The 115343-nt window shown below is 71.8% G+C and carries 98 protein-coding genes and 1 pseudogene (2 of these 99 cut by a window edge); 39 read left to right on the forward strand and 60 right to left on the reverse strand.

The window, feature by feature from the left end; translation table 11 throughout:
- The 4 genes from H9I49_RS11705 to H9I49_RS11720 all read right to left on the reverse strand — a co-directional run.
- Positions 1 to 442, reverse strand: the 5' portion of a protein-coding gene (locus tag H9I49_RS11705; RefSeq protein WP_188030565.1) for an ABC transporter ATP-binding protein. 1580 nt of this gene lie to the left of the window's left edge; 442 of the gene's 2022 nt are visible here — the first part of the coding sequence; it begins with the start codon at positions 440 to 442; the stop codon falls past the left edge of the window.
- Positions 439 to 2334, reverse strand: coding sequence for an ABC transporter ATP-binding protein (locus tag H9I49_RS11710; RefSeq protein ID WP_188030566.1), 1896 nt, complete (start codon positions 2332 to 2334; stop codon positions 439 to 441). Before H9I49_RS11710 ends, H9I49_RS11705 begins: the two co-directional genes overlap by 4 nt.
- Before the next feature lie 70 nt (positions 2335 to 2404).
- Positions 2405 to 5413 carry a DUF1116 domain-containing protein gene (locus tag H9I49_RS11715; RefSeq protein WP_188030567.1) on the reverse strand — a complete coding sequence of 1003 codons (3009 nt, stop codon included), beginning with the start codon at positions 5411 to 5413 and terminating at the stop codon, positions 2405 to 2407.
- Entirely contained in the window at positions 5406 to 6317 is a 912-nt protein-coding gene (locus H9I49_RS11720) for a DUF2877 domain-containing protein (RefSeq protein ID WP_188030568.1), read from the reverse strand. Before H9I49_RS11720 ends, H9I49_RS11715 begins: the two co-directional genes overlap by 8 nt.
- Before the next feature lie 98 nt (positions 6318 to 6415).
- Here H9I49_RS11720 and H9I49_RS11725 point away from each other — a divergent pair, with 98 nt between their 5' ends.
- From H9I49_RS11725 to H9I49_RS11755, 7 genes are all read left to right on the forward strand, one after another.
- Positions 6416 to 8134, forward strand: coding sequence for a helix-turn-helix domain-containing protein (locus tag H9I49_RS11725; RefSeq protein WP_255523916.1), 1719 nt, complete (start codon positions 6416 to 6418; stop codon positions 8132 to 8134).
- Positions 8135 to 8404: 270 nt separating this feature from the next.
- The gene (locus tag H9I49_RS11730; RefSeq protein WP_188030569.1) at positions 8405 to 9895 is read left to right on the forward strand and encodes a uracil-xanthine permease family protein; all 1491 of its coding nucleotides are present in this window, start codon (positions 8405 to 8407) and stop codon (positions 9893 to 9895) included.
- A 184-nt stretch (positions 9896 to 10079) separates the two neighbouring features.
- A complete protein-coding gene (locus H9I49_RS11735) occupies positions 10080 to 10961 on the forward strand; it encodes an FAD binding domain-containing protein (RefSeq protein WP_188030570.1) in 882 nt (293 codons plus the stop codon).
- Positions 10958 to 11503, forward strand: a complete 546-nt coding sequence (locus H9I49_RS11740) for a (2Fe-2S)-binding protein (protein ID WP_188030571.1) — start codon at positions 10958 to 10960, stop codon at positions 11501 to 11503. The genes H9I49_RS11735 and H9I49_RS11740 overlap by 4 nt, the downstream gene beginning before the upstream one ends.
- On the forward strand, positions 11500 to 13932 hold the full coding sequence (gene cutA, locus H9I49_RS11745) for an aerobic carbon-monoxide dehydrogenase large subunit (protein WP_188030572.1): 2433 nt from the start codon (positions 11500 to 11502) through the stop codon (positions 13930 to 13932). The genes H9I49_RS11740 and cutA overlap by 4 nt, the downstream gene beginning before the upstream one ends.
- Complete coding sequence (locus H9I49_RS11750; RefSeq protein WP_188030573.1) at positions 13929 to 14600, forward strand: carbon monoxide dehydrogenase subunit G; 672 nt, start codon at positions 13929 to 13931, stop codon at positions 14598 to 14600. The genes cutA and H9I49_RS11750 overlap by 4 nt, the downstream gene beginning before the upstream one ends.
- A gap of 1 nt (position 14601) precedes the next feature.
- A complete protein-coding gene (locus H9I49_RS11755; RefSeq protein ID WP_188030574.1) occupies positions 14602 to 15525 on the forward strand; it encodes a carbon-nitrogen hydrolase family protein in 924 nt (307 codons plus the stop codon).
- Positions 15526 to 15531: 6 nt separating this feature from the next.
- Here H9I49_RS11755 and H9I49_RS11760 read toward each other — a convergent pair whose 3' ends face one another.
- Entirely contained in the window at positions 15532 to 16494 is a 963-nt protein-coding gene (locus tag H9I49_RS11760) for an SMP-30/gluconolactonase/LRE family protein (RefSeq protein WP_188030575.1), read from the reverse strand.
- Between the two features lie 301 nt (positions 16495 to 16795).
- On the opposite strand from H9I49_RS11760, the gene H9I49_RS11765 reads away from it, so the two are divergent.
- Genes H9I49_RS11765 through H9I49_RS11775 form a run of 3 tightly spaced genes read left to right on the forward strand, consistent with a single transcriptional unit; the run spans position 16796 to position 21812 of the window.
- A complete protein-coding gene (locus H9I49_RS11765) occupies positions 16796 to 18910 on the forward strand; it encodes a hydantoinase/oxoprolinase family protein (RefSeq protein ID WP_188030576.1) in 2115 nt (704 codons plus the stop codon).
- Position 18911: 1 nt separating this feature from the next.
- A complete protein-coding gene (locus H9I49_RS11770; RefSeq protein WP_223128644.1) occupies positions 18912 to 20963 on the forward strand; it encodes a hydantoinase B/oxoprolinase family protein in 2052 nt (683 codons plus the stop codon).
- 6 nt (positions 20964 to 20969) lie between these two features.
- Positions 20970 to 21812 (forward strand): SDR family oxidoreductase, encoded by an 843-nt coding sequence (locus H9I49_RS11775; protein WP_188030577.1) that lies wholly within the window; start codon positions 20970 to 20972, stop codon positions 21810 to 21812.
- Positions 21813 to 21841: 29 nt separating this feature from the next.
- Here H9I49_RS11775 and H9I49_RS11780 read toward each other — a convergent pair whose 3' ends face one another.
- Positions 21842 to 22093, reverse strand: coding sequence for a hypothetical protein (locus tag H9I49_RS11780; RefSeq protein ID WP_188030578.1), 252 nt, complete (start codon positions 22091 to 22093; stop codon positions 21842 to 21844).
- Between the two features lie 215 nt (positions 22094 to 22308).
- Between H9I49_RS11780 and H9I49_RS11785 the strand changes: the two genes are divergently transcribed.
- Together H9I49_RS11785 and H9I49_RS11790 are read left to right on the forward strand one after the other, a co-directional pair.
- Positions 22309 to 23256: a carbamate kinase gene (locus H9I49_RS11785; protein ID WP_188030579.1), complete on the forward strand. Its 948-nt coding sequence runs from the start codon at positions 22309 to 22311 to the stop codon at positions 23254 to 23256.
- 5 nt (positions 23257 to 23261) lie between these two features.
- Entirely contained in the window at positions 23262 to 24398 is a 1137-nt protein-coding gene (locus H9I49_RS11790) for a ring-opening amidohydrolase (protein WP_188030580.1), read from the forward strand.
- 99 nt (positions 24399 to 24497) lie between these two features.
- Here the strand turns inward: H9I49_RS11790 and purH are convergent, their stop codons facing one another.
- Both purH and purN read right to left on the reverse strand, forming a co-directional pair.
- Positions 24498 to 26114: a bifunctional phosphoribosylaminoimidazolecarboxamide formyltransferase/IMP cyclohydrolase gene (gene purH / locus H9I49_RS11795; RefSeq protein ID WP_188030581.1), complete on the reverse strand. Its 1617-nt coding sequence runs from the start codon at positions 26112 to 26114 to the stop codon at positions 24498 to 24500.
- A gap of 157 nt (positions 26115 to 26271) precedes the next feature.
- Positions 26272 to 26868, reverse strand: coding sequence for a phosphoribosylglycinamide formyltransferase (gene purN, locus H9I49_RS11800; RefSeq protein WP_370587588.1), 597 nt, complete (start codon positions 26866 to 26868; stop codon positions 26272 to 26274).
- Positions 26869 to 26990: 122 nt separating this feature from the next.
- Here purN and H9I49_RS11805 point away from each other — a divergent pair, with 122 nt between their 5' ends.
- Positions 26991 to 27383: a hypothetical protein gene (locus H9I49_RS11805; protein WP_188030583.1), complete on the forward strand. Its 393-nt coding sequence runs from the start codon at positions 26991 to 26993 to the stop codon at positions 27381 to 27383.
- 18 nt (positions 27384 to 27401) lie between these two features.
- Here H9I49_RS11805 and H9I49_RS11810 read toward each other — a convergent pair whose 3' ends face one another.
- Entirely contained in the window at positions 27402 to 28694 is a 1293-nt protein-coding gene (locus tag H9I49_RS11810; RefSeq protein ID WP_188030584.1) for a DUF6350 family protein, read from the reverse strand.
- A 214-nt stretch (positions 28695 to 28908) separates the two neighbouring features.
- Here H9I49_RS11810 and H9I49_RS11815 point away from each other — a divergent pair, with 214 nt between their 5' ends.
- A complete protein-coding gene (locus tag H9I49_RS11815; RefSeq protein ID WP_188030585.1) occupies positions 28909 to 29595 on the forward strand; it encodes a polysaccharide deacetylase family protein in 687 nt (228 codons plus the stop codon).
- A 126-nt stretch (positions 29596 to 29721) separates the two neighbouring features.
- On the opposite strand, the gene sucD is transcribed toward H9I49_RS11815, so the two are convergent.
- The 4 genes from sucD to H9I49_RS11835 all read right to left on the reverse strand — a co-directional run bounded on the left by sucD (position 29722) and on the right by H9I49_RS11835 (position 33814).
- The gene (sucD, locus tag H9I49_RS11820) at positions 29722 to 30615 is read right to left on the reverse strand and encodes a succinate--CoA ligase subunit alpha (RefSeq protein WP_188030586.1); all 894 of its coding nucleotides are present in this window, start codon (positions 30613 to 30615) and stop codon (positions 29722 to 29724) included.
- A 30-nt stretch (positions 30616 to 30645) separates the two neighbouring features.
- The gene (gene sucC, locus H9I49_RS11825; RefSeq protein ID WP_188030587.1) at positions 30646 to 31821 is read right to left on the reverse strand and encodes an ADP-forming succinate--CoA ligase subunit beta; all 1176 of its coding nucleotides are present in this window, start codon (positions 31819 to 31821) and stop codon (positions 30646 to 30648) included.
- Between the two features lie 387 nt (positions 31822 to 32208).
- Positions 32209 to 33153: a type IV toxin-antitoxin system AbiEi family antitoxin domain-containing protein gene (locus H9I49_RS11830; RefSeq protein WP_188030588.1), complete on the reverse strand. Its 945-nt coding sequence runs from the start codon at positions 33151 to 33153 to the stop codon at positions 32209 to 32211.
- A 205-nt stretch (positions 33154 to 33358) separates the two neighbouring features.
- Positions 33359 to 33814 (reverse strand): cobalamin B12-binding domain-containing protein, encoded by a 456-nt coding sequence (locus H9I49_RS11835; protein ID WP_188030589.1) that lies wholly within the window; start codon positions 33812 to 33814, stop codon positions 33359 to 33361.
- 79 nt (positions 33815 to 33893) lie between these two features.
- Here H9I49_RS11835 and H9I49_RS11840 point away from each other — a divergent pair, with 79 nt between their 5' ends.
- A complete protein-coding gene (locus H9I49_RS11840) occupies positions 33894 to 34886 on the forward strand; it encodes an esterase/lipase family protein (protein WP_370587542.1) in 993 nt (330 codons plus the stop codon).
- 373 nt (positions 34887 to 35259) lie between these two features.
- Positions 35260 to 35937 carry a M23 family metallopeptidase gene (locus H9I49_RS11845; protein ID WP_255523919.1) on the forward strand — a complete coding sequence of 226 codons (678 nt, stop codon included), beginning with the start codon at positions 35260 to 35262 and terminating at the stop codon, positions 35935 to 35937.
- A gap of 106 nt (positions 35938 to 36043) precedes the next feature.
- Here H9I49_RS11845 and pcrA read toward each other — a convergent pair whose 3' ends face one another.
- The gene (gene pcrA / locus H9I49_RS11850) at positions 36044 to 38554 is read right to left on the reverse strand and encodes a DNA helicase PcrA (RefSeq protein WP_188030591.1); all 2511 of its coding nucleotides are present in this window, start codon (positions 38552 to 38554) and stop codon (positions 36044 to 36046) included.
- A 110-nt stretch (positions 38555 to 38664) separates the two neighbouring features.
- On the opposite strand from pcrA, the gene H9I49_RS11855 reads away from it, so the two are divergent.
- From H9I49_RS11855 to H9I49_RS24455, 4 genes and pseudogenes are all read left to right on the forward strand, one after another.
- Complete coding sequence (locus tag H9I49_RS11855) at positions 38665 to 39153, forward strand: GNAT family N-acetyltransferase (protein ID WP_188030592.1); 489 nt, start codon at positions 38665 to 38667, stop codon at positions 39151 to 39153.
- A 34-nt stretch (positions 39154 to 39187) separates the two neighbouring features.
- Positions 39188 to 40180: a quinone oxidoreductase gene (locus H9I49_RS11860; protein ID WP_188030593.1), complete on the forward strand. Its 993-nt coding sequence runs from the start codon at positions 39188 to 39190 to the stop codon at positions 40178 to 40180.
- On the forward strand, positions 40177 to 41751 hold the full coding sequence (locus H9I49_RS11865; protein ID WP_188030594.1) for an amidohydrolase: 1575 nt from the start codon (positions 40177 to 40179) through the stop codon (positions 41749 to 41751). The genes H9I49_RS11860 and H9I49_RS11865 overlap by 4 nt, the downstream gene beginning before the upstream one ends.
- Positions 41752 to 41841: 90 nt before the next feature.
- Positions 41842 to 42213, forward strand: a pseudogene (locus tag H9I49_RS24455) (sigma factor-like helix-turn-helix DNA-binding protein); the annotation flags it as partial.
- A 1292-nt stretch (positions 42214 to 43505) separates the two neighbouring features.
- Here H9I49_RS24455 and H9I49_RS11875 read toward each other — a convergent pair.
- The 4 genes from H9I49_RS11875 to H9I49_RS11890 are packed head-to-tail and all read right to left on the reverse strand — an operon-like array spanning position 43506 to position 45938.
- Positions 43506 to 43718 (reverse strand): hypothetical protein, encoded by a 213-nt coding sequence (locus H9I49_RS11875; protein WP_188030596.1) that lies wholly within the window; start codon positions 43716 to 43718, stop codon positions 43506 to 43508.
- Positions 43719 to 43745: 27 nt separating this feature from the next.
- Positions 43746 to 44108 carry a hypothetical protein gene (locus tag H9I49_RS11880; protein ID WP_223128646.1) on the reverse strand — a complete coding sequence of 121 codons (363 nt, stop codon included), beginning with the start codon at positions 44106 to 44108 and terminating at the stop codon, positions 43746 to 43748.
- Between the two features lies 1 nt (position 44109).
- Positions 44110 to 44817 carry an NUDIX hydrolase gene (locus tag H9I49_RS11885; protein WP_188030597.1) on the reverse strand — a complete coding sequence of 236 codons (708 nt, stop codon included), beginning with the start codon at positions 44815 to 44817 and terminating at the stop codon, positions 44110 to 44112.
- Entirely contained in the window at positions 44814 to 45938 is a 1125-nt protein-coding gene (locus H9I49_RS11890) for a glycosyltransferase family 4 protein (protein WP_188030598.1), read from the reverse strand. Before H9I49_RS11890 ends, H9I49_RS11885 begins: the two co-directional genes overlap by 4 nt.
- A gap of 35 nt (positions 45939 to 45973) precedes the next feature.
- Between H9I49_RS11890 and H9I49_RS11895 the strand changes: the two genes are divergently transcribed.
- On the forward strand, positions 45974 to 46795 hold the full coding sequence (locus tag H9I49_RS11895) for a PIG-L family deacetylase (RefSeq protein ID WP_188030599.1): 822 nt from the start codon (positions 45974 to 45976) through the stop codon (positions 46793 to 46795).
- 82 nt (positions 46796 to 46877) lie between these two features.
- On the opposite strand, the gene asnB is transcribed toward H9I49_RS11895, so the two are convergent.
- The 4 genes from asnB to H9I49_RS11915 form a co-directional block, all read right to left on the reverse strand.
- The gene (asnB, locus tag H9I49_RS11900) at positions 46878 to 49514 is read right to left on the reverse strand and encodes an asparagine synthase (glutamine-hydrolyzing) (protein ID WP_188030600.1); all 2637 of its coding nucleotides are present in this window, start codon (positions 49512 to 49514) and stop codon (positions 46878 to 46880) included.
- A 78-nt stretch (positions 49515 to 49592) separates the two neighbouring features.
- Positions 49593 to 51194, reverse strand: a complete 1602-nt coding sequence (gene guaA, locus H9I49_RS11905) for a glutamine-hydrolyzing GMP synthase (protein WP_370587543.1) — start codon at positions 51192 to 51194, stop codon at positions 49593 to 49595.
- A 10-nt stretch (positions 51195 to 51204) separates the two neighbouring features.
- Positions 51205 to 51600 (reverse strand): DUF3817 domain-containing protein, encoded by a 396-nt coding sequence (locus H9I49_RS11910; RefSeq protein ID WP_188030601.1) that lies wholly within the window; start codon positions 51598 to 51600, stop codon positions 51205 to 51207.
- Positions 51597 to 52364 carry an SURF1 family protein gene (locus H9I49_RS11915; RefSeq protein WP_370587544.1) on the reverse strand — a complete coding sequence of 256 codons (768 nt, stop codon included), beginning with the start codon at positions 52362 to 52364 and terminating at the stop codon, positions 51597 to 51599. Before H9I49_RS11915 ends, H9I49_RS11910 begins: the two co-directional genes overlap by 4 nt.
- Positions 52365 to 52433: 69 nt before the next feature.
- Here H9I49_RS11915 and H9I49_RS11920 point away from each other — a divergent pair, with 69 nt between their 5' ends.
- From H9I49_RS11920 to H9I49_RS11960, 9 genes are all read left to right on the forward strand, one after another.
- Positions 52434 to 53114: a hypothetical protein gene (locus tag H9I49_RS11920; protein WP_188030602.1), complete on the forward strand. Its 681-nt coding sequence runs from the start codon at positions 52434 to 52436 to the stop codon at positions 53112 to 53114.
- 120 nt (positions 53115 to 53234) lie between these two features.
- Positions 53235 to 56141: a Na+/H+ antiporter subunit A gene (locus H9I49_RS11925; RefSeq protein WP_188030603.1), complete on the forward strand. Its 2907-nt coding sequence runs from the start codon at positions 53235 to 53237 to the stop codon at positions 56139 to 56141.
- On the forward strand, positions 56138 to 56641 hold the full coding sequence (locus H9I49_RS11930) for a Na(+)/H(+) antiporter subunit C (protein ID WP_188030604.1): 504 nt from the start codon (positions 56138 to 56140) through the stop codon (positions 56639 to 56641). The genes H9I49_RS11925 and H9I49_RS11930 overlap by 4 nt, the downstream gene beginning before the upstream one ends.
- Positions 56638 to 58278 (forward strand): Na+/H+ antiporter subunit D, encoded by a 1641-nt coding sequence (locus tag H9I49_RS11935; RefSeq protein ID WP_188030605.1) that lies wholly within the window; start codon positions 56638 to 56640, stop codon positions 58276 to 58278. The genes H9I49_RS11930 and H9I49_RS11935 overlap by 4 nt, the downstream gene beginning before the upstream one ends.
- Positions 58275 to 58916: a Na+/H+ antiporter subunit E gene (locus tag H9I49_RS11940; protein WP_188030606.1), complete on the forward strand. Its 642-nt coding sequence runs from the start codon at positions 58275 to 58277 to the stop codon at positions 58914 to 58916. The genes H9I49_RS11935 and H9I49_RS11940 overlap by 4 nt, the downstream gene beginning before the upstream one ends.
- On the forward strand, positions 58913 to 59212 hold the full coding sequence (locus tag H9I49_RS11945; protein ID WP_188030607.1) for a monovalent cation/H+ antiporter complex subunit F: 300 nt from the start codon (positions 58913 to 58915) through the stop codon (positions 59210 to 59212). Before H9I49_RS11940 ends, H9I49_RS11945 begins: the two co-directional genes overlap by 4 nt.
- Complete coding sequence (mnhG, locus tag H9I49_RS11950; RefSeq protein ID WP_188030608.1) at positions 59209 to 59574, forward strand: monovalent cation/H(+) antiporter subunit G; 366 nt, start codon at positions 59209 to 59211, stop codon at positions 59572 to 59574. The genes H9I49_RS11945 and mnhG overlap by 4 nt, the downstream gene beginning before the upstream one ends.
- A 164-nt stretch (positions 59575 to 59738) precedes the next feature.
- Positions 59739 to 61451, forward strand: a complete 1713-nt coding sequence (locus H9I49_RS11955; RefSeq protein ID WP_188030609.1) for an ABC transporter ATP-binding protein — start codon at positions 59739 to 59741, stop codon at positions 61449 to 61451.
- Complete coding sequence (locus H9I49_RS11960; protein ID WP_188030610.1) at positions 61451 to 63223, forward strand: ABC transporter ATP-binding protein; 1773 nt, start codon at positions 61451 to 61453, stop codon at positions 63221 to 63223. Before H9I49_RS11955 ends, H9I49_RS11960 begins: the two co-directional genes overlap by 1 nt.
- Positions 63224 to 63547: 324 nt before the next feature.
- Here H9I49_RS11960 and H9I49_RS11965 read toward each other — a convergent pair whose 3' ends face one another.
- From H9I49_RS11965 to H9I49_RS11975, 3 genes are all read right to left on the reverse strand, one after another.
- Entirely contained in the window at positions 63548 to 64162 is a 615-nt protein-coding gene (locus H9I49_RS11965) for a glyoxalase (protein ID WP_188030611.1), read from the reverse strand.
- 10 nt (positions 64163 to 64172) lie between these two features.
- Positions 64173 to 65873 carry a GMC oxidoreductase gene (locus H9I49_RS11970; RefSeq protein ID WP_188030612.1) on the reverse strand — a complete coding sequence of 567 codons (1701 nt, stop codon included), beginning with the start codon at positions 65871 to 65873 and terminating at the stop codon, positions 64173 to 64175.
- 65 nt (positions 65874 to 65938) lie between these two features.
- Positions 65939 to 68083 carry an acyltransferase family protein gene (locus H9I49_RS11975; RefSeq protein ID WP_188030613.1) on the reverse strand — a complete coding sequence of 715 codons (2145 nt, stop codon included), beginning with the start codon at positions 68081 to 68083 and terminating at the stop codon, positions 65939 to 65941.
- Between the two features lie 246 nt (positions 68084 to 68329).
- Between H9I49_RS11975 and H9I49_RS11980 the strand changes: the two genes are divergently transcribed.
- Complete coding sequence (locus H9I49_RS11980; protein WP_188030614.1) at positions 68330 to 69880, forward strand: glycosyltransferase family 2 protein; 1551 nt, start codon at positions 68330 to 68332, stop codon at positions 69878 to 69880.
- A gap of 60 nt (positions 69881 to 69940) precedes the next feature.
- Here the strand turns inward: H9I49_RS11980 and H9I49_RS11985 are convergent, their stop codons facing one another.
- From H9I49_RS11985 to H9I49_RS11995, 3 genes are all read right to left on the reverse strand, one after another.
- Positions 69941 to 72499 (reverse strand): CDP-glycerol glycerophosphotransferase family protein, encoded by a 2559-nt coding sequence (locus H9I49_RS11985; protein ID WP_188030615.1) that lies wholly within the window; start codon positions 72497 to 72499, stop codon positions 69941 to 69943.
- A 121-nt stretch (positions 72500 to 72620) separates the two neighbouring features.
- Positions 72621 to 75188, reverse strand: coding sequence for a glycosyltransferase (locus H9I49_RS11990; protein WP_188030616.1), 2568 nt, complete (start codon positions 75186 to 75188; stop codon positions 72621 to 72623).
- Between the two features lie 175 nt (positions 75189 to 75363).
- Positions 75364 to 76485 (reverse strand): GuaB3 family IMP dehydrogenase-related protein, encoded by a 1122-nt coding sequence (locus tag H9I49_RS11995; protein ID WP_188030617.1) that lies wholly within the window; start codon positions 76483 to 76485, stop codon positions 75364 to 75366.
- Between the two features lie 54 nt (positions 76486 to 76539).
- Between H9I49_RS11995 and H9I49_RS12000 the strand changes: the two genes are divergently transcribed.
- On the forward strand, positions 76540 to 78024 hold the full coding sequence (locus tag H9I49_RS12000) for a heme peroxidase family protein (RefSeq protein WP_188030618.1): 1485 nt from the start codon (positions 76540 to 76542) through the stop codon (positions 78022 to 78024).
- 68 nt (positions 78025 to 78092) lie between these two features.
- On the opposite strand, the gene guaB is transcribed toward H9I49_RS12000, so the two are convergent.
- The 3 genes from guaB to H9I49_RS12015 all read right to left on the reverse strand — a co-directional run bounded on the left by guaB (position 78093) and on the right by H9I49_RS12015 (position 81248).
- Positions 78093 to 79610, reverse strand: a complete 1518-nt coding sequence (gene guaB / locus H9I49_RS12005) for an IMP dehydrogenase (RefSeq protein ID WP_188030619.1) — start codon at positions 79608 to 79610, stop codon at positions 78093 to 78095.
- A gap of 70 nt (positions 79611 to 79680) precedes the next feature.
- Complete coding sequence (locus H9I49_RS12010; RefSeq protein ID WP_188030620.1) at positions 79681 to 80622, reverse strand: hypothetical protein; 942 nt, start codon at positions 80620 to 80622, stop codon at positions 79681 to 79683.
- The gene (locus H9I49_RS12015; protein ID WP_370587545.1) at positions 80619 to 81248 is read right to left on the reverse strand and encodes a sigma-70 family RNA polymerase sigma factor; all 630 of its coding nucleotides are present in this window, start codon (positions 81246 to 81248) and stop codon (positions 80619 to 80621) included. Before H9I49_RS12015 ends, H9I49_RS12010 begins: the two co-directional genes overlap by 4 nt.
- Before the next feature lie 307 nt (positions 81249 to 81555).
- Between H9I49_RS12015 and H9I49_RS12020 the strand changes: the two genes are divergently transcribed.
- On the forward strand, positions 81556 to 81843 hold the full coding sequence (locus tag H9I49_RS12020; protein ID WP_020144864.1) for a WhiB family transcriptional regulator: 288 nt from the start codon (positions 81556 to 81558) through the stop codon (positions 81841 to 81843).
- Between the two features lie 165 nt (positions 81844 to 82008).
- Here H9I49_RS12020 and groL read toward each other — a convergent pair whose 3' ends face one another.
- Positions 82009 to 83622 carry a chaperonin GroEL gene (gene groL / locus H9I49_RS12025; protein ID WP_188030622.1) on the reverse strand — a complete coding sequence of 538 codons (1614 nt, stop codon included), beginning with the start codon at positions 83620 to 83622 and terminating at the stop codon, positions 82009 to 82011.
- Positions 83623 to 83765: 143 nt separating this feature from the next.
- Entirely contained in the window at positions 83766 to 84062 is a 297-nt protein-coding gene (gene groES / locus H9I49_RS12030) for a co-chaperone GroES (protein ID WP_188030623.1), read from the reverse strand.
- Between the two features lie 223 nt (positions 84063 to 84285).
- On the opposite strand from groES, the gene H9I49_RS12035 reads away from it, so the two are divergent.
- Positions 84286 to 85527, forward strand: a complete 1242-nt coding sequence (locus tag H9I49_RS12035; RefSeq protein WP_188030624.1) for a class I SAM-dependent methyltransferase — start codon at positions 84286 to 84288, stop codon at positions 85525 to 85527.
- Positions 85528 to 85543: 16 nt separating this feature from the next.
- Here H9I49_RS12035 and H9I49_RS12040 read toward each other — a convergent pair whose 3' ends face one another.
- Genes H9I49_RS12040 through H9I49_RS12055 form a run of 4 tightly spaced genes read right to left on the reverse strand, consistent with a single transcriptional unit; the run spans position 85544 to position 88237 of the window.
- The gene (locus tag H9I49_RS12040; protein ID WP_188030625.1) at positions 85544 to 86041 is read right to left on the reverse strand and encodes an SRPBCC family protein; all 498 of its coding nucleotides are present in this window, start codon (positions 86039 to 86041) and stop codon (positions 85544 to 85546) included.
- A complete protein-coding gene (locus tag H9I49_RS12045; RefSeq protein WP_188030626.1) occupies positions 86038 to 86367 on the reverse strand; it encodes a helix-turn-helix transcriptional regulator in 330 nt (109 codons plus the stop codon). The genes H9I49_RS12040 and H9I49_RS12045 overlap by 4 nt, the downstream gene beginning before the upstream one ends.
- Positions 86368 to 86426: 59 nt before the next feature.
- Positions 86427 to 87248, reverse strand: a complete 822-nt coding sequence (locus tag H9I49_RS12050) for a PfkB family carbohydrate kinase (RefSeq protein WP_188030627.1) — start codon at positions 87246 to 87248, stop codon at positions 86427 to 86429.
- Positions 87248 to 88237 carry a nucleoside hydrolase gene (locus H9I49_RS12055; protein ID WP_188030628.1) on the reverse strand — a complete coding sequence of 330 codons (990 nt, stop codon included), beginning with the start codon at positions 88235 to 88237 and terminating at the stop codon, positions 87248 to 87250. The genes H9I49_RS12050 and H9I49_RS12055 overlap by 1 nt, the downstream gene beginning before the upstream one ends.
- 122 nt (positions 88238 to 88359) lie before the next feature.
- On the opposite strand from H9I49_RS12055, the gene H9I49_RS12060 reads away from it, so the two are divergent.
- On the forward strand, positions 88360 to 89685 hold the full coding sequence (locus H9I49_RS12060) for a glycoside hydrolase family 3 protein (RefSeq protein ID WP_188030629.1): 1326 nt from the start codon (positions 88360 to 88362) through the stop codon (positions 89683 to 89685).
- A gap of 127 nt (positions 89686 to 89812) precedes the next feature.
- Here H9I49_RS12060 and tsaD read toward each other — a convergent pair whose 3' ends face one another.
- The 9 genes from tsaD to glmS all read right to left on the reverse strand — a co-directional run bounded on the left by tsaD (position 89813) and on the right by glmS (position 99074).
- Positions 89813 to 90859, reverse strand: a complete 1047-nt coding sequence (gene tsaD, locus H9I49_RS12065; RefSeq protein ID WP_188030630.1) for a tRNA (adenosine(37)-N6)-threonylcarbamoyltransferase complex transferase subunit TsaD — start codon at positions 90857 to 90859, stop codon at positions 89813 to 89815.
- Positions 90856 to 91359, reverse strand: coding sequence for a ribosomal protein S18-alanine N-acetyltransferase (gene rimI / locus H9I49_RS12070; protein WP_188030631.1), 504 nt, complete (start codon positions 91357 to 91359; stop codon positions 90856 to 90858). Before rimI ends, tsaD begins: the two co-directional genes overlap by 4 nt.
- A complete protein-coding gene (gene tsaB, locus H9I49_RS12075; RefSeq protein WP_370587546.1) occupies positions 91356 to 92123 on the reverse strand; it encodes a tRNA (adenosine(37)-N6)-threonylcarbamoyltransferase complex dimerization subunit type 1 TsaB in 768 nt (255 codons plus the stop codon). The genes rimI and tsaB overlap by 4 nt, the downstream gene beginning before the upstream one ends.
- 77 nt (positions 92124 to 92200) lie before the next feature.
- A complete protein-coding gene (gene tsaE / locus H9I49_RS12080; RefSeq protein WP_188030632.1) occupies positions 92201 to 92665 on the reverse strand; it encodes a tRNA (adenosine(37)-N6)-threonylcarbamoyltransferase complex ATPase subunit type 1 TsaE in 465 nt (154 codons plus the stop codon).
- Positions 92666 to 92671: 6 nt separating this feature from the next.
- Entirely contained in the window at positions 92672 to 93922 is a 1251-nt protein-coding gene (locus H9I49_RS12085) for an alpha/beta fold hydrolase (RefSeq protein ID WP_188030633.1), read from the reverse strand.
- On the reverse strand, positions 93919 to 95178 hold the full coding sequence (alr, locus tag H9I49_RS12090; protein ID WP_188030634.1) for an alanine racemase: 1260 nt from the start codon (positions 95176 to 95178) through the stop codon (positions 93919 to 93921). The genes H9I49_RS12085 and alr overlap by 4 nt, the downstream gene beginning before the upstream one ends.
- A 68-nt stretch (positions 95179 to 95246) precedes the next feature.
- Entirely contained in the window at positions 95247 to 96863 is a 1617-nt protein-coding gene (locus H9I49_RS12095; RefSeq protein ID WP_188030635.1) for a bifunctional ADP-dependent NAD(P)H-hydrate dehydratase/NAD(P)H-hydrate epimerase, read from the reverse strand.
- Positions 96863 to 97213: a holo-ACP synthase gene (locus tag H9I49_RS12100; protein ID WP_188030636.1), complete on the reverse strand. Its 351-nt coding sequence runs from the start codon at positions 97211 to 97213 to the stop codon at positions 96863 to 96865. Before H9I49_RS12100 ends, H9I49_RS12095 begins: the two co-directional genes overlap by 1 nt.
- Position 97214: 1 nt before the next feature.
- Entirely contained in the window at positions 97215 to 99074 is a 1860-nt protein-coding gene (glmS, locus tag H9I49_RS12105; protein WP_188030637.1) for a glutamine--fructose-6-phosphate transaminase (isomerizing), read from the reverse strand.
- Between the two features lie 63 nt (positions 99075 to 99137).
- Between glmS and coaA the strand changes: the two genes are divergently transcribed.
- Positions 99138 to 100166: a type I pantothenate kinase gene (gene coaA, locus H9I49_RS12110; RefSeq protein WP_223128651.1), complete on the forward strand. Its 1029-nt coding sequence runs from the start codon at positions 99138 to 99140 to the stop codon at positions 100164 to 100166.
- Positions 100167 to 100208: 42 nt separating this feature from the next.
- Here coaA and H9I49_RS12115 read toward each other — a convergent pair whose 3' ends face one another.
- The 6 genes from H9I49_RS12115 to H9I49_RS12140 all read right to left on the reverse strand — a co-directional run bounded on the left by H9I49_RS12115 (position 100209) and on the right by H9I49_RS12140 (position 106237).
- Entirely contained in the window at positions 100209 to 100877 is a 669-nt protein-coding gene (locus H9I49_RS12115) for a hypothetical protein (RefSeq protein WP_370587547.1), read from the reverse strand.
- Positions 100878 to 101417: 540 nt separating this feature from the next.
- Entirely contained in the window at positions 101418 to 102653 is a 1236-nt protein-coding gene (locus tag H9I49_RS12120; protein ID WP_370587589.1) for a PhoH family protein, read from the reverse strand.
- 513 nt (positions 102654 to 103166) lie between these two features.
- Positions 103167 to 103496, reverse strand: a complete 330-nt coding sequence (locus H9I49_RS12125) for a hypothetical protein (protein ID WP_188030640.1) — start codon at positions 103494 to 103496, stop codon at positions 103167 to 103169.
- Positions 103493 to 104164, reverse strand: a complete 672-nt coding sequence (locus H9I49_RS12130; RefSeq protein ID WP_188030641.1) for a hypothetical protein — start codon at positions 104162 to 104164, stop codon at positions 103493 to 103495. Before H9I49_RS12130 ends, H9I49_RS12125 begins: the two co-directional genes overlap by 4 nt.
- Before the next feature lie 145 nt (positions 104165 to 104309).
- Positions 104310 to 105290 carry a hypothetical protein gene (locus tag H9I49_RS12135; RefSeq protein ID WP_188030642.1) on the reverse strand — a complete coding sequence of 327 codons (981 nt, stop codon included), beginning with the start codon at positions 105288 to 105290 and terminating at the stop codon, positions 104310 to 104312.
- Positions 105291 to 105475: 185 nt separating this feature from the next.
- Positions 105476 to 106237 (reverse strand): isoprenyl transferase, encoded by a 762-nt coding sequence (locus H9I49_RS12140; protein ID WP_188030643.1) that lies wholly within the window; start codon positions 106235 to 106237, stop codon positions 105476 to 105478.
- 213 nt (positions 106238 to 106450) lie between these two features.
- Between H9I49_RS12140 and H9I49_RS12145 the strand changes: the two genes are divergently transcribed.
- Complete coding sequence (locus tag H9I49_RS12145; RefSeq protein ID WP_188030644.1) at positions 106451 to 107161, forward strand: hemolysin III family protein; 711 nt, start codon at positions 106451 to 106453, stop codon at positions 107159 to 107161.
- 47 nt (positions 107162 to 107208) lie between these two features.
- On the opposite strand, the gene H9I49_RS12150 is transcribed toward H9I49_RS12145, so the two are convergent.
- Entirely contained in the window at positions 107209 to 107487 is a 279-nt protein-coding gene (locus H9I49_RS12150; protein ID WP_188030645.1) for a hypothetical protein, read from the reverse strand.
- Positions 107487 to 108518: a mycothiol conjugate amidase Mca gene (gene mca, locus H9I49_RS12155; RefSeq protein WP_188030646.1), complete on the reverse strand. Its 1032-nt coding sequence runs from the start codon at positions 108516 to 108518 to the stop codon at positions 107487 to 107489. Before mca ends, H9I49_RS12150 begins: the two co-directional genes overlap by 1 nt.
- A gap of 173 nt (positions 108519 to 108691) precedes the next feature.
- Here mca and H9I49_RS12160 point away from each other — a divergent pair, with 173 nt between their 5' ends.
- The gene (locus H9I49_RS12160; protein WP_188030647.1) at positions 108692 to 109063 is read left to right on the forward strand and encodes a DUF4307 domain-containing protein; all 372 of its coding nucleotides are present in this window, start codon (positions 108692 to 108694) and stop codon (positions 109061 to 109063) included.
- A gap of 199 nt (positions 109064 to 109262) precedes the next feature.
- Positions 109263 to 109748 (forward strand): transcription elongation factor GreA, encoded by a 486-nt coding sequence (gene greA, locus H9I49_RS12165; RefSeq protein ID WP_188030648.1) that lies wholly within the window; start codon positions 109263 to 109265, stop codon positions 109746 to 109748.
- A gap of 159 nt (positions 109749 to 109907) precedes the next feature.
- On the opposite strand, the gene H9I49_RS12170 is transcribed toward greA, so the two are convergent.
- From H9I49_RS12170 to H9I49_RS12195, 6 genes are all read right to left on the reverse strand, one after another.
- Positions 109908 to 111251 carry a glutamate mutase L gene (locus tag H9I49_RS12170; RefSeq protein ID WP_188030649.1) on the reverse strand — a complete coding sequence of 448 codons (1344 nt, stop codon included), beginning with the start codon at positions 111249 to 111251 and terminating at the stop codon, positions 109908 to 109910.
- A 21-nt stretch (positions 111252 to 111272) separates the two neighbouring features.
- Positions 111273 to 112451 (reverse strand): cystathionine gamma-synthase, encoded by a 1179-nt coding sequence (locus tag H9I49_RS12175; RefSeq protein WP_188030650.1) that lies wholly within the window; start codon positions 112449 to 112451, stop codon positions 111273 to 111275.
- A gap of 57 nt (positions 112452 to 112508) precedes the next feature.
- A complete protein-coding gene (locus tag H9I49_RS12180) occupies positions 112509 to 113321 on the reverse strand; it encodes an amino acid ABC transporter ATP-binding protein (RefSeq protein ID WP_188030651.1) in 813 nt (270 codons plus the stop codon).
- On the reverse strand, positions 113318 to 113986 hold the full coding sequence (locus H9I49_RS12185) for an amino acid ABC transporter permease (RefSeq protein ID WP_188030652.1): 669 nt from the start codon (positions 113984 to 113986) through the stop codon (positions 113318 to 113320). Before H9I49_RS12185 ends, H9I49_RS12180 begins: the two co-directional genes overlap by 4 nt.
- A 31-nt stretch (positions 113987 to 114017) precedes the next feature.
- On the reverse strand, positions 114018 to 114821 hold the full coding sequence (locus H9I49_RS12190) for an amino acid ABC transporter substrate-binding protein (RefSeq protein ID WP_188030653.1): 804 nt from the start codon (positions 114819 to 114821) through the stop codon (positions 114018 to 114020).
- A gap of 157 nt (positions 114822 to 114978) precedes the next feature.
- A protein-coding gene (locus tag H9I49_RS12195; protein ID WP_188030654.1) for a GNAT family N-acetyltransferase crosses the window boundary here: on the reverse strand, positions 114979 to 115343 show its 3' end. The gene runs 673 nt beyond the window's last position; the window shows 365 of its 1038 coding nt (coding positions 674–1038); its start codon lies off the right edge, out of view — the gene reads right to left on this strand; the stop codon is at positions 114979 to 114981.

A 115343-nucleotide genomic window follows, 5' to 3' on the forward strand; every position in this document is an offset into this window, starting at 1 on the left:
CGTCGCCGACGGTCGAGTCGACGAGCTCACCGAGGAGACGCGGGACGAGCAGCCCGGCCGTCGCGGCCAGGGCGTTGGCGAGCACCACGGCGACGACGAGGCGACGCTCACGGGTGAGCAGCCCGCCGATGAAACGCACCACTCGGCGGGTGTCGGCGATGGGCAGGCCGGTGCGGGCGTTCATCGTGTCGGCGACGAACTCCTGGGCCCGGCGCTCACGGAGCAGGTGCCGGCGGTGGAGCGCCGTGAGGCGCTCGCGCACCGACGCGGACGCCGGCGAGCGCAGCTCCTCCGGCACCGCGGGCACGTGCGTGGCCACGTCCCACGTGCGCGCGGACTCGGCGGCGAGCTCGGGCGTCAGCGGCGACGGGCGCGAGCGGCCCACGGCACCGTCGACGTCGACGTCACCCGGTGTGGTGACCGTGCTGTCGGCGCGGCTCATCGGGACTCCTCCGAGGCGTGGGCGAGGACGGACGTGTCGCCCTCGCCGCGCACGACGACCGCGCGGTAGGCCGGCGAGTCGGCGAGCAGGTCGGCGTGGCGCCCCCGCGCGGTGGCCGTGCCGTTCTCGACGAGGATGATCTCGTCGGCGTGGTGCAGCAGCAGGGGTGATGCGGTCATGACGACAGTCGTGCGGCCGGCGCGGTGCTCGCCGAGGCGGGTCGCGATGAGGGCCTCGGTGTGGGCGTCGACGGCGGACGTGGGCTCGACGAGCACGAGGACGTCGGGGTCGGCGGCGAGCGCGCGCATGAGGACGAGGCGTTGGCGTTGGCCCCCGGAGAGCCCGCGCCCGCGCTCCTCGAGCTCGCCCTGCCAGCCCCCCGGCAAGGCGTCGAAGACGTCGTCGGCGGCCGCCGTGTAGAGGGCGCGTTCGGCCTCCTCGAGCGTGAGCCGTTCGAGCGGGTCGACGGCGGAGCGCAGGGTGCCGGCGAAGACCTGGGGCGAGGTGTCGCTGACGAGGATGTGCCGGCGTACCTCGTCGAGCTCGACCCGCGAGAGGTCGACACCGCCGACCGTGACGCCCCAGGGCCGGCGGGCCCGCTCCTCGTCGCGGCGTGCCTGCTCCTCGCGGGCGCGTGCCCGTGCGGAGCGCTCGCGGCGCGCAGCGCGGCCCTTGAGCTCCTCGGAGATCTCGTCGCTGACGAGGGCACCCTCGTCGCTCGGCAGGTAGCGGCCGAGCCGGTCGGCGAGCGCGGCCGAGTCGTCCGGCACGGCCGAGACGACCATCGTCAGGATGCCTGGCCGGATGGTCGCGCCCGACTCGCCGTCGACGATGAGCCCGTCGCTCGACAGCGTGGAGGGCTGGTCGGGGTGCACCCACGGCGGCCGTTGGCCCAGGACGGCGACGGCCTTGCGGGCCGACACGACGGAGCGGGTCCACTTCTGTGCGAACTCGACGAAGGTGCGCATCGGCTGGATCAGGAAGAGTCCGTAGCCGAGGAAGCTGACGAGCTGGCCGACCGTGAGACGGCCCTGGGCGACCTCGCGGGTGCCGAGCCACATGAGCCCGACGACGAAGGCGCCCGAGAGCAGGACACCCACCGACTCGACCGCGGCCTGCCAGCGACCCGCGGCAACCCCGGACTGGCGCACACGCTGGGACTGGTCGGCGTAGTTGCCACCGAACGTCGCCTCGCCCCCGATGCCGCGCAGGATGCGCAGCCCACCGACGATGTCGGTCGCCATCGACGTCAGCTCCGAGTTGCGAGAACGCTCGACGCCCTGCCAGCGCTGCATCGGCCGCAGCAGGGGCGTGCCCAGCAGCACGAGGAGCGGCGCCGCCACGAGCACGAGCAGGCCCATGCGCACCGAGGTGCTGAGGACGATGCCGGCCACGACCAGGTAGGCGACGAGCTGCGAGACCGCGCGCGTCGTGATCTCCATGAGCGCGCCGAACTGGTCGCCGTCGCTGCCCGACACCGAGAGGACCTCGCCGGTGGGCGTGCGCCGCGTCAGCACGTGGCCGAGCTGGAGCGCCTTGCGCGTCACGAGCTTCGTCGTGCCGTACAGCGCGATGAGCCACTCGCGGACGATGGCGGTGTGGTAGGCGATGCCACTGCACGCCCCGAAGACGGTCACGGCGGCGAGGCCGAGCACCCAGCGGGTCGTCGCCGCCGAGTCGCCGGCCACGATGCCGGTGTCGATCGCCCGGCCGACCATCCACGGCCCGACGGTCTGCGGGACCATCCAGATCAGCGCGGCGAGCAGACCGGCCCCGAAGAGGACGCCGTTCTGCCGGACCATCCACCACAGCAGCGCCCGCGGGGTACGCGTGTCGGGCACCTCGGCGTCGCGGTCGGTGTAGGCGCGGGTCTGGGGCGGGAAGTCTCGCATGGCTCAACCACCCTAGGTCGAGCGACCGACACCCACCCACCGATTTTCTCCCGGGGCGGAACGCTTTGCGTCAGGGCGCGACCGCCTCCGCGAGCGCGGCGAGCGCCTGGGTGAAGCACTGCTCCGGCGGCGTGACGAGGCCGGCGCCGACCTGACCCGTCCCGGCGACGCGTCCGGCCATGCCGGTGTTGATCTGCGGCAGGATCCCGGTGCGTGCGACGGCGGCGACGTCGATGCCGGTCGGCGTCCCCCGGAACTCGAGAATCGGCACCTGGTAGGCGGTGTGCTCCCCCACCGTGATCTCGTACATCGTCTGGGTCGCCCGCAGCGCGAACGGCACGTCGCCGCCGACGAATCGGACGATCGCCGGCGCGGCCGCCATGGCGAAGCCGCCGATGCCCGCCGTCTCGGTGATCGCCGAGTCGCCGATGTCGGGGTTGGCGTCGTCGGGGCCGTAGGAGCCGAGGAAGAGACCCTCGGGCGTGTTGGCCGGACCCGTGAACCATGCGTCGCCGGTACCCGACACGCGGATGCCGAAGTCGGTGCCGTTGCGAGCCATCGTCGTCACCACCGACGAACCCGGGATGCCATGGGCTGCAAGGGTGCTCAGTTTGCAGGCCGGCATCCCGAGGTTGAGGAAGAAGTGCTCGTTGGCGCCCGAGAAGCGCACCGCCTCTGCGATGTCGGTCGACGACGCGTCGGCCGTGATCATCGTGGGCAGCAGCTCCCGGAGGAGCATGAGCGAGCCGGCCCGGTTGCGGTTGTGGCCCTCGTCGCCCATCTGGAGCATCTGGGCGATGATCGCCTTGACGTCGATGCCACCCTCGCGGTCGACGCGGGCGCGCACGGCCTGCTGGAGGATCGGGCCGAGCACGGTGTTCATCCAGCGCAACCGGTCGATGACCTCAGGCCCGTAGGCCCCGTAGCGCAGCACCTTGCCGAGGCCCTCGTTGAGCGAGCACCACGACGTGTTGTCGTGCACCTCGTCGCGCAGCTCGTAGAGCCACATCGACGGGCTGATGACGCCGGCCATCGGGCCCACGGCGTCGCGGTGGTGACAGGGGTCCAGGGTGATGCCGTCACCCTTGTGGAGCTTCGCCTCGGCCTCCTCGGCGGTGGCGGCGAGACCCTCGAAGAGCATCGCGCCGATGAGCGCCCCCCGGAGCGGCCCGGACGCCCGGTCGAACGCGATCGGTGGGCCGGCGTGCAGGAACGTGCCCCGCTCGAGACCGAGCGCCTCACTCGCGGGACGGACGTCGACGAGGTCGGCACCGGCTGCGACCATCCGCCGCAGCGCCTCGGCGTTCGCCGCGTCTCGACGTGGGTCGGCGAGCACCCGACCGAGGTTGCCTGCGGTGCCGGCGACGGGCGGCTGCCACGCCGCTTCGGTGACCGAGACCGCTTGCGCGCGAAGGGCGTCCGCGAACAGGGAGACACCGACCGCCGCGACCGTGATGTCACGGCCCAGCAGCCCGCCCAGCGGCTCGGCACCGTCCGCCGCGCGCTGCGCATCATCCGGAGCGTATGCCGTGTCGTGCATCGTGTGCTCGGCCTCCGGCACGTCGTGGCCGAGCAGCCGGACGGCGCGACGGGTCGCCTCGGCGTTCGACAGGAGCACCTCCGCCCCTGCCGCCACGAGCAGGTCGGCACTGCGAGCCGTTCCCTGCGGGTCAGCTTCCGTGGCCGTGAGCGACACGACGACCGGCAGGACGCGGCCTGCGGCGGCAGCCACTTCGCGGGCCGAACGGATCGCGTCGGCGAGCTCGGGCGCCGGGTCCGAGTGCGCGCCGTGGCCGAGCACGAGGTCGAGGAGCAGCACGCCGCACGTCGGGTCGCCGGCCTCGGTCGCGATCCGCTCGAGCCGCAGTGACGGGTCGATCATCGGGTGCGCGCGGCCCTGCGTCAGCGTGTCGTCGCCGAAGTCGATGACGACGTGGCCGGTGTCGCGCAGGTCCGGGCCGAGCGCCAGGTCGCGACGCAGTGGGATGTTCGAGCGGATGTCGCCGAGCACCGCACCGGCGACGAGCATGGCCTCGTCGGCGAGGGTGCCGCCGCAGAAGAGCCCACGCAGCGAGTCTCCTTGCCGCACAGCACTCCTGAAAGCCGAGTCGACGGAAGGTTCGCCGTCGGCGTCTGGACGCCAAGACGGCCATCGACTGGGCACGCTGTGGCCGCCGGCGAGGATCACGGCCTCGACCGCGGCGGTGAGGTCGGGCCGACCCGTCCCGAGCGTGGCCCAGTGGACCGGCTTGCCGAGCCCGGCGGCATACGCCCGGAGGTCGGAGAGCACCTCGGCGGCCGGGGGCTTGGACACGACGACGACGGACTCCGTCACGGGGTCGGCGGCCAGCGCCGCCAGGGCCTGCTTCGTCGAACGCGCGGCGACGGCCGAAGAGAGGTCGCGCCCGCCGACGCCGAGGCAGTGGCTTACGCCCACGCCCGCCGCGTCGAGCAGGCACATCACCTGCTGGGCACCGGTGCCTGAGGCTGCGACGATGCCGACGGGGCCCGGACGCACGACGTTGGCGAAGCCGAGCGCGACGCCACCGACGATGGCGGTGCCGCAGTCGGGCCCCATGACGAGCACCCCCGCATCGGCGGCGGCGTCCTTGAGCCGCACCTCGTCCTCGACCGGAACGTTGTCGGAGAACACCATGACGGAGACGCCGGCACGGATCGCGTCGAGGGCCTCCGTGACCGCGTGCTCGCCGGGCACCGAGACGAGGGCCAGGTCGGCGCCGGAGAGGCTGAGGGCCCCACCCAGCGTGCGCGGCGGCGGAGCCTCGCCCAGGCCGGCGGAAGCGCTTGCGGTGGAACGGTTCTGGGCCAGTGCCGCCTCGAGAGCCGACTGCCCCGCGGCGACGCCGCCGTCGTCGCCGCGGATGGCGATCACGAGGTCGTTGGGCGCGGCCGGCGGTACGTCGAAACCCATGCCGCGGATGACGTCGAGGTTGAGCTCGGTGGCCATCGCGACCTGGGCCGCCTCGACACCGGGCGCCGCCGCAACCGTGCGCGACACCTGCATCAGGGTCACGGAGTCGAGGTAGGCACCGCTTCTCAGCTCGACGTGGTCAGCCACGAGGGGCTCCTTCCTTGGCGGGGTCGAGGACGTCGTGGGCGTCGACGGCGCGAAGCGCCCCCGTGACACCGGACAACAGGTCGCGGCCGGACGTGTGCCCGATCGCGAGGACACGGGCGACCAGCTCGGCCATCCCGCCCGACGGGTCGACCGACAGGCTCGTCGGCCGGATGCCCGGATCATCCGGGCCTCCGGGGCCGTCGGTCCGGTTGGTTGACCCGGCCACGCAGCGGGTGACGAGGCGCACGACGTCGGGGACCGCGTACCCCTCGCCGGCGGCGGCGAGGAGCGCGGCGGACAGGCTGGTCGTCGCCGGGAGTGCGGCCCCCACGGCGGTTCGGACAGCCGACCGGGCGCGGCGCGCGCAGGGGGTGTCGACGGCGGCGAGCGTCAGCAGCACGCCGCACAGGGCGTCGTCGCCGCTCGGCGTGAGTCCGCGACCCGCGCCGATCAGCCCGCGTACCCCGCCCTCGACGGGACGGCCCGCGATCGCGGCCGACGTGAGGTCGCAGGCCAGGTCACCGAGGACCCCGGCCTCGGGCAGCCCGTCCGGGGAGCCGGCGCCACGTGTCGTCGGGCGCACCCGGGCAGGGCGCTGGAGCCGCGCGGCGACGACCTCGGCCCGCGGAAGGCGTACGCGCCCCTCCCCGACGACGACGAGCGCGCCGGGTTCGACACCCCACGACAGCTGGGCCGACCGCCTGGCGACGACGAGCCCGATGGGCAGGGCGACGGCGTCCGAGGCGAGCACCGCGAGCACCCGCTCGTGGGCGCCGAGGTCGAGGTAGAGGCACGTCGGGAACGCCGCCAGCACGCGGCAGCCCCGCGGCGCGCCCGCGACCTCCGCGGCGACGAGCGGCGACAGGGCCGCGGGCAGCAGCGTCAGGTCGAGCCCGTCGTCCATGCGCCCTCCGGCCGTGTGGAAGTTGCCCAGCGTGTCGTCTGCGGTCTGCCGACACAGACCGCTGCGGTGACGCTATCCACGCTGGGTATGGTGCGCTCATGGTGAAAGTTGCCAATGATCCGGGCGTCGTCGAGGGTGAGTTGCCAGCGGTGAGCCGCCCCGGCGCCGCCGAGCCGGACGTGTCCGGCATCTCCCTGCGCCTCATCGCGGGCCTCGCCGCGACCGCCCACGGGGGCGTCCACGCGAGCCCCCACCGCCTCGACGTCAGTGTCGACAGCACGACGCCGCTGCGGGCCGCGCTCCGCGACGCCGGCGCCGCGGTCCCGCTGACGCACCGGCTCGTCCTCGCCGACGCCGCCGCACTGGCAGAGGTCGGCGGCCCGGTCGGGGAGGTCGTCACGGACCTCGACCGGGCGGGCGCCGCGGGGCTCGTCGTCTCCGGTCTCGCCGACGACGCCGCGGAGGACGCCCGGCGGGCCGCCGACGCCACCGGACTACCGCTCATCGACGTGCCGCTCGACCACATCGCGACGTTCACGACCGAGGTGCTGAGCGCGATCCTCGAGCACCAGACGGCGATCCTGCGCCGTCTCGAGGACGCTGACCGCGCCCTCGTGCAGATCGTCCTCGCGGGCGGCTCGCTCGACGAGCTGTGCGAGCAGGTCGTCGGCTTCCTCGACGGCGCGGCCATGGTCACGACCACCGACGGCCGGGTCATCGCCCGAGCCGGGTCCGCGCGCGAGCTCGAGCACGCCGAGCTGCTCGGGTGCTTCGACCGCACGGGCCGGCTGCTGACCGAGGCCGAGCCGATGGGTCCGCGCCCCGACGGGCCCACGGCCAATCGCGCCGCCGTCCGGATCGTCGCCGGGCACCTCGACCACGGGGTTCTCATCGCGTTCTGCAGCCACCGGCGGCTCACCGTCGACGACGTGCGCCTGCTGGAGCGCGCCGCGACGGTCGCCGCCCTCGCCATCACGAAGGACCAGGCGGTCTCGGCGGTCGAGAGCAAGTACCGCGCCGAGTTCCTCCGCGACGCCCTCGCCGGACGCGCGGGCTCCCCCGTCGACGCCGTCGCCCACGCGAGCTCCCTCGGCTGGGACATCGACCGGCCGATGGTCGTCGTCGTGGCCGAGACCGACGAGGACGACGACCGCACCACCCGTGACGCGGAGGAGGTGCGCTTCCTCCAGCAGCGGTTCGCACGGGCCTGGACGCACGCCGTGGCCGTCCGCGACTCCCGGTCTCCGGTGATGGGGTTCAGCCGCGAGGTGGTCGCGCTCATCGGCGTGCCGGCCGACGCCGACACCGACCACGTCATGCGCATCGTCGGCGAGTACGTCCGCGTCGTCCGGGGCGACGGCGGCGGTGGTCGACGCAGCTTCTCCGCCGGGGTCTCGCGGCCGATCACGTCCGTCGCCGCGTTGCCCCAGGCATACGACGAGGCGCTGTCGGCCGTCACGGTCGGCCGGCAGATGAACGGCGACGGAGCCCTGACCCACGTCGACGGGCTCGGCATCTACCGCCTGCTCGCGCTGATCCCCGACGGGGTCGACCTGCGCCGGTTCGTCCACGAGTCACTGCGCGAGCTCGCCACCGACGACTCACCGGAGTACGCCGGCCTGCGCGAGACCCTCGGGGTCCTGCTCGACACGAACCTCAACGTCGCCGAGACCGCGCGCCTGCTCTTCTTCCACTACAACACCCTGCGCTACCGCATCGGCAAGCTCGAGAAGATCCTGGGGCCCTTCACAACGGACCCCGACCTGCGCCTCACCCTCGCCCTCGCCCTCAAGATCCACCGGATGCGCGGCATCTGAGGCCCGCGCCAGACTCGCCCCGGCTGTGTTGGCGTGCTCCAGACGCTCGATCCGGCCGCGCCGGTCCCGCCGCGGCTGAGTTGGCGCGGCTCGGTCGGGCCGGCCGCGGGTTGCGAGGCGGCGACACGGCATACGTCATGACATGCCAGAGGGCAGCCCTCGGCGTGTATCAACGTTTGACGAACGCAATCCCCAGCGGTGGGAGTAGTTTTCGCCCATCCCGGAGTGGGATGTGAACCACATCCAGATGTGGCAACCATAGGAGTCGGAATGGCTTTGGGCTGGAAACTGCACGGGGACGGCAAGACCATGGGCCCCGACGACGTCGTCGCCCCCGACGAACGACTGTCCTGGGGCAAGACGATCGGCCTGGGGGCCCAGCACGTCGTGGCGATGTTCGGGGCCACGTTCGTCTTCCCCCTGATCATGGGCCTCAACCCGCAGCTCGCGATCATGATGAGCGGCATCGCCACGATCTGCTTCCTGCTGATCGTGAACGGCAAGGTGCCCAGCTACCTCGGCACGTCGGCAAGCTTCGTCGGAGCCGTGGCGGCGATCCGCGCCCAGGGCGGCACCTCCCAGGAGGTCACCGGAGCCATCCTCGTCGCCGGTCTCGTGCTCGCGCTGGTGGGTGTCGCGATCCACTTCCTCGGTTCGTCCGTGCTGCACAAGGTGCTGCCGCCGGTCGTCACGGGCGCGGTCGTCATGCTCATCGGGTTCAACCTCGCGCCGGTCGTCGCGAACATCTACTGGCCGCAGGACCAGTGGGTGGCGCTGCTCGTCATGGCCTTCACGATCGTCTGCGCGGTGGCCTTCAAGGGCTTCGTCTCGCGCATCGCGGTCTTCCTGGCGCTGATCTTCGGCTACGTCATCTCGTGGCTCTTCGACAAGACGTTCGGCCAGATCACGTCGTTCGACGCCGGCGCCGGCAAGATCACGACGCACTTCAGGACGAACTTCGACAACATCGCCAGCCAACCGTGGTTCGGACTGCCGCCCTCGACCGGCACGCCCGGCCCCGACGGCAAGGCCATGGTCGGCATCCACGCCCCGTCGTTCTCCATCGCCGCGATCCTGCTCGTGCTGCCTGCCGTGATCGCCCTCATCGCCGAGAACACCGGGCACGTCAAGGCCGTCGCCGAGATGACCAAGGCCGACCTCGACCCGTACATGGGTCGCGCCATCGCCGCCGACGGCGTCGGCACCGCGCTCGCGTCCTCGGTCGGCGGCTCGCCGACGACGACGTACGCCGAGAACATCGGGGTCATGGCGGCCACCCGCGTCTACTCGACGGCCGCCTACTTCGTCGCCGCGGCCGTCGCGATCGTCTTCGGTCTGTCGCCGAAGTTCGGGGCGCTGGTCGCCTCGGTCCCCGGCGGCGTGCTGGGCGGCATCACGGTGGTGCTGTACGGCATGATCGGCCTGCTCGGCGCCAAGATCTGGAAGGAGAACGGGGTCGACTTCGGCAACCCGATCAACCTCGTCCCGGTCGCGGCGGGCATCGTCATCGGCATCGGCAACGTCTCGCTCGTGTTCACCTCCGACTTCTCCCTCGCAGGCATCGCGCTCGGCACCATCGTCGCCGTCGTCGCGTACCACGTCGCCCGGGCGATCGCACCGGCCGACCTGCGGGAACGCTCCGACGCGGCCACGGGCACGATGAGCTCGCTCGGCGAACGCGAGGGGGCCTACGGCGATGCCGACGGCGTCGACGACCTGTACCAGGACAAGCCGGGCGGCCCGGACCGGCGCCGGCGCTGAGGCGTTCGCACTGAGGCGTCCGCACTGAGGCGTTCGCACCACCAGGCGGGACGGCATACCCGTGGGCCCTCGATGTCACATCGGGGGCCCACGGCCGTTCAGGGCAGAAGTTGCCAAAAGCCCGTGGTCAGCCATGCACAACCATCACTAGTGCCACGCCGGATCGGAAGGCAGGATCAGTTCGGTGAAGCCCGCACCCTTCGTGCACCACGCACCCGTCAGCGTCGAGGAGGCCGTCTCGGTCCTCGGCGAGGTCGGCCATGACGGCAAGGTCCTCGCGGGCGGCCAGAGCCTCATCCCGATCCTCAACATGCGCCTCGCCTCCCCCGGCCACCTCGTCGACATCAACCGGGTGACCGGGCTCGACTCCGTCGAGGTGACACCCGAGGCCGTACGCGTCGGGGCCCTCGTGCGCCACGCCGGTCTCGAGCGCTCCGCGGAGGCGTATGCCGCCCTCCCCCTCCTGCGCCAGGCGCTCGTCAACGTCGCCCACCCGGCCATCCGCAACCGCGGCACGACGGTCGGCTCCATCGCCCACGCCGACGCGGCCGGTGAGATGCCCGCGATCCTGGCCTTGACCGACGGAGTCGTCGAAGTGGCAGGTCCGTCCGGGTCGCGCGAGGTCGCGTGGTCCGACTTCTTCCTCGGCGCCCTCGAGACGTCGCTCGCGGCCGAGGAGCTCGCCGTCGCGGTGCGCTTCGGCCGCTTCCCGGCCGGCACCGGCACGGCCTTCACCGAAGCAGCCAGACGTCACGGCGACTACGCGATGGCCGGTGTCGGCGTGGCGGTGACCGTCACCGACGGCGTCGTCTCGGGCGCTCTCGCCTCCTTCGTCTCCGTCACCGACGTGCCCTCGGTCCTCGACCTCGGGCCGGCTCTCGACGGGGCCGAGCCGGGCTCGGGCGAGTGGGACGCTGCGCTCGACACCGTCGCCGAGGCGGTGCGCGGGCACGTCGAGCCCGAGGGCGACATCCACGCGAGCGCCGACTACCGCCGGATGCTCGTCACCGAACTGACCCGCAGGGCCCTCCCCCGAGCCGCCGACCGCGCAGGAGCAGACACATGACGGACGCGACGACGGGCGCCGAGACGCTCCACGACGTCACCGTCACGGTCAACGGCGTACGCCGTTCGGCCGCCGTCCCGGCGCGGCGCCTCCTGTCCGACTTCCTGCGCCACGACCTCGAGCTGACCGGCACCCACGTCGGCTGCGAGCACGGCGTGTGCGGCGCCTGCACGGTCCTCGTCGACGGGGCGCCGATGCGCTCCTGCCTCATGTTCGCGGTGACGGCCCAGGACCACGAGGTCACGACGGTCGAAGGCCTCTGCTCCGCGCCCGACGCCCGCGTCGCCCCGACCGGCGAGTCGATGAACCCCGTCCAGCAGGCCTTCGCCGAGTGCCACGGGCTCCAGTGCGGCTTCTGCACGCCGGGCTTCCTGACGACAGTCACGGCCTACCTCGAGGAGAACCCGTCGCCGACGAGCGAGCAGGCGCGAGAAGCAATCTCGGGCAACTTGTGCCGCTGCACCGGCTACCAGAACATCGTGAAGAGTGTGCTGCGCGCGGCCGACATCAGGACCGAGCGCGCGGCCGAGGAGCTGTCATGACGACACAGCTGTTCGGCGCACCGATCAGACGCAAGGAGGACCCGCGCCTCGTCACGGGCGGCGGCCGCTACCTCGACGACCTCGGTCACGATGCGCTCGCGGCGGCGTTCGTGCGCAGCCCGCACGCGCATGCCCGCATCGTCGACGTCGACGCGTCGGACGCGGTCGACGTCGAGGGTGTCGTCGGCATCTACGTCCACGACGACCTCCCGGGCCGGGTGGGCGAGCCGCTGCCCCTGCTCATCCCGCACCCGACGCTGACGCACGGCCGCACCGGCTACGCCCTCGCGCGCGACGAGGTCAACCACGTCGGCGAGCCGGTAGTCATGGTCGTGGCCACCGACCGCTACGTCGCCGAGGACGCGTGCCAGCGCATCCGGGTCAGCTACGAACCGCTGCCCGTCGTCGTCGGCATCGAGGCGGCCCGCGACGGCGACCTCCTCGTCCACGACGACGTGCCGGGCAACGTCGCCGCGCACATGCTCCAGGAGGTCGGCGACGTCGCCGCCGCGATGGCGGCGGCGCCCCGCACGCTGACGCTCGAGCTCGACATCGAGCGCAGCGCGTGCACGCCGATGGAGGGCAAGGGCGTGTACGCGCGCTGGGACCACGAGCGCGGCGAGCTGCGGATGTACTCCTCGACGCAGACCTCGACGGGCGTGCGCGCGGCCGTCGCCGCGAAGCTCGACCTGCCCCTCGCGAAGGTGGAGTGCATCGCGCCCGACGTGGGCGGCGGCTTCGGCGTCAAGATCATGCACCCGTGGCCCGAAGAGGTGCTCGTCCCGTGGGCGGCACGCCTGCTCGACCGCCCGGTCAAGTGGGTCGAGGACCGACGTGAGCACTTCATCGGTTCGGCGCACGAGCGCGGCCAGCTCCAGACGGTCACGGTCGGCTTCGACGACGAGGGGCGCGTGCTCGCCCTCGACGTGAAGTTCTGGCACGACAACGGCGCCTACACGCCGTACGGGATCATCGTCCCGATCATCACCTCGACCCAGCTGCTCGGGCCGTACAAGCCCGGCGCGTACCGCTGTGAGTTCTGGTCGCTCTACACCAACACCGTCCTCGTCACGCCCTATCGGGGTGCGGGACGTCCGCAGGGCTGCTTCGCGATGGAGCGCACCATGGACGCCATCGCCGACGAGCTCGGCCTCGACCGCACCGAGGTGCGCTCGCGCAACTTCATCCTCCCGAGCGAGATGCCCTACGACCACGGCCTGCTCTTCCAGGACGGGCGCCCGCTCAAGTACGACTCCGGCGACTTCCCGGCGAGCCTCGCCAAGCTCAAGGACCTCGTCGGCTGGGACGACTTCGCGGACTACAGGGCGCGGGCGGAGGCCGCGGGTCGCAAGGTCGGCCTCGGGATCGGTTGCTACGTAGAGGGAACCGGTGTCGGCCCCTACGAGGGTGGCCACATCCAGATCGAGACGAGCGGCCGCGTCAACGTCGCCACCGGCCTGACGTCGCAGGGCCAGGGCCACGAGACCGTGTTCGCGCAGATCGTCGCCGAGGAGCTCGGTGTTCGCATGGAGGACGTCCACGTCACCACCGGCGACACGCGCAGGATGCCGTATGCCGTCGGCACCTTTGCGTCCCGCGCCGCGGTCATGAGTGGCAGCGCCATCGCGCTCGCCGCGCGGAACGTCCGCGCGAAGGCGCTGCGCATCGCGGCTGACGCCCTCGAGGTGTCGCCCGACGACCTCGAGATCGTCGAGGGCACGGTGCGCGTCAAGGGTGCTCCCGCGACGTCGATGAGCCTCGGCACGGTCTCGGTGCTGTCCAACCCGCTGCGCTACGCGTTCGACGACGCCGCCAAGGCCGCAACGCAGTTCGCCGGCACGTTCGACCCCGACAAGCCGCCCGTGGCCGACGACGAGGAGCCGGGTCTCGAGGGCAGGGACTTCTACTCGCCCACCCAGGCGACCTTCGCCAACGGCATGCATGCGGCGGTCGTCGAGACCGACCCGGTCACGGCCGAGATCCGGATCCTGCGCTACTGCGTCATCCACGACTGCGGCACGATGATCAACCCGATGATCGTCGAGGGCCAGGTGCACGGCGGCGTCGCCCAGGGGGTCGGCGGCGCGCTCTACGAGCGGATGGCGTATGACGAGTCGGGACAGCTGCTCAACGCGTCGTTCATGGACTTCCTGATGCCGTATGCCTCCGAGGTGCCGACGATCGAGACCGACCACCTCGAGACCCCGTCACCGCTGAACCCCTTGGGCATCAAGGGTGCCGGCGAGGCCGGCTGCATCCCGGTGTCGGCCGTGATCGCGTCGGCGATCGAGGACGCCGAGGGATTCCCGATCACCCGGATGCCGATCTCGCCGAACGACCTGTGGGAGCTGCGCCGACGCCACGCCGCCGGCGAGGTCCCGTCGCTGCACCGCCTCTCAAGCACCTCATCGAAGGAGCCGACCGCATGAAGATCACCGGATCCGCCACCCTGGCGGCAGACCCGCAGCAGATCTGGGACGCCTTCCACGACCCGGCCGTGCTCGCCCGGTGCCTGCCCGGCTGCGAGCGGCTCACCGAGCTCGGCCCGGACCACTACGCGATGACCGTCACCGCCGGCGTCGCGGCGATCAAGGGCACCTACGACGGCGAGGTGTCACTGCGCGACCCGCAGCACCCCGACTCGTTCACGATGAAGGCATCCGGCGCCGGGGCGCCCGGCACCGTCGATGCCGACGTCGTGGTGCGTCTCGCACCGTCGTCCACCGGCGGTACCGACCTCACCTACGACGCCGACGCGTCGGTCGGCGGGGTCATCGGCGGCGTCGGCCAGCGCATGCTCGCCGGCGTCACGAAGAAGATGGCCGGCCAGTTCTTCTCGGCCGTCGACGCCGACATCGCGGGCGCGCGCCCTGCAGCCCCTGCCGCGAGCGTGCGGGCGGGTGTCCCCTCGGCTGCAGCACCCGGCATACCTGCTGAGGCTCGCACGGTGGAGCCCGGCGGCGCGGGCACCGTGTATGCCGGCCGGTCGGCATCCGCCGAAGGGTCCCGCGGGCGAGACTTCGCCCTCGGGGTCGTCACCGGTGGCGTGGTCGCGCTCGTGGGCGTGGCCGTCGGCTGGGCGATCGGGAGGCGTTGACATGCGTGCGTTCACCGCGGCCGCGGTCCAGGTGGCCCCACTCCCCGAGAAGCTGTCGCCCGAGACGATCCGCGCCAACGTCGAGGCCTGCGTCGACTGGACCCGGCGCTGCGTCGAGACGACGGGCGCCGAGCTCGTGGTGCTGCCCGAGACGGCGACGACGGGCTTCACCCCGGGATGCTCGAAGGAGGAGCTGTGGGACCTCGTCACCGAGCTGCCCGGGTCCATGGTGGAGCCTATCCAGTCGGTCGCGCGCGAGCTCGGCGTGCACGTGTGCATCGGCACGTACGAGCGCGGCCCCGAGCGCGGTGTCGTCTACAACTCGTCGGTGCTCGTGGGCCCGTCGGGCGAGGTGCTCGGCGTCTATCGCAAGACCCACCCGTTCTGCTCGGAGATCGTGACCGGTGGCGGCTGGGTGACACCAGGCGACACCGTCACGGTGTGCGACACGGAGCTCGGGCGCATCGGCATGATCATCTGCTTCGACGGCGACTATCCCGAGCTGTCGCGAATCCAGGCCGTGCAGGGCGCCGAGGTCATCTGCCGGCCCTCGGCGCTGCTGCGGTCCGCCGACATCTGGGACCTGACGTCGCGGGCTCGCGCCTACGACAACCATGTCTACGTCATCGGCGCCAACGCGGTCGGCGCCGACCCGGCCGGCGTGCTGTACTTCGGCAACTCCCACATCGTCACGCCGATCGGGCACGTGGTCGCCAAGGCGGCCACGCACCCGGGGTGGGTCACGGCGCGGCTCGACCCGGCCGATGCCCTCGCGTCGCTGACGCCGGGCTCCAACATCGGGCAGTCGTTCGACCACCTGCGCGACCGCAACCTCGACCTCATCCGCAACCACCGCGAGGACCTCGAGCGGCCGGCACAGTCGTCGTTCCCCCACGCCCCGATCCACCGCGGCGAGGCCGGCTGAGCTTCGTCAGGGCACGAACTGCACCACCTCGAACAGTGTGCCGGGAGGGGCTCCTCTACCGATGGGCGCCGGGAACCCGAGGTCGAACTTGGCGTTGACGACGGCATACCTGTCCCCCGACTTCGCGATGGTCGTGGGGACGTGGAACGCGGGGTCCGTGACGACCTGGGTCACGGCCCCGGAGCTCCGGTCCGCAGACAGCGTCACGCGCGAGACTCGGTTCGCGAAGTTCTCGACGACCCACAGGTCGCGACCCGCGAGGAGGATGCCGTCGGGCGTCCCCGGCGCGAGAGACCCGGAGGTCAGCGTGATCTGCTCGCTGGCGCCGGTGCTCGGGTCGATCGTGTAGAGGGCTCCGCGCTCCGTGTGGTTCACGATCAGGGTGCGCCCGTCGGGTGTCGCGTCGATGCCGTTCATGCCGAAGCCACCCGGAGCCGGGGCGGGCACGGTCACCGGAAGGGCGGCTGGGGCGCCGAGTGAGCCGTCGGCGTGGATCGGCACCCGGTAGAGCCGCGAGGCGAAGGAATCCGTGAACCAGGCCGCGTCCCGGGTGACGACGACGTCGTTGACCATCGAGGTGCCAGGCGTGCCGAGGGAGAACTGAGCCACGTCGTCGCCGGTCGCGAGGTCGTAGACGTAGGCCGTGCTGAGGAACCCGCCGGCGACGAACAGCAGACCGTGGCGCACATCGGCCTTGAGGCCGCCGGCCTGGCGCCCGTCGACGTCGACGAACCTCTCGCCGGAGCCGTCGAGCAGGTCGCCGCGGTAGATGTCACCGTCGACGAGCGACCCGGCGTAGAAGGTGTGCGCGACGACGTCGATCCCCTCCGGAGCGAAGTCGGCGGGCAGGTCGATGACGTGCGGATGGACCGCGGCGGCACCTGACAGCGCGACGACGATGAGAGGGGTGGCAAGGAAGGCGAGCGCGCGACGGGCGCGGTTGCGCGGCCGGGAATGACGTGGGCTCATGCGGGGGACTCCTTTCACGGCTGAGTACGCGCGCGAGCCACCGGAACCCCCGCGGGCCCGACATCATGTGCTCTCGTCTCCAGGCCCGTCCCCCGGGCGGCGTGCCCCGCACGCCACTGTCCACGGTAGACCTGCCCGGCGGCGGATGGAGGCGGAACCGCCCGACGGGCCCGGCGGGCGCCTGCTGGCGAGCCTTGACCCGGGGAGCAGCATCCGTTGGCAGGTTGTGCCAACGAATCATCACCGGCAGCCCCGCTTGAATCGGTGCAGAACAGCCCGACCCCACCGTCCAGGAGCGCGTATGCCTGCCACCAGTCCCAGCACGAGTGCCCGGCGCATCCGGATCGGCATCGACACCGGCGGCACGTTCACCGACGTCGTCGCCCTCGACGAGGACTCGGGCGAGCTCGCCACGACGAAGACTCCCTCGACGCCGAGCAACCCGGCCGACGGCTTCCTCGCCGGCGTCCGCAAGGTCCTCGACCTCATGGGTGCCAGCGGCGACGACATCACAGCCGTCTCCCACGGCACGACCGTGGCCACCAACAAGCTCCTCGAGGGCAAGGTCGAGGCGCTCGGCTTCATCACGACGGAGGGCTACGAGTTCATCCTCGAGATCGCGCGCCAGGCCGTGCCAGACGGCTACGGCAACTCCTACTTCTGGGTGAAGCCCCCGCGCCTCGTCGCCGCCGACCACGTGCTCACGGTCGGTGGCCGGCTGGACTTCGAGGGCAACGAGATCCGCCCGTTCGACGAGGCCGGGGCCGTCGCCGCGGCCCGGTGGTTCCGCGCCCGCGGCATCACGACCATCGGCGTCTGCTTCCTGCACTCCTATGCCGACGACAGCCACGAGCTCGCCATGCGCGAGGTGCTCCGCCGCGAGCACCCCGAGGCGATCGTCTCGATCAGCTCCGAGGTGCTCCGCGAGTACCGCGAGTACGAGCGGTCCATGACGACGCTCGTCGACGCCGCGGTCAAGCCCAACGTCTCGCGCTACGTCGCCAACATCCACCAGCGTCTGGACGAGTTCGTGGGCAGCAGCGAGCAGCTGCCCTTCTACATCATGAAGTCCAACGGCGGCGTGCTCTCGGCCGACGAGGTCGTGCACCAGCCGATCACGACGGTGCTGTCCGGGCCGGCGGCAGGCGCGCTCGGCGCCGGGCTCATCGCGAGCCGCGCCGGCTTCGACAAGGTGCTCACGTGCGACGGGGGCGGCACGTCCACCGACGTGTCGGTCGTCCTCGCGGGTGAGCCGACACTGACGACCGAGGGCACCGTCGGCGCGTACCCGAGCAAGATCCCGATGATCGACGTCGTGACGGTCGGGGCCGGTGGCGGCTCGATCGCCTGGGTCTCGCCGGAGGGCTCGCTCAAGGTCGGCCCGCAGTCGGCCGGCGCCGACCCCGGCCCGCTCTGCTACGCCAAGGGCGGCACCGAGCCGACCATCACCGACGCCCACGTCACGCTCGGCCGCATCCCCCCGCACCTGCTCGGCGGCGAGATCCCGCTCGACGTCGCCGCTGCGCGCTCGGGCATCATTGCCCTCGCCGGCCGGCTTGGGCTCGACGTCGAGCGGTGCGCCACCGGCATCCTCGAGATCTCGGCGTGGAACCAGGCCAACGCCCTGCGCCAGGTCTCCGTCAAGCGCGGTCTCGACGTGCGTGACTTCATGCTGACCACCTTCGGTGGCTCCGGCTCGCTGCTCGCCTGCCGACTCGTCGACATCCTCGGCCTCGCCGGCGTCGTCGTGCCGCAGAACCCCGGCAACGTGTCCGCCTTCGGCCTGCTCACCGTGGACGTCAAGAACGACTACGTGCAGACGTCCGTGGCGCGGCACCACTCACTGGACCACGCCGCTGTGCAGAAGACGTTCGACGAGCTCACCGACCGAGCCGGCAAAGCCCTTGACGCAGAAGGCTTCCCCCGCGAGGCTCACCGCTACTCCCGCACCGTCGACCTGCGCTACTTCGGCCAGGCGTACGAGGTCCGGGTAGCGGCCGCGGACGGTGAGGTCGACGAGGCCTATGCCGCCGACGTCGCCTCACGCTTCCACGACGAGCACCGTGCGCTGTACGGCTACGACTTCCGGTCCGACCCGACGCAGCAGGTCGAGTGGGTCAACCTGCGCGTCACGGGTGTCGGCCCCATCACCCGCCCCGAGCTGCGCGAGCTAGCGCCGGCCGACGGCACGTCCGACGTGCGCGAGCGCGCGCACCACAGCAACCGTCCCGTGTGCTTCGACGCCGACGCGGGGTATGTCGACACCGGCGTCTGGTGGCGACCCGACCTACTCGCCGGTGACACGATCCACGGACCGGCGATCGTCGAGGAGTTCGGCTCCACGGTCCCGGTGCACCCCGGCTTCGTGGTGCGCGTCGACGCCTTCGGCAACCTCGTCATGACCAAGGAGGCCTGACATGTGCTTCTCCTGCCAGACCGCGCACACCCGGCTCGCCCCCGTCGGCGCCGCCACCGGCTCCCAGGCCGCGACCGACCAGGGCACCGAAGGCCACCGCGGCGAGCGGGCCGTGAACCCCGCGGGGCTGCCCACGGCGTACGAGCACGGCAACCGGCTGACGTCGGAGGGCACGATCGTCGACCCGATCCTCGTCGAGATCGTCGAGGGCACTCTCGCGAGTGTCGAGATGGAGGTCGAGACGGCCATCGCCCGCACCTCGCGGTCGCCGATGATCCGCGACGCGCACGACTTCCGGGCCGGCATCCACGACCGGCAGCTGCGCAAGCTGACAGGGCGCTCCTACAGCGCCCTGGTGCACCCGATCGTCCGCGACTTCCCCCTCGCCGAGATGAGCGAGGGCGACGTCTTCTTCCACAACGACGTCTACGAGTCCGAGGGCGGCATCGGCCACCTGCCCGACCTCTGCGTCACCGTGCCGGTCTTCTCCGGCGGTGAGGTCGTCGCCTTCGTCCAGGCGTTCGGCCACCATGACGACATCGGCGGCGCCGTGCCCGGCTCGATGCCGAGCAACGCTCGCACCGTGTTCGAGGAGGGCCTATCGGTCCCTCCGATCAAGCTGTGGGACAAGGGAGTTCCCAACCAGGCCGCCCTGCGGATCATGACGCGCAACAGCCGGATGCCCGACAGCCTCGCCGCCGACCTCGACTCCGAGTGCTCGGCCTGCCTCATGGGTGCGCGCCGGCTCTCGGAGCTCTTCGAGCGCTACGGCCGCGACATGATCGAGGCAGCCTTCGACGCGATCCTCGACCGGACGACGGAGACGTACCGGCGCGAGATCCTCAGCAAGATCCCCGACGGTACGTACGTGTGGGAGGACTACGCCGAGCACGACGGCGTCGACGAGCCGAAGCTGCACACGCAGCGGATCACCCTGACGAAGCAGTCGACCGGTGGGCCCGGACGTTCTGACCAGTACCCCGACGGCGGTCCCAAGCTCGTCATCGACTTCACCGGCACGGCGCCGCAGGCCAAGGGCCCGATCAACCACTGCGGCGACTACGTCGGCGGCAACTTCCTCAAGAAGTGGCTCGCCCCGATCCTGCGCAACCTGGCCGACACCCCGGAGCGGATGGCCGAGCTCGACGTCAACGAGGGCATCGTGCCCCTCATCGAGATGAGGTTCCCCGAGAAGGGCACGCTCCTGACGCCGATCTACCCGGCACCGACGAACGCCCGCACGTTCGTCATCCTGCGCCTCCTCGGGGTGCTCGCCGGGGTCGTCGCCAAGGCGGTCGACGGCAGGATGCCCGCCGACCAGGAGACGATCCGCTACACCGGCGTCTACGGCAAGGACCGCGACGGCAACGACTACCTCATGAGGGAGGTCCTCGGTGGCGGGTCCGGCGGGCGTTACTACGCCGACGGGGAGGACACGATCCACGTCGTGCCCGACAGCCGCAACCTGCCCACCGAGTTCACCGAGAGCCGCTTCCCGTTCATCGTCGAGCGCCTCGGGCTGGCCGTCGACTCCGGCGGTGCGGGTCGTCACCGCGGCGGCCTCGGCTACGAGAAGCACATCCGGATGCTCAAGGACGCCCACTTCATGTCCATCGCCGACCGGTCGATCCTCGCGTGCTGGGGCGTCAAGGGCGGCAAGGCGGGTCGTCCGTTCGAGGTCACCGTCGACGTCGGTGGTCCCGACGAGCGCACGGTCGACGCCCTGGCGGACGCCGAGGTCGTCAGGGCAGGTCAGGTCATCCGCATCCGCACGACCGGCGGCGGCGGGTGGGGCGACCCCCTCGACCGCCCCTACGACGAGGTGGAGCGCGACCTGCGGTGGGGCAAGGTCTCCTTCGAGGGCGCCCGCGCCGACTACGGCGTCGTCGCGTCCGGCCCCAAGGACGAACCGGTCCTCGACACCGCGGCCTCGGACGCACTGCGCGAGCAGCTGCGCGCCGAGCGCGCCGACGCACAGCCCTTCTTCGACCGTGGGCCCGGCTACGCGACGCTCGCCGCGGGCCGGTCGGCGGCAGATGTCGACTGGGTCTGAACCCTCATGAGGACCGTTCTCGTGATCGGCGCCGCCGGCAAGACCGGCCGTGCCGTCACGCGCGCACTCACCGCGGCGGGCGTCGACGTGCGCGCTGCGGTGCGCTCGCCCGACAGCAGCCCCAGGGCGTATGCCGCTGGGGCCCGGTCGATCTCGGTTGTTGACCTCGAGTCCGGCGCCGGTCTCGAGGAGGCCGTGGACGGCGTCGACGCGGTCTACCACCTTGCCCCGAACGTCCACCCGGACGAGGTGGGCATCGCGGAGCGTGTCGGCACGGCGGTCGCCGACGCGGGTGTGCAGCGCTTCGCGTTCCACTCGGTGCTCCACCCCGACGACGCGTCGATGCCACACCATCTCCGCAAGGCGGAGGCCGAGCACGTCGTCCGCTCCCTGCTGCCCGGTGCGACGGTGCTGCGCCCGGCGGCATACCACCAGAACCTCCTCGACGCCGCACGCTCGGGACGCGTGGCCGTCCCGTACTCCCTCGACGCGCCGTTCACGAACGTCGACCTCGACGACGTCGCCGAGGCGGCGGCGTCGGTCCTGACCCGCCCGGGGCACGAGGGCCTGACCCTCGACCTCGCCGGGCCCGAGGTGCTCACCGTGCGCGACCAGGCGGTCATCGCAGGCGAGGTGCTCGGTGTCCCGGTCTCCGCCGAGCGGATACAGACGGAGTCCTGGGTCGCGGGCCCCGGCGCGGCCCTCTCGGCACAGGCGCGCAGCGACCTGCTCGCGATGTTCGCCGCCTACGACCACCACGGACTGGTCGGCGATGCAACGACCCTCAGACGACTGCTCGGCCGCTCGCCACGGACATGGTCCGACGTGCTCCGGGCGACGAGCGAATAGCCGGGCGGCACTCGAGCCGGGGGTCGCGTTCAGGGACGGTCGATGTCGCGTTCCTCGATCGTCTGACGCACCGTGCTCGTCGGGCTCGTCGCGCCGTGCGGGTGCTCCTCGCGTGTGATGACGCGCCGGCGCTGGTTGCCCTTGCGTCCCTGCCAGATGAGCAGGCCTCCGGCGATCATGAGGATGATGCCGACGGTAGGCAGGCTGACCACGGACGTGTTGGCCCGCACGGCAAAGGTCAGGATGGCCCCAACGACGGCGAGCAGGACTCCGACACCCACGTGCCCCACCTCTCTCGGCTCGGTCCCCCGACGAACGAACTGCGCCCTTGTCATTATCTCCCCGTACCCGCCGACCGGACACGAGTCACGAGGTCTCGGTTCCCCGCGGGACGGCATACATCTGCCAATGTGCCGGTCCGCGTTGGGCAGGAGGTGACAACGCGCCCGCTCCGCAGCTCTCCCTAGGCTCACGCCATGACGACCGAGGACGCGCCGTGAGGGTGCTCGTGGCGCTGGGCGGCAACGCCATGACGGGCCCCGACGGCAGCGCGACGCCGCAGGCCCAGCGCGCCGCCATCACGGTAGCGAGCGGTCACCTCGCCGACCTCGCCGCCGCCGGCCACGAGGTCGTCGTCACTCACGGCAACGGTCCGCAGGTCGGCAACCTCCTCGTCAAGAACGAGCTCGCCGCGCACGTCGTGCCCCCGGTCCCGCTCGACTGGTGTGGGGCGCAGACGCAGGGCACGATCGGCTTCACGCTGCTCGACACCCTCGAGGTCGCCCTCACCGAGCGCGGTGCAGAGCGCCCCGTCGCCGCCCTCATCACGCGCACGCTCGTCTCCGCCGACGACCCGGGCTTCGCCCACCCGACGAAGCCGATCGGGCGCTACCTCCCGCGCGAGCAGGCCCAGGCCCTCATCGACCACGGCGAACGCTGGGAGGACCGTGGCGAGAAGGGCTGGCGCCGTGTCGTCGCCTCCCCCGAGCCGGTCGAGGTCCTCGAGACCCGCACGCTCCTCATACTCCTCGCCGCCGGATACGTCGTCGTCGCTGCCGGCGGCGGGGGGATCCCCGTCGTGCGCGGCCACGACGGCGGCGTCCACGGCGTCGAGGCCGTCATCGACAAGGACCTCACGGCGGCACTGCTCGCCGGCGCCCTCGACGCCGACGTGCTCGTCATCGCGACCGACGTCGCCCACGCCGTCGCCGGGTGGGGCACCCCCGACGCCCACGAGATCGGCAGGGTCACCCTCGGCGAGATGGAGGCTTACGCCGCCGACCGCCACTTCGCGTCGGGCTCGATGGGCCCCAAGGTCGAGGCCGCGATGCGGTTCGTCCGCTCCGGAGGCCGCCGCTCCATCATCACGTCGCTCGACCAGCTGGCCACCGCCGTTGACGGTCAGGTCGGGACCGTCATCGAAAACCCTGAAAGAGAAAGGTGATTCACGTGCCCGAAGCCATTGAGGTGCGCAAGGTCCCCATCCACTCGGTCGCCGACGCGTCGGAGCTGGCGAAGCTCATCGACGACGGCGTCATGGAGGCGAGCCGGGTCATCGCCATCATCGGCAAGACCGAGGGCAACGGCGGCGTCAACGACTACACGCGCATCATCGCCGACCGCGCCTTCCGCGAGGTCCTCGTCGAGAAGGGCGCCCCGGCCGAGCAGGTCAAGCAGGTCCCGATCGTCTGGTCCGGCGGGACCGACGGTGTCATCAGCCCGCACGCGACGATCTTCGCGACGGTGCCGGCGGACAAGGCCGAGCCCTCTGAGGATCTGCGCCTGACGGTCGGCTTCGCGATGAGCGAGCCGATCAAGCCCGAGGAGATCGGCTACGTCGCGATGGTGCAGAAGGTCGCCGACGCCGTGAAGGTCGCCATGGAGCGGGCCGGCATCACCGATCCCGCCGACGTGCACTACGTCCAGACCAAGACGCCGCTGTTGACCATCCACACCATCCGCGACGCCAAGTCGCGCGGGCAGGAGGTCTGGACCGAGCACACGCACGAGTCGATGGACCTCTCGAACGGCACGACCGGTCTCGGCATCGCGGTGGCCCTCGGTGAGATCGAGATGCCGACCGACGCCGACGTCATGCACAATCGGTCGCTGTACTCGTCCGTCGCCTCGTGCAGCTCCGGCGTCGAGCTCGACCAGGCGCAGGTCGTCGTCGTCGGCAACGCCCGCGGGGTCGGCGGCCGCTACCGCATCGGCCACTCGGTCATGCAGGACGCGCTCGATGCCGACGGCATCTGGGAGGCGATCAAGGACGCCGGCCTCGAGCTGCCCGAGCGCGCCCATCCGAGCGACATCCAGGGCCGGCTCGTCAACGTCTTCCTCAAGTGCGAGGTCAGCCAGGACGGCCAGGTGCACGGCCGCCGCAACGCGATGCTCGACGACTCGGACGTGCACTGGCACCGCCAGATCAAGTCGTGCGTCGGCGGCGTCACGGCCTCGGTCACGGGTGACCCGGCGGTGTTCGTGTCGGTGTCGGCTGCGCACCAGGGGCCCGACGGTGGGGGGCCGGTCGCCGCGATCGTCGACCTGGGCAAGGGCGAGCCCACGGGCTACCGCTGGACCCGCTGACCGGCGTCGAGGGGCGGCGGGAGTCGCCGTCCCACCCCGTCGAGTGGTCACTTCCGTACGCGCAACCCGTACGGAAGCGACCACTCGAGCAGGGGTTGCTCAGTGGGCGAAGTGGCGCGTCCCGGTGAAGTACATCGTCACGCCGGCCGCGCGGGCCGCCTCGATGATCTCCTCGTCGCGGATCGACCCTCCGGGGGCGACGACGGCGCGAACCCCCGCGTCGAGGAGGATCTGGAGCCCGTCGGCGAAGGGGAAGAACGCGTCGGACGCCGCGACCGAGCCGCGCGCCCGGTCCTCGCCGGCACGCCGGACCGCGAGGTAGCAGGAGTCGACGCGGTTGACCTGGCCCATGCCGACACCGACGGCCGCGCCGTCCTTGGCGAGCAGGATCGCGTTGGACTTGACGGCGCGGATCGCCCGCCACGCGAACTGCAGGTCGGCGAGCGTCGCGGCGTCGGCGGCCTCACCGGCGACGAGACGCCAGTTCGCGGCATCGTCGCCCCCGGTGACGTCGCCACCGGCACCGCGCACGACGGCGTCGACGCGGTCGACCGACTGCACGAGCAGACCCCCGCTGACGGGCCGGGTCTCGATCGGGTCCGCCGCCTGGGCCATGCCCGCGGGCAGGCGCAGCACGCGGAGGTTCTTCTTCGCGGTGAGGATCGCGAGCGCCTCCGGCTCGAAATCCGGCGCGATGATGACCTCGGTGAAGACCGGCTTCGCGGCCGCCGCCATCGCGGCCGTGACGGTGCGGTTCGCGGCGATGATGCCGCCGTAGGCGCTCACCGGGTCGGTCGCGTGAGCCCGCTCGTAGGCCTCCTCGATGGTGCCGCCGACGGCGATGCCGCACGGGTTGGCGTGCTTGATGATCGCGACGGTGGGCTGGTCACCGTGGTCGTGCGCGGCACGCACGGCGGCGTCGGTGTCGACGTAGTTGTTGTACGACATCTCCTTGCCGTGCAGCTGCTCGGCGCTGGCGACGCCGGGGCGCCAGTGGCGGTAGAGCGCCGCGCTCTGGTGCGGGTTCTCGCCGTAGCGCAGCACCGCGGCCCGGTCGAACGTGGCGCCCGTCCACGCGGGGAAGCCGGTGCCGTCGGCCGTGTCGGCGACGACGGTGCCCATCCAGTTCGCGACCGCGTTGTCGTAGCTCGCCGTGTGCACGAACGCCTCGGCCGCGAGGCGGCGGCGCTCGTCGAGCGTGAAACCGCCCGCGCCGAGGGCCTCGACGACGTGGCCGTATGCCGTCGGGCTGGTCACGATCGCGACGCTCGCGTGGTTCTTGGCGGAGGCCCGCACCATCGACGGGCCGCCGATGTCGATCTGCTCGACGCACTCGTCCTCGCTCGCACCGGACGCGACGGTCTCGCGGAAGGGGTAGAGGTTGACGACGACGAGGTCGAACGCCTCGACCCCGAGGTCGGCGAGCTGCTGCACGTGGTCGGGATTGCGGGTGTCGGCGAGGATGCCGGCGTGCACCTTCGGGTGCAGCGTCTTCACCCGGCCGTCGAGGCACTCGGGGAAACCGGTCAGCTCCTCGACCTGCGTCACGGGGACACCTGCGGCGGCGATGGTCTTGGCGGTCGACCCGGTCGAGACGATGGCGACGCCGGCGGCGTCGAGGGCGCGTGCCAGCTCGTCGAGGCCGGACTTGTCGTAGACGGAGACGAGCGCCCGCTTGATGGGGCGGCGGCCGTCGGTGCCGGTGGCGGCGGTCATGGGTGCACTCCTGGTTCGGTGACGTCGGTCGCGGCGTGCGCCGGGTCGGTCGGACCCGACGGCATCCGTTCTCGCGAGGCACCCAGGCGTTCGATGCTCCCGACGTCACTCCCCGGTGGTGGCCCACCTGCGCCAGTCGTGTGCGACCAGCGTAGCGTCAGACGCCGCCGATCCGAACTCGTCGTCCGTGGACGGAGAACCCCTCGCACGCGAGGCGGCCCACGACCTCGACGAGCATCTCGCGTTCCTCGACCTTGATCCGCTCGTGCAGGCTCTCCTCGGTGTCGTCGTCCTCGACCACGACGACGCGCTGCTCGATGATCGGGCCGGTGTCGACGCCGGCGTCGACGACGTGGCACGTCGTGCCGGTCACCTTGACGCCGTAGGTGAGCGCGTCGCGGACGCCGTGGGCGCCGGGAAAGCTCGGCAGCAGCGCCGGGTGCGTGTTGACGACGGGCTGCGCACCGAGGGTGACGGGCCCGAGGAGGCGCATGAAGCCGGCCGTGACGACGAACCGGGGCGCTGCCGCCGTCACCTGTTCGGCGAGCGCGACGTCCCACGCGGCCCGGTCGGCGAAGTCCTTCGGCCGCACGACGAACGTCGGGATGCCGGCCCGTTCCGCGCGCTCGAGGCCGACGCACTGCCGGTCGGCGCCGACCGCTGCGATCCGCACGCCGTATGCGGGGTCGGCAGCAGCGTCGAGCAGTGCCTGCAGGAGCGTCCCGGACCCCGACACGAGGACGACGACGGGCACCGGAGTCCCGACAGGTTCCGGGCTGGGGGCGGCGGGCTCGGTCGTCACGCGCACAGGGTAACGGCAGCCGCGCTCTCGGCCCGGTGGGGTCCGGGCCCGCGACATGGGCGAGGATGGAGGGCATGACCGAGCCCCAGCAGGAGCAGGAGACCGCGTTCGCGCGCGAGAAGGCCAAGCGCACCCTGCCCGTCGCCCTGCTCGTGCTGCTCGGCCTGGTCGCGATGTACCTGCCGCTGCCGAAGCGTTTCGTCGCCTTCCTGCCGCTCCTCGTCGCGATCGTGCTGACGGTCCGGCTGCTCCGCTTCCTGTCCATGCGCTCCGGCCGGGAGAAGATCTGGCCGGTCTTCACGCTCGTCATCGTCGGCATGCTGCTGTCGACCCTGGTGCTGCAGGTCGCCTTCTACGGCACGGTCAGCGCGTACGAGGAGTGCCTCGCCGGCGCACAGACGAACCTCGCCCAGGCCGACTGCGAGAAGCTCAAGGAGTCGAGCATGTTGGGCCTCATCGTCCGCTGAGGTCCACGCGTCTGAGCTCTATGCGTCTGGGGTCCCAGTGCCGTCCGCGTCGGGCTGGGACCCGGACGCCCGCCGTTCGCGGGCCCGCTCGACAAGGAGCACTGCCCCGACCCAGAGCAGTGCGCCGCCGACCACCTCGGCCGCGAGCGCCGCGGCGAAGGGGCCCAGGTGTGGCCCGACAGCGGAGAGACGGTCGACGCCGACCGCGCCGTTGCCGAGGGCGGTGAGCCCGACGACGACCACGACCGCGATGAGGGCCGCCACGGCCGTGGCCGAGACACGGGCGCGGACGTTGCCGAAGAACTCGAGCTCCGCGTCGACCCGGTGGCCGAGCCACACTCCGGCGGCGACGGGAGCGAACACGACGGCGTACATCATCGGTGGGTAGTCCGTGGCCTGCGGCAGTGCGCCGAGCACCGGCACCAACGGCAGCAGCCCCGGCTGGGCGGCGGCGGGTGCGATCGTCGAGCCGAGCGCGATCTGGAAGCCGGGGCCGGCAAGGAACGACAGGGCCCACGTGGCGGCGTTGCCGAGGAGCGCGAGCTGACCGAGACCGATGATGACCATCGCGCCGACGTTGGCGGCGTACTGGTCCTGGACGTCGGCAACGGCCGACCACGACAGGACCAGACGCACTGCCACGACGACGATCCCGACTGCGAGCAGCAGGCCGGCGCCACGCCAGCCGACGCGCCACACGGACGGCAGCCACGTCGGTCCGCGACGGAACCACGAGCGTACGAACGCGGGGGCCGACTCGTCGTCGGGGCGGATCATGACGAAGCCCAGAGCGGCGAGCGGCACGAGCAACGAGCCGAGCACCGCGGCCACCCCGGGGGTGGCCGGCCCGCCGAGGGTGAAGAGCGCGAAGATCGCCGACGCGAGGCCGTAGCCGGTGACGAAGCCGGGTACGACAGCCCACTTCGCGACGCGGCTCCAGTCGCCGGCCCCCACGCGGAGCCGTTCGGTCGCGGCGAGCCGCCGCGCCCACCGGTACGCGATGAGGACGAAGACGAGGAGGAGCAGCAGCGGCGTCAGCGAGATCGCGACTCCCCCGGCGCCGACCGACTGGCCGTGCCCCAGGAACCAGATCGCGCTCGCGACGGACACCGCCGAGAACCAGCCGACCGAGGTCTCCGGCGCCGCGAGCCAGCCGAGGAGCGCGGGCAGCACGACGACCGTCCAGGTGCCCACGGCCGCGAGCATCCCGGCGCGGAGCGCGGCCGGCATCGCGGAGGCCGCACTCGTCGTGGAGGTGGCCGACGATGTCGTCGACGTCGTGGGCGTGCTCGGCGGGGCCAGTGGTCTCACTCCTGCTCGGTCGGTCGCGTCCATGGTCACAAGGACCCCGGCGCGGGGCGAGCACCCACGCCGCACGTTCCCCGTGTTCTTGTCCGTGACCCGAACGCGGCCCATCCGTGACGTGAAAACCCACGCTCGTCAGGCGGGGCGGGGCGACACTGTGAGCGGGGATTCACCCCGGGCGTCCGCCCGGGGCAAGGGGTGCGTCAATGGGGGATCAGCCATGAAAGGAACCAGTCTGCTTGCCGTCCTTCTGACGGCCGTCGGCGTCGCTCTCGCAGGAGCCACGCCATCATCGGGGGAAACCGGGTCGCTGGGGCCGCCGGAGGTGCAGATCTCGTTGGCGACCGTGACGACGTCGGCGGGGACCGTCTACCTCACCTTCGACGACGGGCCGCACCCGACCTGGACCCCGAAGATGTTGGCCGTGTTGCGCAAGTACGGCGTCCGGGCGGTGTTCTTCGAGATCGGCCAGAACGTCGCGTCGTACCCGTCGATCCCGCACAGCCTGCGCACCTACGGCAACCTCATCGGCAACCACACGTGGAGCCATCCGGACCTCACGCTCTTGTCGAACAGCGGGGTCACGTCGCAGCTCAACCGGATGGAGTACGCGGTCGGTTATCGGCCACGCTGCGTGCGACCGCCCTACGGTGCGACCAACAGCCGCATCGCGACGATCATCGCGGACCGTGGCCAGCGGCAGATCCTCTGGACCGTCGACCCTCGGGACTGGTCGCGTCCCGGCACGTGGACCATCGTCAACCGGGTCCTCGCCAACGTCGGTCCCGGCTCCCGGATCCTGCTGCACGACGGAGGCGGTGACCGGTCACAGACCGTGGCCGCCGTCGACATCCTCATCCCGAAGCTGCGTGCGCGCGGCTACGTCATCGGCCTCATGGCCTGCTGACCCGACCGGGTGCAGGCCGTCACTCCGGCTCCCACGCGGGCGGGCGGCATACGGCCGGGCACGGAGACGTGCGAGCGGGCGGTCACCGGAAGGTGACCGCCCGCTCGGGAAAGCTTGTGGCTCAGGCTACTTCGCAAGATCCTTCATGATCTCGCGCATGAGCTGGGCCGTCTCCGAAGGCGTCTTGCCGACCTTGACACCGGCGGCCTCGAGGGCCTCCTTCTTCGCCTGGGCCGTGCCCGACGAACCGGACACGATGGCGCCGGCGTGGCCCATCGTCTTGCCCTCCGGAGCGGTGAAGCCGGCGACGTAGCCGACGACCGGCTTGGTCACGTGCTCCTTGATGTATGCCGCTGCACGCTCCTCGGCGTCGCCACCGATCTCGCCGATCATGACGATCGCGTCGGTGTCGGGGTCGTTCTGGAACGCCTCGAGGCAGTCGATGTGCGTCGTGCCGATGATCGGGTCGCCACCGATGCCGACGGCCGAGCTGAAGCCGAAGTCACGCAGCTCGTACATCATCTGGTAGGTCAGCGTGCCCGACTTCGAGACGAGCCCGATGCGGCCGCTGCCGGAGATGTCGGCCGGGATGATGCCGGCGTTCGACACTCCGGGCGTGATGAGGCCGGGGCAGTTCGGGCCGACGATGCGGGTGGTGCCCCGGGACTTCGCGTAGTTGTAGAACTCCGCGGTGTCCTTGACGGCGACGCCCTCGGTGATGACGACCGCGAGTGGGATGTCGGCGTCGATCGCCTCGACCGCGGCGGCCTTGGTGAACTGGGCCGGGACGAAGATCACCGACACGTTGGCGCCGGTGGCCTCGATGGCCTCCTTGACCGTGCCGTAGACGGGGACTGCGACGCCGCCCTCGAAGTCGACGGTGGTGCCGGCCTTGCGCGGGTTGACGCCGCCGACGATGTTCGTGCCGGACTTGAGCATGCGCTGCGTGTGCTTCATGCCCTCGGAGCCGGTCATGCCCTGGACGATGACCTTCGAGTCAGCGTTGAGGAAGATTGCCATGGTTCGTCGTTCTCTCTCTGGACTCGGGTGTCAGTTGGCGGCGAGCTCGGCGGCGCGGCGCGCGGCGCCGTCCATCGTCGGCTCGATCGTCACGAGGGGGTGGCTGCGCTCCTCGAGGATTCGACGACCCTCCTCGACGTTGTTGCCGTCGAGGCGGACCACGAGGGGGCGGTCCTCCTCGTCGCCGAGGGCGTCGAGGGCGCCGACGATGCCGTTGGCAACGGCGTCGCACGCCGTGATGCCGCCGAAGACGTTGACGAAGACGCTCTTGACCTGCGGGTCGGACAGGATGATGTGCAGGCCGTTGGCCATGACCTCGGCGCTGGCGCCGCCGCCGATGTCGAGGAAGTTGGCCGGCTTCTGGCCGCCGAACTCCTCACCGGCATACGCCACGACGTCGAGCGTGCTCATGACGAGGCCGGCACCGTTTCCGATGATGCCGACGGAGCCGTCGAGCTTGACGTAGTTGAGGTCCTTCTCCTTCGCGGCGGCCTCGAGCGGGTCGGCCGCGCCCTTGTCCTCGAGGGCCTCGTGGTCAGGGTGGCGGAAGCCGGCGTTGCCGTCGAGGGTCACCTTGCCGTCGAGGGCGATGATCTCGCCGTCCTCGGTCTTGACGAGCGGGTTGACCTCGACGAGCGTCGCGTCCTCGTCGCGGTAGACGGTCCACAGGGTCTGGAGCACGGGGGCCACCTTCGCGGCGGTCTCGGCGTCGAAACCGGCCGCGTCGACGATCTCCTGCGCCTTGGCCTCGTCGATGCCGACGTTCGGGTCGACCGCGACCTTGGCGAGCGCCTCCGGCCGCTCCTCGGCGAGCTGCTCGATGTCCATGCCGCCCTCCACGGAGCACATGGCGAGGTAGCTGCGGTTGGCCCGGTCGAGCAGGATCGAGAAGTAGTACTCCTCGGCGATACGGGCGCCCTGGGCGATCATCACGGTGCCGACGGTGTGGCCCTTGATGTCCATGCCGAGGATCTGGCCGGCGAGCTGCTCGGCTTCCTCGGCGCTCTTGGCGACCTTCACGCCGCCCGCCTTGCCACGGCCACCGGTCTTCACCTGGGCCTTGACGACGGTCACGCCGCCCGACTTGGGCCCGATCTGCTCGGCGGCTGCGCGGGCCTCCTCGGGGGTGGTGGCGGTGGCGCCGGCGAGCACAGGGACTCCGTGCTTCTCGAACATGTCGCGGGCTTGGTACTCGAAGAGATCCACGGGTGGGGTCCGTCCTCGTCGTCGATTCGAATCGTCGTCGACTGCGCCGCTGCGGCGTTCCCGGGGCTCGCGCACTCGCGCTCTCACGCTCGAAGGGGCCCTGCGCCGAGGCGCAACCGAATCAGGCTGTCCCCCGGACTCTAGTGGCTCCGACTCGTGACGGCCCCATCGGGCACCGCCGACCGGACCAAGATCACACCCCCGTCTCACGCCCGCCCGACCCGGTACGTTTCGCGCGCTCCTGACCTGAGCGCGCGAGCTTTCCGGATGCGCGCGACATTTCGCGCGCGTGCCCCTCGTTTCGCGCGCTCATGAGACGAGCGCGCGATCCGGGCGTATGCCGCGTGGGACGTCGACCGGCCGCCGACCTCCATGCCGTCGCCGGCTTCACGCAGCGGCAGCGGCCTGACCGAGTGCCCGCTGGATGCGCGCGCGCACCAGGTCCGGTGACGTCAGGTCCGACCAGACCAGCCGCACGACCACCCAGCCCGCGCGGCGGAGTGCGTCCTCGCGCCGCTTCTCCTCGAACAGGACGGCTCGGTCGCCGGACTCGTACTTCACCCGCCCGTCGAACTCGACGAGGACCCGGGTGCCGGCGATGCGGAAGTCGGCGCGGTACGTGCGCCCCTCCGCCACGACCTCGAACTGGGGTTGAAGCTCGTGCCCGAGCCCGGCCAGGACGTGCGCCGCCAGTGACTCGCCCGGGGACTCGTGGCGACCGTCGGCGTCTCGGAGCGCCGCACGGACCGGGCCGACACCGCGGTGTCCATCGAAGGCCGCGATCGCACCATCGAGCTCCGCACGCGTCACGAGGCCTCTGGTCAGGGCCGCATCGGCCGCGACCAGCGCCCCGGTCGCCCGTCCCACCAACCCCGCGCCCACGACGGCGTGGGCAACCGGCACCGTGAGTGGCAGGCCGGGCCGCGCTGACACCGTGTTGTGGTCGACGCCGTCCTGTCCGCGGTGCAGCAGGAGGCCGGCTCGGCGTCGTGACTGCCCGCTCCACGGTTTGGGCGGGCTCGTGTCCGGGGCCGGCAGCCGCGTCAGGTGGACGGTGGCGAGATCGACGCCGTGGAGGGGCAGGTCGAGCAGGACCAGCACGGACGAGTGGCTCGGGAGCGCCGCGCCCTCGTAGGCGCGGGAGAGTGCAATGGCAGTGAGTCGATGACGGTCCCGCTGGCTGTCGGGGACCCCGACGGCATACCAACCGTGGGTGAGCCGCGTGCACACCGACCGATGGCACAGCAGCGAAAGAGCCCGCCCGTCGATGCCCGCGCGCAGGGCGTCGCGAGCGCTGAAGACGCCTTGCCTGGCGATGAGCTCGAGTTCCACGCCACCAACCATCGCTCGGGCGCGGCTTCGCGCCGTCGGCCCTCTCGCCCCCTGTGGACGGCACCGGGCCGCCGGGCTGGGGTGTGGATGACGGAGCCAGTCAGCGACGCGCGCGAAACCGGCATCAGGCGCGCGGAACCTCACGCGCATCGGCACGTTTCGCGCGCTCAGCTCAGGAGCGCGCGAAACGTCGTGAATCGCGGGGTCAGGCGGGGTGGACGTTGGCGCGCACCCAGCCGACGATCTCGGTCGTCGTGGCGCCCGGCGTGAACACCTTGGCCACCCCGAGCTTCTCGAGCTGCGGGATGTCGTCGTCGGGGATGATGCCGCCGCCGAAGACGACGATGTCGCTCGCGTCGCGCTCGGCGAGCAGCTCGACGACACGCGCGAAGAGGGTCAGGTGCGCGCCGGAGAGCACAGAGAGCCCGACGACGTCGGCGTCCTCCTGGATCGCCGCCTCGACGATCTGCTCGGGCGTCTGGTGCAGCCCGGTGTAGATGACCTCCATGCCGGCGTCGCGAAGCGCCCGGGCGACGACCTTGGCGCCGCGGTCGTGGCCGTCGAGGCCCGGCTTGGCGACGACGACGCGGATGACCTCGGTCGACGGTGCACTCGGCGCGGCAGGGACGGCAGCGGCCTCGGTGCCGGGGGTCTCGCTCATGCCGGGCACTCTAGCCAGCACCGTGAGACGCGGCGCGCAATAGTGATGCATCGCCCACCCCTCGGGGTACGGTCGGCAGGTGGCAGTGGCAGCACGGGCGGCAACGACGCCGCGCCAGACCAGCACCGCGACGCGTGGCGCGAAGGGCCCCAAGGGCTTCCTCGCAGCCGTCGGGGAGGTGGCCGGTGCCCTGCTGAGTCCGACCGGCCTCGCCGGTGCGGCGCTCGAGGCGACGTGGATGGGCCTGCACCTCGGGCTCTACCCCCTCGGGCTGCTCGGTTCCCGCGCGAGCGACCGCCGCCAGGGCTACCGCCTCGGGCACCTGCCGCCGACCCAGCGGGGACTGGCCATCCGCAACGTGGAGGCGGCCGAGACGCCGATCCTGCTCGTCCACGGCATGGTCGACAACCGCTCGATCTTCACGGTCCTGCGCCGAGGTCTCGTGCGCCGCGGCTTCGGGCGCATCGAGACCATCAACTACTCGATCCTCACCGGCGACATCAGGGCGGCAGCGGCCGACCTCGGCGCCGAGGTCGAGCGCATCGTGGAGGAGACCGGCTACGAGCGGATCCACGTCATCGGCCACTCGATGGGCGGCCTCATCGCCCGCTACTACGTGACGCGCCTCGGCGGCGACACCCACGTCCACACGCTCGTCACGCTGGGCACGCCCCACCGCGGCAGCTACCTCGCCTACACGTGGAACAACAGCCTGACCCGGCAGCTGCGGCCCGGCAGCGCCCTGCTGGACGAGCTTGCCGGCCCGGTGCGCGACTGCCAGACCCGATTCATCGTCTACTGGTCCGACCTCGACCAGGTGGTCGTACCCCAGCACAACGCGGCGCTGCACCACGACGACCTCAACGTGCACAACATCGCGCTCCACGGCGTCGGCCACATGAGCCTGCCGATCACGAGCAGCGTCGTCCACGGGATCTCCACGGCGCTCGCCCACCTCGACACGAGCGGCGCGACCGTCACACCGGGCGTGAGCGCCCTACGCAGCCGGGCCAATACCACACCGAGCCCTTCTCGTGAAGGCAGCGGAGCGCGTGTCGCTCCATCTCGCTGAGGCCCACCCGCGACTGCCGGCGACCGTCGAAGTCCGACACGGATCGGGCGTGTGGAAAACCTTTTGCGAACCGCGTCGATGCCCTAATGTCGTGCGCAGTCGCGACCTCCACCGCGACTTTGTGACGTCCAGAGACGTGGCGCCCGATTTTGGATAACGAAATGGTCACGTTAGGCTGGCGGCTCGCAACCTGTGAACGATAGGTAAGTCTTTCGTGCCCAAAAGTAGTTACGTCGGTCGTCATAGGCCGGCAGCCAAGCCATCGCGGGGTCGACAGTTCGTCGTCCCCGTTGCTCTGCTCTCCTCCACCGTCGCCGGTGGCCTGGTCATCCGTGACGCGGGAGCGAGCGAGCTGAGTCCCGAGGCTGCCGCCATGAAGAACGTCTCGAACTCCGTCGCCGGTCTGGGCCTCGCCGCAGACCCCGACGCCGTGGCCGCGGCCGCCGCGAACCGCGCTGGGGCACGCTCCTCGCGCGACATGGCCCGTGACGCGAAGACGCTGATCGTCGGAGCCACCGAGACCGCCGAGCAGGCCGCTGCCCAGGCGAAGGCCGCCTCCGACAAGGCCGCCGCCGACAAGGCCGCCGCTGCCAAGGCGAAGGCCGAGGCCGCCGCCAAGGCCAAGCGTGAGGCGCTCGAGCGTGCGATCGCCCGGGCGCACCGCTGGGTCACCCCCGTCTCCGGCTACACGCTCACCTCCGGGTTCGGCTTCCGCTGGGGCAAGATGCACCCCGCCCAGGACCTCGCGTGCCCCACGGGCACCTCGGTCCGTGCGCTGTCCTCCGGCACGGTCATCTTCGCCGGCTGGTCCAACGAGGGCTACGGCAACATGGTCAAGATCCGCTACTGGGACGGCACCGTCTCGTGGATGGCGCACAACAGCCGCCTGCTCGTCACCATCGGAGAAGAGGTCTCCCCCGGCCAGCGCGTCGCCTACAGCGGCAGCACCGGCAACTCGACCGGCCCGCACGTGCACCTCGAGATCCACCCCGACGACGGCGCGGCCGTAGCCCCGGTGACGTGGCTCGCCAAGCGCGGCGTCTACCTCTGACCGAGGTCCTTCACGACACGAGGCCCGTCCCCTTCCGGGACGAGCCTCGTCGCGTCTGCGGCGTATGCCGTTGCGCCGCAAGGAGTTCGGCTCCTGCCGTCCCGTCCTAGAGCTTCACGAGCGGGGCGTAGCGAAGCAGCAGGCGCTTCGTGCCGGTGTCGGCGCCGAAGTCGACGTGGGCCATCGACTTCTCACCGTCGCCCTCGACACGGACCACGGTGCCGAGCCCGAACGCGTCGTGGCTGACGCGGTCGCCCGACTGGAGCGCGATGACGGGGCGCTTGCCGGCGCTGCGGACGCCGGGACGTGCCGCCAGCGTCGCGACCGCCGGCTGGCCGGCGCCTCGCGCGCCGCTGAACGACGGGCCGAGCCGCTGCCAGTCGAGCAGGTCGCCGGGGATCTCGTCGAGGAAGCGCGACGGCGGGTTGTACTGCGGCGCCCCCCACGCCGAGCGGACCGCCGCGCGTGAGAGGTAGAGCCGCTCGCGGGCCCGGGTGATGCCGACGTAGGCGAGGCGGCGCTCCTCCTCGAGCTCCTTCGGGTCACCGAGGGCGCGCATGTGCGGGAACGTGCCGTCCTCCATGCCGGTCAGGAAGACGACGGGGAACTCGAGACCCTTGGCGGTGTGCAGGGTCATCAGGGTGACGACGCCCTGTGCCTGCGCCTCGGGCTCGTCGGGGATCTCGTCGGCGTCGGCGACGAGCGAGACCTGCTCGAGGAACTCCTCGAGATCGGTGGCGGGGCCGACGTCCTCGGCCTCCTGACCGCCGGGCACGACGCCCGCGGCGATGTCGGCGGTCTCCTGCGCCTTCCGGTCGTCGAACTCCTGCGCCACGGCGACGAGCTCGGCGAGGTTCTCGACGCGGGTCTCGTCCTGCGGGTCGTGGCTCGCGCGCAGCTCCGCGAGGTAGCCGCTCTGCTCGAGCACCGCCTCGAGGAGGATCGCTATGCCGCCGCCACCCTCGCGGACGACGCGAAGGGCCTCGAGCATGTCGGTGAAGCCCTTGATCGCCGCGACCGACCGTGTCGCGATGCCGGGCGCGTCCTCCGCCCTCCCGAGCGCCGACACGAAGGGGACGCGCTCGCGCTCGGCCAGCGCCGCGACGCAGGCCTCGGCGCGGTCGCCGATGCCACGCTTGGGCACGTTGAGGATGCGCCGAAGGTTGACGGTGTCGGTCGGGTTGGAGATGACCCGGAGGTATGCCAGGGCGTCCTTGATCTCGCGCCGCTCGTAGAAGCGGGTGCCACCGACCACCTTGTAGGGCAGCCCGACTCGCACCAGCACCTCCTCGATGGCGCGGCTCTGCGCATTGGTGCGGTAGAAGACCGCGACGTCACCCGGCTTGACCTCGCCCTCGGCTGCGAGGTCGTCGATCTGCTTCGCGACGAACGCCGCCTCGTCGTGCTCGTTGTCGGCGACGTAGCCGACGATCATCGCGCCGTCGCCGGAGTCGGTCCAGAGGTTCTTGGCGCGGCGCCCCTCGTTGCGGGCGATGACGGAGTTGGCGGCGCGCAGGATGCGCTGCGTCGAGCGGTAGTTCTGCTCGAGCAGGATCGTCCGCGCGTCGGGGTAGTCGTTCTCGAACTCGAGGATGTTGCGGATCGTCGCGCCGCGGAAGGCGTAGATCGACTGGTCGGAGTCGCCGACGACGCAGAGCTCGGCCGGCGTCACGGCATATGCGCCCTCGGGGCCCTTGACCTCTCCCACGAGCTCCTTGATCAGCTGGTACTGCGCCTGGTTGGTGTCCTGGTACTCGTCGACGAGGACGTGGCGGAAGCGACGGCGGTAGTACTCGGCCACATCGGGGAAGGCCTGCAGGATGTTGACGGTCATCATGATGATGTCGTCGAAGTCGAGCGCGTTGGCCTGGCGCAGGCGGCGCTGGTACTGGGTGTACGCATCGGAGACGGTGCGCTCGTAGTGGTTGCCCTCGCTGACCTGGCCGGCGTAGGTCTCCTCGTCGATGAGCTCGTTCTTGAGGTTGCTGACCTGCGCCGAGAAGCTGCGCGGTGGGTAGCGCTTCGGGTCGAGGTCGAGGTCGCGCAGCACGAGGCTCATGAGCCGCTGGCTGTCGGCGGCGTCGTAGATCGAGAAGGTCGACTTCATGCCGACCTTGGCGGCCTCGCGGCGCAGGATGCGCACGCACGCCGAGTGGAACGTCATGACCCACATGGCCCGCGCCCGCGGCCCGACGAGCGCCTCGACGCGCTCGCGCATCTCCGCGGCGGCCTTGTTGGTGAAGGTGATCGCGAGGATCTGGCCCGGCTGTGCGTGCCGCTCACCGAGGAGCCACGCGATGCGGTGGGTCAGCACACGGGTCTTGCCCGACCCGGCGCCGGCGACGATGAGCAGTGGCGTGCCCTCGTGGACGACGGCCTCGCGCTGCTGCGGGTTGAGCCCCTCGAGCAGCACTGCTGGGTCGAGCTCGGCCCGTGCCTCGGGGGACACCTCGACACCACCGCGTGCCGCGGCCTCGGCCCACGTCGGGACACCCTGCTCGGTGACGTCGGCACGCCTCGGCCGCCCCGGCCCTCCCGATCGCGCGGACCCCTCGGAGGGCGCGTCCTGACCGTGCTCGAATCCGGGGATGGGAAGGTCGTCGAAGAGCGTGCTCATGATGGTCCAAGCCTACGTCGGACCGCCCACAGCGCCTGACCGCCGCACCACAGCGGACCGCCTCGACGGGCCCCGCCCGACCAGCCGGGGCGAGAGGGCAGGATGGCTGGGTGAGCGACTTCGAGATCCGCGAGGCCACCGTGGCCGACGTGCCCGACCTCATCCGGCTCGTGCAGGGCCTCGCCGCCTACGAGAAGGAGCCCGACGCGGCCACGGCGACTCCCCGGCAGTTCGCCGACGCCCTGTTCCCCGCGCAGGGCGACCCCACGGCATACGCCCTCGTGGGCGTACGGGAGGGCACGGTCGTCGCGATGGCCATCTGGTTCCGCAGCTTCTCGACGTGGACCGGGCAGGCCGGCATCTGGCTAGAGGACCTCTTCGTCGACCCGCAGCAGCGCGGCCACGGGATCGGCAAGGCGTTGCTGGCGCGTCTCGCGGCGACCTGCATCGAGCGCGGCTGGACCCGGCTCGAGTGGGCGGTCCTCGACTGGAACACGCCCTCGATCGAGTTCTACCGCGCGCACGGCGCCCGCACGCTCGACGACTGGATGACCTTCCGCCTCGACGGGGACGGCCTCGCCCGGCTCGCCTCCGCCTGAGGGAGCCCACGACGCCGGTCGTAGGGTGGCGGGCATGACCCAAGCGACCAGCGTCTTCGTCTCCGAGCCCGGCGACCGCAGCGTCCTCGAGGTGCGCACGCACGACCTTCCTGACCCCGCTGAGGGCGAGGTGCAGGTCGAGGTCGCGGCCGCCGGCGTGAACTTCATCGACGTCTACAAGCGCCAGGGCGTCTACCCCGTGCCGACGCCCTTCGTCCTCGGCGAGGAGGGCGCGGGCACCGTCACCGCCGTCGGCCCCGGGGTGGCCGGCCTCTCCGTGGGCGACCGGGTCGCCTGGTGCCAGTCCACCGGCAGCGAGTCGACCGTCGTCAACAAGCCCGCCCGCCTCGTCGTGCCCGTCCCCCACGGCGTCGATCTCGAGGTCGCCGCGGCCGCGATGCTCCAGGGCCTCACCGCCCACTACCTCGTCACGAGCACGTATGCCGTCAGGGAGGGTGAGATCGCCCTCGTGCACGCCGCGGCGGGCGGGGTCGGCCAGCTGCTCGTCCAGATGGTCACGGCACGCGGCGCGACCGTGGTCGCCACGGCCGGTTCGGACGAGAAGCTCGAGATCGCAAGGGAGCTCGGCGCCCAGCACCTCATCAACTACTCCACGACCGACGATCTCGCCGGGGCCGTCCGATCCGCTGCCGGACGCGGCGTGGACGTCGCGTACGACGGCGTCGGCAAGGCCACGTTCGACGCCTCGCTCGCCTCCCTGCGGCCGCGCGGCATGATGGTCCTCTTCGGCGGAGCGAGCGGTCAGGTGCCGCCCCTCGACATCCAGCGGCTCAACAGCGGCGGCTCACTGTTCCTCACCCGGCCGACGCTGGGGCACTACGTCGCCGACCGCGCCGAGTACGAGTGGCGAGCGAACGAGGTGCTCGACGCCGTGGCCGACGGCTCGCTGAAGATCGACATCGGCGGGCGCTACACGTTGGAGCAGGCGGCGGACGCCTACGAGGCGCTCGAGGGCCGGCGAACCACGGGCAAGCTCGTCCTGGTGCCCGGAGCCACCGAGGCATGAGCCGCACCCTCTTCCGGCACGAGCGCATCTGGACCGGCGACGCGTCGAACCCGTGGACCCATGCCCTGCTCGTCGAGGACGGCCGGGTCGTCGCGGTCGGCGATGACGCCATGGACGCATCGACACGTACCGGGACCGCATCCGTCGACCTGCCCGGAGCGCTCGTCATGCCCGGCCTCCACGACGCCCACATCCACACGGCCTGGCTCTCGCGCGACCTGTCCTCGGTCGACCTGCGCGAGGCTCGGTCGCTCGAGGAGGTCCTCGAGCTGGTGCGGGCCCACGCCGAGGGACTGCCCGAGGGCGAGTGGCTGCACAGCGGGCGCTGGAACCACAACCGCTGGGCCCTGCCCCAGCAACCCGACCGCCACGCGCTCGACAGCGTGTCGGGTGACCGGGTCGCCGCCCTCGCGAGCGTCGACGGCCACACCATCTGGGCGAACTCCCTTGCGCTGCTACGGGCCGGCATCACGCGTGACACACCCGACCCGATCGGCGGCGAGATCGTGCGTGACGCCGACGGCGAGCCGACCGGCATCCTGCGCGAGTCGGCCCAGGAGCTGCTCGACGCCATCCCGCGCGACCAGTCACCCCTCCGACCCTGGCTCGAGCGATGCCAGGACTGGCTGCTGTCGGTCGGGCTGACGAGCATCACCGACATCGACGGCGAGGACGCGCGGGCCGCCTACGCCGAGCTGCACGCCGACGGCGCCCTGCGCCTGCGCGTCACGAAGTGCACACGTGACCCCGACCTCGAGCGCGCGATCTCCGAGGGCCGCCGCTCCGGTCAGGGAGACGCCGTGTTCCGCGTCGGGCCGGTCAAGTTCTTCAGCGACGGCGCCCTCGGATCGCACACGGCGCACATGACCGAGCCGTTCATCGGCCACGAGGGATGCGGCATCGCCGCCATGCCCTACGAGGTGCTCCTCGAGCGCACCCTCCTCGCCGCGCGCTCGGGCCTCGACGTCGTCACCCATGCCATCGGCGACGAGGCCAACCGGCTCGTCCTCGACTCGTTCGCGGCGCTCCGTGCGGAGGGCCTCGACGTGCTGCTGCGCATCGAGCACGCCCAGCACGTGCTGCCCGTCGACATCCCGCGGTTCCGGGCGCTCGACGTCGTCGCGTCGATGCAGCCGAGCCACTGCACGGCTGACCTCGAGCTCGCCGACGAGATCATCGGGCCCCGGCGGCTCGCCTCGTACGCCTGGCGCAGCTTCCTCGACGCCGGCGTGCGGGTCGCGTTCGGCTCGGATGCTCCCGTTGAGGACCCCAACCCGTTCCACGGCCTGCACGCCGCGGTCACCAGGACGCGGGCAGACGGAACTCCTGTCGGAGGCTGGCGCCCCGAGGAGCGGATCTCGCTCGACGAGGCGGTGCACGCGTTCACCGTCGCCGCGCACGAGTCGGTCGGGCGCACCGACGTCGGTCGGCTCGCACCCGGCCAGCTCGCCGACCTCGTCGTCGTCGACCGAGACCTGTGGGCGCTCGAGGAGTCGTCGCCGGCCGACATCCGTGACACCGTCGTGCTCCAGACCTGGGTCGGCGGGGAGCTCGCCTTCACCCGGGACTGAGCGAGGCGGCATACGGCCCCGAGCCTCTGGGGGCGCGCGGAGCCGGTGCGCACGGACCGAGATGCGTCCATCCTGTAGGGAGGAGGACGCATGCGTGAGATCGACGCCGACTTCGCCGATTACGTGCGGGCGCGCGAGCTTCGGCTGCTCCGCGCCGCGCACCTCGTGAGCGGTGACGTCGTGCGCGCCGAACGCCTGGTGCTGCGGGCGTTCACGAGCCTCGCGCTCCACTGGGACCACGTGCGCGGGAAGGTCCCCGACGCCTACGTGCGTCCCCGCGTTCACCGCGCCGCCGTGACCGCCGCGGAGGCCGACGAGCGTGCCGGAGGCGCGTCCCCCGCTGTCCCGTTCCGCCTGCGCCGGCTGACACCCCGACAACGCGCCGTGCTCGTGTTGCAGTGCTACGAGGGGCGGTCGGTCGACGACACCGCCGATGTCCTCGGGATCTCCCCGGAGCACGTCCGCGACCTCGATGCCGCCGGCCGTGTCGCCCTTGCCTCCGGCGACGAGCCGCCCCCGTCCCACGCCGAGGTCACGGTGCTGCTCGAGGCGGCAAGCGCTCCCGTCCGCGAGGTGGACCTGGCCGAGCGGGCCTGGCACGACGCGCTGCTGCACCGCTCGACGACGCGCCGACGCGCGCTCACTGCCGTCACCGCGGCCGCGCTCGTCCTCGGTGGCGCTGCCCTCGCCGGGCATGAGCCGACCGTGACCGGGCTGACGGTCCCCTCGCCCGAGAGCCTCACGCCGGTGCCGCGGGCCGAGCAGGCGGTGTGGCACACGACCGCCGACGGCCTCCGGTACGTCCTCGCCCCGACCGCCGGCACCGAGTCGACGCTCCCCGCGCTCGGTGCCGGACTCCCCGAGGTCATCGACCCGGTGCGCAGCCAACGTCGGGTGAGCGCTCTGGCCCCCGGTGTGCTGGGCGCGTTCGGCGACGCCGTCTACCTCGAGCGGCGAGCGCCCGGCCGGTGGGTCCCAGTCGTCGTCTGGGGGGACGGCGAGCAGCTCGTGGTGGACACCCTCCTGCTCACCGACGTGCGTACGACGGCGGGGGTGTCGAGGCCCCCGCTGGGGATCTGGGCGTTCTCGGGCGACAAGACCATGATCGCCTTCGCGCAACCGGGCAAGGTGGTCGTGTTCGACGTGGGGGCCCTGACCGTCCGAACGACCGCGATCCCCTCACAGACCCTCGAGTGGGCGTCATGGCGCGGCAACCACCTCCTCGCCGGCTCGGCCGAGGGCCTGTGGGCGCCCAGCCTGTCGCCGCTCTGGCCCGGGCCGGAGCCACCCCGACGGCCGGGCGCCAGGGAGTACCGCGTCGTGGGCGGACGCACCGTCCTCGACGACCACCCTCCGAACCCCGCCGACCGCCCCACGCCGGTCGGCTGGCCGCGCACGCACCCCCTCGGCGAGACAGTGTCGGACGCCGACCAGTACGCGTCCGCCTTCCGCCTCGGGGCCGACGACGCGCGCGACATCGAGGCCGTCCGACCCCGACACGTCATCGTCGCGACGAACGCGCTCGGCCGCGACCGGATGCTCGTCTTCGGCGAGGAGCAGCCGCGAGCCACGGACTGCTGCTCGGTGCTCGGGTGGACCGTGCGCGGCGAGGTCGTCTACCTCTCCGTCGCGCCGACCGGGACCTGGATCATGGCCTGGAACGTCGAGACGGGCGTCGTGCACCGGGTCTCGCACTTCCTCACGTCCGACACCGTGCCACCGGTCATCGCGCTCGGGGCGCGCTTCACCGTCGGTTAGGGCGCCCCGGGGACGACGGACAGCAGGAGGGTGGCGAACCACGTCAGCCCGCCGACCGCGAGCAGGAAGATCCCGATCACCGCCATGTTCCCCGCCCCCTCCGCCCTCGAGGCGCGGCGGCGGCGCCCGACGACGACGAGGGCCGTGCCCGCGAGGAGCCAGACGAGTCCGATGAGCAGTCCGGCGAGAACGCCTGCGTTCCAATGCATCTCAGCTGCCGGTCGGGAGGAGGACGGTCACCACAGTGCAGCGACGAGGACGTTGGCGGTGGCGCCGCCGCCGGCGACGTCGAGGAGACGGCCGGTGTCCTCGCCCCTGCGGGCGCGGGCGGCGCCGATCTCTGCAACAGCCACGACGACGAGCGCGATGGCCAGCTTGACCGCGATCTTGCTGTTGTTGACCACGTGCTCGTCGTCCTTGACGGCGGAGGCGATCCCCACGAGGAGGAAGCCCGTGACGATCTGGGCGCGGGCGCCCCACACGATGGGGGCGGTCACGGTGCGCCCCGCCCGGACGGCGACCCACCCGCCGACGACCGCGGCCATGCCGAGCAGGTGGAGGGCGACGAGGAGGTTGTAGACGAGGTCCATGGCGGACATCCTACGGAGCGTCGGAGAGCGGGCCGTGCCGGGCCGTGAGGCTGCGCGACAACGGCGGCATCGGCAGTCCGACGATCTGCTCGGGTGAGAACCACCGGGCGTCCGACGTCGTCCCACCGATGTCGTGGATGACGGGGTCGGCCGGTGAGGCACACGTCGCGCGGTAGATGAGCCGCACCGCGTGGAAGTCCTCGACGACCCCGTTGGGCGCGCGGCCGACCCAGTGGTGCGACTGGATCTCGACGAGGGGGCCGAGCTCGACCACCTGGCCCGTCTCCTCCCACACCTCCCGGTGCAGCCCGTCGACCGGGGACTCGCCGGCGTCGAGTCCCCCACCCGGCAGCCCCCAGTCGCCGGCCACGTGCGTCTGCGTGTTGAACTGGGTCAGCAGCACGCCACGGGCGCTCGTGACGACGGCGTACGCTGCCACGCGCTGGTACGGCTCCCCCACCTCGTCGTCGCCGACCCCGACGTCCCTCCGGACGGTCGCCGACCGTGGCGGGATGCCGTCCAGCTCACCCACGCGGAAGCCCAGCTCGAGCGCCCCGTCCCGCCGCAGCGTCGCGAACGCCGGCGCCTCGATCATCCAACCCGCGGCACCGAGGACGACCTCGGGATGCTCTCCGTGGCCCAGAGCGAGCTCGACGAGGCGCTCGTCGTCGCCGCCCAGCGCGACGAGGCGGATCCCGCCCGGGACGTTCGTCCTCATCGTCGCACCAGCCCGACAGCGCGCTCGTACTCGCCGACGGCCAGGGCCGCGACGTGCGACCACTCCTGCTCGGGCGGGTGGCTGACGTTCCAGGCCCGCATGCGCTCGAGGTCGCCGGGGTCCTTCGCCAGACGGGCGATCGCCTGGCTCATCTGCGAGTCGCTCGACACGACAATGCCGTTGACACCGTCGGTGACGAACTCGCCGACGCCCGAACCGGACCGGCCGATGACCGGGAGTCCGACGGTGCGTGCCTCGAGGGCCGCGATACCGAACGACTCGAGACGGGCGGGTGAGAGGTAGACGTCGGCGGCGGCATACCGCTGGCGCAGCTCGTCGCGGGTGACCCGGCCGGGCAGCGAGACCCAGTCGAGGCCCCGGTCGCGCACGAGCGCCTCGACCTTGCGGCGGTCGGGCCCCTCACCCAGGACGGTCAGGGAGACCGACCCCCGACCGGCCGCGCGCTCGGCCCGGGCGACGAGCTCCACGAGGGCCGCCGGACGCTTGCGCGCGGCGAGGCGCATCGCGGTCACGAGGCGCAACGGCCCCGGCGCTCGATCGACAGCACCGGCGGCCCACCGCGCGACGTCGATGCCGTTGGGCAGCACACTGACCCGGGCTTCGGGTCCGACGATCCGGCGCAGTGGCTCGGCCGCGACATCCGACACTGCGGACATGGCGACTCCCCTGGCCGCCCAACGGCGCACGAAGCGCGCCGCCCCGAACACCGGCGCCACCCCGGCGAGCATGCAGTGCCACGTCATGGCGGTCGGGAGACCGAGGCCGAGCGCCACTCGGGTGCCGTCCCACGCGAATGGTGAGACGACGCCGGTCTGCACGTGGGCGACCTCGAAGCCGCCGCGCACGAGGCGGCGTCGCAGCTCGCCCGGTGCGAAAGGGTTGACCGGCAGCTCCCACGGCATGCGCGCAGCCAGGCGGTGCACCGGCACCCCGTCGACGACCGTGACCGCGCCGTGCATCTCGCCCTGTGGGCCCCGGGTCGCCGTGAACACCTCGACCTCGTGGCCCGCGGCCATGAGGTGCCGCGCGAGGTCGTGCGTCTGGACCTCGATCCCGCCCAACCGGGGCAGGTAGCAGTCGGAGAGGAGGGCCACCTTCACGGGCACCACTGTGTCATGGGCCAAGATGGGTGACTGTGCGGCACACCCTCCTGGCCTTCCACGCCCACCCCGACGACGAGGCCCTGCTGACCTCGGGCACCATGGCGCGCGCGGCCGCCGAGGGGCACCGCGTCGTGGTCGTCGTCGCGACCGACGGCGAGCTCGGCCTCGCTGCCAGCGAGTACGCCGGCGAACGCACGCTCGCTGCGACGCGCATGGACGAGCTGCGGGCGAGCGCCCGCGCTCTCGGGGTCGCCAGGGTCGAGCACCTCGGCTACGCCGACAGCGGTCTCGGACCAGAGCTCGCACCCGACCCGCCGGATGGCACCCGCTTCGTGCGCGCCGACGTCGAGGAGGCCGCCGAGCGGCTCGCCACGATCCTGCGTGAGGAGCAGGTCGACGTCCTGCTCCACTACGAGCACAACGGGGGCTACGGCCACCCCGACCACAAGCAGGTCCACGTCGTCGGGAGCCGCGCGGCCGAGCTCGCAGGCACCCCGAAGGTGCTCGAGGCGACGGTGCCGCGCGACACGATCTGTCGCGCGATCGACCTCGCCGCCCGCGTCTACCGGTTCCCGCCGGAGTTCGACCGGTCGAGCTTCGACCGGGCCTTCTCGGCGCGCAGCGAGATCACCCACCGGATCGACGTCCGGCGCCACATCACGGCCAAGCGGGCCTCGATGCGGGCGCACGCCTCCCAGGCGAGCGCAGACGGAGGAGCGGACCGGACGCTCGCGGCGTTCCTGCGCATCCCCCGGCCGCTCTACGACGTCGTCTTCGGACGCGAGTGGTTCGTCGACCGGTCGCTGCCGGCCGGCTCACCGATCCGGCGCGACGTCTTCGAGGGGCTGGACTGACCCCGAGCGTGGCCTCTCGACGGGTGGGAGGCCGGACTCCGGCCGCCCGGGTGGGAGGCCGCGGACGCTGGCCTCTCGACGGTCAGGTCGAGGGGTGCTCGAAGACGACGGCCATCGGCGTCTGCTCCGAGCCCTGGCCCAGCGGGTTGTCGGCGAACATCGCCTCGTAGCGCTCCTTCGGTCCGGGCGCGTCCTTGCCGAGGACGTTGCGGCCGATGTCGTTGGCGTCCATGACGACCGTGCCGCCGAACGTGTCGCGGTAGGCCTCGGGGACCCGATCACGGATCGCGGCCGACAGGCGCGACGCGACATCGTCGGGATCCTTGGGCCCGAGCTTCGCCGAGACGTTCGCCGGGTAGACCGAGTACTCGGTGGGCCCGTCGATGGCCCGGATGTCGCCGCCCACGAGGTCGTAGAACAGGCCCCGCTTGCCGAGCACCTTGCCCACGGCGCCGCCGGCCGACGCGAAGAGGACACGGGGCAGGCCGGCCTCCTCGATGGCGAGCTGCATCGTGAACGGTGACCCCAGGCCGATGCCGGCCGGTGTGCGCGTGACGTACCGGCTCAGCAGCCGTGCCGGCCGGCCCACCTTGATGTCCCAGATGAAGAAGGAGCGGCCCTGCGTGATGGCGACGATCTTCTCGGAGATGAAGAGGTACCACCGGCCGCTCGTCACCGCGGCGTGGCCGGCCCCGGCGTCCGGCAGACCGGAGAAGAAGCGGTCGATGTACCCGAGGGTCTTGGCCTCGAGGTCGTCCTCGCGGGCATAGAGGTCGGTCCGCAGCGGGTAGCGGCGCACCGCGGTGCCGTCCGAGGTCACGAGGTCCAGCTGCTTGCGCGCGTTGGGCTCGTAGTCGGTCTTGACGTGCTCCTCGTCGGCGTCCTCGTCGGGGTCGTGCTCGTCGAAGAACTCCTGGAGCCACAGCTCGAGGTTGAGCATCCGCCAGACGGTCATGGAGTCGATGGAGTTCGTGCCCTTGATCCAGCCCTCGAAGGCGTGCAGCACGGCGGTCTGGTCGAAGTAGGGACGGTTCGCGAACGACTCGGACAGGAACTCGCCGTAGATGTGGTTCTTCAGCCGCATGAACCACTCGCCCTGCGGCGTCGCCGCGCCGACCTTGTCGCGGCGGTCGACGACCGAGTCGGGCAGCAGGCCGCGCATGGCGTCGCGGAGCACGCGCTTGCCGACGCCGTCCTTGACGAGCGCGTCGTCGTCGAGGCCGAAGACGAACCGCACGAGGGCCCGGTCGACGAAGGGCAGCCGGACCGACACCCCGAAGCGCCGGGCGTTCTTGTCGGTGTAGCGCAGGCGGGCGGGCAACGAGCCGGCGAAGAGGTCTGCGGCGAGGCGCGCGCGCAGGTCGGACCGCTCGACGGCATACGTCTCGGCGGCGTGCTCGCGGGCGAAGGCGGGGTCGAGGAGCGAGGGAACGGGCACGTCCTTGCGGCCGTGCAGGCGGTCGCCGATGAGCGGCCGGCCGCGCCGGTACAGCACGTCGAGCGAGTGGCCCAGCTCGGTCGCCGCGGCCACCGCGCTGCGGGACCGCAGCTCGCGCAGGTGGATGAGGTGGTGCGGTCCGAAGCCGGCGAGCGTCTCGTCGCCGCCGTGGCCGTCGAGGACGACGGCGTCCTGCTCCGCCGCCTCGCGCAGGACGCGGTACTGCGTGTACGCGCCGGTCGAGACGAGCGGCTCCTCCTGCGTGCGCACGAGGTCGCGCAGGTCCTTCTTGAACTCGGTCGGTGTGGGCTCGATGCGGTGGTGGCGCACCCGCCCGGCGAGCGAGGAGACGACGGCGTCCATGTGCTCGACCTCGTCGTTGCGCGACCCCGGGTAGACGGCCGACCAGGCGTCGTGGACCTCGTCGGCGAAGGAACGACCGGGCTCGCGCCCGACCTCGTCGAGCAGCGCCACGATCGCCGCCGAGTCGAGACCCCCGGAGAGCGAGGTGCCGATGGGTCCCGACGTCGCCGCGCGCCGCCGCACCGCCGCGGTCAGCAGGGTGCGGAACTCCCGCGCGACGTCCGGGGAGTACGCCCGGGGCGATCGCGAGAGCTCGGCGAGCTCCTCGCGCAGCCGGGTGTAGGGCCGGCGTTCGAGCCCGTCCGGGCCCAGCGTCACGACCTCACCGGCTCCGACGCGTTCGACGCCGGCGAAGAAGGTCGCCGGCCCGTCGTCGTGGACGCGGAAGCGCAGGTAGCGGTAGATCGTCCGGTCGTCGGGCCGCCGCTCGTGCAGGCCGCTGTCGAGGATGCCGCGGATCTCGCTCGCGAAGAGCCAGCCGGCGCCCGCTGCCGCGACGTAGAGCGGCCGGAGGCCGAAGTGGTCGCGGGCGAGTGTCAGGCGCCGCGTGTCGGCGTCCCAGACCGCGAGGGCGAACGCGCCGTCGAGGCGGTCGAGCCCGTCCGTCCCCCACTCGGTGAACGCCGCCAGGACGACCTCTGCGTCGCTGCCCACGGCGAAGTCGTGCCCGAGCGTCTCGAGGTCCGCACGCAGCTCGCTGCGGTTGTAGAGCTCACCGTCGAACGCGAGCGTGAACCGTCCACCCCGCCCCGTCACCAGAACTGCCGGCTCGTCGCCGTCGCGCGGCACGCGAGCCCCCAGACCGGCGTCACCGTCGCGCGACACGGCCGCCGCCGGAGCCGTCGGGTGCACCCCGAGAAGTCGGTCGAGCAGGGCATCGTCGGCAGGGACAGCGAGGTGTCCGGCGATTCCGCACATGGGTTCCACCCTAGTTGGGTGCGCCTCCGCGGCCGGATGCCGTGTCGCCGAGCGGACGCCGCGAGGGACCTCCCGGGGTCACTCCCACTCGATGGTGCCCGGCGGCTTGCTCGTGACGTCGAGAACGACGCGGTTGACCTCTTCGACCTCGTTCGTGATGCGCGTCGAGATCGTCGCCAGCACGTCGTACGGCACCCGCGCCCAGTCGGCCGTCATCGCGTCCTCCGACGCCACCGGCCGCAGCACCACCGGGTGGCCGTACGTGCGGCCGTCGCCCTGGACCCCCACGGACCGCACGTCGGCGAGGAGCACGACGGGGCACTGCCAGATGTCGCGGTCGAGCCCGGCCTTCGTCAGCTCCTCGCGGGCGATGGCGTCGGCCCGGCGCAGGACGGCGAGGCGTTCGGCGTCGACGGCACCGATGATCCGGATGCCGAGGCCGGGGCCCGGGAAGGGCTGGCGCCAGACGATGACCTCGGGCACGCCGAGCTCGAGGCCGACCTGGCGCACTTCGTCCTTGAAGAGGGTGCGCAGCGGCTCGATGAGCGAGAACTGGAGGTCGTCGGGCAGGCCACCGACGTTGTGGTGGCTCTTGATGTTCGCGGCTCCCTCGCCGCCACCGGACTCGACGACATCGGGGTAAAGGGTGCCCTGGACGAGCCACTTGACGGGGTGCTCCTCGTCGCCGCGGTCGTGCACGACATCACGCGCCGCCTGCTCGAACACCCGGATGAACTGCTCGCCGATGGTCTTGCGCTTCGCCTCGGGGTCGGTGACGCCCGCGAGGGCCGCGAGAAAGCGCTCGCGCGCGTCGACGACGACGAGGTCGACTCCGGTGGCCTCGACGAAGTCCTTCTCTACCTGCTCGGCCTCGCCCTCGCGGAGCAGGCCGTGGTCGACGAAGACGCACGTCAGCTGGTCGCCCACCGCCTTCTGGACGAGGGCGGCCGCGACGGACGAGTCGACGCCGCCCGAGAGGGCGCACAGCACTCGGTCCTCGCCGACCTGCTGGCGGATCGTCGCGACGAGGTCGTCGACGACGTGGCCCGGGGTCCAGTCCGGGGTGATGCGGGCACCCTTCCAGAGGAAGTTCTCGAGGACGCGCTGGCCCTGCTCGGAGTGGAGCACCTCGGGGTGCCACTGCACGCCGTAGAGCCGACGCTCATCGTCCTCGAAGGCTGCGACGGGCGTGCCGGGTGTCGAGGCCGTGACGGCGAAGCCCTCGGGGGCCGCACTCACGGAGTCGCCGTGGGACATCCACACGACCTGGCTGGATGGCTGGCCGGCGAAGAGCGTCGAGTCGTCGCCGCTGATGGCCGCGTCGGTCTTGCCGTACTCACGTGCGCCGGTCCGCGCGACGGTGCCGCCGAGGGCCTGGGCCATCGACTGGAAGCCGTAGCACATGCCGAAGACCGGAACGCCGGCGTCGAGGAGCGCCGGGTCGAGGCGCGGTGCGCCCTCCTCGTAGACCGAGCTCGGCCCCCCGGACAGGATGATCGCCGCGGGCTGCTTGGCGAGCATGTCGCCCACGCTCATCGAGTGCGGGACGACCTCGCTGTAGACCTGGGCCTCGCGTACCCGGCGGGCGATCAGCTGGGCGTACTGGGCGCCGAAGTCGACGACGAGGACGGGATGGCTCTGCAGGTCGGTCGGCAGGTCTTTCGGCACAGCGTCGGTCACGCGGGTCAGCCTATCGGCCGTCGGGAGTGGTCCGGTCAGGCGTTCCGTCGCCGGCGATGTACGCGCGCGACAGCATCGCCTCCGTCTCGGCCGTGTTGCGCCGTTCAGCGATCCACGGCACGACGGGGACGAAGCCGGCGAGGAGGTTCTTGACGATGCGCACCGCCCCCCAGGCCGCCTTGAGGCCGAGGTTGGCGACCGATGCGGCGTACGCCATGTAGATGACGCCGTGGACCGGGCTCCAGTACTGCGTCAGCAGGTTCGTCTGGTCGAACCCGTACTTCATGACCATCTCGAGGATGAGCACGAACAGCGCGATGCCCGCGATGATCGCGAGGACGCGGTAGAGCGACAGCGCGGAGCGGATCTGCTTCGGCTTCGCGAGGGCCTGGGGGTACGTGCTCACGGTTCGGCGCTTTCTCTCGGTGCAGCGAGCGGCTGACCCGCCTGCTGCTCTGCTCGGAACATCTTCCAACACATCCAGATCGCGAAGATCCCGAAGACCCACCACTGCACCGCATAGGCCGCGTTGCGCAGGTTGAGGGGCGCGGCGAGCTCGGGCGGTGGCACCCGGGTGAGACCTGCCGGTGCGAGGTCGGCCCCCGGCGCTGCCCCCTCGGTCTCCGCGGAGGCGAGGACGACGACGTTGTAGAGGTCGCCCGGCCACTCGTTGACGAGGGAGGCGAGGTCGATCGAGCGCACCTGCGGTGCAGGCAGATCGGTGCCGTCGCGTGGCGACTCCGCCGGCCCCAACGTGCCGGTGACGGTGACGAGGCCGGTTGGCGGCTCGGGCGCCGACGCGGGGGTGCCGGGGACGAACCCGCGCAGCACGGCGACGGTGCCGCCCGCGGTCTCGAGCGGGGTGACGACCCACGCGCCCTCCCGGTCGCCCAGCCGACGGTCGACGACGACGAGGCTCCGCTCGGCGGCATACGTCCCCGTGACCGAGACGCGACGGTTGGAGAACTCCGCCCTGAAGTCAGCGTGCGGCCCGGTCACCTGCTGGAGGCGTGCGCGCGGCAGTGACGAGGCCGCTGCGACCGCCTCCTGACGTCCGGAGTCGCGGGCCACGCCGAGCTGCCACAGACCGAGCAGGACGCACGCGGTGACGACGACGGCGAGGGCCGCGACCATGCCGACCCAGCGAGGGGTGAGCAGCCGCCGGAACACGCCCCAAGGGTAGGTCACCCCGCGACGCCGACCTGACCCGGGCGCCCATCCGTGCCAGACTCCTCGGCCATGTCCACGCTGCACGGCCGCCGGGGCCGTATGCCGTCCCGCGCCCTCCTCGCCGTGCTCCCACCGGCCGCCGTGGCCCTCGTCGCCGGCTGCGGAGCCACGGACATCCCGTCCCCGCGTCCCACCGTGACGGTGTTCGTCGACGCCCCCGGCGCGACGCGGGCAGCCGGCGCAGGCGCGAGCCGCGCCTCCTCCGTCGGCACCGTGCAGCCCCAGGACTCCCCGAGCAGCCTGCCGACGGCCCTGGCGGCGGGGCGGCAGCGCGGCGCTCCGCACTCCTACGCGGAAGCGAGGGCTCGCCTCGACGCGGCGCCACCGACTGCGGGGGTGACCGACGGCTTCCAGAGCCCGACCGGCAACATCAGGTGCACCCTCGGCGGCTCCCCGTCGCTCGCGGCGTGCGAGGTGAAGAAGGGACGCATCGACCCGCCGGTCCCCTCCATCTGCCCACCGGACGGACCCGAGGACATCGGACGCATCGAGCTCAAGGCGTCCGGCGCGTTTCCCGTGTGCAACTCCGACACCGTCGGCCAGGCCGACGAGCCGAAGCTTCCCTACGGCGCCCGGACGGCGTCGGCCGACCCGGTCGGCTGCCTCAGCGAGGAGTTCGGGGTCACGTGCGTCGACGCCTCGACGCAGCACGGGTTCTTCCTCGCGCGGGACACCTTCGTGACGTTCTGAGCCGAACCGCCGACGAGGGCCGCGCCGGCCGCTGGTCGGCGCGGCCCGTCGCTGCACCTAGGATTGGGGCCACGACCTGACGTGGACCGATCTTGCACACCCGACGACCGAGGGGCCGCCGTGGCGCACCTGTTGCTTCTGCACCTGCTGGCCGCCGCCCTCGCGCCCTGGCTCGCGAAAGTCTTGCGCACCAAGGCTTTTCCCGTTCTCGCCCTCGCCCCCGCCGTCTCGTTCGGCTGGCTCGTGTCCGTCTCGGGCGACGTGCGCGCCGGCCACCTCCCGACACAGAGCATCTCGTGGGTGCCGGGTCTCGGCATCGACCTCGACTTCCGGCTCACCACCCTCTCGTGGGTGCTCGCGCTCCTCGTCACGGGCGTGGGGGCCCTCGTCCTGCTCTACTGCACCTGGTACTTCGCCGACCGCGACCCGACGCTGTGGCGATTCGCGTCGGTCTTCACGGCCTTCGCTGGCGCCATGCTCGGGCTCGTCCTCACCGACAACCTGCTCGTGCTGTACGTCTTCTGGGAGCTGACTACCGTCTTCTCCTACCTGCTCATCGGCCACAACCCCGCAAGCTCGACGAACCGCCGAGCCGCGATGCAGGCGCTCATCGTCACGACCTTCGGCGGTCTGGCGATGCTCGTCGGGATCATCACGTTCGGTGTCCATCGCACGTACTCGATCTCCGAGCTGCTCGCCGACCCGCCGCCGCTCGACGCCCTCACCGTCGCCGCCCTCGTGCTGCTCCTCGTCGGCGCGCTGTCGAAGTCGGCCCTCGTGCCGTTCCACTTCTGGCTGCCCGGCGCGATGGCGGCGCCGACCCCGGTCAGCGCCTACCTCCATGCCGCGGCCATGGTCAAGGCAGGGATCTACCTCGTCGCGCTGCTCGCTCCGGCCTTCGCCGGCGCTCCTGCCTGGCACGCCCTCACCGTCGGCCTTGGCGTCTTCACGATGCTCGTCGGCGGCTGGCGAGCCCTGCGGCAGAACGACATCAAGCTCCTCCTGGCCTACGGCACCGTGAGCCAGCTCGGCTTCATCGTCGCGATCGCGGGTCTAGGCACCCAGGCGTCGGCGCTGGCGACCCTCGCACTCGTCATCGCCCACGCGCTCTTCAAGTCGACGCTCTTCCTCACGGTCGGCGTCGTCGACAAGTGCACCGGCACCCGCGACCTGCGCGATCTCTCGGGGGTCGGCCGACGCCTGCTGCCCGTGTCCATCCCCGCGACGCTCGCGGCGCTGTCGATGGCCGGCGTCGTGCCGCTCGCAGGCTTCGTGTCCAAGGAGAGCGCGCTCGAGTCGCTGTGGGAGGACGTCCGCAGCTCCGCTCCCCTGCCCGCGCCGTGGAGCTGGCTCGCCGTGGCGGGAGTGGTCGCGGGCTCGGCGCTCACGGTCGCCTACACGGCGCGCTTCGTCTGGGGGACCTTCGCGACGAAGCCCGGTGTCGGGCCGACCCCCGTCAAGGCCGCCCACCCGGGCTTCGTCCTGGCGCCGCTGCTGCTCGGCGTCGGCTGCCTCCTGCTCGGCCTGCTCTCGCCGCTCGAGTCGCCGTGGCTCCTGCCGTATGCCGTGTCGTTCCCGTTGGGAGCGCCTCCTCAGTCGCTCGCGCTCTGGCACGGCATCACCGTGCCGCTCCTGCTCTCGCTCGTGTCGGTGGTCGCCGGCCTCGGGCTCTTCGCCCGGCGCGACCTCGTCGCCCGCACGCAGAGCCGGGTGCCCGCCCTCGTCGACGGCGAGCGGGGCTTCGCCCGGGCCATGCGCTGGGTCGACCGGGCCGCCGTGGAGGCGACCGCGCTGACCCAGCGCGGCTCGCTACCGATCTACCTCGCCGGCATCCTCCTCGTCTTCGTGGCCCTGCCCGGACTGACGGCGGTCACCCGGGGCGAGCTGCCGCGGGTGCGGCTGTGGGACAACCCCGGCCAGGCGGTCGTGGGCGTCGTCGTCGTGGCGGCGGCCGTGCTGGTGCTGATGACCCGACGGCGGCTCACCGCGGTGATGCTCGTCGGCGCCACCGGCTACGGCGTCTCGCTGCTCTTCATCCTGCACGGCGCGCCCGACCTCGCGATCACGCAGATGCTCGTCGAGACCGTCTCGCTGGTCGTCTTCGTCCTCGCGCTCCGGCGGCTGCCGACGAAGTTCACGCGTCACCCCCACTCCCCGTCGCGCACGTGGCGCGTCGGCCTCGGGGTGGCGGTCGGCGCCTCGGTGGGCGCCATCGCCCTCGTGGCCTCCGGCGGGCGCAGCACCGAGCCGGTGTCAGCCGGGTTCCCCACGCAGGCCTACGACTTCGGCCACGGCAAGAACATCGTCAACGTCACGCTCGTCGACATCCGCGCCTGGGACACCCTCGGAGAGGTGTCGGTGCTCGTGGCCGCGGCGACCGGCGTCGCCAGCCTCATCTTCGTGCGCACGCGCAACACCCGGCTCTCGCGCGCCACCGCCAAGTCCCTGCCCTCGACGGACCCCGGTCGAGGCACCTGGCTGCACGGCGGGCGGACCATGCGCACGGAGAAGCGGTCGGTCATCTTCGAGGTCGTGACGCGACTGGTCTTCCACGTCATGCTCGCCGCGTCGCTCTTCCTGCTCTTCGCCGGGCACAACCAGCCGGGCGGAGGGTTCGCCGGTGGGCTCGTCGCGGGCCTCGCCCTCGTCGTGCGCTACCTCGCCGGAGGCCGCTACGAGCTCGACGAGGCGGCCCCGTTCGACGCCGGGCTGCTCGTGGGCCTGGGGCTGCTCGTCACGGTCGGGTCGGCTCTGGCGCCGCTGGCGTTCGGCGGCACGATCCTCGAGACCACCGCCGTGGACCTCACCCTGCCGCCGTGGGGTGACGTGCACCTGGTCACCTCGCTGTTCTTCGACATCGGCGTCTACCTCATCGTCGTCGGCATGATGCTCGACATCGTCCGCAGCCTCGGCACCGGCATCGACCGCCAGATCGCCGACGAGGAGACCGAGGCGGCAGCGGCGGCAGCGGCGGCAGCGGCGGCAGCGGCGACCGACCCCGGTCGCGAGGAGGTGCTCCGGACATGACCGCAGCCGCCGCGCCGGCCCTGCCGGTCCTGCCCGCCCTCGTCGAGCCGACGCTCCAGCCGAACCTCACGCTCGTGCTCGTGACGGTCGGCCTCGTCGCGGCGGGCACCGCACTCGCCCTCGACCGGAGCCTCGTGCGCGTCCTGCTCGGGATGGTGCTCATCGGCAACGGCATCGCCGTGCTGTACCTCGTCGTCAGCGGCCGCGCCGGACGAGCGCCGTTCGTCGGCGAGGACCCGGCGGCGATCAGCGACCCCCTCCCGCAGGCGATGGTGCTCACCGCGATCGTCATCTCGCTCGCCACGATCGGCTTCCTGCTCGCCCTGTCCTACCGGCTCTGGCAGATCTCCGGCACCGATGACGTGCCCGACGACGCCGAGGACGCCCGCATCCAGAGGCTCGCCGTGGAGGACCAGACGTCCGAGACCTACGACCCGTCGAGCGCGTCGACGACGACGTCGGACGAGGCCGCCGACGACGACGTGAGGCAGACGACGTGACCGACTTCCCCGTCCCGGACCTCGTGCCGCTGCCGGTCCTGCTGCCACTGCTGGGCGCGGCACTCACGCTCGCCTTCCGTCGGTCGCCACGGCTGCAGCGCGGGATCAGCGTCGCCGTGCTCGTCGCGGTCGTGGCTGCCGCGGGCGTGCTCCTCTGGCAGACCGGCGTCGACGGCCCGCAGGTCCTGTGGCTCGGGGCGTGGCAGGAGCCGCTCGGGATCTCGCTCGTCGCCGACCGCCTGAGCGCCCTGATGCTCGTGGTGTCGGGCATCGTCACCCTGCTCGTTCTCGTCTTCGCCATCGGCCAGGGCCAGGCGGACGACGACGAGGACAGCGAGAGCGAGACGCCGCTCACGATCTTCCACCCGACCTACCTGGTGCTGTCCGCGGGCGTGGCCAACGCGTTCCTCGCGGGCGACCTCTTCAACCTCTTCGTCGGCTTCGAGATCCTCCTCTTCAGCTCCTACGTCCTCATCACGCTCGGCGGGTCGGCCGCCCGCATCCACGCCGGCACGACGTACGTCGTCGTCAGCCTGCTGAGCTCGGCGCTCTTCCTCGTCGGCATCGCGGCCGTGTATGCCGCCACCGGCACCGTGAACCTCGCCCAGCTGGCGATCCGCGTCGGCGACCTCGCCCCCGGCGTGGCGCTCGTGCTGCAGCTGTGCCTGCTCACGGCATTCGCGATCAAGGCGGCCGTGTTCCCGATGTCGGCGTGGCTGCCCGACAGCTACCCGACCGCGCCGGCGCCGGTCACGGCGGTCTTCGCCGGCCTGCTGACGAAGGTCGGTGTCTACGCGATCATCCGCGTCCAGACCCTGCTCTTCCCGGACTCACCGCTCCAGGGGCTGCTGATGTGGGCCGCCCTGCTCACCATGGTGATCGGCATCCTCGGCGCCGTCTCCCAGTCCGGCCTCAAGAGGATCCTGTCCTTCACGCTCGTGAGCCACATCGGCTACATGATCTTCGGCATCGCGCTCGCCACCCCGGAGGGCACGGCCGGGGCGATCTTCTACGTCGCGCACCACATCACCATCCAGACAGCCCTCTTCCTCATCACCGGCCTCGTCGAGCGCCTCGGCGGGACCACCTCCCTCGACCGTCTCGGTGGCCTGGCGGCCGCCTCCCCGGTGCTGGCCACCCTCTTCTTCGTGTCGGCGATGAACCTGTCCGGCATCCCGCCTCTGTCCGGCTTCCTCGCCAAGATCGGGCTGCTCCATGCCGGTGTCGCGCTCGGCACACCGCTCGCGTGGCTGCTCGTCGTCGGAGGCATCGTCACCAGCCTCCTGACTTTGTACGCGCTCGCCAAGGTCTGGAGCCAGGCGTTCTGGCGCACACTCGCCGACGCCCCGAAGGTCGAGCAGACGGTGGCCGTCATGGTGGCCTCCGTGCGCGCCGGCAGGCACGAGGTCGAGGCGGGGACCGACTCAGCCGAAGCAGCGGTGGCCGGGGCGGTGCACCCGACCACCCGCACCCTTCCGCGCACGATGCTCGGCGCCACCGCTGCCATGACGGCCGTCGGGCTGCTCATCACCCTCGTCGCCGGTCCCCTCTTTGCCTACACGCAGCGCGCCGCCACCGACCTGATGCGCCGTGACACGTACGTCACGAGTGTCCTGCCGGAGGAGGTGCGCCGATGACCGAGACCCGCGCGACCACGGTTCCGGGCACGCCGGAGAGCCGCCGCCGGCGCCGACGCGCCCTGCAGCCGCGCGCCATCGGGGCGATCGCCCTCGCCTGGGTCCTGCTGTGGGACCGCGTGACCCCGGGCAACATCGTCAACGGCGTGCTCGTCGGGCTGCTCGTGACGTATGCGTTCCCGCTGCCCTCCATCGAGTTCGACGGCCGCCTGCGCCCGCACCGCGTCCTCTGGCTCATCGTCCGGTTCCTGGGTGACCTCGTCGTCGCCTCGTGGCAGGTGATGCGTCTCGCGTTCGGCCGGCGCCGGCCGACCAACGCCGTCATCGAGGTGCAGCTGCGGTCACGCTCGGACTTCTACCTCACCATCACGGCCGAGCTCGTCGCCCTCGTGCCCGGCTCGGTCGTCGTCGATGCCCGGCGCTCGACGTCGGTGCTCTACCTGCACCTCCTCGACGTCCGACCCGACGGCGGCATCGAGTCCCAGCGTGCCCACGTGCTCGCCGTCGAGCGCCGCGTCGTGCGCGCCCTCGGCTCCCCGGCCGAGATCGCCGCGATCGAGCACGGCGCCCCGTGGCCGACCGCTACGGGCGCCGGGCCGACCCCCGATCCCGACACCCGCCGCGAGGAGCGATCATGACCATCGTCCTCGGCCTCGCTCTCGCCATGCTCGGTGCGGCGGCGGCGCTCGTGCTCGTCCGGCTCTTCCGTGGACCGGGCAACCTCGACCGCATCGTGGCCGCCGAGATCCTGCTCGTCATCGTCATCGCCGGGGTGGCCCTAGAGTCGGCCCGGCAGAAGACGACGACCTACCTGCCCCTGCTCATGGTGCTCGGCCTCGTGGGCTTCGTCGGTGGCGTCGCGGTCACCCGGTTCCTCTCGCGCGACTCCGACGAGCCCGCACCCGTCCAGAGGGAGCAGGGGCCACCGTCATGACCTGGCCGTCGCTGCTCGACGCCGCCGGAGCCGTGTGCCTGCTGCTCGGCTCGTTCCTGTGCCTCGCCGGCGCCGTCGGTCTGCTCCGCTTCCCCGACACGCTCTCGCGCCTGCACGCCGCGACCAAACCGCAGACCCTCGGCCTCATCCTCATCCTTGCCGGGTTGGCCCTGACGCTGCGCACCTGGGGCGCCGTGACGACCCTCGTCCTGCTCGCCGGAACGCAGTTCTTCACCTCGCCCGTCTCGGCCCACCTCGTCGGTCGCGCCGCCTACCGCAACCACCGCGTCGACCCGGGCTCCCTCGAGGTCGACGAGCTCTCCGAAGCCCTCGAGCGCTCCGACCCGGACCCCGCCCCCTGAGGCCACGACCCGGTCGAATGGGCACTGTGCACCCGGTGATCAGGCCAAGTCTCCGTACCTCCGCGAGCGTTTGACCTCAGGTCCACTCGAGTTCCTACGGTCGGGGCGTGAGCCCGACGGAAAATCGCATGAGGCGCAGCGTCGCCGAACGTAGCATCGAGCAAGTGACCTCGCTGCCCCACGCCGACCCCGGAACCCCCGACGTGACCAGCCCGACGGCATACCTCCGGTGGGTCGGCGCCAGGCAGTGGCGGACCCTCGTCATCGCGACGGCCTTCGGCATCGTGTGGCTCGTCAGCCAGGCCCTCTTCCCGGCCGCCATGGGCAAGGCCATCGACGCCGGCATGATCGGCGGCGACCGGGGCTCGCTCCTCGGGTGGTGCGCCATCCTGCTCGGGCTCGTCGTCGTCAGCGCGCTCGCCGGTGTGGTGCGTCACCGGTATGCCGTCCAGAACTGGATGCAGGGTGCGTTCCGCTCCGCGCAGCTCATCGGTCACAAGGCCGCCGACACCGGGGAGGCCCTCACCCGAACGGTCCCCACGGGCGACGTCGTCGCGACCGTGAGCTCGGACGCCATGCGCATCGGCGGCCTCTACGACATCCTCGCCCGCTTCGCAGGGGCGGTCGCGTCGTACGTCGTCGTGGCCCTCATCCTGCTCGACGCGTCGACGCCTCTCGGCCTCGTCGTGCTGGTCGGTGTGCCGGTGCTCGTCGGCTGCCTGGCGTTCATCGTCCGCCCGCTGCAGGCGCGCCAGCTCGCCCAGCGCGACGAGACGGGCAAGCTCATCGGCCTCGGCGCCGACACCGTGGCCGGCCTGCGCGTGCTGCGCGGGATCGGCGGCGAGCAGACGTTCCTGACCCGGTATGCCGCACAGTCGCAGTCGGTGCGCCAGGTGGGCAACCGGGTGGCGGGCTACCAGGCCGCGCTCGACGCGGCCCAGGTGCTGCTGCCCGGCATCTTCGTGCTCGTCGTCGTGTGGCTCGGTGCGCGCTTCGCCATCGCCGGCGAGATCACGCCAGGCCAGCTCGTCGCCTTCTACGGCTACACGGCGTTCCTCGTCATCCCGCTGCGCACCGCCACCGAGATGGTCGACCGCGCCACCCGCGCCCACATCGGCGCGCGCAAGCTGACCCGGATCCTGCGCGTCGGCGCCGACCAGGTCGAGGTCACCTCGCCGCACGCGCTGCCGACCGGGCCCGCGCGGCTCTTCGACCCGCAGAGCGGCGTCAGCATCGAGCCGGGCAGCCTGACAGCCGTCGTGTCCGCCCGCCCCGAGGAGTCCGCCGCGCTCGCCGACCGTCTCGGCCGCTTCGGCGTCGGCGCGACCGAGGTCCGTCTCGGGGGCACTCGGCTCGCCGACGCCCCCCTGGCCGACGTGCGCCGCCGCGTCGTGGTGTCGGAGACCGACCCGAGACTGTTCACCGGCACGCTGCGTGACGAGCTCGACCCCAAGGGTGAGCACGACGATGCGACCATCCTCGGGGCGCTGTCGGTGGCGAGCGGCGAGGACGTCCTCGAGGCCCTGCCGGGCGGCCTCGACAACCAGGTGGAGGAGCGAGGACGCGCCTTCTCCGGTGGCCAGCGGCAGCGCCTCGCGCTGACGCGAGCGCTCCTCACCGACGCCGAGACGCTCGTGCTCGTCGAGCCGACGAGCGCCGTCGACGCCCACACCGAGGCCCGGATCGCCGGGCGGCTCGCCGCCGCTCGCGCGGGCCGGACCACGGTGGTCATGTCCGCCAGCCCGCTCCTGCTCGACCGGGCCGACCAGGTCGTCCTGCTGCGCGACGGGAAGGTCTCCGCCACGGGCACCCACAGCGGCCTCATGGCCGGCCACGCCGACTACCGACGAACCGTCGTCCGAGGAGAGGAGGACTGATGAGCAGCACACCGACGACCACTCACACCCTTCCCGTGGCCGACATGGACTCGGTCAGGGCGCACACCCGAGGCCTGGTCCGTCGGCACCGCTGGAGCCTGGCCCGGGTCATCGGCCTCCACGCCGTCGCCGCCGTCGCCGCTCTCGTCGCACCGCGCGTGATCGGCCTGCTCGTCGACGAGATCAGCCACGGCCGCTCGCTCGACGTCGTCGACGCGCTGGCGGCGTGGATCGCCGGTGCGGTGGTCCTCCAGACGGTCGTGACGTGGTTCGCCCGCCGGGCGTCCTTCGTCATGGGTGAGACGGTCTTCGCCGAGCTGCGAGAGCAGTTCATGGGCCGGGTCGTCGAGCTGCCGCTGTCCACCGTCGAGCGAGCCGGCACGGGCGACCTCGTGTCGCGGACCACGAACGACGTCGAGGCGCTCTCGCGCGTGATCCGCTTCGGCGTCCCGGCGATCTTCGTCGGCGCCGTGACGACGACCATCACTCTCGCTGCGGCGTTCGTGACGGGGTGGCAGGTCGCCCTCGCGGTCGTCGTGGGCGTGCCCATCCTGGTGCTCTCCACGCGGCGCTACCTCCGCTTCGCCCCGGAGGGCTACCTGCGCGAGCGGGCAACGTACGCCGTGCTCAACGGGGTCGTGACCGAGTCGGCGGACGGCGCGCGCACCGTCGAGGCGCTCGGCCTGCGTGGTCACCGCCGGCGTCGCATGGACGACGCCCTGCGTGACTGCTACGACGCCGAGCTCTCCACGCTGGGACTGCGCATGCGATGGTTCCCCGCCGTCGAGTTCGCCTTCTTCGCACCGGTCGCCATCACCCTGCTCTGGGGTGGCTTCCTCATCTCGCGCGACGTGGCGACGGCCGGCACCGTCACGGCGGTGGCGCTCTACGTCCAGCAGATGGCCGGCCCGCTCGACGAGCTCATCTCGTGGCTCGACGAGATCCAGGTCGGCGCAACGTCGCTCGCGCGCGTCATCGGCATCGGCGACGTCCCCGCCGACCGGGAAGCCACAGGCGACGAGCCGGCCGACGACCACCTCGAGGTCGAGGACGTCCACTACTCGTACCGCGCGGGTCGAGACGTGCTGTGCGGAGTCTCGCTCGACCTGAGGCCCGGTGAGCGCCTCGCCATCGTCGGTCCCTCGGGCGCCGGCAAGTCGACGCTCGGGCGGCTCATGGCCGGCATCGACGGGCCTCGCGAGGGTCGCGTCGCCGTCGGCGGCGTACGCCTCGTCGACCTCGAGCTGGCCCAGCTGCGCGGGCAGGTGGCGCTCGTGACGCAGGAGCACCACGTCTTCGTCGGCTCGCTCGAGGACAACCTGCGGCTGGCCCGGCCGGAGGCGTCACGCGAGGAGCTGCTCGGGGCGCTCGCCGCCGTCGACGCGCGTGACTGGGCGCAGGACCTGCCCGCGGGACTCGACACGGTCGTCGGCTCCGGCGGCCACCGGCTCACCGAGCCGCAGGCCCAGCAGCTCGCGCTCGCCCGACTGGTCCTCGCCGACCCGCACACCCTCGTGCTCGACGAGGCGACGTCGCTGCTCGACCCGCGTGCGGCGCGCCACCTCGAGCGGTCGCTCGCCGCGGTCGTCGAGGGGCGCACCGTCGTCGCGATCGCGCACCGCCTCATGACGGCGCACGACGCCGACCGCGTGTGCGTCGTCGAGGACGGGCGGATCAGCGAGATCGGCTCGCACGAGGAGCTGCTCGAGGCCGACGGGGCGTATGCCGCCCTGTGGCGGTCCTGGCGCGACGAGCCCCAGCCCGTCGTCTGAGGGACTGCCCCGGCGCCGTCGAACCCATTCACGAGGCGTCGAGCCACCCACGCAACGCCGAGCCACCCGTACGCGGGTGGCTCGGCGCTGTTCCGGTGGCCCGGGACCCGACCGGTGGCGTCACCGCGGAGGATTGCTGCACCGCTGGAATGCCGTCCGTAAAGAACTGACAAGAGCCGTAACCCTGTCCGGCGGGCGTCGTTGTCAGCGCGGTGCCGGGCTGTTTCTCGACCGGTTGCTGGCCGGGCACCACGGGTGGGGCCGTCTCTGAGGGGTGACGGCCTCACCCTTCTCCTGTGCCCGTGACCGCAGCGCCGTCGTTGGTCAGACGGCGGCCGCCTCCCAGGCGAACGCGTCAGGGTCGGCGAAGGGCCCGGCATCGGTGCCGATCGCGAGCCGGTGCGATCCCGTGCCGTCGACCGGCACGCCGGCGTCCTTGGCCAGGGCACGACGGCCGTACAACGCCAGCTTCACCGGGCTCGACGGAGTGGCGAACTCGACGTACTTGCGGCCGAAGCTCTTCGCCACGGTGAGGCCGCGGTCCACGTAGAACTTCTTGCTCGCGGCCACGTCCGCGACTCCCAGCAGCAGGGCGATCTCGTCGATCTGCCTGGTGGCCGGGCCGGTGTCCTTCTTCGCCGACGTCGCAACCTTCCAGATGGTCCCGTCGGGTGCGCGGACGACGCCGCCGGTGCCCCAGAAGGACTTCGCGGCCGGCTTGAGGGCGGTGGCACCGGCGTCGAGGGCGGTGCCGATGAGGCTGTGGACGGTGGACGGCTGGGACACGATGAGCGACAGCGTGAACCCACGGAAGCCCGTGGTCGGCGCGTCCGAGGCGCGTACGCCCACCTGGGAGTCCAAGCCGAACGCGGCGGTGTGGAAGGTGGTGGAGGCCGATGGGTCGGCCACTTCGAGGATGACTGAGGTGATGGTTGCCATGGCCTTGACGCTAGGTGCGGCTCGGCGACCCGTGCTTCTCGATTCCTGACCGGTCCTGTCGGTAGGCCTCTCCCTGCGCGGGGCGTCGGTCGGCCCGGCCGCGCACCGGCCAGAACGACACGGCCCGCTCGGCCTGCGCCGTGATGGTCAGGCTCGGGTTGACGCCGAGGTTCGCCGAGACGGCGGCCCCGTCGAGGACGTGCAGGCCCGGGTAGCCCCACACGCGGTGGTACGGGTCGATGACGCCGGTCTCGGGTGAGTCGGAGATGACCGCGCCGCCGAGGAAGTGCGCCGTCATCGGGATGTCGAGCACCTCGCCGACCGACGACCCGGGCCAGGCGCGCTCCCCCGTCGTGCGCGCCAGCCGCGTGGCCAGCGCCCGGACGGCCTCGTTCCCCTCCGGGATGTACGTCGGGTTCGGCTCTCCGTGGCCCTGCGTCGAGCTGAGGTGCCAGCCGAGCAGGCCGCGCCGCCGGCGGACGGTGATCGAGTTGTCGCTCGTCTGCATGACGAGCGCGATGACGGTCCGCTCGCTCCAGCGCCGTGACGACAGGGACCGCGCGAACACCCAGGGGTGTCGGGCCGCGGTGCCGGCGAACCGCAGCCACCGGGGCACGCGGCCGCCGCCGTCGACCTGCATGACCGCGAGAGCTCCCATGAGGTTGGAGCCCTTGCCGTAGCGGACGTTCTCGACGTGCGTCGTGTCGGACACGTGGAAGCTCGAGGTGATCGCGACCCCTCGGGTCAGGTCCACGTCGCGCGGGACCCGAGCCGTCATCGCGCCGCCGAGGGCCTCGGAGTTCGTCCGGGTCAGCTCGCCGAGCCGGTCCGAGAGCTGCGGCAGGCCGCGCCCCTCGGGCTCGGCCTTCATCGCGTGGAGCAGTGCGGCCGTGCCCCACGCCCCCGCGGCGACGACGACCTCGGAGGCCGTGACGGTGTGCTCCTGTGCCCGGCGCCGGCCCCAGGCGCCGCTACGGATGGTCGTGACGGCATACCCGTGCTCCGGCGCGGCCGGGTCGAGCGGGCGCACGCGGGTCACGGTGCGCAGCGGCTCGATCGTGACGCCGCGGCGCTCGGCCAGCGCGAGGTAGTTCTTCACGAGGGTGTTCTTGGCGCCGACGCGGCAGCCGACCATGCAGTTGCCGCACTCGGTGCACCCGGTGCGCGCCGGTCCCTCTCCACCGAAGTACGGGTCGGGCACCCGCGTGCCGGGCTCTCCGAAGAAGACGCCTACCGGTGTCTTGCGGAACGTGTCGCCCACGCCGAGGTCGGATGCCGTGTCGCGCATGAGCTGCTCGACCGGTCCCTCGCACGGGTTGACGGTGACGCCGAGCATCCTCTGGGCGGTCGCGTAGTGGGGCGCGAGCTCGGCCTGCCAGTCGGTGATGTGTCCCCACTGCCGGTCGCGGAAGAAGGACGCCGGCGGGACGTACAGCGTGTTCGCATAGTTGAGGGAGCCTCCCCCGACGCCGGCGCCCGCGAGGACGAGGCAGTCCGGCAGACGGTGGATGCGCTGCACGCCGAACAGCCCGAGCCGCGGCGCCCAGACGTAGCGGCGCACGTCCCAGCTCGTCCGGGCGAAGTCGTCGTCCTCGAAGCGGCGTCCCGCCTCGTAGACGTGCACGTGGTAGCCCTTCTCCGCGAGCCGCAGCGCGGCGACCGAGCCGCCGAAGCCGGACCCGATGACGACGACGTCGTGGTCGTACTCCATGCCGACAGCCTAGGGAGCGCGTGCAGCGAAGGCTACTCTCAGTAACCTTCGCCACAGGCGGGGTTTCAGGCTCCGGGGATGCCGTCCAGTGCCGTCCGGAGAGCCTTCGAGACCTCGGGGAAGAGCGTCAGCGAGAACGACTTCGTCATGTGACCGTGGTCGAAGTAGGTGATGAGGCCGCCGAGGACCGCGGGGCACGAGCCGTTGCGGCAGAGCAGGTCGGTGACCTCGAGCCGGGTCACGTCACGTCCCTCCCGACCTGCCGCGGCGTCGGCCAGCGGGTCGGGCTCGAGACCCGACGTGCCGGCATACGCCTCCTTCGTGGCGCAGCGGCCCACGTCGTCGAGGTAGCGGGCGACGCAGTCCGGCACGCTCTCGGTGGATCCGGGGGTGTCACGGATGACGAGAATGCGCGCGCCGGACTTGATGAACCTGTCCATGACCCGGTTGTAGGCCGCCTTCGCCACGGACGTCTTCTGGTCGGCCGGCACGCCGGCGAGGGGCTGCAGGGTGCGGTCGGACATGACGACGAGGTCGTAGCCGCCCGTCGTGATGCGGTCGCGGGCCCACGCGTTCCAGGCGACGCAGTTGTCCTCGAGGGCCTTCGTCCCGAACTTGACCGGGATGTCGACCGAGTAGCACTCCGAAGCGATGTAGGTGTCGACCCTCCAGCCACGCTCCTCGGCGGTCTTGAGGATCGGCGGATGCCACTGCCCGGCGTGCGAGTTGCCGTAGAGCGCCACCTTGACCGGCGCGTTCCTGGGCCCGTAGGAGCAGACCTTGTGCCGGGTGAACGGGCGGTTGTTCCAGCAGTCGTCGGCGTAGACGTCCGGCTTGTCCTCCGCCGCCTTGATGGGGCTGGACAGCATCCCCATCTCGCGGCCCGCACACGCCGCGTCGCGGAAGTAGTCGGCGCCGACGCACTGGGCCGTCGGGTCGATGACGACGGCCTCGGCCGCCGCGGTCGCGCGCTCCGTCTGCCAGAGCGCGAGCCCGGCGACCGTCAGCGACAGACCGAGGCAGGCGGCGAGGAGCAGGAAGGAGCGCTTCGTGCTGCGGGCGATCCGCGGAGTGAAGCGCATGAGGTCCTCGACCCAGCGCTTCGACAGGCCCGACAGCATGAGGACCACGACGAGGATCAGGATCTTCTCGCCCCACCTCACGTTCTCGACGTCGAGGGCGAACGGAGCGATGACGATGGCCGGCCAGTGCCAGAGGTAGACGGAGTATGAAACGTCGCCGAGCCACTGCACGGGGCGGTTGGACCAGAGCCGCCGGGGGCCGGCCGCGAGGTCGTCGGACCGGGCCGCGATGACGGCGGCGGCACCCAGCGTCGGCATCAGCGCCGCGACGCCGGGGAAGGGGGTCGCCCCGGTGAAGGTGAGCGCGGCCCAGAGGATGGCGGCGAGCCCACCCCACACGAGGACGGCCCGCGCGAGCGGGGCGCGGACACGCAGGCCCGCGTGCACCGCGGCCGCGAGACAGGCGCCGACGCCGAGCTCCCAGATGCGGGTCGTCGAGACGAAGTACGCCTGCGCGGCGTCCTCGCCCGTGAACCAGGCCGAGAAGGCGAGCGAGCTCAGGCTCACTGCGCCGATGACGTAGAGCGGCGGGAAGCGGAAGGATCGCCCGAGCCGGCGGCAGGCGAGCAGGGCGAGGCCGATGAGCACCGGCCACAGGATGTAGAACTGCTCCTCCACCGAGAGCGACCAGTAGTGCTGCGTCGGCGAGTGGAGCTGGTCGGTCGCGAGGTAGTCGGTCGACGTCAGCGCCAGCATCCAGTTCTCGACGTAGAAGGCCGAGGCGATGACCTCGGTGGACACACGCTCATGCACCGTCTGCGGCAGCCACACGAGGCTCGCGACGAGGGTCGCGACGAGCACGACCGTCGCTGCGGGGATGAGGCGGCGAACGCGACGCGCCCAGAACGACAGGAGGTCGCGGGTGTGGCGGATCGGCCGCTCGAGCAGGTGGAGGGTGATGAGGAAGCCGGAGATGACGAAGAAGACGTCGACGCCGACGTAGCCGCCGGTCAGGCGCTGCGGCCAGAAGTGGTACAGGACGACGAGCGCGACAGCCACGGCGCGAAGGGCCTGGATGTCCTTGCGAGGTGCGACCTGCTCGCGCCCAGCTGCCGCCCGGTGGGGGCGTGTCGCCAGATCAGTGGGGCCGCCGAGGATGGCCGCGCTCGTCGCGTCGGGTGCTGCCAAGGAGGTGCTCCGTACTACTGGGACTGCTTCTACACGGCGGGTCGACCGCGAAAGGACCACGACAAACTAACGCACCAACCTGCCAAAGGCCGATTCGCCGCAGGCGACGCACCGCACCGGAGGCAGCCGCCGACGCGACCGGTGGAGCCGAAAGATGGACGCGCCGGCAGCCGAAGGGAGCGAACGGGTGGACGGCACCGCCCGGCTACGATGGGCCGCCGCCACCTCGACCGGAAGACGACCTGCGTGGACACCCCCTCCCCCCTGCTGCTGACCGTCATCTCCAACGTGCACAACGACGCCGACCGGCTCCCCCGCGCCGTACGGTCCGCGCTCGCCGGCTGGGAGGGTCCGGGCATCGAGGTGCTCGTCGTCGACGACGGCTCGACCGACGCGACCGGCGCCGTCGCGGACGCCCTCGCCGCCGACGACGACCGCGTCCGCGTGCTCCACCGCGGCGAGAACGACGGCGCGCCGGGCGCTCCCCGCAACCTCGGCCTCGACGCGGCGCGCGGCGAGTGGGTGGCCTTCGTCGACAGCGACGACGAGTACCTCCCCGGCTCCCTCCGTCGGCTCGTCGACGCGGCCCGGGAGGCCGACGCCGACGTCGCTGCCGGGGCGGTCGCGCGGTACAACGAGCGCACAGACCGGGTCAGCCCGTTGCCGGCCACGGACTACGTAGCCGGCCCCGTCGACCCGCTCGAGCCGGGATCTCCCCTGTGGCAGGACACCATCGCCGTCGCCAAGGTCATCCGGCGCAGCCTGCTCGACGACCGCGGCATCCGCTTCCCCGAGCGGATCCTCTACGAGGACCAGCCGTTCACGGTCGCACTGTGGTCGAGCGCGCGCCGCATCGCGACGCTCGACGAGGTCGTCTACCACTGGTACGTCAACAACGTCGCCGGCGAGGAGTCGATCACCGCCCGTCGGCACGAGGTCGAGAACTTCCACGACCGCATCGCCGCCAACCGTGCCATCGACGCGCAGCTCGCCGACCGACCCGACCTCGCGGCCGCCAAGCTGGACAAGTTCGTCCGTCACGACCTCGCCCTCTACGGCAAGGACCTCGACGCACGCGACACCGACTACCGCGCCGCCTTCCTCGGTGCGGCGCGGGACTACCTGCGCGAGCAGCCGGTCGAGCTGCGCGCGGCACTGGCGCAGCCGTACCGCCTCGTGGTGCGCGAGCTCGTCGACGGCGAGCCCGAGAGCGCCGTGGCCGCGGCGCTCTTCGCCTACCGTCGCAAGCACCTCGAGCGCCCGCTCGCCCACCGTTCGGGTCGCTGGTGGTGGCCCTACCGCTCGGAAGACGCCGGCGCCGACCATGACCTGACGCTGCTCGTCGAGAAGGAGCACGCCAAGGGTCGGCAGCTGCGCACGACCACGGCCACCGCCGTACGCGTGGAGCGGGACGCGCTGCGGCTCGAAGGCGCCGTCGTGGACGGCGACGACAGCCTCGGGGCGAGGTCGCGGCTCACGATGGTCCTCGTCGAGCGCGACTCCGGCTCGACCCTCGCCTCGGCGACGACCCGGGTGCGCCACCACGGACGCTTCGACGTGCGCCTCGACCTGCCGTCGCCCGACGCTGACGCACCGCCGGCCAAGGCCTGGGACGTCAAGGTCACGTTCCCCAGCACGCTCGCGCGGCTGCTGCCCCGGCGCGCGGGCAAGCCGTCGCCGGTCGAGGTGCCCGCCGCGCTCGAGCTGCCGCCGCTCGACGGCGGGCTCGAGCTCTACCGCACACGCAACGGGAACCTCTCGGTTCGCCCTGTGGCCGACGACGTCGACGACGACTGACGGCGCCGACTGACGGCGACGACTGACGGCCACGACTGCTCCGGCGGCGCCCGCCGGGGGTCAGCGGCGGTCGAGGGCCTCGATCGCCGCGGTCACCCGCGCACAACACCCACCATCACGCATCGGGAACGTCGCCTCGATCCGCTCCTGGAACACCGGACGCGCCGCATACCCGTTCTCCGCGATGTCGACCACCGCCGCCACCGCCGCATCGACATCCTCGACCACCGGACCGAACCCGTCCCGCGGGTACTGGAAGTACCCCGCCCGACCCACGTGCCCACCAGCCATCACCCGCTGCGCATCGAACTGGAAGTACACCACCGGACGATCCATGTACGCCGCGTTGAACGCCATCGACGAGTAGTCCGTCACCATGACCGCCGACCGCGCGAAGTACTCCTGCACGTCCGCACCATCGAACGACAACCGCAGCACCGACTCCGGAAGGTCCATCTTCCCCAGCACCGGCTGGATGTTCGGGTGCGGCAGGAACGCCACCCGCCGCCCGGTCCGCTGCGCCAGCTCCGCCAGCTCCGCACTGCGCAGGAACGCCGTCCACGCCTTCGCATACTCCGTCTCGAAGAACTGCGCATCGATCACCCGACGCTGGCTCCCCGGCTTCAACGGCGGCACCAACCAGTTGCGCCACGTCGGCGCCACCAGGATCAGGTCGCACCCGTCACCCCGGATCCGCTGCGCCTTCTCGAACAACCGGTCGAACCGCGGCAACCCCGTCAGGGCCACCTCCTTGTCCGTGAACACGTACGGCGAACCCTCACCCGCGATCGACTCGTACTCCCCCGGCGTCGAGGTCACGAACACATCCATCTGCTTCGCGTTCAACCACCGCGACAGATCGTCCTTGATCACCCCATGCTGCAGGAACGTGAACTTCCACCGCGGCTCCACATGCTTGAGGATCGCCGGCGGCCGCTGCACCGGAGCATCGATGTGCGAGGACACCAGATGCGCCGCATTGATCATCAACAGCTTCCACCGCAACGACCCGTGCGCCACCAGCCGCGACCCGAACCCCTCAGCCTTGAGCCGCTTCCAGTCCGGCGTGTCCTTCTCCAGCACGAACCACGCATTCACGTCCGGCCGGTGCTCCCGCAACCACCGGAACAGGATCTCCCCCGAGTCATTCGCATCATGGATCCGGTCCATCAACACCCACGCCCCACCGAACTCCCGCCGCACCGGCCCGCGCGCAGCCGCCAGCCGGACGGGGTCCGGCACGATCCGGTCGAGCGCCTCGCGGCGCCGCAGCCGCGTCGGGCGGAACATCTTGCGCACCCCACCCGGGCTCATCGAACGCACCCGCCGCGGCGCCCAGGTCTCGGCCAGCTCCAGACGGGTCCCGGCAACCTCGAGCTCGATGGTCCCCGTCGTCGGCGCCCACAACACTCGCTCCCACATGAGGGTGGCACCGAAGAAGTCGATGCGCCGCGTCTTGCCGAACTCCGGCTCGACCCTCCGGCCGCCCACGACGAGAGCCTCCGTCGGAGGATGTCCGACGTAGCGGTAGAGCAGGCGCACCAGGCCCTTCGCGTGGTCGTGCTTGTCCGGCACGGCATACGGCGTGTGCCACGGCTCGTCGCGAAGCCCGTGCAGCAGGATGTCGCGCCAGTGCGGGCGCAGCTTGCGGATCGAGAACGAGTCGACGACGTCGGGCGACAGCCGCCGTGCGATCTCGCCGAGCGTCTCGCGGAACGTCTCGGCCAGCTCACCCTCGATCGCCGACGCGGAGTTGGCCATCGCGTCCTCCGACGAGAAGTACCACGACAGGTCGTAGAGGATGTGGTTCTGGACCCAGTTCGGCGCGCGGCCGAACTGCTTCTCGGCGTCGTCGAGGAGCGCTAGGTACCCCTCGCGGGGCACGACGGCATACCGCCCCGCGAACGAGACGCCCGTCTGGAGGGTCGAGCTCTGGTCGGCCCGCTTGCGGTAGTAGTACTCGGCGGACGTGAGGAAGCCGACGTGCCGCGTGGGAGCGGCCATCAGGTAGCGGATGGCCAGGTCGCCGTCCTCGAAGTTCGGACGCAGACGCGGGTTGAAGCGCAGGTCGCCGATCAGGTCCCGGCGCATCAGGGAAGTGGTCGTGCTGTTCGGGATCACGGACGTCTCGACGTCGAGGTCGACCATCTGGTCGCCCCGCGCGAACATCACGGCCCGGGGGTGGCGTTCCAGGGTGTTCGTGGCCTCCATCCGCAGGATGGTGTTCGTGCAGAGGTAGGTCATGCTCGGGTGCTCGTCGATGAAGCGGGCCGCCGCGGAGAAGTACTCGGCGTTGACCGTGTCGTCGGGGTCGGTGAACGTCAGCCACTCCCCCGTGGCGTGGCCGAGGCCGGCGTTGCGGGCAGCCGCCTGGCCGGCGTTCTCCTGGTGCAGCACCACCACCTCGCACCGCGCCCGCGCCGCCCACGCCTCCAGGACGGCACGCGAGTCGTCCGTCGACCCGTCGTCGACCATGACCACCTGCAGCCGCGAGAGGTCGAACGTCTGCGCCTCGATCGAGGCGATGAACTCCTCCAGGTAGCGCGACACGTTGTAGACCGCCGAGACGACCGAGAAGAGCGGCCCTGCCTGCCGGCCCTCGACCTGCTGCACTGTCATGTCGCGTCCCCTAGCGTCGCGGGCGTGGGCTGGCCCCCACGTTCGGGGCACATGCTAGCCGCGCAGCGTGCGGCGCCGAGGGAAGGACCGGGCGTTGCGGCCCGGCGGCGCCCGCCGGGGGTCAGCGGCGGTCGAGGGCCTCGATCGCCGCGGTCACCCGCGCACAACACCCACCATCACGCATCGGGAACGTCGCCTCGATCCGCTCCTGGAACACCGGACGCGCCGCATACCCGTTCTCCGCGATGTCGACCACCGCCGCCACCGCCGCATCGACATCCTCGACCACCGGACCGAACCCGTCCCGCGGGTACTGGAAGTACCCCGCCCGACCCACGTGCCCACCAGCCATCACCCGCTGCGCATCGAACTGGAAGTACACCACCGGACGATCCATGTACGCCGCGTTGAACGCCATCGACGAGTAGTCCGTCACCATGACCGCCGACCGCGCGAAGTACTCCTGCACGTCCGCACCATCGAACGACAACCGCAGCACCGACTCCGGAAGGTCCATCTTCCCCAGCACCGGCTGGATGTTCGGGTGCGGCAGGAACGCCACCCGCCGCCCGGTCCGCTGCGCCAGCTCCGCCAGCTCCGCACTGCGCAGGAACGCCGTCCACGCCTTCGCATACTCCGTCTCGAAGAACTGCGCATCGATCACCCGACGCTGGCTCCCCGGCTTCAACGGCGGCACCAACCAGTTGCGCCACGTCGGCGCCACCAGGATCAGGTCGCACCCGTCACCCCGGATCCGCTGCGCCTTCTCGAACAACCGGTCGAACCGCGGCAACCCCGTCAGGGCCACCTCCTTGTCCGTGAACACGTACGGCGAACCCTCACCCGCGATCGACTCGTACTCCCCCGGCGTCGAGGTCACGAACACATCCATCTGCTTCGCGTTCAACCACCGCGACAGATCGTCCTTGATCACCCCATGCTGCAGGAACGTGAACTTCCACCGCGGCTCCACATGCTTGAGGATCGCCGGCGGCCGCTGCACCGGAGCATCGATGTGCGAGGACACCAGATGCGCCGCATTGATCATCAACAGCTTCCACCGCAACGACCCGTGCGCCACCAGCCGCGACCCGAACCCCTCAGCCTTGAGCCGCTTCCAGTCCGGCGTGTCCTTCTCCAGCACGAACCACGCATTCACGTCCGGCCGGTGCTCCCGCAACCACCGGAACAGGATCTCCCCCGAGTCATTCGCATCATGGATCCGGTCCATCAACACCCACGCCCCACCGAACTCCCGCCGCACCGGCCCGCGCGCAGCGAGGATGCGCACCGGGTCGACCTTGAGACGGTCGATCGCGTCACGGCGGCGCGGCGGTGTGGGGCGGAAGCGGCGCGCGATCGCCTTGGCCCCGAGGGCCCGGACGCGGTTGCCCTTCCAGCCGGTGAGCAGCTCGACGCGGGCGCCGTCGAGGCGCACCTCGAGGGTGCCGCGGGCGTCGACCCAGAGGATCCGCTCCCACATGAGGGTGTCGCCGAAGAACTGGATGGCGCGCGTCTTGGCGTGCACGGGGGCCTTGCGCCTGCCGCGAGAGTGGACGACCTCTTCCGGCGGGTCGCCGATGTAGCGGTAGAGCACGCGCACCAACCGCTTGGTGCGGTCGTAGCCGTCGGTCACGGCATACGACGTGTGCCAGGACTTGCCCCGGAGGCCGTGCAGCAGGATGTCGCGCCAGTGCGGCTGGAGCCGGCGGATCGAGAACGAGTCGACGACGTCGGGCGAGAGCAGCTCGGCGATCTCGCCGAGCGTCTCGCGGAACGTCTCGGCCAGCTCACCCTCGATCGCCGACGCGGAGTTGGCCATCGCGTCCTCCGACGAGAAGTACCACGACAGCTCGTAGAGCACGACGTGCTGGACCCACATCGGGATCTCGCCGAACTGCTGCGCGGCATCACGCAGCAGGGCGAGGTACCCGTCGCGCGGGACGGTCGAGTAGCGGCCCACGGCGGAGATGCCCGTCTGGAGGGTCGAGCTCTGGTCGGCCCGCTTGCGGTAGTAGTAGCGTGCGGACCCGATGAAGCCGGTCTTGCGGCTGGGGGCCTGCAGCAGGTAGCGGACGGCGAAGTCGCCGTCCTCGAAGTTCGGGCGCAGACCGGCGTTGAAGCGAAGGTCGCCGATCACGTCACGACGCATCAGGGAGGTCGTCGAGCTGCCGGGGATGTACGACGTCGCGACGTCGAGATCGACGAGGCGGCTGTCGGTGTACATCTTCCAGCGGGGGTGCTTGCCCAGCTCGCCGGTGCCCTCGTTGCGCAGGACGACGTTGGCCGACAGGAACTGCACCTCGGGGTGCTCGTCGGCGAAGGCGGCCATCGAGGCGAAGAACCTCGCGTTCACGGTGTCGTCGGGGTCGATGAAGGTCAGCCACTCCCCCGTCGCGTGCTCGAGGCCGGCGTTGCGCGCCGCCGCCTGGCCGGCGTTCTCCTGGTGCAGCACGAGCACCTCGCACCGCGCCCGGGCGGCCCACGCCTCCAGGACGGCACGCGAGTCGTCCGTCGACCCGTCGTCGACGAAGACCACCTGCAGCCGCGAGAGGTCGAACGTCTGCGCCTCGATCGAGGCGATGAACTCCTCGAGGTAGCGCGACACGTTGTAGACCGCCGAGACGATCGAGAAGAGCGGCCGTCCCGGTGTCGAGGGGGTCGCGCTCTCGGTGGTCGGCTCGGTCATGTCAGGTGCCTTTCCCGCACGGGCCGTGCCAGGGGGTCCCGTGCTCTGGTGGATCTGGTCTCGCGGCGGACGTCGTCCGGTCCCCTGAACGGCGCGCTCGTCGGGCGCGACTGCCGCACAAGGATACGGCCCGGTATCCAGGGAGGCCGACCTGGGCTCGTCCGGGTGGTGAGGTTCAGTTGCCGAGGTACGGCGAGACGACGACCTCGACGCGCTGGAACTCCTTGACGTCGGAGTACCCAGTGGTCGCCATGGCGCGCTTGAGCGCGCCGATGACGTTGGTCGTGCCGTCGGCATGACGGCCCGGACCGAAGAGGATCTCCTCGAGAGAGGCCTGCGAGCCCAGCGCGATGCGCTCCCCACGGGGCAGCTGCTGGTGGTGGGCCTCCGGGCCCCAGTGGTAGCCGCCTCCCGGTGCGTCGGTCGCGCGGGCCAGCGCCGCCCCGAGCATGACGGCGTCGGCCCCGCACGCCACCGCCTTGACGATGTCGCCGGACGTACCGACACCGCCGTCGGCGATGACGTGGACGTAGCGGCCGCCCGACTCGTCGAGGTAGTCGCGTCGCGCTGCGGCGACGTCGGCGACGGCCGAGGCCATCGGGGCGTGGATGCCGAGGGCCGTGCGGGTCGTGTGGGCCGCGCCCCCGCCGAAGCCGACGAGGACGCCCGCGGCGCCTGTGCGCATGAGGTGCAGGGCCGCGGTGTACGAGGCGGCGCCGCCGACGATGACGGGCACGTCGAGCTCGTAGATGAACCGCTTGAGATTGAGCGGCTCCGCCCGGCCGGAGACGTGCTCGGCGGACACCGTCGTGCCGCGGATGACGAAGAGGTCGACGCCTGCGTCGACGACCGTCTTCCAGTGCTGCTGGGTGCGCTGCGGCGACAGGGCGCCCGCCACGGTGACTCCGGCGTCGCGCAGCTGGCGGAGACGCTCGGTGATCAGCTCGGGCTTGATGGGCTCGGCGTAGATCTGCTGCATGCGCGCTGTCGCGGCTCCCGGCTCGATCTCGGCGATCTCGCGCAGCTGCGCGGTCGGGTCCTCGTAGCGCGTCCACAGGCCCTCGAGGTCGAGGACGGGAAGGGCGCCGAGCTTGCCGAGGACGATGGCGCTCTCGGGGGAGACGACGGAGTCCATCGGCGCCGCCATGACCGGGATGTCGAAGTGGTAGGCGTCGATCTGCCACGACACCGAGACCTCCTCGGGGTCGCGCGTGCGGCGCGAGGGCACCACGGCGATGTCGTCGAAGGAGTAGGCGCGCCGACCGCGCTTGCCTCGGCCAATCTCGATCTCGGTCACCGCCCGATCCTACCGAGCACGTATCAGGGGCTCGCCAGTCGTCACAGATCGGACATGGGACATGGATATGCAGAACCTGACGTCATCACCCCGCGCTCGACGTTCTACGAGCAGGGCCGGTTCGGTCGGATGTTCCCGACCCTCGCGCCCTTCTCGGCAGACACCCCCACCATCCGGCAGGCCCTGATGGAGCTCGGGAAACCCGGCGGGCTCATGGATGCCCAGGACGGCACGGACCCGATCGCCCTCATCGTCGACCCCGCCCAGAGCGTCCACAACCCGAACAACCCGGGGCTCACGGCGGGGATGACCTTCCTCGGACAGTTCCTCGACCACGACATGACCTTCGACCCCACCAGCTCGCTCGCGCGCCGGCAGGACCCTGAGTCGATCCGCAACTTCCGCATCCCGGCCCTCGACCTCGACAGCGTCTACGGCGGCGGCCCCGGTGTCAGCCCGCAGCTCTACGACCAGGGCGTGGACCGCGGCCGGACCTCGTTCCTCGTCGAGGAGATCCCGGGCTCCGGCGCCGTGTCCCTCGGGGGGATCCGGTCCGACCTGCCGCGCAACAGCCAGAGCGTCGCCCTCATCGGCGACCCGCGCAACGACGAGAACCTCATCGTCAGCCAGCTGCACCTTGCGGTGCTCCGCTTCCACAACCGGGTCGTCGCGGACGTCAAGGCCTCGCTCGGATCCACGGTGACGACCGAGGAGATCTTCGTCGAGGCACAGCGGATCGTGCGCTGGCACTACCAGTGGGTGATCGTCCACGAGTTCCTGCCGCGGCTCGTCGGCCAGACGCTCGTGAACAACATCCTCACGAAGGGTCGCCAGCACTACCAGTGGCGCAACGACCCGTACATCCCCGTCGAGTTCTCGGTCGCGGCCTACCGGTTCGGCCACTCACAGGTGCGACCGTCCTACCGGGCCAACTTCGGCACCTCGGCCAGTGACCCCACACAGCAGTTCTTCGGCCTGATCTTCGACCCGACGCAGTCGTCCGCGAGCGACCCGGGCGACCTCCGCGGCGGCTGCCGGGCGCCCCGCCGGTTCATCGACTGGCAGACGTTCTTCGACTTCGGCGACGGCCGGGTGCGCCCGAACAAGCTCATCGACACGACCCTGTCCAGCCCGCTCTTCGCCCTCCTCGGGACGCCGACGGGCCAGATGCCGTCGCTCGCCCAGCGGAACCTCATCCGCAACCTGACGATGAAGCTGCCCTCGGGGCAGGCCGTCGCCAAGGCGATGAAGGCCGACCGGCTCAAGGCGGCGGACCTGTCCGACCTCGAGCCGCTCGAGCTCGACACCCGCACGCCGCTGTGGTTCTACGTGCTGCGTGAGGCGCAGGTCATCGGCGACGGCAAGCGGCTGGGCCCCGTGGGCGGACGCATCGTCGCCGAGGTCGTCCTCGGGCTCATCGAGGGCGACGCGGACTCGTACCTCGTGCAGGACCCCGAGTGGGCGCCGACGTACGGCGCCGACGACGACTTCCGCATGGTCGACCTGCTCGACGCGGCGGGCGTGGTCGCGGCGTTCTAGGAGGACGTATGCCGTCCGGCCGGGCCCCTCGGAGCCCACCGGACGGCGTACGGCGTACCTCTGCGGCGTCAGCCGACGGTGTAGTTGGGCGCCTCGACGATGCCCTGGATGTCGTGCGGGTGGCTCTCCTTGAGCGAGGCCGACGTGATGCGCACGAACTGGCCCTTCTCCTGCAGCTCGGGAATGGTGCTCGCACCGACGTAGAACATCGACTGGCGCAGGCCGCCGAGCATCTGGTGTGCGACGGCCGACAGCGGCCCGCGGTAGGCGACGCGACCCTCGATGCCCTCGGGGACGAGCTTGTCGTCGGAGTCGACCTCGGCCTGGAAGTAGCGGTCCTTCGAGAAGGACTTCTTGCCGCGTGAGCTCATCGCGCCGAGTGAGCCCATGCCGCGGTAGCTCTTGAACTGCTTGCCGTTGACGAAGATGAGCTCCCCCGGGCTCTCCTCACAGCCGGCGAGGAGCGAGCCGACCATGACCGAGTCGGCGCCGGCCACGATGGCCTTGGCGATGTCGCCGGAGTACTGGAGCCCGCCGTCCGCGATGACCGGGACGCCCGCCGGCCTGCAGGCCTGGGCCGCGGCGTGGACGGCCGTGACCTGCGGCGCACCGACGCCGGTGACGATGCGCGTCGTGCAGATCGAGCCGGGGCCGACACCGACCTTGACGGCGTCGGCGCCCGCGTCGACGAACGCCTGGGCGCCCGCGGTGGTCGCGACGTTGCCGCCGATGACCTGCACCTGGCGCGTCGCGGGATCCTTCTTGAGCCGCTCGACCATCTCGATGAGCAGTCGCACGTGACCGTGGGCCGTGTCGGCGACGAGCACGTCGACGCCGGCCTCGATCAGTGTGGTGGCACGCTCCCACGCGTCGCCGAAGTAGCCGATCGCGGCACCGACCATGAGCCGGCCGTCGGCGTCGTTGCTCGCGTTGGGGAACTGCTCGCTCTTGACGAAGTCCTTGACGGTGATGAGGCCGGTCAGGTGGCCCTCGGAGTCGACGAGGGGCAGGCGCTCACGCTTGTGCTGGCGCAGCAGGGCGGTGGCCTCGTCGCGGCTGATCCCGACGTGGCCCGTGATGAGCGGCATCGGCGTCATGACGTCGCTGACGAGCGTGGTCGCCCACTCGGCGACGGGCGTGAAGCGCAGGTCGCGGTTGGTGACCATCCCGATGAGCTTCTTGTCGTCGCCGATGACGGGCAGGCCCGAGACGCGGTACTCGCCGCAGATCTGGTCGAGCTCCTCGAGCGTGCGGTCCGGGCCGATGGTGATCGGGTTGGAGATCATGCCGGTCTGGGTCCGCTTGACGAGGTCGACTTGGTAGGCCTGGTCGGCGATCGAGAGGTTGCGGTGCAGCACGCCGAGGCCACCCTGGCGAGCCATCGCGATCGCCATGCGCGCCTCGGTCACGGTGTCCATGGCCGCCGAGATGAGCGGCGACCTGATCGACAGCTCACGCGTGAGGCGCGTCGTCGTGTCGATGTCGGAGGGGGCGAGGTCGCTGTAGCCGGGGAGGAGCAGCACGTCGTCGTAGGTCAGCCCCATCGTGGCGAAAGCAGCGGGCACGTCAGACGATCCGAGGCTCATTGCCCAATTCTAAGGGCTCGCAGATGTGCCCGGGACCGGCGCTCAGCCGGCGGTCGGCGGGCGGCGGCCGTCAGGGGGCGGTCAGGGGGACGGCGGTGGCGTCAGTCGTACCTTCGCTCGAGTCGCCGGTGAGGCCCCTGACCGGTGGCGAGGGCGCTGCGGGCCGGGTCTGGCCGGCGGTCGCCGACGGCGCGAGCATCGTCTCGGGCGTCGCGGCGTCGGTCGTCGGGATCGGCGTCCGGGTCGTCGTCGGTGTCGGTGTGATGGCGGCGCCGCCCTTGGTGCTCTTGGTCGCCCTCGGGTCCTTCTTGCCGGTGCTCGTCGTCTGCGGCGTGCCGGTCTGCCCGCCGCCGGTCTCCGTCGTGCCGTCGCCGGGATCGGGCGCGCCCGAGTCGGCGGCGTCGAGGTCGCCGTCCTGGGTGCTGCCGCCCGGCGCTCTGCCATCTCGCGCGTTGTCTTCGGGCGGGTTGCCGCCCTGGGTGCCGTTGGACTGCCCTGCGGCGGACTTGCTGCCGCTCGTGCCGGCCCCGGTCCTGCCGGCACCGCCGCGCCTGGCGACCTCGGCCGCCGCGACCGCTGCCGGCAGCAGGACGATGGTGCCGTCGTCGCGGCGCGCGAGCACGAGGCCGCGCGCAGCGGTCACACTGCTCGTGCGCGGCAGCCCGAGTCGGGACAGCAGGGCGCTCGGGGCGTCGCTGCGGGCGCTCTCGTCCATCCTCTGCACGATCCGGGCCCGGTCCGACTGGCTCGGGGCAGCGTCCGGCAGCGACACGGCCGCGGCCACGCCCGCCCCCGAGGCAGCGATCGCCACGGCTGCGAACGCGCCGAGGTAACGGTGCTTGTTGGCGATGCGGCGCCGGCCCGTCCGCGACGGGAGAGGGGTGTCGGCATGCGTCGCGAGGGCCCCGAGCAGGGCGGCGATCGGCTCGTGACCCGGGTCGGCGCGGCCACCGAGGCGATCGAGGAGGAGGTCGTCGGCGATGAGGTCGCTGAGTGGAGAGAGGTCGTTCACGCGACATCACCCGCCCCGGCCTGCGTGATCATCGCGCGGAGCTTGTTCAGGGCCCGGTGCTGGGCCACGCGGACGGCGCCGGCGGACATGCCGAGTGCTGCGGCCGTCTCGTCCGTGGACATGCCCACGGCGACGCGGAGGGTGAGGATCTCGCGCTGCTGCGTCGGCAGCTGCTGCATGAGGGCCATCGCGATGGCCGCGTCGTCGCGCATCACCGCCACCGACTCGGGCGAGGGTGCGTCGTCGGGACCGTCGGGCACGTCAGCCACGGGGGCGGGGCTGCGCATCGCGGCACGTTGGGCGTCGGCGAGCTTGCGCCCCGTGATCGTGTAGACGAACGCCTCGAAGGGCAGGCCACGCTCCTCGTAGGTCGGCAGGGCCGCCACGACAGCCATGCACACCTCCTGGGCGACGTCCTGGGCAGTGTCCTCGGCACCGAACCGGCCAAGGCGGACGCGGGAGTACCGCAGGGCCATGTCCCTCACGCGCGCAAGCAACACGTCACGCGCATGGGTGTCGCGCGCGGACAGTGCCGCAAGCTCACGAAGCGATGGAGCGTCCACTCGCTCCATCGCACCGACACCCCCGGTCGTTACGCCGGTGTGCGTGGACCACCCAAGACCCATCTGAGCCCTCGTCCCCCGAACTGTTGGATCTGCATCCGGCGGCACCTACGCGCCGCCGGTGGCGCCCCTGCCGAAGCGGGCCCATGGTAGTGCCCGCGGACCTCTGCGGACGAGTACGGATGCAGCGAACTGCCCCCGTGGACGAGCATGCCATCCCGATGGCAATTCTTGAACAAGTCTTGAAGATTCCAGTCTTTATCCGTGATCTGGCGCCCGGTTAGCGTCGATTCCGCGGGTTCGCGCCCCAGAGGCACTGAGCGGACCGGTACGACTGGCGGCACCCCCGCCCCACCCGAAAGACGAGTTCATGGCCGAGATCACCCGCCTGCCCGGTCCAGTCGCCGACCTCTGGGACTGGCAGCTCGACGGTGCCTGTCGCGGCGTCAGCCCCGAGGTCTTCTTCCACCCCGAGGGCGAGCGCGGGCCACGCCGTCGCAACCGTGACGCGCAGGCCAAGGCCGTGTGCGCCGCCTGCCCCGTCGTGGCCCAGTGCCGGTCGCACGCCCTCGAGGTGCGCGAGCCGTACGGGGTCTGGGGTGGTCTGACCGAGGCCGAGCGCGAGGTGCTCTACGACGGCATCCAGGAGGCCTCCTGAGCCGAGGCCGGGCGCCCACCGCATCCACCGCGAGTGGGCCTGACACACCGCTCGACCGACCCGCGAGACACGACGGGGTCGCGGAGGTCGAGACGCAGCGAGGGCCGCTCCCATCGGGGAGCGGCCCTCGCCGCGTGTGAGGCGTGGCGCCTCGTGGGGTCCGGCTCAGTGACCGTGCCCGTGCCCGTGGCCGCCGGCCTCGGGCTCGTCCTCCGGCTTGTCGACGACGAGCGTGTCGGTCGTGAGGATCATCGACGCGATGGACTCGGCGTTGCGCAGCGCGGAGCGGGTGACCTTGACCGGGTCGATGACGCCCGCCGCGATGAGGTCGCCGTACTCGCCCGTGGCCGCGTTGAGGCCCTGGCCGATCGGGAGCTCGGCGACCTTCGAGGTGACGACGTAGCCCTGGTGGCCGGCGTTCTCGGCGATCCAGCGAAGCGGCTCGGCAACGGCCTTGCGCACGATCGTGGCGCCCGTGGCCTCGTCACCGCTGAGCTCGAGCGCGTCGATCGCGGACGCGGCGTGGATGAGGGCGGTGCCACCGCCGGCGACGATGCCCTCCTCGATCGCGGCACGCGTCGCGGAGATGGCGTCCTCGATGCGGTGCTTCTTCTCCTTGAGCTCGACCTCGGTGTGCGCGCCGACCTTGATGACGCAGACGCCGCCGGCGAGCTTGGCGAGGCGCTCCTGGAGCTTCTCGCGGTCCCAGTCGGAGTCGGTGCGCTCGATCTCGGCCTTGATCTGGTTGACGCGGCCGGCGACCTCGGACTCCTCGCCGGCGCCGTCGATGATCGTCGTGTTGTCCTTGGTGAGGACGACGCGGCGGGCCTGGCCGAGGACGGTCAGGTCGGCCTGGTCGAGGCTGAGCCCGACCTCCGGCGCAATGACCTGGCCACCGGTGAGGACGGCGATGTCCTGGAGCATGGCCTTGCGGCGGTCGCCGAAGCCCGGGGCCTTGACGGCCGCGACGTTGAACGTGCCGCGGATCTTGTTGACGACGAGCGTCGAGAGGGCCTCGCCGTCGACGTCCTCGGCGATGATGAGCAGGGGCTTGCCCGACTGCACGACCTTCTCGAGGACCGGGAGCACCTCGGCGACCGCGGAGATCTTGCCCTGGTTGATGAGAACGTAGGCGTCCTCGAGGACGGTCTCCATGCGCTCGGTGTCGGTGACGAAGTACGCCGAGAGGTAGCCCTTGTCGAACTGCATGCCCTCGGTGAACTCGAGCTCGGTCGCCGTCGTGGAGGACTCCTCGACCGTGATGACGCCGTCCTTGCCGACCTTGTCGAACGCCTCGCCGATGAGACCGCCGAGCGTGGCGTCCTGGGCGGAGAGGGTGGCGACGGAGGCGATCTCGTCCTTGCCGTCGACCTCACGGGCGTTCTCGAGGAGGCGGTCGTTGACGGCGGTGACGGCCTTGTCCATGCCGCGCTTGAGGGCGGCGGGCGCGGCACCCGCGGCAACGTTGCGCAGGCCTTCCTTGACCATGGCCTGCGCGAGGACGGTGGCGGTCGTCGTGCCGTCGCCGGCGATGTCGTTGGTCTTGGTCGCGACCTCCTTGGCGAGCTGCGCGCCGAGGTTCTCGTAGGCGTCCTCGAGCTCGATCTCACGAGCGATGGTCACACCGTCGTTCGTGATCGTGGGGGCGCCCCACTTCTTGTCGATGACGACGTTGCGGCCCTTCGGGCCGAGCGTCACCTTGACGGCGTTGGCGAGCGCGTCGACGCCGCGCTCGAGCGACTTGCGGGCGGAGTCGTTGAACTCCAGCTGCTTGGCCATGGTGTTCCTTTGGCTCGGGTTGCGTTGTGGTTCTGGAGATTCCGGGCGAGACCCGGGTCAAACGGGACGCACCCCGGGGAGACCCCGGCCTGATGGTTCGGGATGCTCACCGGGGTGCGTTCACGGCATTCGGCGTGACGAGGTCAGCCGACGACGGCGAGCACGTCGCGCGCGGAGAGGATGAGGTACTCCTCGCCGCCGTACTTCACCTCGGTGCCGCCGTACTTGCTGTAGATGACCTTGTCGCCGACCTTGACGTCGAGCGGGACGCGCTCGGTGCCGGTGTCGTTGAAACGGCCGGGGCCGACAGCGAGGACCTCGCCCTCCTGGGGCTTCTCCTTGGCGGTGTCCGGGATGACGAGGCCGGACGCGGTGGTCTGCTCGGCCTCGAGGGACTTGACGACAATGCGGTCTTCGAGCGGCTTGATGGAAACCGACACGGTGGTGACCTTCCCTTCGGGACAGTCGGAAACTGACTACGGACTGTGGGCTCATCGAGGCTGGCCGCCGTCGCGGGGGTCGACCGCCCTCGAGGAGGGGTGCTGGCACTTTCAGGTCGAGAGTGCCAACAAGAGGAAATCTAGGTTTGGAGTTAGCACTCGGTCAAGTCGAGTGCCAGATCCGGCGCGTCACGCCTCGACGCGGCGCTGGCAGGATGGGGCCATGGACGCCGCCATGGTCGACCGCCTCTCGGACGGCGAGGGCTGGGCGTTGCTCCGGTCGCTCCCGCCGTACGACGAGCGGGCGTCGCTCACCCTGCAGGGGCGGCTGCGTGAGGCAGGCTACGACGCCGAGCTCGTCGCCGCCGCGATGACCCAGTCGCGGCTGCGCTCGCGCGGCGTCGAGAAGTTCGGCGAGTTCGCGGCCGGGATGCTCTTCACGGCCGACGGGCTCGAGCAGTCCACCCGCCTCGCCATCGCTGCACGCCACGCCCACCGGTATGCCGCAGCGGGGGTCCGCGACGTCTACGACCTCGGCTGCGGACTCGGGGCCGACGCGATGGCCTTCGCCGGCCTCGACCTCACGGTGCACGCCGTCGACGCCGACGCGGCGACGGCCCGGGTCGCCGCGGTCAACCTCAGGCACTGGCCGTCGGCCCGGGTGACCCACGCGCTGGCCGAGGACGTCGTCCTCCCGCAGGGCGAGGGCCGCCGCCACCTCGGCCTGTGGCTCGACCCGGCGCGGCGCGTCAGCGGTGTCGCCGACGTGCGCGGCCGGACGAAGCGCGTCTTCTCGCTCGACGCCATCTCGCCCTCGTGGTCCCAGGTGCTGGCCTTCGCCGACGACGTGCCGGCGACGGGCGCGAAGCTCTCCCCCTCATTTCCCCACGGATCCGTGCCGCGGGGCGCCGAGGCCCAGTGGACCTCGTGGTACGGCGAGGTGCTCGAGTGCGCCGTGTGGTGGGGCCCGCTCGTCACCACCGCGGGACGCACGGCGGCGATGTGCACCGAGACCTCGACGACGGTCGTGACGGAGGCCGACGCGGCCGACGGCGCCCGGTCGCCCGCGCTCGGGTCGGTGCACGAGGTGAGCGAGTGGCTCTACGAGCCGGATCGCGCTGTGATCCGGGCCGGCCTGACGGGCGCGCTCGTCGCGGCGGTCGACGGCGCCGAGCTGGCGCCGGGCGTCGGTTACGTGACGAGCGCCGGGTCTCGCGACCTGCCGTGGGCCCGTCGGTTCCGCGTCGTCGAGGCGATGCCGCTGTCGACCAAGCGCCTGGCCCGTTGGCTGCGAGACCACGGCCACGACCGGGTGACGGTCAAGAAGCGAGGCGTCACGGTCGACGCCGACGTTCTGCGCCGCCTGCTGAAGATGACCGGACGCGGGCGCGGCGGGTCAGAGGCGACGCTCGTGCTGACGCGCATCGGAGGCAGCCAGGTCGCCCTCGTCGTCACTCCGGCCTGAGTGCGGGAGCGCCGGGTCAGAGTCCGTGAAGAGCCTCGGCGTAGCGCGCATGCAACGCGTTCCACGTCGTGTCCCAGTCGGGCGCCTGGATGCCGTCGACGTGGGCGTCGAGCGAGCGCACGTACGCGTCCCAGCCGGCGACATACCCCGCCGCCTGTCGGGGCGTGAGACGTGTGTGACGCAGGACGAGGCGCGAGCCCTCACCGTCGGTGGCGAACTCGGCCGTGACGACGGTCGCGACCTCCGCGATCGGCCATTCCCAGACGAGCCGTTCGGGCGCGTTGCACGAGACGACGCGGCACGGCGGGGTGTCGCCGTCGCCGAAGTGGATCGTGAAGTCGCCGCCCGGGCGGAGCTGGCCACTGACCGGCGCGAACCAGCGCGCGAGCCGCCCGGGGTCGGTGCAGGCCTGCCAGAGGTCGTCCCGACCGGTTGCGTAGTGCCGGTCGAAGACGACGGTCACGCCGTCCGCCGCGCGCTCGATCCGGCCGAGCACCTGCGTCAGCTCGCTCATCCCTGCTCCTGTCGTCGGGCCCGCGCCCCGCGGGCGATCTCGGTGTCGAGCGCGTCGAGGCGCTGCCCCCAGAAGGAGCGGACGTCGCGGCACCACTGCTCGACCTCGTCGAGGGCGGCGGGCGCGAGCCGGTAGACGCGACGCTGCCCGACGGGCTGCACCTCCACGAGGCCCGCCTCGCGCAGCACGCGCAAGTGGCGTGAGGTGCCGGGGCGTGCCGTGTCGAAGAGCGCGGCGACCTCTCCCGCCGTCAGCTCGTCGCGCGCGAGGTGCTCCACGATCGCACGTCGTGTCGGGTCGGTGAGCGCCTCCCAGGTGCCACTCATCCTCTGAGCGTAACCGGTTAGTTACGTAACTGCCAAGGTACGCGTGGTGCCGGGTCTCGTCACAGGGCTGCGTCGGGTTGTGCGCCGACCCAGCGGACCGCCGCCGAGCCTGCGGCGTTCGCCGCCTCGAGGGCTGCCTGCGTGTCCGCACCCGAGGCGAGCGCCGCGGCGAGCGCGCCGCAGAACGCGTCGCCCGCACCGACCGTGTCGCCGACCTCGCGGGCAGCGACCGGAATGCCGTCCACGCCGTGCGGCCCCCAGCGCGCTCCCGCTGCACCGAAGGTCACGAGCAGCGACTCCGGGATGAGGTCGGAGTCGGCCAGCTGTCGCATCTCCGACTCGTTGACGACGACCGGGTCGGCGAGCGCGATGACGTCGGGCGGCAGGACGGCATACGGCGCGAGGTTGAGCACGACGCGCGCTCCGGCCGCGTGGGCACGCCGGGCCACGTGGCAGACCGCGTCGAGGTCGACCTCGAGCGAGATCAGCACGACGTCGCCCGCTGCGGCTCCGAGGTCGAGGGGTTCGGGCCACAGCCGGGCGTTGGCCCCGGCGACGACGATGATGGAGTTCTCCCCGGCCTCGTCGACGGTGATCAGGGCCGTACCGGTGGGGTCCTCGGGACGGTGCTGCACGCGCGGCTCGATGCCGGCGCGTTCGAGGCGGGCGACGTAGGCGCTCCCGGCCTCGTCGGTGCCGACCGCCGCCACCATCGTCACCTCGGCACCGGCGCGTCGGGCGGCCATGGCCTGGTTGCCACCCTTGCCGCCCGCGAACCGGCCACCGGCCTCACCGAGCACCGTCTCCCCCGGGGCAGGGTGTCGCTCGACCCTCGTGACGACATCGACGTTGAGCGACCCGACGACGATGACGCGGCCCATCAGCGCCTCCCCACTCGGCCGAGCAGGGTGTCCACCCAGAGCCGGGCATAGCGCTCGCCGTCCACCCCGAGCGCGACGTCGATCCGCACCGGCGCCTCGCCGTGCGGGTCGTGCTGGATCGCACCGCTCCAGTCACGACGGTCGACGATGGTGCGGCCGCGCGACCAGGCGCCCGCGAGCTCGACGCGCAGTGGCAGCGTCTCCGTGCGCAGCACGGCGCGGTCGATGACGGCGCAGACGGCGCCCGCGTCGCCGATCGTCGCGACCTCGCCACCGAGGCGCTCGCGCTGGAAGTCCATGAGCCGCCCGCCGAGCTCGGCGGGGCCGCGGCCCCCGACGGCCACGAGCTCGGCGGCCTCGGCCCTGCCCACCGCCGGCGCGTAGAAGACGTCGAGGCCGTACATCGTCACGGGGATGCCGAGGTCGGCAGCGGCGTCGAGCGTGATCGCGGCCGCCTCGGGGTCATGGAAGATGTTGAACTCGGCCGAGGCCGTCGCGTTGCCCACGTCGGCGGCGCCGCCCATGAAGACGATCTCGGAGATCCCCGCCGCGACGTCCGGATGCGTGCGGAGCAGCAGCGCGATGTTCGTCAGCGGCGCGAGTGGCACGAGCGTCACCGGGCGGCCCTCGGTGACAGCCGCACGGCATACGTCCCGGAGCAGCTCGACGCCGTGGCGGGGGTCAGGCGTCGACGTGGGGGCCGGCCAGCCGAGGTCGCCGAGGCCATCCTCGCCGTGGACGTGGCGGGCGTGGACGGGCGACTCGAGCAGCGGCCGCTCGGCGCCCCGCGCGACGGGCACGTCCGTGCGGCCGGCGGTCTCGAGGACGAGCAGCGTGTTGCGCACGACGTCGTCGACGGGGGCGTTGCCGCCGACGCACGACACGGCGCGCAGGTCGACAGCGGGATGCAGGGCGGCGAGCAGCAGGGCGCACGCGTCGTCGACACCGGTGTCGACGTCGAGCACGACGGGGATGGGTTCGGTCGTCACACGCGGCAACGTACCGGCTCTGCGCGCCGGCGGGGGCACCCCGGCCGGCCGAGGGCGCCCGGCTAGCGTCCGGCCGCCCCCGGGCCCATCCGGCGCCGAGACACGCGGGATAGGCTCGAACGATGCGCCAGAGCCTGACCCGACGCCACCACCCCACGCGGGTCCGGTGGGCCGTCGTCGCGGCCGTCGCCGTGTCACTCACGGCCGCGTGCTCCACGGTCCCGGGCCCCACGGCGACCACGCCCGGCACCTCGTCGACCGCGTCGACACGGTCGGCGCCGTCGACAGCCTCTGCTCCGCCGCTCAGCGGGTCGAGCTCGACCAGCACGGAGCCGAGCGGTACCCCGACCAGCACGGGAACGCCGACGCCCACCGGCACGGCCACCGCGCCGACGTCGTGCGCGTCGCGAATCGTCGCCGGGATGGACGCCGACGAGCGCGCCGGCCAGCTGCTCATGGTCGGGCTCGACAACGGTGCGAGCCGCACGAGCCTCGACCGGCTCGTCGCGCGGCGGCACCTCGGCGGGGTCATCCTCCTCGGCGGCTGGGCCCGCGGCGCCGAGCGGGTGCGCGCGACGACCCGCCACCTCGAGGCACTCGCATCGCAGGAGGACACCGCCGGTCTGGGACTTCTCATCGCGGCGGACCAGGAGGGGGGTGCTGTGCAGCAGCTGCGTGGCGAGGGCTTCAGCCGTATGCCGTCGGCCCGCGTCCAGAACCGCGACACCCCGGCCGACCTCACCGCCGACGCGACCCGCTGGGCACGCCAGCTGCAGACCGCCGGCATCAACGTCAACCTCGCCCCGGTCGCCGACACCGTGCCGAGCTCGATCGGCACCGCCAACGGACCCATCGGACAGTACGACCGGCAGTACTCCAGCGACCCGGTCCGCAACGCGACGATGGTCCGCGCCTTCATCGCGGGCATGCACGCCGGGCGGATCGCCTCGACCATCAAGCACTTCCCGGGCATCGGCCGCATCACCGGCAACACCGACGTCACGGCGCGTGGCATCACCGACCGCACCACGACGACGACCGACCCCTACCTCGCCCCCTTCCGCGCCGGGATCGAGGACGACGTCGACCTCGTCATGGTCGGCTCCGCGAAGTACAGCCGCATCGACCCGGGCGTCAACGCGCTCTTCTCGAAGGCCGTCGTGACGGACCTGTTGCGCGGCCGGCTCTCGTACCGCGGGGTCGTCATCACCGACGACGTCGGCGCCGCCAAGGCGGTGGCCGACGTGCCCACCGGGGAGCGTGCGACGCGGTTCATCGAGGCAGGCGGCGACATCACCCTGACCGCTCGCCCGTCGACGGTGCCGATCATGCACGACGCCATCACGCAGGCCATGGACGACGACCCGGCGTTCGCCGAGCGCGTCGAGCAGTCGGCGACCCGCGTCGTCGACCTCAAGCTGCGCATGGGACTGGCCCACTGCGGCTGATCCGTGGACAGACGGACCGCCACGAGCGCGTGGCACCACGTGCACGGCTGCTGCCGTATGCCGGTTCGGGGCGGTCCGTCGGTCCGGCTCGGGCCCGCGCCTGTTCGGGCTGCGACGCAGCGGCCCGCTACGCCTGGACCAGGGTCACCGGCATCGAGGAGTCGGTGGGCAGCCCGAGGTCGCTCGGCTCGCGCCCCTTGGCCACCATCTGCGCCCCGAGGGCCGCGACCATGGCCCCGTTGTCGGTGCACAGACCCGGCCGCGGCACCCGCAGGACGACGCCTGCCTTGGCGCAGCGTTCCTCGGCGAGCGCCCGGAGCCGAGAGTTCGCGGCCACCCCGCCTCCGATGAGCAGGTGCTCCACATCGTGCTCCTTGCAGGCGAGGAGCGCCTTGCGGGTCAGGACGTCGACGACGGCCTCCTGGAAGCTCGCGGCGACGTCGGCGACGGGCACGTTCTCCCCGGCGCGCTGGCGCAGCTCGACCCAGCGCGACACCGCGGTCTTCAGGCCCGAGAACGAGAAGTCGAACCGGTGCCGCTCGAGGTCACGGCCGGTCGTGAGTCCGCGCGGGAAGTCGATCGCCAGCCGGTTGCCTTCTCGCGCAGCGCGATCCACGTGCGGTCCGCCCGGAAAAGGCAGGCCGAGCACCCGCGCGACCTTGTCGAAGGCCTCGCCCGCCGCATCGTCCATGGTGGCGCCGAGCGACCGGACGTCGTTGGTCACGTCGGGGACGAGCAACAGCGACGAGTGGCCGCCGGACACGAGCATCGCCATGGTCGGCTCGGGCAGCGGGCCGTGCTCGACGATGTCGACGGCGACGTGCGAGGCGAGGTGGTTCACGCCGTAGATCGGCTTGCCGAGGGCGAGGGCGAGGGCCTTGGCAGAAGCGACACCGACGAGCAGCGCGCCGGCGAGCCCAGGACCGGACGTCACGGAGATGGCGTCGAGGTCGCGGAGGGAGACGCCGGCCTCGCGGCAGGCGCGGTCGATCGTCGGCACCATCGCCTCGAGATGGGCCCGGCTCGCGACCTCCGGGACGACCCCGCCGAAACGGGCGTGCTCGTCGACGCTGCTCGCGACGGTGTCGACGAGCAGCGTCTGGCCGCGGACGATGCCGACACCGGTCTCGTCGCACGACGTCTCGATGCCGAGGACGAGCGGCTCGTCGCTCATGCGTCTCCCTTCGTGAGCAGGAGGCGCATGACGAGGGCGTCGACGTCTCCCGGCTGGTAGTAGCGGCGGCGCACCGAGATGACCTCGAAGCCCGCCCGGTCGTAGAGCCGGCGGGCGGCCTCGTTGTCGGCACGCACCTCGAGGAGCAAGGCCTCGACGCCGCGGCCCACGGCCCTGCGGACGAGCTCGTCGAGCAGGACACGGCCCGTACCGCGGCCCTGCTGGGCCGGGGCGGTCGCGATGGTCATGACGTCGGCCACGTCCCCCGAGACGTCGAGCCCGGCATACCCGGCGATGGTCCCGCCGGGGGTCACTGCGACGACGTAGTCACGGCGGGGCCGGCTGGCGAGCTCGCTCCACCACGTCGCCTCCGACCACGCGTCGTCGGCGAAGAGCTGCTGCTCCAGAGCGGCGAGGTGGGCGAGGTCGGTCCACTGGAGGTCGCGGAGCGTGACGCCGTGCGCGCCCGTGGGCTGGCTGGGGGTCGTGGCCACCGTCATCCGAGGGTCGACTTCGTGGTCGGCGCGGCCGGTGAGACGTCGGGCCGGCGAAGATACAACGGCTCGAGCCCGTCGAACCCGCGGCCCGGCTCGGTCCACTGGAGCGTCCCGTCGAGGTCGGGCGACGTCGTGTCCGCGAGGCGGCGTACCGCGAGGTCGGCGAGGGCGGCGCCGCTGACGTCGAGGAGCTCGATGCCGTGAGGCAACGCGTCACCGTAGAGCGCCGGTCCGCGACCCGCCGTGGGCAGCGCCCGCAGCTCGTCCGGCAGGTCGGCGGCCCGCGACACCGTGGGCTCGGCCGTGCGGCGCGCGCCGGCGTCGCCCAGGGCGTACGCCGCGGTGTAGACCTCCTTGCGGCGTGCGTCGGTCGCCACGAGCAGGTCTCCCCGGCGGCCCGCGAGCCACGCCTGGTGGGCGACCGCGTCGAGACTCGTCAGGCCACGTACCGGGATGCCGAGGGCGAAAGCGAAAGTGCGGGCCGTGACGATGCCCACGCGCAGGCCGGTGAACGGCCCGGGCCCGATGCCGACGACGACGTCCGTCACGTCACCGGGCCCCGCAGAGACGGTTGCGAGGGCGGCCCCGATGCCCGGCGCCAGGTGCTCGGCGTGGGCGCGTGCGTCGAGGGTTGTCGTCTCGGCGACCACGCCCGAGCCGTCGTGCAGGCCGACGGTGATGGCAGTCGTCGAGGTGTCGATCGCGAGCAGCAGCACGAGCGTCAGGCTATCCGAGCACGCGACGCGGGCTGCCAGCGCGCCAGTCACGCCCCGGCTGCGTTCGCGCGCCCATCGGAGCCCAACCCAGCGCGCCAGTCACGCCCCGGCTGACTTCGCGCGCCCCTTCATGCTGCGGGGGCGAGTGCGTCCAGCACGCCCGCCCAGCGGTCACCGACACCGACGAGCCGGGCGGTGCGCACGTCGTCGCCGGTGATGGTCAGCTCGAGCCGGTCCTCGCTCAGCTGCTCGGCGAGGCCGGCGCCCCACTCGACGACGGTGACGCTCGCGTCGAGGTCGGCGTCGAGGTCGAGGTCGTCGAGCTCGAGGGCGCTCCCCAGACGGTAGGCGTCGACGTGGACGAGATCAGGGCCGCCGACGAGCGACGGGTGCACACGGGCGATGACGAACGTCGGCGAGGTGATCGGGCCGCGCACCCCGAGTCCCTCGGCGATGCCCTGGGTCAGGGTCGTCTTGCCGGCGCCGAGGTCGCCCGTGAGCACGAGCACGTCGCCACCGCGCAGCAGCGCCCCGAGCCGCCGGCCGAAGTCCTGGGTGTCGTCCCTGGTGTCCCACCGGACCTCACGCTCCACGCCGCCTCACGCTCCCCTGGTGCGGGCCGGCTTGCCCCGCCCGGAGCGCATGAGCTCGGCGGCCTCCTTCTCGAGGCGGCGCTGGCGGCGGTTCTTGGCCACATCGGTCACGATCCGGCGCACGCGGGGCTGCTTCGAGACCTCGATCTGCTCGGCCCTGGCCCGCGTCGACTGGTCGACGAGCTGGACCAGATGGGCGTTCAGCAGCTCCGGGTGCTCGAGCATGATGACGTGGCCGGCGTCGTTGACGACGACGTGCTCGGCACCGGGGATGCCCTCGACGATGAGCTCGCTGTGCGACGGCGGCGTGAGGACGTCCTCGCGGCCGTTGAAGACGAGGACCATCGAGTGGCGGAACTCGAGCAGCGCCGGCCGCTTGTCGAAGCCGTCGAACGTCAGGAGGTAGTCGTTGACGACGTCGAGGGGCGTGCTGAGCAGGATGTCGGCGGTGTAGCGCACGACCGACCGGGGCACGGGCGAGGCGAAGGAGTTCTGCTCGACGAGGAAGTACTCCAGGTCGCGGGCGACCCGCCTCATCCTGCTGAACAGCTCGGGTCGGTTGCTGAGCGAGCCCAGGACACCGGGGCCGAGGCGCTCGAGCAGGAGACGGCCGAAGGTCGCGACGCGTCCGCCGTTGGCGAGCATGAGCCCGCCGGGGCTCGTCGCCACGAACGCTGCTCCGACGACACGGTCGACCACGAGGCGCGGCTCGTGCTCACCCAGCGCGAGCATCGTCATGCCACCCATGGAGTGGCCGACGAGGACGAGGTCGCCCTCGGGGACGACCTCGGTGATGACCGTGAGGAGGTCCTTGCCGAGCCGGTCGATCGTGTAGCTGTCCTTGTGCCCGCGGGTCGACCGGCCGTGGCCGCGCTGGTCCCACGACACGACGCGGTAGCCGGCGGCCTTGAGTGCGCGCCTCTGGTAGACCCAGCACCGCAGGCTGAGGCAGTAGCCGTGGGTGAGCACGACGGTCGGCAGCTCATCGCGGCGCCCGTGCCGGGTCGCGCCCTGCGCCGCGGCAGCCGCGGCATCCGGCGACGGGAGGTCGACCTCGACATGGAGCGCTACCCCGTCGTCGGTGAGCAGGACGTGCTCCTCGTCGGCGGTGATGTCGAGCAGCTCCGGCGTCTCGAGGGCCTCCATGGCGGCCCGGTGCCTGCCGGCCCGGTCGGCCGCGATGCCGGCGGCGACGGCACCGGCGACACCGAGGGTCGCGGCGGCGATGCCGATGACGGGGTTGCGGCGCGGGCTCATGCGCCGGCGCCCTGGCGGTCGACCTCGCCCGCTCCGCCGGAGTGCAGCCGGGGCACGCGCGCGCCGAGCCGCGTGACGATCTCGTAGCTGATCGTGTCTGTGGCATCGGCCCAGTCCTGCGCGGTCGGCTCGCCCGGGGCGCCACCGAAGAGGGTCACGACGTCGCCGGCCGCCGCTGTCGACCCCGGCCCGAGGTCGACGACGAGCTGGTCCATGCACACCCGGCCCGCGATCGCGGTGCGGCGCCCACCGACGAGGAGCGGACCCACGTTGGTCGCGTTGCGCGGGATGCCGTCGGCGTAGCCGGCAGGCACGAGGCCGACGACCGTGTCGACGTCGGTGACGTATGCATGGCCGTAGCTGATGCCCTGCCCCGCGGGGAGCCGCTTGACCAGGGCGAGCCGGGCGCGGACGGTCATGACCGGCCGCAGGCCGAAGTCGTCGTCGACCTGCGGGACCGGGGTCAGGCCGTACATCGCGATGCCGGGACGCACGAGGTCGGCGTGCGCGCTCGGGTGCAGGAGAGTCGCGGCGGAGTTGGCGAGGTGTCGCACCTCGGGGCGGCAGCCCTCGCGCTCGGCCTCGCTGACGGCCTCGAAGAAGCGCTCCTGCTGCGCGAGCACGGTCGGGTGATCCGGCGCGTCGGCGTGGGCGAAGTGGGTCCAGATGCCGACGACGGTGATCGCGCCCTCGGCCTCGAGCGGACGGGCGTGGCGCACGAGGTCCACCCAGTCCTGCCCGTAGGCACCGCCGCGGCCGAGGCCGGTGTCGACCTTCAGGTGCACCCGCGCTATGCGCCCGAGCGACCGTGCAGCAGCCGCGACCTCGTCGAGGACCCACGTCGCGGACGCGGACAGGTCGATGTCGCGCGCGATCGCGCCGGCGAAGTCCGAGCCGGGCACGCTCAGCCAGGTGAGCAGCCGCTCGGTGATTCCCGCGTCACGCAGGGCGAAGGCCTCGGCGAACTGCGCGACGCCGAGCCACGTGGCTCCGCCGCGCAGCGCCGCTCGCGCCACCGGGAGCAGGCCGTGCCCGTAGGCGTCGGCCTTGACGACGGCCATGAACGCCGAGGTGGGCGCGAGCGCGCGGAGCGTGCGGACGTTGGCCTCGAGGGCCGTGAGGTCGATCTCGGCCCACACCGTCGTGCCGCGGGTGTCCGGCCGAGTGTCCGGCAGAGTTTGCGGCGAGGGCCCGGAGCCCTCCGCTGACCTGGGCAGGGTGGTCCGTTCGGCGTCTGTGGCGTCGATCTGGCTCATCAGTGCAGTCTCGCAGTTCGTGTGGGTCGTCCGGGTGCAGGGCCTCGCGCGCGACGCGGCCGCACGGTTCAGCCGGGCGCCGACCGCCCCCGGGCGAGCAGGTCACGCACCGTCGGCCGTATGCCGTGTGCCACCGCCAGAGCCCGCAGCGGGCCACCGCCGGAGGCGCGGTCGGCGGCAACCCCGTGCACGAGGGCACCGAGGGCGGCGGCGTCGTGCGGGGCGCATCCGGCCGCCAGCAGGGTGCCGATGACGCCGGCCAGGACGTCACCGGAGCCGGCGGTGGCGAGCCACGGCGGGGCGTCGGCCTGCGAGCGCACCGGTTCGCCGTCGGTGACGACGAGCGTCGTGGCGCCCTTGAGGAGCACGGTGGCGCCGGTGAGGGCGACGAGGCGGCGCGCGTGCCCGAGGGGGTCGGCCGTGACGTCGTCGGCCGTGACGTCGTCGGCCGAGACCTCGTGGTCGGGGCCGCTCCCGGCGTCAGCGGGACTGATGACGGGACTTCCGCCGTCGTCCAGGCTCACCGAGGCGCTGGAATCGCCCGAGGCACCGTCATCCGTCCCCGCGGACGGGCTCGCCAGACGGGTCAGGAGCCGGGCGAGCTCGCCCGCGTGGGGGGTCAGCACCGTCGGTGCCTCACGCCGGCCCTCGACGAGGGCCAGCCCCCCGGCGTCCACGACGACGGGGAGGTCGCTCGCGAGCGCGGCGCGGGCGGTCTCGAGCTGGGCACGTGCCCGGTCGTCGTCCGCCTCGGTGTCGAGCCCTGGCCCGACGACCCACGCCTGGACGCGTCCGTCGCCCACGACGGCCTCGGGCACGGCCTGGTGCACGAGGGCGACGGGCGTCGGCGTGCCGACGTAGCGGACCATCCCGACGCCGGACTCGGCAGCGGCGGTCGTGCACAGCACCGCGGCACCCGGGTAGGCCTCGCTGCCGGCGACGACGCCCAGCACACCTCGGGAGTACTTGTCGTCGCCTCGGCCCGGCACCGGCCAGAGGTCCGCGACGTCGTCCCACGTCAGCCGCTCGACGGCGGCGGGGACGTCGTCGACGTCGAGCCCGATGTCGACGACGGTGAGCCGACCGGTGGCCGCCTCCCCCGCCGGCAGGAGGTGCACGGGCTTGGGCGTGCCGAACGTGACGGTCTCGTCGGCCCACACGGCGTCGTCCTCACCGTCCTCGCCTGCGGGGTCCAGCCCGCTCGCGAGGTCGACCGCGATGACCCACGCGTCGTCGTCGACGGCGTCGACGAGCTTGGCGGCCTCAGGGCGCAGGCCAGGTCGTCCGCCGATGCCGACGATCCCGTCGAGCACGACGTCCGCCTCGGCGACGACGTGCGTCGCCGCGTCGGGGTCGTCGCTCGCGACGTGGACCATGACGCCGGCGGCCTCGGCCGCGTCGAGTCCCGCGGCATGCACGCCGTCGCGGCCCGACGTGGGCACCAGCACCACGGCGCAGGCGAAGCCCGACTCGGCGAGGTGGGCGACGGCATACAGGGTGTCGCCCCCGTTCGCGCCGGCGCCGACGAGCCCGACGACCGTCGCGCCCTCGGTGTCGGTGAGTCGCGCGATGGCCACCTCGGCGAGACCACGGGCGGCGCGCGCCATGAGCTCGCCCTCGGGGAGGCCCGACATGGCGGCGGCCTCGGCGGCCCGGACGGCGTCGACGGAGTGGGCGCGGATCATCAGCCCTCCGCGACGACGACGGCCGACGCGATGCCCGCATCATGCGACATGGACAGGTGGAACGAGTCGACGCCGAGGTCGCTGGCGCGAGCCAGGACCGTGCCGCCGATCTCGAGCGACGGGCGTCCGTCGCCGTTCGTCACGACGCGCGCGTCGGTCCACTCCATGCCGCCCGGGGCCCCGAGCGACTTGGCGAGCGCCTCCTTGGCGGCGAAGCGGGCCGCGAGCGAGGCGATGCCGTGGCCGCGCTCCTCGGGGGTGAAGAGCCGCTCGCGCAACGCGGGCGTGCGCTCGAGGGTCTCCTCGAAACGCGCTATGTCGACGACGTCGATCCCGACCCCGACGATCACGTCACTCGACCGTGACCGACTTGGCGAGGTTGCGCGGCTGGTCGACGTCGAGGCCCTTGGCCGTGGAGAGCCACAGCGCGAAGACCTGCAGCGGTACGACGGTGAGCAGCGGGGCGAGGAGCGGGGACGTCGCGGGCACCCGGATCACCTCGTCGGCGAACGGCTCGACGGCCTCGTCGCCCTCCTCGGCGATGACGAGCGTGCGGGCGCCGCGGGCTCGGATCTCCTGGATGTTGCTGACGACCTTGCCGTGCAGGCCGTGCTCGCTCGTCGGCGAGGGCACGACGACGAAGACCGGCTGGCCCGGCTCGATGAGCGCGATCGGGCCGTGCTTGAGCTCGCCGGCGGCGAAGCCTTCGGCGTGGATGTACGCGAGCTCCTTGAGCTTGAGCGCACCCTCCATCGCGACGGGGTAGCCGACGTGACGCCCGAGGAAGAGGACCGAGCGGGTGTCGGCCATGAACTTCGCGATCTCCTTGACGCGGCCCATCTGCGCGAGCAGCGTCTCGATCTTGGCCGGGACGCCGGCAAGCTCCTTCATGACCGACTGCGCGTCGTCGGCGAACGAGCCGCCACGCAGCTGCGCGAGGTAGAGACCCAGGACGTAGCTCGCGGTGATCTGGGCCAGGAAGGCCTTGGTCGAGGCGACGGCGATCTCGGGGCCGGCGTGCGTGTAGAGCACGGCGTCGGACTCGCGCGGGATGGTCGAGCCGTGCGTGTTGCAGATCGAGATCGTCAGCGCGCCGAGCTCGCGGGCGTGCTTGACGGCCATCAGGGTGTCCATGGTCTCGCCCGACTGGCTGATCGAGACCACGAGGGTCCGCTCGTTGACGATCGGGTCGCAGTAGCGGAACTCGTGTGCGAGCGAGACCTCGACGGGGATGCGGGTCCAGTGCTCGATGGCGTACTTCGCGGTCATGCCGGCGTAGGCGGCCGTGCCGCAGGCCACGATCGTGATCCGGTCGACGTTCCTGAGCTGCTCCTCGGAGATCCGCAGCTCGTCGAGGATGAGCCGGCCCTCGGGGTCGGTGCGCCCGAGGAGCGTGTCGCGAACGGCGTGGGGCTGGTCGTTGATCTCCTTCTCCATGAACGTCGCGTAGCCGCCCTTCTCGGCGGCCGCCGCGTCCCACGTCACCTCGTACGCCTTGCCCTCCGCGGGCGTGCCGTCGAAGTTGACGACGGTGGCTCCCTCAGGCGTGATCGTGACGATCTGGTCCTGCGCGAGCTCGAGCGCGTGGCGCGTGTGGCCGATGAAGGCCGCGACGTCGGAGCCGAGGTAGTTGGCGTTCTCGCCGAGGCCCACGACGAGCGGGCTGTTGCGCCGGGCGCCGACGACGACGTCCGGCTGGTCGGCGTGGATGGCGAGGAGCGTGAACGCGCCCTCGAGGTCGGCGACGACGGCGCGCATCGCGGTGGTGAGGTCACGGTGCTGCTCGTAGGCGGCGGCGACGAGGTGGGCGACGACCTCGGTGTCGGTCTCGCTCGCGAACTCGACGCCGTCCGCTAGCAGGCCCTGCTTCAGGGCGTGGAAGTTCTCGATGATGCCGTTGTGGATGAGGGCGAGCTTGCCGTCCTTCCCACCGCGGTGCGGGTGGGCGTTCTGGTCGGTGGGGCCGCCGTGGGTGGCCCAGCGGGTGTGGCCGATACCGGTCGTGGAGGCCGGCAGCGGGCGTGCCTCGAGCTCCGCCGTGAGGTTGGCGAGCTTGCCCGACTTCTTGCGGGTCTCCACGTGGTCTCCGTCGAGGAGCGCCACGCCGGCGGAGTCGTAGCCGCGGTACTCGAGACGGGCCAGACCCTCCATGACGACGTCGAGCGCCGTGCCGTCGTTCGTCGTGCCGACGTATCCAACGATTCCACACATGTGCACCAGCGTAGGGGACCGCGCGAGGGCCCAACGCCACCCCCGGCCCAGGCGTCCGCCACAATGGCCGATGTGTCGGAGCGCGCGTCGGAGACAACCCCCGGGACCGGCGTGACCGGCGTGACCGGCGGTACCGGCACCAACGGGAACGGTTCGGCGATCCCGTCGCCCTACGTCGAGTTCGACCGGGCTGCCTGGTCGCGCCTGCGCGAGAACCAGCCGCTCAACCTCGACGACGCCGACCTCACCCGGTTGCGTGGCCTCGGCGACCGCGTCGACCTCAACGAGGTCGAGGAGGTCTACCTCCCCCTCTCGCGCCTGCTCAACTTCTACGTGGGCGCGACCGCGCAGCTGCACCAGGTGACGAGCGACTTCCTCGGCGAGCGTCCGGCCAAGACACCCTTCGTCATCGGGGTCGCGGGCTCCGTCGCGGTGGGCAAGTCCACGACGGCCCGCATCCTGCGCGAGATGCTCGCGCGCTGGCCCGACACGCCGCGCGTCGCGCTGGTCACGACCGACGGCTTCCTGTGGCCCAACGCCGAGCTCGAGCGTCGGGGGCTCCTGCAACGCAAGGGTTTTCCCGAGTCCTACGACCGCAGGGCGCTGCTGCGGTTCGTCGCGGAGATCAAGTCGGGCAAAGAGGAGGTGACCGCCCCCGTCTACTCGCACCTGACCTACGACATCGTCCCGGGTGAGCGCATCGTCGTGCGTCAGCCCGACGTGCTCATCGTCGAGGGCCTCAACGTGCTGCAGGCGCCCGAGGTCCACCCGGTGCGCGGCACGGGCCTGGCGGTCAGCGACTTCTTCGACTTCTCCGTCTACGTCGACGCGTGGGTCGACGACATCCGCACGTGGTACGTCGAGCGCTTCCTCCGGCTGCGTGAGACGGCGTTCTCCGACCCCGACTCGTACTTCCACCGGTATGCCGTGCTGTCCGACGACGAGGCCGTCGCCACGGCGAACCGGATCTGGCGCGAGATCAACGGCCCGAACCTCGTCGAGAACATCCTCCCGACGCGGTCCCGCGCGAGCCTCGTCCTGTCCAAGGGCGACAACCACGAGGTCCGCCGCGTGCGACTGCGCAAGATCTAGACGCCGCGGGCCGGCCCGCCCGCGGCCGTGAGCCCCCGTGCGTCAGTACCAGTGGGGCGAGCGGGCCTGCCAGGTCGACCAGGCGTTGCACGGGTTGCCGTAGGACATCTTGATGTACCAGAGGCCCCACTTGATCTGCGTGATCGGGTTGGTGCGGTAGTCGGAGCCGAACGTCGCCATCTTGCGCGCCGGGAGCGACTGCGGGATGCCGTACGCGCCGGAGCTGGAGTTCTCCGCCCACCAGCGCCAGTCGCTCTCACCCGTCCAGAGGTTGACGAGGCAGTTGTACTGCGCGTCGCTCGTCCAACCCTGGTCGGCCATGAGGACGCGCGCGGCGGCCTGCGGGTCCTCCTTGGCGTTGTCGATGGCGCGCTGGCGCTCCCGCTCGCGCTCCGCCTGCTCGGCGGCCTCGCGGGCCTCCTCGGCCTTGCGCGCGGCCTCCTTCTTCTTCTTGACCTCGAGCTCCTTGGCGGTGCGCAGGCCGGTCGCGGCGATCGCGGTGCGCCGCTCGTTGCGTGAGACGGACGCTGCGGCGCGGTAGGTCGTGTCGACGGTCGTCGCTCGGGCGAGCTCGTCGGTCTGCGCGACCACGCCGGAGCCCACGACGAACGCCGCGGCGTCGGCGCCGATGAGGTTCGTGGCCTTGGCGTAGGCGAAGCCGGATGCACCGAGCCCCAGGGCGAGGGTACTGGCGAGGATGGGGCGGCCCACGCGCCGCTTTCGCGTGGAGGGTGTCTCGTGCCGGTGACTGCGGCGGGTGACGGGCGGGTGGGCGGACGTCTCGTCCGAGGGCACCTGGTTCGAGGCCCGCGGGACCGCCGGCGCCGTGTGCCCGCTCTGCGCGGGACGCTCCGGTTGCGAACGACCGCCGCGCCCGGTGGAGCCGGCGCGCTTCGAGCTCGGAGCGGTCGAGGGGGCCGGGGCGTTGCGGTGCCGGCCTTCATACCGTGCCATGAACTGACGTCACGCCTTCCTGGTCTCGGGGCAGTGCCGGGCGCGACCGGCCGCGGGCGCAGGCCCGACGACGGGTGGCCCGACGTGTGTGGAGGGGATCGCCGGCCCGCAGCGCTCGCACCCCGAGGCGAGCGTTACCGATCCGAGATCTTTGGCCCCCACCGTGCCAGCCGACCACCCGAAGGGGCAAATCGGTGTCCACCGGGCGGGAGCCGGGAGGGTGGGCCAGCGTGGGACCCAGCGCACAGCGTCCCCGAGATCGCTGCTCGGGGACGCTGTGCGTGTGCGTGACTCAGGTCACATGTCGATTCCTTCGAGCATGTCGGTGACGAGCGCCGCGATGGGGCTGCGCTCGCTGCGGGTCAGCGTCACGTGGGCGAAGAGCGGGTGCCCCTTGAGCTTCTCGATGACGGCGGCCACGCCGTCGTGCCGGCCGACCCGGAGGTTGTCACGCTGGGCGACGTCGTGGGTCAGCACGACCTTGGAGTTCTGGCCGATGCGCGAGAGGACCGTGAGGAGCACGTTGCGCTCGAGCGACTGGGCCTCGTCGACGATGACGAACGCGTCGTGGAGGGAGCGTCCGCGGATATGGGTCAGCGGGAGCACCTCGAGCAGCCCGCGGTCCATGACCTCCTCGACGACCTCGGTGGAGACGAGCGCGCCGAGAGTGTCGAAGACCGCCTGGCCCCACGGGTTCATCTTCTCCTGCTCGGTGCCGGGCAGGTAGCCGAGCTCCTGGCCACCGACGGCGAAGAGCGGGCGGAAGACGAGGACCTTGCGCTGGATACGCCGCTCCATGACCGACTCGAGGCCCGCGCAGAGAGCGAGCGCCGACTTGCCGGTGCCCGCCCGGCCACCGAGGCTGACGATGCCGACGTCGGGGTCGAGGAGCAGGTCGAGCGCGATGCGCTGCTCGGCGCTGCGGCCGTGCAGGCCGAACGCGTCGCGGTCGCCGCGCACGAGCCGGATCTGCTTGTCGGCGCCGACCCGCCCCAGACCGCTTCCCCGCGGCGAGAGCAGGACGAGACCCGTGTGGCAGGGCAGCTCGGCGGCGCCGGCGTGCTCGACCCGGCCACGGTCGTAGAGCTGGTCGAGCTCGTCGGTGCTGACCTCGAGCTCCTGCAGGCCGGTCCAGCCTGAGTCGATGCCCTGCTCGTGGCGGTACTCCTCCGCTTCGAGGCCGCACGCCGACGCCTTGACGCGCATCGGCAGGTCCTTGCTCACGATGGTCACCTCGGAGCCCTCGTTGGCGAGGTTCTTGGCCACGGAGAGGATGCGGGTGTCGTTGTCGCCGAGACGGAAGCCCGCCGGCAACGCCGAGGGGTCGGTGTGATTCAGCTCGACGCGCAGCGTCCCGCCGCTGGTGCCCACGCCCACCGGGCGGTCGAGCCGGCCCTCGCTGACCCGCAGGTCATCGAGCAGGCGCAGCGCCTGCCGGGCGAAGTAGCCGAGCTCGGGGTGGTGCCGCTTGCCCTCGAGCTCGGTGACGACGACGACCGGCAGGACGACCTCGTGCTCCGCGAAGCGGAGCATGGCCCGAGGGTCGGACAGCAGCACCGACGTGTCGAGGACGTACGTCTTGTGCTGCGGTGGGGGTTTGCGCGCGGTGCTGCGCGCAGTGGTGCGTGTGGTGGCGCGTGTGGAGGCCGCGGCCGGCTTGGTGGTCGTGCTGGCGGGGTCCGTGACCGGACGAGTCGTACGTGCCATGTGCCACTCCCTACGCGGCGCGCTCTGCGCGCCTTACTCGCTCCCGAGATGCCGGGCGGTGACCACCAGAGGGTGGCGCAGTGCCCGGCCCTCCGTACTGAGCGACAGCTCCATAGGTGGGCCTCCTGGCAGCGAGGGACGGGTGTCCTCCGCTGCCTCCGACGGTACGGCTCCGTGACCTGCCCGACGTGCATTCCGCGGTCGTGTCGCGCAAGTGTTACGCGCCGGTCATGCCGCGTACGACAGCCGTGCGCCGGCGCGCCACTGCGACAGCACGAAGCCACCCGCACACGGGTGGCTCGGTGCTGTGCGGGTGGCTCGGGCAGTGCGGGTGGCTCTTCAGGTCCAGGGCGAACGGCCCATGATCCGGACGTACTCGCGCTTCCAGCGCCACCGGGCCGCGGCGATCGCCATGCCGATGACCCCGAGGCCGCCGAAGACCGCGAGGATGAGGAACGCGACTCCCATGGCGCCCTCGGCCCCCTGGTCGGCGCCCTTCTTCACCATGAAGAAGAAGATGACGCCGACGACGGTGAACGCGAGGAAGAACAGGCCCATGAGGATCGGCTCGCGGATCTTCAGGGTGAGCAGTCCACGCTCCTGGCTGACGTACGCGAAGGGCTCCTTCGGCGGGGTGGGCTCGGTCGGGCGCGGGGCGGGGGTGCTCATGCGTTGACCGCCTCGGCGTAGAGGGCCGACACGGCACCTTGCAGGCCGCCCCCGTCGACGACGCCACCCGTGCCCGTGCCGGGACCCGCGACGTCGGCGAGCGCCTCGAAGCCGGAGCCGGATCGGCGGATCGCGAGGTTGCTGCTGCCGTCGAGCGTCTGCACCTCGAGGAACACGCCCGCCTCCGGGTTGGCGGCGAACCGCTCCCGCACGAGACCGGTGACGAGGGCGCCGGTGTCGCCGTCGCGCTCGCCGAGGCGGATGAACCACGACGCGAGCTGGCGCGGCTGCATCAGGGCGATGACGGTGTCGGACTCGACGAGGATCGCGAAGTCGAGCTGGCTGACGTTCTCGCCGACGAGACCGATGCGCGTCCAGCGCGTGGCCGCGCCGACGGCGTACTCGACCAGGGCTGCGTTGGAGCGTGTCTCGCCCGACCCGTCGTCCTTGACGGTGAACCAGCCGCGCGAGGCGAGGCTGGAGGCACCCGCGAGCAGGGCCGCGTCCTCGGCGGCGCGGGGGTCGAGCATGAGCAGGCGCCGCGAGCGCTCCCCCGCGGGCGTCTCGTGCCGGGACAGGAGGTACGCGAGCTCGGCGGCTCCCAGTCCGAAGACCTCGTCGGGCAGCTCGAAGGCCTCGAGCGGGGTGCCCTTCATCGGGTCAGCCATGGTTCTCCTCGGTCGTTGTCGATCGGGTGGTTCGTCATAGAGCGCGGTCCTGCGTCGTGCCGCGGGCCCACGGTGTCATGGGGGTGCTCGTCGTCCCAACGATGCCCGGCGTCCGGGGGTTTCGCCTCCCGGGGCGGGAGGTCGGTCAGAACGGCCATGCGGCGTCGGCGATGTCGCCCACGGTGTCGGCGGCGTCGGAGGCGAAGTCGCCGACCGCGTCGGCGGCGTCGGAGGTGAAGTCACCCACGGCGTCGGCGGCGTCCGACGTGAAGGACGTGATGTTGTCCCAGTTGTCGTAGACGAGCTGCCCGACGGCCATGCCGCCCGCGGCGATGCCGCAGACGACGTCGACGGGCGGGGGAGTCAGGAGTGCCGCGGCGCCGAGCCCGGTCATGACGCTGTCGTAGCCGGCTCGGCCGTAGTTGCCCTCGGAGATGTCGTTGGCGACGGTGAAGCCACCGAAGGCGACGCCGATGGGACCCAGCGCCTTGCCGACGGTGCCGAGCGTGCGGGCGAGGGTGCCGCCCTCGGCGATCGAGGGCATGAAGCGCGACAGCGTGCCCCAGTTCTTGGGGTTGAGGGCGTCGCCGAACTCCGCCAGACGCCCGGTGCCCCACGCGTTCTTCAGGTTGGCGAAGAGCCCCGTCGCGCGGTCCCAGCTGCCGAGGTTGGAGAGGAAGTTGCGGATCTTCATCCCGGTGCCGAAGAGCCCGACCGCGGTGCCGAGGCCCTTGATGGGGGTCCACAGCGACTTGAGGAAGTCGTAGCCGGGGATGCCGCCGTCGTCGCCTCCGCGACCGGAGCCACCCGGGCCACCGGACCCACCCGGACCTCCGCCGGAACCGGAGCCTCCCTGGCCGCTCGTCGTGTCCTGCTGGCCGGCGTTGCGGCGCAGGGCCTCGGCGAGCCTGCCGAGGTCGGTGCCGAACTGCGTCAGCTGCGCCTCCACCGGCGGCCAGCGGTCCATGAGGTGGTCGAGGTCGCCGCCTCCCCACTGCCCGCGGAGGGCGTGGACCGCGCGACTCGCCTCACCCTTGAGGGTCTCGCACTCGCGCGCGTGGCCGGTGATGCGCTCGGCGGAGGCCCGCAGCGCAACCGGGTCGGCGCCCTTCTTGTAGATCGCCATCTGTCGTCTGCTCCCCTGACGTCGTCGCCGTGTGCATGTGCCCTGTGGGTGGCCGTGTCCGTGGTTCCGTGGGCCCGCCCGGCGGGTGACCCGGTGGCGGCCCACCCGCAACCTACGCAACCCGACCGAAGACGGACAATGGGGAGCACTCCCCACGGCCCGTCGTGTGCTGTCCGAGGCGGGTCTCAGCCGCCGAAGCGCCGGTGCCGACCGGCATACGCCCGGAGCGCTCGGAGGAAGTCCACGTGCCGGAAGTCGGGCCAGTACGCCTCGCAGAAGTAGAACTCCGACGTCGCGCTCTGCCAGAGCAGGAAGCCGCCCAGGCGCTGCTCGCCCGACGTACGGATGACGAGGTCCGGGTCGGGTTGGCCCTTCGTGTAGAGGTGCCCGGCGATGTCCTCGACGGTGAGGCCGGCCGCGATCTGCTCGATCGACTCACCGGCCGCCGCTCGCTCGAGGAGCAGGTCGCGTACGGCGTCCGCGATCTCGCGCCGGCCGCCGTAGCCGACGGCGACGTTGACGGTCATCCCCCGGGTGTCCGTGGTGCGCTCGGCGGACTCGCGCAGGCTCGCGGCCGTCTCGGGCGGCAGCAGGTCGAGGGCGCCGACGATCTTGAGGTGCCAACGGCCGGCGTCCGCGAGGTCGGCCACGGCCGTCTCGATGATCTTGAGGAGGGGTGCGAGCTCCTCCTGGGCGCGACGCAGGTTGTCGGTGGAGAGCAGCCAGAGGGTGACGTACTCGACGCCGGCCTCGCTGCACCACTCGAGGAGCTCCTCGATCTTGTCGGCGCCGGCCTGGTGGCCGCTCGCCGTGCCGGCGCCACGCGCGCGGGCCCAGCGGCGGTTGCCGTCGAGCATGACGGCGACGTGGCGCGGGAGGGACTCCCGGGGCAGATCCTTGAGGACCCGGCGCTCGTACGCGCCGTAGACCACATCGCGCCACCCCACGGAGGCCTCCTCGTCGACTGGATCGGATCGCGGTCAGTGCAGGGCAGCCCCGTGGGCCGCCGTCCCACCGTACCCCTCACGGGCCAGGCGTCCCGGGCGGTCGTGGGGCGTACCCGCGAGAGTGTCGTGAAGGACCTGTGAAGTCCCCCGGAGAGCGGCGAGCCAAGAACCTACTGCTCCGTAACCTACGGTTGCGTAGGTTACACTCGGCCCATGAGCACCACACCGGAGCAGACCCCCGAGGGCTCGACGACCGGGCCGGTCGCCGACCTCGTCGCCATCGTCAAGCCCCGCCTGCGCGGCTGGCTGCACCTCGGCATGTTCCCCGTCGCCCTCGTCGGCGGGCTCATCCTCGTGCTGCTGTCCGACCCGGGCCCCGTGCGCACGGCCTCGACCGTCTTCACGATCACTGCGGCGCTGCTCTTCGGTGTCTCGGCGGTCTACCACCGCGGCACCTGGGGCCCGAAGATGTCAGCGCTGCTCAAGCGCTTCGACCACTCGAACATCTACCTCATCATCGCCGGCACGTACACCCCGTTCGCGGTGACGCTGCTGCCGGCCGGGCAGGCGCGTCTGCTGCTCATCCTCATCTGGGGAGGCGCCGTCGCCGGCGTGCTCTTCCGCATCTTCTGGGTCGGCGCCCCGCGCTGGCTCTACACGGCGCTCTACCTCGCGCTGGGTTGGACCGCGGTCTTCTACGTCGTGCCGTTCTGGCGCGAGGGCGGCCCGCTGATCGGCTCTCTCATCGGCCTGGGCGGCCTGTTCTACACGGCCGGTGGCATCGTCTACGGCACCAAGAAGCCCAACCCGTGGCCCAGGTGGTTCGGGTTCCACGAGGTCTTCCACGCCTTCACGCTCGGCGGCTTCGCGACGCACTTCGCCGCCGTCACCCTCGCGGTGATCGGCTACCGCGCCGCCATCTGAGTCCTCCGCCCGGGGCGTATGCCGTCGGCCGGGCCCAGCCCGGCCGCTCAGTCGGTGCGGGCGGGTCCCCTGCCGTCGTCGGGCCCGTCAGGCTCGTCGCCGCGGTCCTGCTGCGCGTCGGGCGCCTCGGCGTCGGCGGTGGCGCCGTCCGCGTCGGCGGGCGTGCCGGACAGGGTGGCGGCCGAGTCGTCGCGATCGCGATAGGCCATCCGACGCAGGCGGCTGTTCATGTTGCGCACGAGCAGCCACAAGGCGATCGCGAGGACGAAGAAGGCGATGAAGCCCCAGATGCCGGGGCCGATCGGGAGGTTGCCGCTGCCGCCCATCAGTCGTCCGCCTTCTCGCTCGAGCCGTCCTCGGAGTGTGTGTCGGAGCTGTCGCCCTGCGCGTGGCCGGCCTGCTCCTGGGTGTCCTCGGGCTCCGGTTCGTCGGCGACTCGGCCGTCGTGCACGATCTCGAGGTCACGTCGCCTCGCGAGGGCGTCCGCCTCGGCCGGCGAACCGAGCCCTGCGAAGAGGTCGTCCTCACCGTCGGCCACCGGGACGTACGACAACGCGGCCTCGAACTCCTCGACGCCCCAGACCCGCTGCTGGATCTCGAGAGGCACCTGGAACCAGAAGCCATCGGGGTCCACCTGCGTGGCGTGGGCCATGAGGGCGCGGTCGCGCACCTCGAAGTAGTCGCCGCAGGCGATCGTCGTCGTGGGCCGGCCGGAACGGCGCGGCTTCCAGTTGGCCAGCCACTCGGCATACGGACTCTCGAGCCCCTCCGCGAGCATCGCCTCGTGGATGGCCTCGAGGCGTGTGCGCGACCAGCCGCCGTTGTAGTAGAGCTTGAGCGGCTGCCACGCCTCGCCGGCGTGCGGGTAGCGGTCGGGGTCGCCGGCGGCCTCGAAAGCGGCCATCGACACCACGTGGCACATGATGTGGTCGGGGTGCGGGTAGCCGCCCTTCTCGTCGTACGTCGTCATCACATGGGGGCGCCAGGCGCGGATGACACGCACGAGAGCCTCGGTCGTGACGTCGATGTCCTCGAGGCCGAAGCACCCGTCGGGCAGCGGCGGCAGCGGGTCGCCCTCGGGCAGCCCGGAGTCGACGAAGCCCAGCCACGTGTGCTCGCAGCCGAGCACCTCCTGCGCCGCCTTCATCTCGTCCCGGCGGACCTGGGCGATGTCGCGCAGGATGTGCGGGTCGTCCTTGAGCTTCTCGTTGAGGATGTCGCCGCGCTCGCCGCCGGTGCACGAGACGACCATGACCGACGCGCCCTCCGCGACGTACTTCGCCGTCGTCGCGGCACCCTTGCTCGACTCGTCGTCGGGGTGCGCGTGCACCGCCATCAACCGCATGCCCTCGGCCACGTCGCTCCCTGTTTTCTCAGCAGTCCTCGGTGGGGGGCGCGGGCGGCTCGTGGCCTCCCGGCGCCCGGGCCCGTGCTCACTCCCGTGCTCGCATGGGAGACACTGGACCCGCCCGCCATCCTCTCACTCCCCCGGAGCTCCCGACGCCCGGGCCCGACTCGCCAGGACCCCGAATGCCGTCCCGCCCGACGCTCCCCCGCCCCGCACCCGGCCAGCTCAAGTGGTGGGTCATCGGCACGGTCGGCATCCTCGCCGGCGTGGCCCTCGCGACCTGGTGGGGACTGTCGGCGACGCTCGGCCAGCCCAGCTGGCAGACCCTCGGCTACAAGGTGGTGAGCGACCGGGAGGTTCGGGTCGACTTCGAGGTGCACCGGCCCGGCGGCACGGCCCTCACGTGCACGGTCGAGGCGCTCGCCCGCGACTTCGCGCCGGTCGGCACGAGCCGCGTCCAGGTGCCCGCCGGCCCCGACGAGACCACGACCGAGTCGGTGACGTTGCGCACGACGTCCCGCGCCGTCACGGGCCAGGTCAAGACCTGCTCCTGAACGGCCGTCGGGGCCCCCGAATACCGCGTGAACTGCGCGAATGCCGTTCACTTTGTTATCCTTGTTGCTTCATCCAAGGGTCCGGACCCGTCGCCAACGGCATCTCGAGTGGGTGACATCACGGTCGGGACCCTTTCTTTTTGTGTAGGCGCCCACGCGAGCACCGCGTGGGCGTTGGTCCATCCGAGGAGTGACAAGAGTGACCGAGACTGCCGCTGGCTTCCTGACCCAGGAGGCCTATGACCGCCTCAAGGCGGAGCTCGACCAGCTGACGGGCGTAGGTCGCATCGAGATCGCGCGCAAGATCGAGGAGGCCCGCGAGGAGGGCGACCTCAAGGAGAACGGCGGCTACCACGCCGCGCGCGAGGAGCAGGGCAAGATGGAGGCCCGCATCCGTCAGCTCACCGAGCTGCTCCACAACGCGACGATCGGCGAGACACCGGCAGACGACGGCGTCGTCGAGCCGGGCATGCTCGTGACGGTCGAGATCTTCGGCGACGAGGAGACCTTCCTGCTCGGCAACCGTGAGATCGCCGACGGCTCCGACCTGCAGGTCTTCTCCGAGAAGTCGGCCATGGGCGCCGCCATCAACGGCAAGAGCGTCGGCGACAGCACGAGCTACGACGCCCCCAACGGCAAGACGATCGGCGTCAAGATCATCGCCGCGAAGCCCTACACGGGCTGATCACCGCAGCCTGACACGAGACGGGCCGGTCCCCCACTTGGGGGGCCGGCCCGTCTCGCGTACCGCGATGGACCGGCTCAGCGGCGGCGGTGCGACTCAGCCGCGCCCGAGCACTTCGACGTCGGTGAGAGGGACCGGCGCTCGTGAGCTGGAGCGGCGTCAGAGGATCTGGGCGGCGACGGCGCGGGCGACGGCCGGCTGTTCGGCGGCCAGCAGTCCTGCCGCGAAGAGGAGGTATGCCGTGTCGACCGTCGCTCGCGCCGCGCGGGGCACCTTCCAGCCGCCTGCGTGGTCGGCGAGGACCGCTCCGAGCACGTGGTCTCGCCCGCTGACGCCGGTGTGGCGCAGCACCCCACCGGAGCCGACGAGGGCCGTGACGTTCGCGAGCGGCCGGGGCGACTCGGTCGGTAGGGCCGCACGGGCATGCCGGCGCACCGCGACGAGGGCTGCGAGACGGGCCAGCTCGAGGTCGAGCGCGCGCTCCACGTCGTCGACCGGGAGCGAGGCGGGGCGCTCGTGGACGCGGGCGGCATACGCGGTCAGGGCGTCCGGGTCGGAAACGGAGTCGAGCAGGTGCTCGGCCGCGGCGGCCTCGACGACGTGCTCGGCGTTCCACCGCATGCCCAGGTCGCCCTCGACCGTGCGGGCGTGCCAGAGGGTCGCGACGACGTCCTTGCGCAGGCCCGCATCCTCGCCCTCGGGCGTCAGGCACGAGTAGACGTCCGTCGTCGCACCGCCGATGTCGACCACCAGCACGTCACCTCCGCCGGCCTCGGACGCGAGCACCTCCACACCGCGCAGGACGACGTCCGGCGTCGCGGCCTCCACCATCGCCGCGAAGGCGGGGTCGCGCGAGAGCCCCTTGCCACCGATGACGTGGTGGAGGAAGGCGTCGCGGATCGCGGCGCGTGCCGACTCGGGTGCGATGACACCGATCTGCGGGAGGACGTTGTCGGCACGGACCGTCGGGCGGCTCGTCGTGGCGAGGACGCCGGCTGCCTCGTCGCGCGCGTCGACGTTGCCGGCGAGGACGACGGGCACGGCGTGCGACCCGTGCCCGCCGATCGCCCCCTTGGCGAGCCGGGCGGCGTTGTGCAGCAACACGTTGCTGTTGCCACCGTCCGTGCCGCCGACGAGCAGGATGATGTCGGGCCGGGAGGCCCGGATGCCGGCGACCTCGGCGGTCGTCAGCTCTCCGGCCGCGACGTGGACGACCTTCGCCCCGGCCGAGAGGCCCACCCGGTGACCCGCCTGGGCGGTCACCGTGCGCTCGTAGCCGACGACCGCGAGGCGCAACCCACCACCGGCGCTCGAGCAGGCCCGCACCGTCGTGCCGTCGGGCACGTCGAGCGCGGCACGCAGCGAGCGGTAGCTGTCGAGGATGTCGCCGCCGCCCTGCGTGCCCGTCGTCGGCGTGGAGGCCGTCCGCAGGACGGTGCCGTCGTCGGCGAGGAGGGCACCCTTGGTGAAGGTCGAGCCGAAGTCGACCGCGAGGATCGTCATGTGCGCGGGCCGTGCGTCGGGTCAGCCGTGGATGTCGAGGGCCTCACGCAGGTCGGCGATGAGGTCGTCGACGTCCTCGATGCCCACCGACAGGCGGATGAGGTCTGACGGCACCTCGAGCTCGGTGCCGGCGACGCTCGCGTGCGTCATGCGGCCCGGGTGCTCGATGAGCGACTCGACGCCGCCCAGCGACTCGCCCAGCGTCCACAGGCTCACCGCGGCGCAGGCCTTGACCGCGGCGTCCTCGCCCCGCCGCATCCGGAAGCTCACCATGCCGCCGAAGCGCCTCATCTGGCGCGCGGCGACGTCGTGGTTGGCGTGCCCCGGCCGGCCCGGGTAGAGGACCTGCGAGACGCCGTCATGGCCCTCGAGGAACTCGACGACCTTCTCGGCGTTGTCGCAGTGACGCTCCATGCGGATGCCGAGGGTCTTGAGCCCCCGCAGCGTCAGCCACGAGTCGAAGGGCCCGGCGACGCCGCCGATGCTGTTCTGGTGGAACGCGATCCGCTCCTCGGCGTCCTCGAAGCCGGCGACGTCGATCTGCTTCGCGGTGACGACGGCGCCACCCACGACGTCACTGTGCCCACCGGCATACTTCGTCGTGGAGTGGGTCACGATGTCGGCACCGAGCGCGAGCGGGCTCTGGAGGTAGGCCGTCGCGAAGGTGTTGTCGACGACGAACACCGCACCGGCCTCGTGGGCGACGGCAGCGATGCCCTCGATGTCGGCGATGGCGAGCAGCGGGTTGGTCGGCGTCTCGACCCAGATCATCTTCGTGCGGCCGGGGACGATCGCGGCGCGCACCTCGTCGAGGTCGCCCATGTGGGCGATGGAGTGCTCGATGCCCTGCGGCTTCGCGACCTTGTTGAAGTAGCGGTACGTGCCGCCGTAGGCGTCGTTCGGGACGACGACGTGGTCGCCCGGGACGAGCAGCGCCCGGACCACGGTGTCCTGGCCGGCGAGCCCCGACGCGAAGGCGAAGCCTCGGCTTCCGCCCTCCAACGCGGCGATGCACTCCTCGAGCGCTGTGCGGGTCGGGTTGGCCGAGCGGCTGTACTCGTAGCCGTTGCGGAAGCCGCCGATGCCGTCCTGCTTGTACGTCGAGACCTGGTAGATCGGGGGGACGACCGCGCCCGTCAGCTCGTCGGCCTCCTGGCCGGCGTGGATGGCGCGGGTCGAGAAGCCGTGCTCGTCAGACATGCGCCCGAGCCTATGCCCTGCCCGACCGGCTCCCGCGCCGGCCTGACGCCGCCCTGCTCAGTCGAGGGGGTCGAGGATGCGGTGCAGGAACTGGCGCGCACGCTCGGTGCGCGGCCGCGTCAGCACCTCGTCCGGGGCGCCGCGCTCGACGATGACGCCGCCGTCCATGAAGAGCACCTGGTCGGCGACCTGCTGGGCGAACCTGATCTCGTGGGTCACGACGACCATCGTCCAGCCTTGTGCCGCAAGGTCCTTCATGACCGAGAGGACCTCGCCGACGAGCTCGGGGTCGAGCGCCGACGTCGGCTCGTCGAAGAGCATGAGCTCCGGCCGGATCGCGAGCGCCCGGGCGATGCCGACGCGCTGCTGCTGCCCGCCCGACAACTGGTAGGGGTAGGCGTCGGCCTTCTCGACGAGGCCGACGAGGGCGAGCAGCTCGCGGCCGTCGCGCTCCGCCTCCACGCGACCGCGGCCCTGCACGAGCACCGGCCCCGACGTGACGTTCTGCAGCACGGTCAAGTGCGGGAAGAGGTTGTGCGCCTGGAAGACCATGCCGCTCTGGGCCCGCAGGTCGGCGACCTGGCGCTTCGTCACGGGGCTGCGGGTGAAGTCGACCTCGACGTCGCCGACGCGCACGACGCCGCCGTCAGCGAGGTCGAGCGCGTTGAGCGAGCGCAGGACGGTCGTCTTGCCGGAGCCGGACGGGCCGATGAGCACGGTGACGCTCCCTGCGGGGACCTCGAAGTCGATCGACCGCAGGACCTCGTGGTCGCCGAACGACTTGGCGAGCCCGGACACCGACACGAGAGGCCGCGTCGACGGCTGGGTCGGTGGCTTGGGCGAGCGGTGGATCTGTGGCTGTTCGGTCATGCGGCGACGTACCTGTTCTGTCGTTCCTCGAGACGGGACTGGCCCACGGAGAGCGCGAGGCAGACGACCCAGTAGTAGACCGCGGCGACACCGTAGAGCGCGAAGAACTGGTAGGTCGGCGCGGCGGCCTCCTGCGCGACGCGGAGCAGCTCGGTCACCTGGATGGTCGACGCGAGGGAGGTGTCCTTGACGAGCGAGATGAGCGTGTTGGACAGGGGCGGGATCGCCGTGCGCGCGGCCTGGGGCAGCACGACGCGGCGCAGGGTCGTCACGTAGCCCATGCCGACGGTCGACGCGGCCTCCCACTGGCCCTTGGGCACGGAGAGGATCGCCGAGCGGATCACCTCGGCCGCGTAACCGCCGACGTTGAGGGTGAAGGCCAGGATCGCGGCCGGGAACGGGTCGAAGCGCACGCCCATCGCCGGCAGGCCGTAGTAGATGATGAACAGCTGGAGCAGCAGCGGCGTGCCGCGGATGAGCGAGATGTAGAGACGGGCGGCTCCGGAGACGACGGGCACCTTCGAGAGCCGCATGAGCGCGACGGCAAGCGCCACGAGGAGCCCGAGGACGAAGCTGATCGCCGTCAGCGGGATCGTCGAGGTGACCGTCGCCCGGAGCAGTGGCCCGAGCGAGTCGAGGATCAGCTGGAGGGTCTGCTCGTTCACGACGGGGAGGCCCCCGGGCCGGGCGCGGGCGTCACGCGGCGGGCTGCGCCGACACGTCGGCCGCGAAGTACTTCTCGGACAGCTTCTTCAGGGTGCCGTCGGCCTTGAGGTCCGCGAGGGCCTTGTCGATGGCGGCGACGAGGTCGGAGCCCTTGCGGGTCGCGACGACCTGCTCGGAGACGTCGCCCGTCTTGGCCGCGATCTTGACGCCCTGGTCGCCCGTGGACTTCTTGTAGTCGAGCACGGCGAGGCTGTCGTTGACCGTCGCGTCGACGCGCTGCTGCTTGAGCAGGGTGATCGCCTGGGTGAAGCCCTCGACCGACTCGACCTGCGCGCCGGCGTCCTTGGCGACCTTGGCCCAGTTGCTCGTGAGGCTCTGTGCCGACTTCTTGCCCTTGAGCCCCTCGAGCGAGGTGATGGACGCGTCGTCGGTGCGCGTCGCGATGACGCCCTCGGAGTAGGTGTAGGTCGAGCTGAGGCCGTAGAGGCCGACACGCTCGGGGTTCTTCGTCACCTGGTTGATGACGGCGTCGAAGCGGTTGGAGGTGAGGCCGGCGAAGATCGCGTCCCACGAGGTCTCGACGTACTCGACCTTGACGCCGAGCTTGTCGGCGACGGCCTTGGCGACCTCGACGTCGTAGCCGGTCAGGGCGTTCGTCTTCGGGTCGTGGAAGGAGAACGGGGAGTACGTGCCCTCGGTGCCGACCTTGAGGACTCCCGCGTCCTTGACGGCCTGGAGGTCGGAGCTGCCGCTGGACCCGCTCGAGCTGCAGGCGGCGAGCACTGCGGTGAGGACGGCGACGAGCAGGACGGTGAGGACGGACCTCGAACGCATGGTGGTACTTCCTGGTGGGTTGCTGGGCTGTGTCGGTGGACCAAGGCAACATATAAGCCGACCTTGGGATCGGCATAATCAGGCGTGCGACTGGCCTCGCGAGACAACCCCGCCGTCGCGCGGTGCATTCCCACGGCCCGGCCCGGACGGGTCCGGCTCAGCGCGCTGCCAGCTGCTTCTGCCACTCGCGGCTGTAGCCGTCGACGGCATAGCCGAGCGCGCGGTTGACGGCGAGCATGTGGTTGTTGGACGCGGCGTTCCACGTGCGGACGGCGCGGACCTCGGGCAGCTCGTCCATGAGCAGCAGCGCGTTGGCCGCCTTGAGGCGCAGGCCGAGCGCGTGGCCGCGGTGCTCCGTGAGCACGAGCGTGTCCTGCTGGTAGCCGAGGTCGGGCTCGCCCGTCGACACCGCCACGGTGGTGAAGGCGACGAGACGACCCGACGGGACGTGGCGGGCGACCGTCTCGACGACGCGTCGGCCCGAGGCGCGGGTCCGCACGAGGCTGGCCCGCAGACGCTCTG

The sequence above is a fragment of the Terrabacter sp. MAHUQ-38 genome (assembly GCF_014518425.1).
GTDB lineage: Bacteria > Actinomycetota > Actinomycetes > Actinomycetales > Dermatophilaceae > Terrabacter.

Bases quoted from the DNA above. Each gene is read 5' to 3' on its own strand.
- H9I49_RS11815 (WP_188030585.1), top strand. From the start codon at position 28,909: ATGAAAGGAACCAGTCTGCTTGCCGTCCTTCTGACGGCCGTCGGCGTC.
- H9I49_RS12130 (WP_188030641.1), bottom strand. From the start codon at position 104,164: ATGGCTGACCCGATGAAGGGCACCCCGCTCGAGGCCTTCGAGCTGCCC.
- H9I49_RS12160 (WP_188030647.1), top strand. From the start codon at position 108,692: ATGCCGTCCCGCCCGACGCTCCCCCGCCCCGCACCCGGCCAGCTCAAG.
- H9I49_RS12175 (WP_188030650.1), bottom strand. From the start codon at position 112,451: ATGTCTGACGAGCACGGCTTCTCGACCCGCGCCATCCACGCCGGCCAG.
- H9I49_RS12150 (WP_188030645.1), bottom strand. From the start codon at position 107,487: ATGGGCGGCAGCGGCAACCTCCCGATCGGCCCCGGCATCTGGGGCTTC.
- H9I49_RS12095 (WP_188030635.1), bottom strand. From the start codon at position 96,863: ATGATCCGCGCCCACTCCGTCGACGCCGTCCGGGCCGCCGAGGCCGCC.
- H9I49_RS11875 (WP_188030596.1), bottom strand. From the start codon at position 43,718: ATGCATTGGAACGCAGGCGTTCTCGCCGGACTGCTCATCGGACTCGTC.
- H9I49_RS11965 (WP_188030611.1), bottom strand. From the start codon at position 64,162: ATGGCAACCATCACCTCAGTCATCCTCGAAGTGGCCGACCCATCGGCC.
- guaB (WP_188030619.1), bottom strand. From the start codon at position 79,610: ATGAGCCTCGGATCGTCTGACGTGCCCGCTGCTTTCGCCACGATGGGG.
- H9I49_RS11750 (WP_188030573.1), top strand. From the start codon at position 13,929: ATGAAGATCACCGGATCCGCCACCCTGGCGGCAGACCCGCAGCAGATC.
- H9I49_RS11805 (WP_188030583.1), top strand. From the start codon at position 26,991: ATGACCGAGCCCCAGCAGGAGCAGGAGACCGCGTTCGCGCGCGAGAAG.
- coaA (WP_223128651.1), top strand. From the start codon at position 99,138: ATGGCCGATGTGTCGGAGCGCGCGTCGGAGACAACCCCCGGGACCGGC.
- H9I49_RS12050 (WP_188030627.1), bottom strand. From the start codon at position 87,248: ATGGGCCGCGTCATCGTCGTCGGGTCGCTCAACGTCGATGTCGTCACG.
- H9I49_RS11860 (WP_188030593.1), top strand. From the start codon at position 39,188: ATGACCCAAGCGACCAGCGTCTTCGTCTCCGAGCCCGGCGACCGCAGC.
- H9I49_RS11865 (WP_188030594.1), top strand. From the start codon at position 40,177: ATGAGCCGCACCCTCTTCCGGCACGAGCGCATCTGGACCGGCGACGCG.
- H9I49_RS11775 (WP_188030577.1), top strand. From the start codon at position 20,970: ATGAGGACCGTTCTCGTGATCGGCGCCGCCGGCAAGACCGGCCGTGCC.
- H9I49_RS12060 (WP_188030629.1), top strand. From the start codon at position 88,360: ATGCGCCAGAGCCTGACCCGACGCCACCACCCCACGCGGGTCCGGTGG.
- H9I49_RS11970 (WP_188030612.1), bottom strand. From the start codon at position 65,873: ATGGAGTACGACCACGACGTCGTCGTCATCGGGTCCGGCTTCGGCGGC.
- sucD (WP_188030586.1), bottom strand. From the start codon at position 30,615: ATGGCAATCTTCCTCAACGCTGACTCGAAGGTCATCGTCCAGGGCATG.
- H9I49_RS11835 (WP_188030589.1), bottom strand. From the start codon at position 33,814: ATGAGCGAGACCCCCGGCACCGAGGCCGCTGCCGTCCCTGCCGCGCCG.
- H9I49_RS12020 (WP_020144864.1), top strand. From the start codon at position 81,556: ATGGCCGAGATCACCCGCCTGCCCGGTCCAGTCGCCGACCTCTGGGAC.
- H9I49_RS11880 (WP_223128646.1), bottom strand. From the start codon at position 44,108: ATGTCCGCCATGGACCTCGTCTACAACCTCCTCGTCGCCCTCCACCTG.
- H9I49_RS11770 (WP_223128644.1), top strand. From the start codon at position 18,912: ATGTGCTTCTCCTGCCAGACCGCGCACACCCGGCTCGCCCCCGTCGGC.
- H9I49_RS11930 (WP_188030604.1), top strand. From the start codon at position 56,138: ATGACCGCAGCCGCCGCGCCGGCCCTGCCGGTCCTGCCCGCCCTCGTC.
- H9I49_RS11760 (WP_188030575.1), bottom strand. From the start codon at position 16,494: ATGAGCCCACGTCATTCCCGGCCGCGCAACCGCGCCCGTCGCGCGCTC.
- H9I49_RS11960 (WP_188030610.1), top strand. From the start codon at position 61,451: ATGAGCAGCACACCGACGACCACTCACACCCTTCCCGTGGCCGACATG.
- H9I49_RS11710 (WP_188030566.1), bottom strand. From the start codon at position 2,334: ATGCGAGACTTCCCGCCCCAGACCCGCGCCTACACCGACCGCGACGCC.
- groL (WP_188030622.1), bottom strand. From the start codon at position 83,622: ATGGCCAAGCAGCTGGAGTTCAACGACTCCGCCCGCAAGTCGCTCGAG.
- H9I49_RS12035 (WP_188030624.1), top strand. From the start codon at position 84,286: ATGGACGCCGCCATGGTCGACCGCCTCTCGGACGGCGAGGGCTGGGCG.
- H9I49_RS12135 (WP_188030642.1), bottom strand. From the start codon at position 105,290: ATGGCGATCTACAAGAAGGGCGCCGACCCGGTTGCGCTGCGGGCCTCC.
- cutA (WP_188030572.1), top strand. From the start codon at position 11,500: ATGACGACACAGCTGTTCGGCGCACCGATCAGACGCAAGGAGGACCCG.
- H9I49_RS11845 (WP_255523919.1), top strand. From the start codon at position 35,260: ATGAAGAACGTCTCGAACTCCGTCGCCGGTCTGGGCCTCGCCGCAGAC.
- glmS (WP_188030637.1), bottom strand. From the start codon at position 99,074: ATGTGTGGAATCGTTGGATACGTCGGCACGACGAACGACGGCACGGCG.
- H9I49_RS12015 (WP_370587545.1), bottom strand. From the start codon at position 81,248: ATGGGTCTTGGGTGGTCCACGCACACCGGCGTAACGACCGGGGGTGTC.
- H9I49_RS11985 (WP_188030615.1), bottom strand. From the start codon at position 72,499: ATGACAGTGCAGCAGGTCGAGGGCCGGCAGGCAGGGCCGCTCTTCTCG.
- H9I49_RS11990 (WP_188030616.1), bottom strand. From the start codon at position 75,188: ATGACCGAGCCGACCACCGAGAGCGCGACCCCCTCGACACCGGGACGG.
- H9I49_RS12120 (WP_370587589.1), bottom strand. From the start codon at position 102,653: ATGCTCCGCTTCGCGGAGCACGAGGTCGTCCTGCCGGTCGTCGTCGTC.
- H9I49_RS12045 (WP_188030626.1), bottom strand. From the start codon at position 86,367: ATGAGTGGCACCTGGGAGGCGCTCACCGACCCGACACGACGTGCGATC.
- H9I49_RS12170 (WP_188030649.1), bottom strand. From the start codon at position 111,251: ATGACGATCCTCGCGGTCGACTTCGGCTCGACCTTCACCAAGGGTGCC.
- pcrA (WP_188030591.1), bottom strand. From the start codon at position 38,554: ATGAGCACGCTCTTCGACGACCTTCCCATCCCCGGATTCGAGCACGGT.
- H9I49_RS11725 (WP_255523916.1), top strand. From the start codon at position 6,416: ATGGTGAAAGTTGCCAATGATCCGGGCGTCGTCGAGGGTGAGTTGCCA.
- H9I49_RS12190 (WP_188030653.1), bottom strand. From the start codon at position 114,821: ATGCGTTCGAGGTCCGTCCTCACCGTCCTGCTCGTCGCCGTCCTCACC.
- rimI (WP_188030631.1), bottom strand. From the start codon at position 91,359: ATGACGGTGGCCACGACCCCCAGCCAGCCCACGGGCGCGCACGGCGTC.
- mnhG (WP_188030608.1), top strand. From the start codon at position 59,209: ATGACCTGGCCGTCGCTGCTCGACGCCGCCGGAGCCGTGTGCCTGCTG.
- H9I49_RS12180 (WP_188030651.1), bottom strand. From the start codon at position 113,321: ATGACCGAACAGCCACAGATCCACCGCTCGCCCAAGCCACCGACCCAG.
- tsaD (WP_188030630.1), bottom strand. From the start codon at position 90,859: ATGAGCGACGAGCCGCTCGTCCTCGGCATCGAGACGTCGTGCGACGAG.
- H9I49_RS11945 (WP_188030607.1), top strand. From the start codon at position 58,913: ATGACCATCGTCCTCGGCCTCGCTCTCGCCATGCTCGGTGCGGCGGCG.
- H9I49_RS12145 (WP_188030644.1), top strand. From the start codon at position 106,451: ATGAGCACCACACCGGAGCAGACCCCCGAGGGCTCGACGACCGGGCCG.
- H9I49_RS12125 (WP_188030640.1), bottom strand. From the start codon at position 103,496: ATGAGCACCCCCGCCCCGCGCCCGACCGAGCCCACCCCGCCGAAGGAG.
- H9I49_RS11920 (WP_188030602.1), top strand. From the start codon at position 52,434: ATGTCCACGCTGCACGGCCGCCGGGGCCGTATGCCGTCCCGCGCCCTC.
- alr (WP_188030634.1), bottom strand. From the start codon at position 95,178: ATGAGCCAGATCGACGCCACAGACGCCGAACGGACCACCCTGCCCAGG.
- H9I49_RS11720 (WP_188030568.1), bottom strand. From the start codon at position 6,317: ATGGACGACGGGCTCGACCTGACGCTGCTGCCCGCGGCCCTGTCGCCG.
- H9I49_RS12040 (WP_188030625.1), bottom strand. From the start codon at position 86,041: ATGAGCGAGCTGACGCAGGTGCTCGGCCGGATCGAGCGCGCGGCGGAC.
- H9I49_RS11755 (WP_188030574.1), top strand. From the start codon at position 14,602: ATGCGTGCGTTCACCGCGGCCGCGGTCCAGGTGGCCCCACTCCCCGAG.
- H9I49_RS11885 (WP_188030597.1), bottom strand. From the start codon at position 44,817: ATGAGGACGAACGTCCCGGGCGGGATCCGCCTCGTCGCGCTGGGCGGC.
- asnB (WP_188030600.1), bottom strand. From the start codon at position 49,514: ATGTGCGGAATCGCCGGACACCTCGCTGTCCCTGCCGACGATGCCCTG.
- H9I49_RS12085 (WP_188030633.1), bottom strand. From the start codon at position 93,922: ATGAGCCCGCGCCGCAACCCCGTCATCGGCATCGCCGCCGCGACCCTC.
- H9I49_RS12000 (WP_188030618.1), top strand. From the start codon at position 76,540: ATGGGACATGGATATGCAGAACCTGACGTCATCACCCCGCGCTCGACG.
- H9I49_RS11940 (WP_188030606.1), top strand. From the start codon at position 58,275: ATGACCGAGACCCGCGCGACCACGGTTCCGGGCACGCCGGAGAGCCGC.
- H9I49_RS11765 (WP_188030576.1), top strand. From the start codon at position 16,796: ATGCCTGCCACCAGTCCCAGCACGAGTGCCCGGCGCATCCGGATCGGC.
- purH (WP_188030581.1), bottom strand. From the start codon at position 26,114: ATGACCGCCGCCACCGGCACCGACGGCCGCCGCCCCATCAAGCGGGCG.
- H9I49_RS11740 (WP_188030571.1), top strand. From the start codon at position 10,958: ATGACGGACGCGACGACGGGCGCCGAGACGCTCCACGACGTCACCGTC.
- H9I49_RS11730 (WP_188030569.1), top strand. From the start codon at position 8,405: ATGGCTTTGGGCTGGAAACTGCACGGGGACGGCAAGACCATGGGCCCC.